The organism is Streptomyces sp. NPDC002784 (assembly GCF_053592135.1).
Window position 1 is genome coordinate 277,189 of sequence record NZ_JBSFVD010000003.1, and the last position, 115,343, is coordinate 392,531.

Annotated in this window: 79 protein-coding genes and 5 pseudogenes (2 of these 84 only partly in view); 45 read left to right on the plus strand and 39 right to left on the minus strand. The window is 73.5% G+C overall.

The annotated features are described in order from the left end of the window. The 5 genes in view from paaE to paaA are tightly spaced (at most 9 nt apart) and all read right to left on the minus strand, a layout consistent with a single transcriptional unit that may run on beyond the window. On the minus strand, positions 1-139 hold the 5' portion of the coding sequence (gene paaE / locus ACWD1Z_RS08600) for a 1,2-phenylacetyl-CoA epoxidase subunit PaaE (protein WP_451116742.1). 968 nt of this gene lie to the left of the window's left edge; 139 of the gene's 1,107 nt are visible here — the first part of the coding sequence; it begins with the start codon at positions 137-139; its stop codon lies beyond the left edge, outside the window. Further along, positions 139-645 carry a 1,2-phenylacetyl-CoA epoxidase subunit PaaD gene (gene paaD, locus ACWD1Z_RS08605; protein WP_451116744.1) on the minus strand — a complete coding sequence of 169 codons (507 nt, stop codon included), beginning with the start codon at positions 643-645 and terminating at the stop codon, positions 139-141. Before paaD ends, paaE begins: the two co-directional genes overlap by 1 nt. Next, positions 639-1,466, minus strand: a complete 828-nt coding sequence (paaC, locus tag ACWD1Z_RS08610; protein ID WP_451116746.1) for a 1,2-phenylacetyl-CoA epoxidase subunit PaaC — start codon at positions 1,464-1,466, stop codon at positions 639-641. The genes paaD and paaC overlap by 7 nt, the downstream gene beginning before the upstream one ends. Before the next feature lie 9 nt (positions 1,467-1,475). Continuing rightward, positions 1,476-1,766 carry a 1,2-phenylacetyl-CoA epoxidase subunit PaaB gene (gene paaB / locus ACWD1Z_RS08615; protein WP_451116748.1) on the minus strand — a complete coding sequence of 97 codons (291 nt, stop codon included), beginning with the start codon at positions 1,764-1,766 and terminating at the stop codon, positions 1,476-1,478. Then, positions 1,763-2,731 (minus strand): 1,2-phenylacetyl-CoA epoxidase subunit PaaA, encoded by a 969-nt coding sequence (gene paaA / locus ACWD1Z_RS08620; RefSeq protein ID WP_451116750.1) that lies wholly within the window; start codon positions 2,729-2,731, stop codon positions 1,763-1,765. The genes paaB and paaA overlap by 4 nt, the downstream gene beginning before the upstream one ends. Positions 2,732-2,934: 203 nt before the next feature. Between paaA and paaK the strand changes: the two genes are divergently transcribed. From paaK to ACWD1Z_RS08640, 4 genes and pseudogenes are all read left to right on the plus strand, one after another. Next, positions 2,935-4,248 (plus strand): phenylacetate--CoA ligase PaaK, encoded by a 1,314-nt coding sequence (gene paaK, locus ACWD1Z_RS08625; RefSeq protein WP_451116752.1) that lies wholly within the window; start codon positions 2,935-2,937, stop codon positions 4,246-4,248. Positions 4,249-4,498: 250 nt separating this feature from the next. Further along, positions 4,499-4,969 (plus strand): annotated as a pseudogene (locus ACWD1Z_RS08630) (isochorismatase family protein); the annotation flags it as partial. Positions 4,970-4,995: 26 nt separating this feature from the next. Beyond that, positions 4,996-5,520, plus strand: coding sequence for a DoxX family protein (locus tag ACWD1Z_RS08635; protein WP_451116754.1), 525 nt, complete (start codon positions 4,996-4,998; stop codon positions 5,518-5,520). After that, positions 5,501-6,240, plus strand: a pseudogene (locus ACWD1Z_RS08640) (YoaK family protein). The gene ACWD1Z_RS08635 and the pseudogene ACWD1Z_RS08640 overlap by 20 nt, the downstream one beginning before the upstream one ends. Position 6,241: 1 nt before the next feature. Here the strand turns inward: ACWD1Z_RS08640 and ACWD1Z_RS08645 are convergent. Genes ACWD1Z_RS08645 through ACWD1Z_RS08660 form a run of 4 tightly spaced genes read right to left on the minus strand, consistent with a single transcriptional unit; the run spans position 6,242 to position 9,555 of the window. Continuing rightward, the gene (locus tag ACWD1Z_RS08645; protein WP_451116756.1) at positions 6,242-6,682 is read right to left on the minus strand and encodes an RpiB/LacA/LacB family sugar-phosphate isomerase; all 441 of its coding nucleotides are present in this window, start codon (positions 6,680-6,682) and stop codon (positions 6,242-6,244) included. A 27-nt stretch (positions 6,683-6,709) separates the two neighbouring features. Further along, positions 6,710-7,135 (minus strand): CBS domain-containing protein, encoded by a 426-nt coding sequence (locus ACWD1Z_RS08650; protein ID WP_451116758.1) that lies wholly within the window; start codon positions 7,133-7,135, stop codon positions 6,710-6,712. Between the two features lie 10 nt (positions 7,136-7,145). After that, positions 7,146-8,864 carry a DNA polymerase/3'-5' exonuclease PolX gene (polX, locus tag ACWD1Z_RS08655; RefSeq protein WP_451116760.1) on the minus strand — a complete coding sequence of 573 codons (1,719 nt, stop codon included), beginning with the start codon at positions 8,862-8,864 and terminating at the stop codon, positions 7,146-7,148. Positions 8,865-8,892: 28 nt separating this feature from the next. Then, the gene (locus tag ACWD1Z_RS08660; RefSeq protein WP_451117138.1) at positions 8,893-9,555 is read right to left on the minus strand and encodes a dienelactone hydrolase family protein; all 663 of its coding nucleotides are present in this window, start codon (positions 9,553-9,555) and stop codon (positions 8,893-8,895) included. Between the two features lie 154 nt (positions 9,556-9,709). On the opposite strand from ACWD1Z_RS08660, the gene ACWD1Z_RS08665 reads away from it, so the two are divergent. Genes ACWD1Z_RS08665 through ACWD1Z_RS08690 form a run of 6 tightly spaced genes read left to right on the plus strand, consistent with a single transcriptional unit; the run spans position 9,710 to position 22,974 of the window. Beyond that, positions 9,710-10,564 carry a DUF4132 domain-containing protein gene (locus ACWD1Z_RS08665; RefSeq protein WP_451116762.1) on the plus strand — a complete coding sequence of 285 codons (855 nt, stop codon included), beginning with the start codon at positions 9,710-9,712 and terminating at the stop codon, positions 10,562-10,564. Then, positions 10,561-15,522, plus strand: coding sequence for a hypothetical protein (locus tag ACWD1Z_RS08670; protein WP_451116763.1), 4,962 nt, complete (start codon positions 10,561-10,563; stop codon positions 15,520-15,522). Before ACWD1Z_RS08665 ends, ACWD1Z_RS08670 begins: the two co-directional genes overlap by 4 nt. Next, positions 15,519-15,809 (plus strand): hypothetical protein, encoded by a 291-nt coding sequence (locus ACWD1Z_RS08675; RefSeq protein ID WP_451116765.1) that lies wholly within the window; start codon positions 15,519-15,521, stop codon positions 15,807-15,809. Before ACWD1Z_RS08670 ends, ACWD1Z_RS08675 begins: the two co-directional genes overlap by 4 nt. After that, entirely contained in the window at positions 15,806-16,975 is a 1,170-nt protein-coding gene (locus ACWD1Z_RS08680) for an ATP-binding protein (RefSeq protein WP_451116767.1), read from the plus strand. Before ACWD1Z_RS08675 ends, ACWD1Z_RS08680 begins: the two co-directional genes overlap by 4 nt. Before the next feature lie 6 nt (positions 16,976-16,981). Continuing rightward, positions 16,982-20,980 carry a vWA domain-containing protein gene (locus ACWD1Z_RS08685; protein ID WP_451116768.1) on the plus strand — a complete coding sequence of 1,333 codons (3,999 nt, stop codon included), beginning with the start codon at positions 16,982-16,984 and terminating at the stop codon, positions 20,978-20,980. Continuing rightward, positions 20,977-22,974, plus strand: a complete 1,998-nt coding sequence (locus tag ACWD1Z_RS08690) for a hypothetical protein (protein WP_451116770.1) — start codon at positions 20,977-20,979, stop codon at positions 22,972-22,974. The genes ACWD1Z_RS08685 and ACWD1Z_RS08690 overlap by 4 nt, the downstream gene beginning before the upstream one ends. A 31-nt stretch (positions 22,975-23,005) precedes the next feature. Here ACWD1Z_RS08690 and ACWD1Z_RS08695 read toward each other — a convergent pair whose 3' ends face one another. Further along, the gene (locus ACWD1Z_RS08695; RefSeq protein WP_451116772.1) at positions 23,006-24,559 is read right to left on the minus strand and encodes an MFS transporter; all 1,554 of its coding nucleotides are present in this window, start codon (positions 24,557-24,559) and stop codon (positions 23,006-23,008) included. 284 nt (positions 24,560-24,843) lie between these two features. Here ACWD1Z_RS08695 and ACWD1Z_RS08700 point away from each other — a divergent pair, with 284 nt between their 5' ends. Next, positions 24,844-26,022 (plus strand): hypothetical protein, encoded by a 1,179-nt coding sequence (locus ACWD1Z_RS08700; RefSeq protein WP_451116773.1) that lies wholly within the window; start codon positions 24,844-24,846, stop codon positions 26,020-26,022. Between the two features lie 57 nt (positions 26,023-26,079). On the opposite strand, the gene ACWD1Z_RS08705 is transcribed toward ACWD1Z_RS08700, so the two are convergent. Then, complete coding sequence (locus tag ACWD1Z_RS08705) at positions 26,080-26,370, minus strand: DUF6355 family natural product biosynthesis protein (protein WP_451116774.1); 291 nt, start codon at positions 26,368-26,370, stop codon at positions 26,080-26,082. A 519-nt stretch (positions 26,371-26,889) separates the two neighbouring features. Here ACWD1Z_RS08705 and ACWD1Z_RS08710 point away from each other — a divergent pair. From ACWD1Z_RS08710 to ACWD1Z_RS08720, 3 genes are all read left to right on the plus strand, one after another. Continuing rightward, on the plus strand, positions 26,890-27,798 hold the full coding sequence (locus tag ACWD1Z_RS08710) for an RNA polymerase sigma-70 factor (RefSeq protein ID WP_451116776.1): 909 nt from the start codon (positions 26,890-26,892) through the stop codon (positions 27,796-27,798). A 247-nt stretch (positions 27,799-28,045) separates the two neighbouring features. After that, entirely contained in the window at positions 28,046-28,474 is a 429-nt protein-coding gene (locus tag ACWD1Z_RS08715; protein WP_451116778.1) for a VOC family protein, read from the plus strand. Positions 28,475-29,243: 769 nt separating this feature from the next. Further along, entirely contained in the window at positions 29,244-30,860 is a 1,617-nt protein-coding gene (locus tag ACWD1Z_RS08720; protein ID WP_451116780.1) for an MFS transporter, read from the plus strand. Here the strand turns inward: ACWD1Z_RS08720 and ACWD1Z_RS08725 are convergent. The 6 genes from ACWD1Z_RS08725 to ACWD1Z_RS08750 form a co-directional block, all read right to left on the minus strand. After that, on the minus strand, positions 30,841-31,137 hold the full coding sequence (locus tag ACWD1Z_RS08725) for a hypothetical protein (RefSeq protein WP_451116782.1): 297 nt from the start codon (positions 31,135-31,137) through the stop codon (positions 30,841-30,843). The two genes, ACWD1Z_RS08720 and ACWD1Z_RS08725, sit on opposite strands and share 20 nt — an antisense overlap. Before the next feature lie 120 nt (positions 31,138-31,257). Further along, on the minus strand, positions 31,258-31,905 hold the full coding sequence (locus ACWD1Z_RS08730) for a TetR/AcrR family transcriptional regulator (RefSeq protein WP_451116784.1): 648 nt from the start codon (positions 31,903-31,905) through the stop codon (positions 31,258-31,260). A 120-nt stretch (positions 31,906-32,025) separates the two neighbouring features. Further along, on the minus strand, positions 32,026-33,270 hold the full coding sequence (locus tag ACWD1Z_RS08735; protein WP_451116786.1) for an FAD-dependent oxidoreductase: 1,245 nt from the start codon (positions 33,268-33,270) through the stop codon (positions 32,026-32,028). A gap of 31 nt (positions 33,271-33,301) precedes the next feature. Further along, positions 33,302-33,976 (minus strand): maleylpyruvate isomerase family mycothiol-dependent enzyme, encoded by a 675-nt coding sequence (locus ACWD1Z_RS08740; protein ID WP_451116788.1) that lies wholly within the window; start codon positions 33,974-33,976, stop codon positions 33,302-33,304. After that, positions 33,976-34,815: a fumarylacetoacetate hydrolase family protein gene (locus ACWD1Z_RS08745; RefSeq protein WP_451116789.1), complete on the minus strand. Its 840-nt coding sequence runs from the start codon at positions 34,813-34,815 to the stop codon at positions 33,976-33,978. The genes ACWD1Z_RS08740 and ACWD1Z_RS08745 overlap by 1 nt, the downstream gene beginning before the upstream one ends. Further along, positions 34,812-35,981, minus strand: a complete 1,170-nt coding sequence (locus tag ACWD1Z_RS08750) for a cupin domain-containing protein (RefSeq protein WP_451116790.1) — start codon at positions 35,979-35,981, stop codon at positions 34,812-34,814. The genes ACWD1Z_RS08745 and ACWD1Z_RS08750 overlap by 4 nt, the downstream gene beginning before the upstream one ends. 78 nt (positions 35,982-36,059) lie before the next feature. Between ACWD1Z_RS08750 and ACWD1Z_RS08755 the strand changes: the two genes are divergently transcribed. From ACWD1Z_RS08755 to ACWD1Z_RS08770, 4 genes are all read left to right on the plus strand, one after another. After that, positions 36,060-36,836, plus strand: coding sequence for an IclR family transcriptional regulator (locus ACWD1Z_RS08755; protein ID WP_451116792.1), 777 nt, complete (start codon positions 36,060-36,062; stop codon positions 36,834-36,836). A gap of 136 nt (positions 36,837-36,972) precedes the next feature. Further along, positions 36,973-38,670, plus strand: coding sequence for an ABC transporter ATP-binding protein (locus tag ACWD1Z_RS08760; protein WP_451116794.1), 1,698 nt, complete (start codon positions 36,973-36,975; stop codon positions 38,668-38,670). Further along, positions 38,667-40,493, plus strand: coding sequence for an ABC transporter ATP-binding protein (locus ACWD1Z_RS08765; RefSeq protein WP_451116796.1), 1,827 nt, complete (start codon positions 38,667-38,669; stop codon positions 40,491-40,493). The genes ACWD1Z_RS08760 and ACWD1Z_RS08765 overlap by 4 nt, the downstream gene beginning before the upstream one ends. 54 nt (positions 40,494-40,547) lie before the next feature. After that, positions 40,548-41,618, plus strand: coding sequence for an iron-siderophore ABC transporter substrate-binding protein (locus ACWD1Z_RS08770; RefSeq protein WP_451116798.1), 1,071 nt, complete (start codon positions 40,548-40,550; stop codon positions 41,616-41,618). Between the two features lie 54 nt (positions 41,619-41,672). On the opposite strand, the gene ACWD1Z_RS08775 is transcribed toward ACWD1Z_RS08770, so the two are convergent. After that, complete coding sequence (locus tag ACWD1Z_RS08775) at positions 41,673-41,882, minus strand: MbtH family protein (protein ID WP_451116800.1); 210 nt, start codon at positions 41,880-41,882, stop codon at positions 41,673-41,675. Positions 41,883-41,903: 21 nt separating this feature from the next. Further along, a complete protein-coding gene (locus ACWD1Z_RS08780; protein ID WP_451116801.1) occupies positions 41,904-60,572 on the minus strand; it encodes an amino acid adenylation domain-containing protein in 18,669 nt (6,222 codons plus the stop codon). A 179-nt stretch (positions 60,573-60,751) separates the two neighbouring features. Here ACWD1Z_RS08780 and ACWD1Z_RS08785 point away from each other — a divergent pair, with 179 nt between their 5' ends. The 3 genes from ACWD1Z_RS08785 to ACWD1Z_RS08795 are packed head-to-tail and all read left to right on the plus strand — an operon-like array spanning position 60,752 to position 63,767. Continuing rightward, entirely contained in the window at positions 60,752-61,792 is a 1,041-nt protein-coding gene (locus ACWD1Z_RS08785) for a FecCD family ABC transporter permease (protein ID WP_451116803.1), read from the plus strand. A 3-nt stretch (positions 61,793-61,795) separates the two neighbouring features. Further along, positions 61,796-62,899 carry a FecCD family ABC transporter permease gene (locus tag ACWD1Z_RS08790; RefSeq protein WP_451116805.1) on the plus strand — a complete coding sequence of 368 codons (1,104 nt, stop codon included), beginning with the start codon at positions 61,796-61,798 and terminating at the stop codon, positions 62,897-62,899. 4 nt (positions 62,900-62,903) lie between these two features. Further along, the gene (locus tag ACWD1Z_RS08795) at positions 62,904-63,767 is read left to right on the plus strand and encodes an ABC transporter ATP-binding protein (RefSeq protein WP_451116807.1); all 864 of its coding nucleotides are present in this window, start codon (positions 62,904-62,906) and stop codon (positions 63,765-63,767) included. A gap of 9 nt (positions 63,768-63,776) precedes the next feature. Here the strand turns inward: ACWD1Z_RS08795 and ACWD1Z_RS08800 are convergent, their stop codons facing one another. After that, a complete protein-coding gene (locus tag ACWD1Z_RS08800) occupies positions 63,777-64,724 on the minus strand; it encodes a methionyl-tRNA formyltransferase (RefSeq protein ID WP_451116808.1) in 948 nt (315 codons plus the stop codon). Positions 64,725-64,846: 122 nt separating this feature from the next. Between ACWD1Z_RS08800 and ACWD1Z_RS08805 the strand changes: the two genes are divergently transcribed. Beyond that, on the plus strand, positions 64,847-66,172 hold the full coding sequence (locus tag ACWD1Z_RS08805) for a lysine N(6)-hydroxylase/L-ornithine N(5)-oxygenase family protein (RefSeq protein ID WP_451116810.1): 1,326 nt from the start codon (positions 64,847-64,849) through the stop codon (positions 66,170-66,172). Between the two features lie 9 nt (positions 66,173-66,181). Next, positions 66,182-66,934: an ABC transporter permease gene (locus tag ACWD1Z_RS08810; RefSeq protein ID WP_451116811.1), complete on the plus strand. Its 753-nt coding sequence runs from the start codon at positions 66,182-66,184 to the stop codon at positions 66,932-66,934. Here ACWD1Z_RS08810 and ACWD1Z_RS08815 read toward each other — a convergent pair. The 3 genes from ACWD1Z_RS08815 to ACWD1Z_RS08825 are packed head-to-tail and all read right to left on the minus strand — an operon-like array spanning position 66,931 to position 70,842. Further along, entirely contained in the window at positions 66,931-68,997 is a 2,067-nt protein-coding gene (locus ACWD1Z_RS08815; RefSeq protein WP_451116813.1) for an iron ABC transporter permease, read from the minus strand. The genes ACWD1Z_RS08810 and ACWD1Z_RS08815 overlap by 4 nt on opposite strands. Before the next feature lie 4 nt (positions 68,998-69,001). After that, complete coding sequence (locus tag ACWD1Z_RS08820) at positions 69,002-69,988, minus strand: iron-siderophore ABC transporter substrate-binding protein (protein ID WP_451116815.1); 987 nt, start codon at positions 69,986-69,988, stop codon at positions 69,002-69,004. Beyond that, positions 69,985-70,842 (minus strand): ABC transporter ATP-binding protein, encoded by an 858-nt coding sequence (locus tag ACWD1Z_RS08825; RefSeq protein WP_451116816.1) that lies wholly within the window; start codon positions 70,840-70,842, stop codon positions 69,985-69,987. Before ACWD1Z_RS08825 ends, ACWD1Z_RS08820 begins: the two co-directional genes overlap by 4 nt. Positions 70,843-71,095: 253 nt before the next feature. Between ACWD1Z_RS08825 and ACWD1Z_RS08830 the strand changes: the two genes are divergently transcribed. Next, positions 71,096-72,604: a SulP family inorganic anion transporter gene (locus tag ACWD1Z_RS08830; protein WP_451116818.1), complete on the plus strand. Its 1,509-nt coding sequence runs from the start codon at positions 71,096-71,098 to the stop codon at positions 72,602-72,604. A gap of 204 nt (positions 72,605-72,808) precedes the next feature. Here the strand turns inward: ACWD1Z_RS08830 and ACWD1Z_RS08835 are convergent, their stop codons facing one another. Beyond that, positions 72,809-73,231, minus strand: coding sequence for a secondary thiamine-phosphate synthase enzyme YjbQ (locus tag ACWD1Z_RS08835; RefSeq protein ID WP_451116820.1), 423 nt, complete (start codon positions 73,229-73,231; stop codon positions 72,809-72,811). 111 nt (positions 73,232-73,342) lie between these two features. On the opposite strand from ACWD1Z_RS08835, the gene ACWD1Z_RS08840 reads away from it, so the two are divergent. Continuing rightward, positions 73,343-74,413 carry an NAD(P)-binding domain-containing protein gene (locus ACWD1Z_RS08840; RefSeq protein ID WP_451116822.1) on the plus strand — a complete coding sequence of 357 codons (1,071 nt, stop codon included), beginning with the start codon at positions 73,343-73,345 and terminating at the stop codon, positions 74,411-74,413. A 12-nt stretch (positions 74,414-74,425) separates the two neighbouring features. Here ACWD1Z_RS08840 and mltG read toward each other — a convergent pair whose 3' ends face one another. Further along, positions 74,426-75,274, minus strand: coding sequence for an endolytic transglycosylase MltG (gene mltG / locus ACWD1Z_RS08845; RefSeq protein ID WP_451116823.1), 849 nt, complete (start codon positions 75,272-75,274; stop codon positions 74,426-74,428). A 43-nt stretch (positions 75,275-75,317) separates the two neighbouring features. Beyond that, positions 75,318-77,120 carry an ABC transporter ATP-binding protein gene (locus tag ACWD1Z_RS08850; RefSeq protein WP_451116825.1) on the minus strand — a complete coding sequence of 601 codons (1,803 nt, stop codon included), beginning with the start codon at positions 77,118-77,120 and terminating at the stop codon, positions 75,318-75,320. A gap of 92 nt (positions 77,121-77,212) precedes the next feature. Here ACWD1Z_RS08850 and ACWD1Z_RS08855 point away from each other — a divergent pair, with 92 nt between their 5' ends. After that, on the plus strand, positions 77,213-77,656 hold the full coding sequence (locus ACWD1Z_RS08855) for a MarR family winged helix-turn-helix transcriptional regulator (protein WP_451116826.1): 444 nt from the start codon (positions 77,213-77,215) through the stop codon (positions 77,654-77,656). A gap of 133 nt (positions 77,657-77,789) precedes the next feature. Here the strand turns inward: ACWD1Z_RS08855 and ACWD1Z_RS08860 are convergent, their stop codons facing one another. Then, positions 77,790-79,394 carry a peptide-N4-asparagine amidase gene (locus tag ACWD1Z_RS08860; protein WP_451117140.1) on the minus strand — a complete coding sequence of 535 codons (1,605 nt, stop codon included), beginning with the start codon at positions 79,392-79,394 and terminating at the stop codon, positions 77,790-77,792. 370 nt (positions 79,395-79,764) lie between these two features. On the opposite strand from ACWD1Z_RS08860, the pseudogene ACWD1Z_RS08865 reads away from it, so the two are divergent. The 4 genes and pseudogenes from ACWD1Z_RS08865 to ACWD1Z_RS08880 form a co-directional block, all read left to right on the plus strand. Next, positions 79,765-81,531: pseudogene (locus tag ACWD1Z_RS08865) on the plus strand (ABC transporter transmembrane domain-containing protein); the annotation flags it as partial. Between the two features lie 413 nt (positions 81,532-81,944). Beyond that, a complete protein-coding gene (locus tag ACWD1Z_RS08870; protein ID WP_451116827.1) occupies positions 81,945-83,762 on the plus strand; it encodes an ABC transporter ATP-binding protein in 1,818 nt (605 codons plus the stop codon). A 279-nt stretch (positions 83,763-84,041) separates the two neighbouring features. Further along, the gene (locus ACWD1Z_RS08875; RefSeq protein ID WP_451116829.1) at positions 84,042-84,512 is read left to right on the plus strand and encodes a DUF5709 domain-containing protein; all 471 of its coding nucleotides are present in this window, start codon (positions 84,042-84,044) and stop codon (positions 84,510-84,512) included. 33 nt (positions 84,513-84,545) lie between these two features. Beyond that, positions 84,546-84,806: a type B 50S ribosomal protein L31 gene (locus ACWD1Z_RS08880; RefSeq protein WP_451116831.1), complete on the plus strand. Its 261-nt coding sequence runs from the start codon at positions 84,546-84,548 to the stop codon at positions 84,804-84,806. A 20-nt stretch (positions 84,807-84,826) separates the two neighbouring features. Here the strand turns inward: ACWD1Z_RS08880 and ACWD1Z_RS08885 are convergent, their stop codons facing one another. Beyond that, a complete protein-coding gene (locus ACWD1Z_RS08885; protein ID WP_451116833.1) occupies positions 84,827-85,621 on the minus strand; it encodes a metal-dependent hydrolase in 795 nt (264 codons plus the stop codon). Between the two features lie 145 nt (positions 85,622-85,766). Between ACWD1Z_RS08885 and ACWD1Z_RS08890 the strand changes: the two genes are divergently transcribed. Continuing rightward, positions 85,767-88,280 (plus strand): DEAD/DEAH box helicase, encoded by a 2,514-nt coding sequence (locus tag ACWD1Z_RS08890; protein WP_451116834.1) that lies wholly within the window; start codon positions 85,767-85,769, stop codon positions 88,278-88,280. A gap of 19 nt (positions 88,281-88,299) precedes the next feature. Next, on the plus strand, positions 88,300-89,169 hold the full coding sequence (locus ACWD1Z_RS08895; protein ID WP_451116836.1) for an acyl-CoA thioesterase: 870 nt from the start codon (positions 88,300-88,302) through the stop codon (positions 89,167-89,169). A gap of 1 nt (position 89,170) precedes the next feature. Here ACWD1Z_RS08895 and ACWD1Z_RS08900 read toward each other — a convergent pair whose 3' ends face one another. From ACWD1Z_RS08900 to ACWD1Z_RS08930, 7 genes and pseudogenes are all read right to left on the minus strand, one after another. Further along, entirely contained in the window at positions 89,171-90,067 is an 897-nt protein-coding gene (locus tag ACWD1Z_RS08900) for a DUF6397 family protein (RefSeq protein WP_451116838.1), read from the minus strand. A gap of 126 nt (positions 90,068-90,193) precedes the next feature. After that, positions 90,194-90,607 carry a roadblock/LC7 domain-containing protein gene (locus ACWD1Z_RS08905; RefSeq protein ID WP_451116840.1) on the minus strand — a complete coding sequence of 138 codons (414 nt, stop codon included), beginning with the start codon at positions 90,605-90,607 and terminating at the stop codon, positions 90,194-90,196. Between the two features lie 160 nt (positions 90,608-90,767). Further along, on the minus strand, positions 90,768-91,373 hold the full coding sequence (locus ACWD1Z_RS08910; protein ID WP_451116842.1) for a GTP-binding protein: 606 nt from the start codon (positions 91,371-91,373) through the stop codon (positions 90,768-90,770). A gap of 197 nt (positions 91,374-91,570) precedes the next feature. Further along, positions 91,571-91,983 (minus strand): annotated as a pseudogene (locus ACWD1Z_RS08915) (DUF742 domain-containing protein). Between the two features lie 19 nt (positions 91,984-92,002). After that, positions 92,003-92,476 (minus strand): roadblock/LC7 domain-containing protein, encoded by a 474-nt coding sequence (locus ACWD1Z_RS08920; RefSeq protein WP_451116843.1) that lies wholly within the window; start codon positions 92,474-92,476, stop codon positions 92,003-92,005. Continuing rightward, positions 92,473-94,992 carry a sensor histidine kinase gene (locus ACWD1Z_RS08925; protein WP_451116845.1) on the minus strand — a complete coding sequence of 840 codons (2,520 nt, stop codon included), beginning with the start codon at positions 94,990-94,992 and terminating at the stop codon, positions 92,473-92,475. The genes ACWD1Z_RS08920 and ACWD1Z_RS08925 overlap by 4 nt, the downstream gene beginning before the upstream one ends. A gap of 34 nt (positions 94,993-95,026) precedes the next feature. Continuing rightward, positions 95,027-95,800: an MHYT domain-containing protein gene (locus tag ACWD1Z_RS08930; protein WP_451116846.1), complete on the minus strand. Its 774-nt coding sequence runs from the start codon at positions 95,798-95,800 to the stop codon at positions 95,027-95,029. Positions 95,801-95,973: 173 nt separating this feature from the next. On the opposite strand from ACWD1Z_RS08930, the gene ACWD1Z_RS08935 reads away from it, so the two are divergent. Further along, positions 95,974-96,573, plus strand: coding sequence for a class I SAM-dependent methyltransferase (locus ACWD1Z_RS08935; protein WP_451116848.1), 600 nt, complete (start codon positions 95,974-95,976; stop codon positions 96,571-96,573). A 4-nt stretch (positions 96,574-96,577) separates the two neighbouring features. On the opposite strand, the pseudogene ACWD1Z_RS08940 reads toward ACWD1Z_RS08935, so the two are convergent. After that, positions 96,578-96,688, minus strand: a pseudogene (locus ACWD1Z_RS08940) (alpha/beta fold hydrolase); the annotation flags it as partial. A 143-nt stretch (positions 96,689-96,831) separates the two neighbouring features. On the opposite strand from ACWD1Z_RS08940, the gene ACWD1Z_RS08945 reads away from it, so the two are divergent. From ACWD1Z_RS08945 to ACWD1Z_RS08955, 3 genes are all read left to right on the plus strand, one after another. Next, positions 96,832-97,128 carry a hypothetical protein gene (locus tag ACWD1Z_RS08945; protein WP_451117142.1) on the plus strand — a complete coding sequence of 99 codons (297 nt, stop codon included), beginning with the start codon at positions 96,832-96,834 and terminating at the stop codon, positions 97,126-97,128. Between the two features lie 137 nt (positions 97,129-97,265). Next, complete coding sequence (locus ACWD1Z_RS08950) at positions 97,266-98,171, plus strand: hypothetical protein (protein ID WP_451116850.1); 906 nt, start codon at positions 97,266-97,268, stop codon at positions 98,169-98,171. Positions 98,172-98,470: 299 nt separating this feature from the next. After that, on the plus strand, positions 98,471-99,856 hold the full coding sequence (locus tag ACWD1Z_RS08955) for a tannase/feruloyl esterase family alpha/beta hydrolase (protein WP_451117144.1): 1,386 nt from the start codon (positions 98,471-98,473) through the stop codon (positions 99,854-99,856). Positions 99,857-99,901: 45 nt separating this feature from the next. Here the strand turns inward: ACWD1Z_RS08955 and ACWD1Z_RS08960 are convergent, their stop codons facing one another. Next, positions 99,902-100,084 carry a hypothetical protein gene (locus ACWD1Z_RS08960; protein ID WP_389417658.1) on the minus strand — a complete coding sequence of 61 codons (183 nt, stop codon included), beginning with the start codon at positions 100,082-100,084 and terminating at the stop codon, positions 99,902-99,904. A 235-nt stretch (positions 100,085-100,319) separates the two neighbouring features. Between ACWD1Z_RS08960 and ACWD1Z_RS08965 the strand changes: the two genes are divergently transcribed. The 3 genes from ACWD1Z_RS08965 (at position 100,320) to ACWD1Z_RS08975 (ending at position 105,916) form a co-directional block, all read left to right on the plus strand. After that, entirely contained in the window at positions 100,320-103,178 is a 2,859-nt protein-coding gene (locus ACWD1Z_RS08965) for an SNF2-related protein (RefSeq protein WP_451117146.1), read from the plus strand. Further along, positions 103,175-104,440 (plus strand): SWIM zinc finger family protein, encoded by a 1,266-nt coding sequence (locus ACWD1Z_RS08970; protein ID WP_451116852.1) that lies wholly within the window; start codon positions 103,175-103,177, stop codon positions 104,438-104,440. The genes ACWD1Z_RS08965 and ACWD1Z_RS08970 overlap by 4 nt, the downstream gene beginning before the upstream one ends. Positions 104,441-104,575: 135 nt before the next feature. Continuing rightward, the gene (locus tag ACWD1Z_RS08975) at positions 104,576-105,916 is read left to right on the plus strand and encodes an esterase-like activity of phytase family protein (RefSeq protein ID WP_451116854.1); all 1,341 of its coding nucleotides are present in this window, start codon (positions 104,576-104,578) and stop codon (positions 105,914-105,916) included. Positions 105,917-105,973: 57 nt separating this feature from the next. Here the strand turns inward: ACWD1Z_RS08975 and ACWD1Z_RS08980 are convergent, their stop codons facing one another. Continuing rightward, positions 105,974-106,453 carry a hypothetical protein gene (locus tag ACWD1Z_RS08980; RefSeq protein ID WP_451116856.1) on the minus strand — a complete coding sequence of 160 codons (480 nt, stop codon included), beginning with the start codon at positions 106,451-106,453 and terminating at the stop codon, positions 105,974-105,976. A 237-nt stretch (positions 106,454-106,690) separates the two neighbouring features. Continuing rightward, positions 106,691-107,857 (minus strand): xylose isomerase, encoded by a 1,167-nt coding sequence (gene xylA / locus ACWD1Z_RS08985; protein WP_451116857.1) that lies wholly within the window; start codon positions 107,855-107,857, stop codon positions 106,691-106,693. 183 nt (positions 107,858-108,040) lie between these two features. Between xylA and xylB the strand changes: the two genes are divergently transcribed. The 6 genes from xylB to adh all read left to right on the plus strand — a co-directional run. Continuing rightward, positions 108,041-109,486 carry a xylulokinase gene (gene xylB, locus ACWD1Z_RS08990; protein ID WP_451116858.1) on the plus strand — a complete coding sequence of 482 codons (1,446 nt, stop codon included), beginning with the start codon at positions 108,041-108,043 and terminating at the stop codon, positions 109,484-109,486. Positions 109,487-109,519: 33 nt separating this feature from the next. Continuing rightward, the gene (locus ACWD1Z_RS08995) at positions 109,520-110,707 is read left to right on the plus strand and encodes an ROK family protein (RefSeq protein ID WP_451116859.1); all 1,188 of its coding nucleotides are present in this window, start codon (positions 109,520-109,522) and stop codon (positions 110,705-110,707) included. A gap of 172 nt (positions 110,708-110,879) precedes the next feature. Then, complete coding sequence (locus ACWD1Z_RS09000; RefSeq protein ID WP_451116861.1) at positions 110,880-111,893, plus strand: acetamidase/formamidase family protein; 1,014 nt, start codon at positions 110,880-110,882, stop codon at positions 111,891-111,893. A 121-nt stretch (positions 111,894-112,014) separates the two neighbouring features. Continuing rightward, positions 112,015-112,614: an N-acetylmuramoyl-L-alanine amidase gene (locus tag ACWD1Z_RS09005; protein ID WP_451116863.1), complete on the plus strand. Its 600-nt coding sequence runs from the start codon at positions 112,015-112,017 to the stop codon at positions 112,612-112,614. A gap of 97 nt (positions 112,615-112,711) precedes the next feature. Continuing rightward, positions 112,712-114,016, plus strand: a complete 1,305-nt coding sequence (locus ACWD1Z_RS09010; RefSeq protein ID WP_451116865.1) for a GAF domain-containing protein — start codon at positions 112,712-112,714, stop codon at positions 114,014-114,016. A gap of 243 nt (positions 114,017-114,259) precedes the next feature. Further along, positions 114,260-115,343: the 5' portion of an aldehyde dehydrogenase gene (gene adh, locus ACWD1Z_RS09015; RefSeq protein ID WP_451116867.1), read on the plus strand. Its footprint extends 440 nt past the window's final position; only the first 1,084 of its 1,524 coding nucleotides appear in the window; its start codon is at positions 114,260-114,262; its stop codon lies off the right edge, out of view.

Below are 115,343 nucleotides of genomic sequence, written 5' to 3' on the forward strand. Positions count from 1 at the left end.
CCAGCTCGGGCGGGATCTCGAAGCCGACGGCGGCGGCGTCCTCGCACAGCGGCTGCACGGCGGCGATCCGCAGCGGGTGGAAGACCGGGCGGCGGCGCGGGCGCGGCTTCACGGCCTCGGCGGGGGCGGTCGGGGCCATCAGATCTCCTTGACGTACTCGAACGGCTCGCGGCAGGCGCGGCAGCGCCAGAGCGCCTTGCAGGAGGTGGCGGCGAACCGGGAGGTCTCCTCGGTGTCCGCGGAGGCGCAGCGCGGGCAGGGCACCGTGCGCCGGATGGGCGACAGGGTGAGCGGCACCGGGCCGCGCGGGGCGGGGCCGGGCGGGGCGATGCCGTGCTCGGCGAGCTTGCGGCGGCCCTCGGCGGTGATCCAGTCGCTGGTCCACGGCGGGTTCAGGACGGTGCGGATCTCCACGCGCGCGTACCCGGCGTCCCGGAGGCGGGCGGCGACGTCGGCGCGCATCTCGGCCATGGCGGGGCAGCCCGAGTAGGTGGGGGTCAGCTCGGCGACGACGGTGCCGTCCTCGGTGAGCGTCACCTCGCGCAGGACGCCCAGGTCGGCGAGGGTCAGCATGGGCAGCTCGGGGTCCGGCACCTGCTCGGCGATGTGCCGGGCGTGCCGCGCGTCGAGCTGGAGGGTCACCATGTCGCCTCCGGGTGGGCGCGGGCCACGCTCTGCAACTCCGCCAGCAGCGGGGCCAGATGCTCGGTGTGCTCGCCGGCGCGGCCGCTGCCGGGGGACGGCCGGTAGACCGGCATGGGCAGCCCGGCCTCCTCCGTCACCTGGCGCAGCACGGCGACGACTTCGTCGCGGACGTCGCAGGCGGTGAACAGTTCGCCGAGGTACGGCGCGACCTGCTCGACGGCCTTGCGCATCCGGCGGTGGGACTCCTCGGTGCCGTCGCCCAGGCGGACCGCCCACTCGGCGGCGTACTGCCGGTGGTAGGTCAGTTCCTTGACGCCCTTGGCGGCGACGGCGGAGAGCACCGGGTCGGGGTGGGTGACCAGTTGCTGGAAGTGGGCGAGCCGCCAGCTGGACAGGACCAGCAGCCGCACCACGGTGAACGCGAAGTCGCCGTTGGGGAGTTCGGCGAGCCGGACGTTGCGGAAGTCGGCCGGGTCGCGGAAGTACGCGTAGGCGTCCTCGTCGCGGCCGGTGCCGTCGGCCTGTCCGGCGCGGGAGTAGAGCAGCCGGGCCTGGCCGAGCAGGTCGAGGCCGATGTTGGCGAGCGCGACCTCCTCCTCCAGCTCGGGGGCGCGGGTGATCCACTCGGCGAGGCGCTGGGCGGCGACGAGCGCGTCGTCGGCCAGGGCGACGCAGGACGCGGCGAGTTCACCGGCGTCGACGCCCTCGGGCACGGTCGTGTCGACGCCGTGCAGGGGGTCCTCGAAGCCGGTGCCGTACGCCCAGCGGGTGTCGTCCTCGTGTCCCTCGGCGAGGGTCAGGTAGACGTGGTCCTCACTCATCCACGGCTCCTAGATGTGCGGGACATCGTCGGGGATGTCGTAGAACGTCGGGTGGCGGTAGACCTTGTCCGCGCTGGGGGCGAAGAAGGGGTCCTTCTCGTCGCGGGTGGAGGCCGCGATGTGCTCCGAGCGCACCACCCAGATCGACACGCCTTCGTTGCGTCGCGTGTACAGGTCGCGGGCGTGGGTGAGGGCCATGGCGTCGTCGGCGGCGTGCAGCGAGCCCACGTGGACGTGGTTCAGGCCGCGCTTGCCGCGCACGAACACCTCGTACAGCGGCCAGTTCTGCGCGTTGCTCATGCCGCCGGCTCCTTCCGGGCCCGCTTGGCCGCGTGGGCGGTGGCCGCCTCGCGCACCCAGGCACCTTCCTCGTGGGCGCTTCTGCGCCGCTGTGTCCGCTGGTCGTTGCAGGGTCCGCCGCCCTTGATGACCCGCATCAGCTCGTCCCAGTCCGGGGTGCCGAAGTCGTGCCGGCCGCGCTCGGCGTTCCACTTCAGCTCCGGGTCGGGCAGCGTCACGCCGAGCTTGTCGGCCTGCGGGACGGTCATGTCGACGAAGCGTTGGCGCAGTTCGTCGTTGCTGTGCCGCTTGATCTTCCAGGCCATGGACTGCGCGGAGTTGGGGGAGGCGTCGTCGGGCGGGCCGAACATCATCAGCGAGGGCCACCACCAGCGGTTCACCGCGTCCTGGACCATCTCGCGCTGGGCGTCGGTGCCGCGCATCATCGTCATCAGCAGTTCGTAGCCCTGCCGCTGGTGGAAGGACTCCTCCTTGCAGATGCGGACCATTGCGCGGGCGTAGGGGCCGTAGGAGCTGCGGCACAGCGGGACCTGGTTGCAGATCGCGGCGCCGTCGACGAACCAGCCGATCACGCCGACGTCGGCGAAGGTCGGCGTCGGGTAGTTGAAGATCGACGAGTACTTCTGGCGGCCTTCGATCAGCCGCTCGGTGAGGTCCGCGCGGTCGGCGCCGAGGGTCTCCGCCGCCGAGTACAGATACAGCCCGTGTCCGGCCTCGTCCTGCACCTTGGCGAAGAGGATCGCCTTGCGGCGCAGCGAGGGAGCGCGCGTGATCCACTCGCCCTCGGGCTGCATCCCGATGATCTCCGAGTGGGCGTGCTGCGCGATCTGCCGGACCAGCGTCTTGCGGTAGCCCTCCGGCATCCAGTCGCGCGGCTCGATCCGCTGGTCGCGCGCGATCGTGGCGTCGAAGTGCTCCTGGAGTGCCTCCGGGGGCGAGGCCTCGGCATGGTGTGTCGTGGTCATCTCCACCAGCTTCCCAACCGACCATTCGTTCGGTATCAGTGTGACGCCTTTCCGGCCCTCCGGCAAGACCCTTCGCCACCCTTGCGGCAAGACCCTTCACCACCCTTGACAGCCACCGGCCCGGCTGGTTGTTTGACCGGTGCATGCGAACCGAATGATCGGTCGGGGCGCGTGGTGGTGGAGATGCCGACGAAGGAGTCCCGATGAGCAACCTGGGCGAACCCCTCCCCCACGACCTGCTGGACGACGGCGAAAGACTCACCCGCGAACAGCTCAGGGAGCTCCAACTCGACCGGCTGCGGGCGACCTTGCGGCACGCGTACGACCAAGTCGAGCTGTATCGCAAGAAGTTCGACGAGGCCGGGGTCACCCCCGGGGACTGCCGCACGCTGGAGGACCTCGCCCGGTTCCCCTTCACCACCAAGGCCGACCTGCGGGACACCTACCCCTTCGGCATGTTCGCCGTGCCGATGGCGCAGGTGCGGCGCGTGCACGCCTCCAGCGGGACGACCGGGCGCCCCACGGTCGTCGGTTACACCGAGAACGACCTGTCGATGTGGTCGGACGTGGTCGCCCGCTCGATCCGGGCCGCCGGCGGCCGCCCCGGCCACAAGGTGCACATCTCCTACGGCTACGGCCTGTTCACCGGCGGACTCGGCGCGCACTACGGCGCCGAACGGGCCGGCTGCACGGTGATCCCCGCCTCCGGCGGCATGACGGCACGCCAGGTGCAGATCATCCAGGACTTCCGGCCCGAGATCATCATGGTCACCCCGTCCTACATGCTGACCCTGCTCGACGAGTTCGAGAAGCAGGGCGTCGATCCGCGCGACACCTCTCTGCAGGTCGGCATCTTCGGCGCCGAGCCGTGGACGGAGGAGATGCGCCGCGAGATCGAGGAGCGCGCGCGCCTCCACGCCGTCGACATATACGGGCTGTCCGAGGTGATCGGTCCGGGCGTGGCGCAGGAGTGCGTGGAGACCAAGGACGGGCTGCACATCTGGGAGGACCACTTCTATCCGGAGGTCGTCGACCCGGTCACGGACGAGATCATGGCCGAGGGCGAGGAGGGCGAGATCGTGTTCACCTCGCTCACCAAGGAGGCGCTGCCGATCATCCGCTACCGCACCCGGGATCTGACCCGGCTGCTGCCGGGCACCGCCCGTCCTGCCTTCCGCCGGATGCGGAAGGTCACCGGACGCTGCGACGACATGATCATCCTGCGGGGGGTGAACGTCTTCCCCACCCAGATCGAGGAGATCGTGCTGCGCACCCCCGCGGTGGCCCCGCACTTCCAGATCCGGCTCACCCGGCGCGGCCGGATGGACCACCTGACCGTCCGCGTCGAGGCCCGCCCCGACGCGGGCCCCGACCAGCGGCGGGCCGCCGCCGGCGCCATCGCGCGGGGCGTGAAGGACGGCGTGGGGGTCAGCGTCGAGGTGGAGATCGTCGAGCCGGAGACCCTGGAGCGCTCGCTCGGCAAACTGAAGCGCGTGCAGGATCTCCGCCAGGAATAGGGCAGTCGGGAGCCGTAAGCCCCGACTCGGCCACGCATGCACTGCCAGACCACCGTCGGTGCACTCGTGGCGGCCGACGGCTCCGGAAGCACTCCTAGCGTGAACGGCGAAGCACTCGACACGTATCGGTGCCGTGCACACGGCACCGCGTGCACCGCGTGCGCCGTTTCGCCAAGGGGGTTGTTCCGGAGATGTCAACGATGCCGGTGGGCGGGCTCGTTCCGCGTGACAGCGACGGCGCGGCGGACCGCTCAGCACGGTCGCCGCCGAGTCCTTCTCGGGCCCGATCATGCCGCAGCTGCAGGACGTCTTCCCCGAGCGGATGGTCAACGACCGCACGACGATGAACGCGTGGGAGGACATCGACTTCGTCGAGGCCGTCAAGGCGACCGGCCGCGAGAAGCTGGTCATCGCCGGCTGTGGACCGAGGTCTGCGTGGTGCTGCCCACGCTCTCCGCCCTCTCCCAGGGCTACGAGGTCTACGTGGTCACCGACGCCTCCGGCGGTCAGCCCGCAGGCCCACGACCACGCCGTCCAGCGCATGGTCCAGGCCGGCGCCGTCCCCGTCACCTGGGTCCAGGTCCTGCTGGAACTCCAGCGCGACTGGGCCCGCGGCGAGACGTACGTCCCGGTCACCGAGGTGGTCAAGGAGAACGGCGGCGCCTACGGCCTCGGCATCGTCTACGCGCAGTCCGTCATCTGCGCCCACGCCGCCGGCTGAGCACCTCGGGAACGGGCGGGAACACGATGGACACGGGACTGCTGGTCCTCCGGCTCGCCGTGGGGCTCCTCATCGCCGGTCACGGAGTACAGAAGGTCAGCTTCCGGCTCGGGGGCGACGGAGTGGCGGGCGGCACCGAGGAGTTCCGCCACGACGGCTTCCGCGGCGGGCGGCTCACCGCCCTCGCCGCCGGGGCCAGTCAGATCGGTTCCGGCCTGTGCCTGGCCGCCGGACTGCTCACCCCCCTGGCCGCCATGGCGGCGATGGGCGTCATGACGGTCGCGGGCACGGTGAAGTGGCCGAAGGGCCTGTGGGTGCAGCACGACGGCCACGAGTATCCGCTGGTCCTCGTCGTCGTGGCGGTGGCGCTGGCGCTCACCGGGCCGGGACGCTGGTCGGTGGACCACGCGCTGGGGGCCGCCCCCTGGCCGGGGTGGCTCGCGGTCGCCGTGATCGTGCTGGGTCCGGCGAGCGGACTGCTCACCCGGGCGGTGCTGCACCGGCCGGCCGGCCCGACCGAGCGGACCCGGTATGCGCAGGCTGCTGACTGACGCGGTCCGCACGCTGGTGCCCCGCGCCGGGGACCCGCACGGGCCGCTGCCGCCCCTGCTGCTCGTCCTGACGGTGGGCACCGGGCTGGTCGACGCGGTGAGCTATCTGGCACTGGGCCATGTCTTCGTGGCGAACATGACCGGCAACGTGGTCTTCCTCGGCTTCGCCCTGGCCGGCGCCGAGAGCCTGTCCGCGCTCGCGTCCGTGGTCGCGGTGCTCGCGTTCCTGGCCGGCGCGCTGGCCGGGGGCCGGTTCGGCGCCCGGTACCGGGCGCACCGGGGGCGTCTGCTGACGTCGGCGACGGCGGTGCAGACGCTTCTGGTGGCGGTGACGGTGGTGGTGGCCGCGGTGGCGGTCGGGCGGGTCACCAGCGGCGTCCAGTACACGCTGATCGTGTTCCTGGGGCTCGCCATGGGTCTGCAGAACGCGGTCGCCCTGCGCCTGGGGGTGCCGGATCTGACGACGACCGTCCTGACGCTGACCCTGACCGGCCTGGCCGCGGACTCCGCCCCGGCGGGCGGCGAGGCACCGCGTCCGGGCCGCGCCGTCTGCTGTCCGTCCTCGCGATGTTCCTCGGCGCCCTGGACGGAGCGGCGCTCCTGCTCCACGGCCACCTCGTGCTGCTGCTGGCCCTGACGCTGGTCCTGCTGGCGGCCGCCGCGGTGACGGCGCACCGTCTGTCGGGAACCGACGCCGCCTGGATCCGCCCCGGGCCCTGAGCTACCGGTCGAGCCGCTCGATGTAGGCCACGTTCCGCAGATCCTCGGCGTCCTGGCTGGCCTCGGCCGTGAACCAGGCGTCGAGGATCTCCTTCAGCAGGGGCTCTGAGGTCAGCCGCAGGCTGAGGGCGAGCACATTGGCGTCGTTCCAGCGGCGGGCGCCGTCCGCCGTGGGGGCGTCCGTGCACAGGGCCGCCCGTACGCCGGGCACCTTGTTCGCGGCGATGGAGGCGCCGGTGCCGGTCCAGCAGCAGACCACGGCCTGATCGGCCGTACCGGCGGCGACCTCGCGGGCCGCCGCCTCGGAGCAGACCGCCCACTGGGGGTCCTCCCCGGGCCGCAGCGCGCCGTGCGGCACGACCTGGTGGCCGCGCCGCTCCAGCTCCGCGAGGAGGAGGCGGGCCACGGGTTCGTCCATGTCGGAGGAGACGGAGATCCGCATGCCCGCGAGCCTACTCGGCCCGCCCCGTCAGTGATTCGGGGTCGCGCGGCTGATGTCCGCCAGGGCCGTGTGCGGGTCCTCGGTGACGGCGAGGTCGCCGAGGCTGACCATGCCGACCGGGCAGCCCCCGTGCTCCACGACCGGCAGCCGCCGTACCGCGTGCCGGCGCATCAGCTCGATCGCGTGGTCGGTGCTGTCCTCGGGGCCCACGGTGACCACGGGCGGCCGGCTGCACACGGCCCCGACCGCGGTGGTGTGCGGGTCACGGCCGTCGGCGATCGCCCGCACCACGATGTCGCGGTCCGTGAGCACTCCGAAGAGATCACTGTCGTAGACGACCAGGACGTCGCCGAGGTTCTGCTCGCTCATCACGCGGGCCGCCTTCTCCACCGTGGTCATCGGTTCGACGGCCACGGCTCCGGGCGACATCACGTCACGTATCCGGTGGGTCATGGGGCACCTCCTAGGGCCGTTCCTTGCGCAGGAAGCGGCGCAGCCGGGTCAGGGTCCAGGTGTTGATCACGTCGTCCGCGGTGAGCCAGCCGCGCTGGGCGGTGGCCACGCCGTGGCGCAGGTTGGCCAGGTGGGGCACGGCGTGCGCGTCGCTGTCGATCGCGAACCGCACGCCGTACCGCCTGGCCCGCAGGATGTGCTCGTCGCCGAGGTCGAGCCGGTCCGGGTGGGCGTTGATCTCCAGGGCGGTGCCGGTGCGGGCGCAGGCGGCGAAGACCTCGTCGAGATCGGCGTCGATGCCCGCCCGTCTGCCGATGAGCCGGGTGGTGGGGTGGCCGATGATGTGCACGTACGGGTTCTCGCAGGCCCGCACGAGCCTGCGGGTCAGGGCCGCCCGCCCCTGGTCGAAGTGCGAGTGCACCGAGGCCACGCACAGGTCGAAGCCGGCCAGGAACTCCTCCGGCCAGTCGACGCCCCCATCGGGGCCGATGTTCAGCTCGGCCCCGTGCAGCAGCCGCATCCGCCCGGCATCCAGCCCGCGCACCCGCTCGCGCTGGGCGAGCATCCGCTCGTCGGTCATGCGCTGCATGGACAGGTCGGGGCCGTGGTCGGTGATCGCGTAGTAGGCGTAGCCGCGCCGGGCGGCCGCGGCGACCATGTCCTCCAGGGAGGCGAGCCCGTCGGTGAGGTCGGTGTGGGTGTGCAGATCGCCCCGTACGTCCGCCTCGGTGACCAGCTCGGGCAGCTCGTCGCGCAGCCCCGCCTCGATCTCCCCGCGATCCTCGCGCAGCGTGGGCGCGATCCACGGCAGCCCGAGCCGGGCGTAGACGTCCTCCTCGGTCCGGGACACGATCTTCTCGCCGCTCTCGGTGTCGAACAGGCCGTACTCGGACAGCTTCAGCTTCTGGTGGACGGCGATCTCCCGGACCCGGATGTTGTGCGCCTTGGAGCCGGTGAAGTACAGCAGGGCCGCGCCCCAGGAGTCCGGCGGTACGACGCGCAGGTCGACGGCGAGCCCCCGGTCGGTGCGCACGGAGGTCTTCTTCTCCCCCCGGGCGATCACCTCCGAGACGTACGGCAGCTCGGTGAGGGCCCGCATCACGGGCCCCGGCGTGCGGGCGGTGACCAGCACGTCGAGGTCGCCGATGGTCTCGCGGCCCCGCCGCAGCGATCCCGCGTACGCGCACCGCCGCACGCCGCCGACCCCGGACAGCGCGGCGACGACCTCCTCGGCGAGCCCGGTGGCGACGTCGATCAGCACCCGGCCGCCGGAGGCGCGCAGCAGGTCGATGCCGTGCAGCAGCTTCTCCTCGGTGCGCGGCCCGAAGCCCTTCAGGTCGCGCAGCCGCTCCTGGTGGATGGCGTCGGCCAGCTCGTCGACCGAGGAGATGCCCAGCTCTTCGTAGAGCATCAGGGCCTTCCTGGGGCCGAGGGAGGGGATCGCCGTCAGCCGGCGCACTCCGGCCGGGATCCTGGCGCGCAGTTCCTCGACCGCACCGACGCTGCCGCTGGTCAGGTACTCGGTGACCTTCTCGGCGATCGAGGTGCCGACGCCGGGGATCTCCTTGAGGCCCTTGGCGTCGAGCCGGGCGACGTCGGCGTGGTGGCCGCCGATCGCCCGGGCCGCCTTTTCGTAGACGCGTGCCCTGAACGCGTCTCCTCCGGTGATCGAGATCAGGTCCGCGTACTCCTGGAACAGCGCGGCGACCTCGTCGTTGGCCCGAGCCACACGTTCAGGGTAGGCACGCGGCGCGGGTTCAGTCCCCCGCGCAGGCCCGGACGTGGTCGGCGCACCACTGGCGGGCCGCGTCGGCGACCTCGTCCAGGGCGCCGGGCTCCTCGAAGAGGTGCGTCGCGCCGGGCACGACATGCAGCGTGCAGGGCACCCGCAGCCGCCGCGCCGCCTCCTCGTTGAGCCGCAGCACCTCCCGGTCCCGCCCGCCCACGATCAGCAGCACGGGCGCGCGTACGGCGTCCAGGGCGTCCTCGGCCAGGTCGGGCCGGCCGCCCCGGGAGACCACGGTCAGCACGCGCGCGGGACGCTCGGCGGCGGCCCTCAGGGCGGCGCCCGCCCCGGTGCTGGCACCGAAGAGGGCGACGAGCAGCCCGCGGGTGTCGTCCCGCTCCGCCAGCCAGTCGATCGCGGCCACCAGCCGTCCGGCCAGCAGCGGAAGGTCGAAGCGGTGCTCGCCGGTGAGCGCGTCCCGCCGTTCCTCCTCCTCGCTGAGCAGGTCCATCAGCAGGGTGCCGAGCGCGGCCGTCCGCACAGCGGCGGCCACCTGCCGGTTGCGGGGACTGTGCCGGGAGCTGCCGCTGCCGTGCGCGAACAGCACCACCGCGCGCGCGGAGTCCGGCAGGACCAGGTCGCCCGCCAGTTCGATGCCCGGTCCCGCGGGCACCACGACCGAATGGGAGATCATCACCATCGCCTCCGCTCCCCGGGTTCCTCCGATCCGGCGGGGCAACCGGCCTGCCGGTGACCGGTTCCCGAACAGGCCAAGGCCCCGGCGGGGCGTTGTCAGTGCTCTCGCCTAGAGTTCCCGTCACTTGATCACTGAGTGCGGGGAGGCACCTGTGGGGTGGGTGACGGCCGGCGACTACGAGGTCGCTCTGGACGCGGGGAAGGTCGTGTGCCGCAACGCGGCCGGGCGACGGCTGAAGTCGGTGCCGGCCAAACTCGCGGACGATCCCGCGGTGGTGGGGCTGCGTCAGCTCGCCGAGTGGCTGGAGCGGCACGAACGGCAGTGCCTGACCGACGTGGAGCGGTGGATGGTGCGCTCGCTTCCGGTGCCGCTGGCGGTCGTCGCCCGGGTGTGGCCCGACCCGGCCTGGCAGCACGCCCTGCGCGACCTGGTGGTCACCGGCCCGGACGGCGCGGTCGCCGGCTTCCTGCGGGACGCCGACCCGGACCGCGGACTCGGGCTCGTCGACCTCGACGGCGACACCGTGCGCATCAGCCCCGAACTCGTGCGCATCCCGCACCCGGTGCTGCTGGAGGACCTGGAGGACTTGCGGGAGTTCGCCGTCGAACTCGGCGTCGAGCAGCGGGCCCAGCAGCTCTTCCGCGAGGTGTGGCACCGCCCCGCGGATCTCGACACCGATGCCGCGGCCGTGGAGGACTACGCGGGCGGGGCCTTCAAGGAGCTGCGGTTCCTGCACGGCAGGACCACCCAGCTCGGCTACCGCGTCCGCGGCGGTGACGCCGTCTGCTCGCTGCGCGAGGACGGCCGCGCGCTCGAGGCCCGCGTCTGGATCGGCGACTACGACACCTACCTGGAGACCGAGACCGGCCCGCTGACCTGGACGGACGGCGGCGGCAAGGTGCTGAGGCTCGGTCAGGTCGGGCCGGTGGCCTGGTCGGAGGGGATGCGCATGGCGGCCGCGCTGTACGCCGGGCGCGACATCGAGGACGAGGAGAAGGCCGCATGAGCACGTACGACGAGACCACCGCGGCCGCGCTGCTGGAGGCGGGCGCCGTCCTGCCGCCGGGCACCACCACCCGCGAGGACGCGGACACCCTCACCGTCCGCACCTACACCCACCCCGCCCTGGACGACCGGCGGGTGGTCCGGCTGGTCCCGGGCACCCTCGGCGAGGCCGAGGACCTGGCCCTGGAGTTCCTCGGGCTGGCCCGCGAGCCCCAGGCGCCCGAGATCGGCCAGGTGCGCCGCGAGACACTCGGGTTCCCGGCCTGGGCACTGGTCCACGACCCGGCCAACGGCCACCATGCCCTGGCCCTCGTCAAGGACGTCGAACGGCTCGCCCGCCAGGCCAAGTCCCGCCCCGGCACCGCCAAGGAGGGCTTCGAGGAACTCGGCGAACGGCTCGGCCGGGCCGTCCCGCACTTCCTGCCGACCTTCTACGAGCAGGCGGCCCGGATCTTCCTCCAGCACGAGAACACCACCTACGCGGCGGCCTTCTTCGGCAAGGCGCGCGAGGCCGAGCGGGTGCACGCGCTGGCCGTGGACGAGGACCGGCAGCGGGCGGTGTTCCTGGAGTTCGCCTTCGCCGGGGCGCTGACCGTCAAGGCCCTCAAGGAGCATGTGAAGGACCTCGCCCGGCGGCTGGACCCGCGGGCGGCGTGGGCGCAGTACCGGCAGCTGACGGTGGAGCGCTGCGCGGCCGGCATGCCGCCGTACGCCTCGCTGCCGCAGGACGCCCGGAGCCTGATCAAGGCGGCCGGGCTGTCCCGGGTCACCGAGGAGTGCGAGCTGGTCGCCGACCTGATCGCCTCGCCGGCCGCCGTGCGGGCTCCGGCCTCCTTCTGGAACACCTACCGGGCCACCCTGACCGTCCTCGCCGAACAGCGCCCGGCCGTACGGGTGCGGCTGCTGGAGATCATGCCGAGCGGTCTCGGCCGCGGCGTCGAGGACGACGAGTTCTGGCTGGGGCTGCTCGCGGAGACCGGCGCCGACCGGCTGCTGACCGGCGAGGACGCCGAAGCTGCGGGCGGTGTCGACGCGGCGGACTGGCTCGGCCGCTGGGCGAGCCACCGCAAGCACGGCGCCGCGGTCTCCTGGCGCTCCCCCGCCACCCTCGCGCTGGTCGCGCGCATGGCGCTGCGGCTGCGCGCCGACGGCCGGCCGGTCGACCTGTTCACCGGCCGCTGGCACGCCGGAGCCGACCCGGACCTCCTCGACCTGTGCGCGGCGCAGGACGTGCCGCTGGCGATGCCGGACGAGGACACCCGAGTCCATCTGGGGCTCGACCGGTGGCTGCGCGACGAGCGCGCCGGCCGCCGTGACCTGACGGCCACCGCCGCCGACCCCCGGCTGCGGCGGCTGCTGTACGAGGCGATCGGCACCCTGAGCGGCGACCGTTCCCTGTCCGCCCTGCTGGAACCGGTCGCCGGGCATCCCGTACTGGGCGAGGTGCTGCGCGACTGGCTCGCCGACTCGGCCGCCGAGTACACCGAGGCGACCGGCCTGCCCGCGGCACGCACGGCGCTGGAGCGGATGCGGCCCTTCCGTCCGGTGGCCGCCCGTGTGCACGCCGATGCGGTCGCCCGCGTCGCCGCCCACGACATCGCGCCGGTGCTGGCGCGCACCCTGCGCGCGGGCATCCTGGACGAACTGGGCTGGCCCGCCCTGGAGGAGGGCCTGCGGCTGCTCGACACGGAGACCCGCGGCAAGGGCCACCACGACGAGCTGGCGGTCGGCGAGGCCTGGCCCGCGCTGATCCTGTCCCGGGGGCACAAGGCGGTCGTCGTCGGGCCGGAGAAGGTGCTGCTCGAGCACGATCTGCGGCTGCCCGTCGAGCTGGACCGCTGGAGCCGCCCGCAGTTCCGCTGGACCGACGGCGAGCTGCTGGTGATGTGGCGGCAGGAGGGCAAGCAGGTCGGCTACTGGTCGGCCCGGCCGTCCGAGGTGTTCACCCTGGGCGGCGAGCAGATCGGCTACGGCTACGGCCGTCACCTCGGTCACCCCTCGATCCCGCTGCCCGGAGGCGGCCGGGCCACCGGCGGCCGCACGCTGCACGCCGGGGACACCGTCCTGCCCGCCGGCCGTGCCGTCATCGGCGACGGCACCACCTGCTGGCGCGAGGGCCGGCAGGGGCGGCAGGAGGTGTGGCTGGAGTACGACCCGGCGACGGGCACGCACGGGCGTGCCTCACTGCCCGCCTTCCTGCGGTCCGCCGTCCGGGAGGACGCCCGGCTGGAGCAGCGCCTGTGCGAGGTCCTGCCCCTGCAACCCGGGCTGGAGCAGAGCCCGTTCGGCACCGACGGCACCGTCCTGGGCCGCTGGGTGCGCACCGCGGGGACGGGCGGCGAGGCGGTGACGACCGCCGGTACACCGGACGGCCGGACCGCGGTCCTGCGCCGCACCCGCGGCGTTCCGCTGGGCTGCCTGCGGCTGCCCGGGGGCGCCGCGCCGGTGGTCGCGATGGCCGGCGGGCAGATCGGCCTGTTCGCGGCCGACGGCGGCCCCGACTCAGGGTTGCTCGGCCGGGTGACCGTGGGCGAGCGCGGCAGCGAGTTCGCCGCGGGCAGCCGGTACGTACCTCCGGTGGCGTTCTGGCACGCGCTGCGCCCCCGCGACGAGCGGGCGTCGGCGGTGCTGCGCGCTCTGAGCGACGAGCGGGCGGCCGGGCTGCTGCGGGCCGGCACGGCCGCCCTGGCGGAGCACCGGGCGCAGCTCGCGGCGGCCGGTGACGCCGAGGCCCGCGGCAAGCTCCCCTCCGCCGACGAGGTCCTGGGGCGGGCCGTCGGGTCGGCGCTGCCCGAGGTCACCGACGAGCGGCTGCTGATGGGCGTCTCCGCCCTGGTCCGTGCGGCGCTCCGGCTCACCGAGTCGGCCACCGCCCTCGCCGCACCGCCCGTCGAGCGGGACCGCCCGGACCGCCGCCGCACCGAGGGCATGTTCGCGGACTACCGCCCGGAGCACGGCGACGACCGGACGCTGAACAGCGCCGCCGGTGGCATCGCCGGGCTGTGGGGAGGCTGGAGCAGCCAGCGCCAGTGGACCGCGCTGCGCCAGATCCGCGCGGTGAACCACGTCCTGTCCGGACGGCCCGCCGACGGCAAGCCGCTGTCCGCCGAATCCGGCCGGCCGGCCCCGCTCGGCGACGGCTGGACCAGTGACGAGCACACCGTCCCCGGCATCGGCATGATCTGGCCGTCGCTGCTGGGCGTGCTGCGCCCGCTCGCCTACCGGGCCGCCCTGCCGACGGTGTCCGAGGCCCAGCGCGAGGCGCTGCTCCTGCTGTTCGAGGCCCTCGCCGAAGGGCCGCTCGCCGCACCCGGGGACAGCCTGCGCGAGGTCCTGCTCGGCGAGCCGCGCGACAACCAGCAGCGCGTCGGCCAGGTGCTGCGCCGGGACGGCCGTACCGTCGTCGTCCTCGGCTGCCAGAACGTCGACACCGCGCGCGGCAGGGTGAACTGGCTGGCCCTGGACCACGATCCGTCCGGCCGGTTCGGCGCGATCGCCCACTTCACCCTGGAGCGCGAGACCCGGGACCCCCAGGCGTTCCCCGCCGACGGACTGGCCGCCGTCGCCCGGCTGATCCGGGAGAAGGGCGTGGCCCCCTGGCGGGCCGAGGCGCCCGAGGCGTTCGCCGCCGTGACACGGGGCGGGCTCGGCCCGCTCCAGGCGACCGTGCTGCTGGCCGCCCAGCCACGCGACCACGACGCGCAGACGCTCGCCGTCATGGGCCTGAAGCCGCGCCGGATGGACCAGGCGAACAGCATGCTCGACTCGCTCACCGCGGAGGACCGCACCGCGCTGCTCGGCGCCCTGCTGCCCGCCGACCCCGCCGACCTGTGGTCGACCGGACCGGACCTGGAGGCCGCGGGCCGGGTGTGGGCCGAGCGGCTGGGCTCCGTCGTCCGGGTGCCCGAGGAACTCTCCGCGGACCTGGCCGGACTGCCCGCCGCCTCCGCCGGGGTAGTCCTCAACCCCGGGCGCACCCGCTGGATCAGCCGGACCACGGCCCTGCGCCCCGACAAGGACGGCACCTGGGTCCCGGACGACCCGTCCGCCCTGCCCAGCCACTACGACCTGGGCAGCGCCGTGGCCGCCCTGGCCTCGCTCGCCTACGCCCTCCCCTACGGGCACCCCCTGCGCCCCGTTCTCCCGGAGAGCCTCGCCGCGCTGCGCCGCCGGTTCGCCGACCCGGAGCTGGTGCTCCCGCTCGGCGTCGAGTGGACGGAGAAGGGCGGCCCCACGGCCGTGGAGGTGCGCAAGGCGTACGGGCTCGCGGACACCGGAGGCGCCGACGCGCAGGGCCAGACCCGCGTCGGCGAGGCGCTGGTGCTGCGCCCCTGGCACGGCGACAGCGAGATCACCCTGGTCCGCCCCGCGGGCCTGACCGGGCCGGACGACTCCGTGTTCGGCCTCCTGGAAGGGCTCGTCGGCCCCCAACGCGGCGCGGGACTGGGGTGGTTGCGGGCACTCCTCGGCGACGACCTCGCCCGGGCCGTCGCCGCCGACGGCCCCGCCGGGTACGCCCAGGACCCCATGGTCAGCGTGCCGGACCTGGTCACGGAGGTCGCCGCGGCCCACGGCTTGGGCGAGGACGCGGCGGCGCTCTACCTCCAGTTGCTCGCCCTGCCCGACCCGACGGATCGCAACTGCGCCCGCTGGACCGGCTGGAAGCCCGCCCGGCTGAAGAAGGCCCGCGCGGAACTGGCGGCGACCGGCCTGGTCGTCGAGGCCAAGCGGCCGCGCGCCGGGCGTGCCCTCTTCCTGCCCGGTGGCTGGCGCGACCTCAAGGGCGCCGCGCTGCCGGTGGAGAGCTGGAAGGAGGGCCTGTACGCGATATCCGACCGGATGCGTACCGTGCCGCACCTCCCGCTGCCCGAACTGTTCGCCCGCGCCTGGGAACGGGTCCGCGCCGACGACGCACCGGCGTACGAGGAGCTGATCACGCGGAGGGGACGCCGCCGATGACGACCCCCCAACTGGCCGGCCACGCGCCGGCCGACCGGGAGAACCAGGTAGGCCACGCGCCGGCCGACCCGAAGAACGAGGCCACCCGCACGCCCGCCGACCCGAAGCACCAGGCCACCCGCACGCCCGCCGACCCGAAGAACCAGGCCACCCGCACGCCCGCCGACCCGAAGCACCAGGCCAGCCACACGCCCACCGACCCGAAGAGCCAGGCCACCCGCACGCCCGCCGACCCGAAGAGCCAGGCCACCCGCACGCCCACCAGCCGGAAGAGCCGCCGCCGATGACCTCCACCCTGCCCTCCGCCCCGACCCGCCAGATCGTCCCGCCCGAGGATCTGCACGCCACCGAGCTGGCGTTCCTCGCCGCGTACGACGGCGGGCCACGTCCGCCCGCCTGGCACCTCACGCCCCGGGCCGTCGTCACGTTCGTCATGGGCAGCGGCGGCCAGGCGCTGAAGCTGCCCGACACCGCCGAGGTACCGGACGGCGTGCCGCGGCGCCTGACGGTGTCGGCCAAGTTCGTCGGCGAGCGGGCGCTGGTCGAGCGGTGTGTCGTCACGCTCGCGGGAGAGCGCGGGCTGCTGCTGGTCGGCGAGCCCGGCACCGCCAAGTCCATGCTGTCCGAGCTGTTGTCGGCCGCCGTGTGCGGCACCAGCGGCCTGGTCGTGCAGGGCACCGCGGGCACCACCGAGGACCAGCTCAAGTACGGCTGGAACTACGCCCTGTTGCTGGCCCAGGGCCCCAGCCGGCAGGCGCTGGTGCCCTCGCCGGTGCTCACCGCCATGTCCCGGGGCGCCATCGCCCGGGTCGAGGAGGTCACCCGCTGTCTGCCGGAGGTGCAGGACGCGCTGGTCTCCCTGCTCTCCGAGCGGCGTATCGCCGTCCCCGAACTGGCGGGCGGCGAGGACTCGTTGGCGCATGCCGCGCCCGGCTTCAACCTCATCGCCACCGCCAACCTGCGCGACCGGGGCGTCTCCGAGATGTCCGCCGCGCTCAAGCGCCGCTTCAACTTCGAGACGGTCGGCCCCATCGCGGACCTCGACGCCGAGACCGCGCTGGTGCGCAGTCAGGCGCGGGCGTCCGTGGAGCGGGCCGGTGCCGCCTTCCAGGTCGACGACGCGGTGCTGGAGGCCCTGGTGACCGCCTTCCGGGACCTGCGGGAGGGCCGGTCGGCGGAGGGCTGGGAGGTGGAGCGGCCGTCCACCGTGATGAGCACCGCGGAGGCGGTGTCGGTGGCGGGCGCGCTGGGTCTCGCGGCGGCGTACTTCCCGGGCGACCGCGATGTGCTCGGGCTCCTGCCGGGCCATCTGCTCGGAGTGGTCCGCAAGGACGACCCCGCCGACGCGGCCCGGCTGCGCGGCTACTGGGACGGCCCGGTCCGGCGGCGCGCCGAGCAGGGCTCCGCCACCTGGCGCACCCTGTGGGACCTGCGCACGGTGCTGGAGGGCTGACGGGCCATGTCCCTCTCCCCCGACGAGGCCGTGGCGGCCCTGACCGATCCGGCGGGGCCGTACCTCATCGGCGTACGGCACCACGCGCCGTCCCTGGCAGCGGCGGTGCCCGCCCTGCTGGACGCGGCGAAGCCGGACGTGGTGCTCGTCGAACTCCCCGCCGAGATGCAGGAGTGGCTGCCGTGGCTGGGACACGAGGAGACCCGCGCCCCGGTCGCCCTCGCGGCCGCGCCGCCGGGCGGGGTCGGCGGACCGGCGTTCTACCCGTTCGCCGACTTCTCCCCCGAGCTGGCCGCGATCCGCTGGGCGGCTCGACGGGGGATCCCGGCCCTGGCCTGCGACCTGCCCCTGGCCGACCGGGCGTGGGGAGGGGGACACGGTGCGCTGCGCCCGGCGTCCGCCGGTCCGGGCGGGCGGGGTTCGGGGGGACCGGCGCCCGCCGACCCAGACAGGCGTGGTGCGGTCGGGTCGGCGTCCGTCGGTGCGGGGGGACGCCATGCGGCGGGGTCGGCGGGCGTTGGCCCCGGGGGGTCCGATACGGCGGGACCCGTGTCCGTTCGGCCCGGGGGGCCCGGTGCGGTGGGGCCGGTGTCTGACGACCCCGCGGGGCCCGGTGCGGCCGGACCCGCGTCCGTTCACACCGAGGAGAGGGGACTGGTGGGACCTGCGTCCGGCGGCCCCCAGGGGCCCGATACGGCGGGATCCGCGTCCGTTCGCACCGAGGGGCGCGATACAGCGGGACCGGCGTCCGTCGGTCCGGGGTCGGTGGGCGTCGGGCCTGGGATTGCCGATGCGTTGCGGGCACGGCTGACCGGGCGTTCGGGGGACGATCTGTGGGACCGGCTCGTGGAGGCCACGGCGCCGGGATCGCCGCCGGAGGCGTTGCGGCGGGCGGCGCTGCTGACGGGATGGGCGTTGCGCGAGGACGCGGCGGCCTCGGGGGGCGTGCCCGAGCTGGATCTGCGGCGTGAGCGGTGGATGCGGGCCCGGCTGGCGGCGGCGACCGCCGACGGGGCGCGGGCCGCGCTGGTCGTCGGCGCGTTCCATGCCCCGGCACTGACGGCGGGCGAGCCCGCCCCGGAGCTGGACGCGCCCGCGGCGGGCGGGGGTTGGATCACTTCTCTCATCCCGTACACCTACGCCCTGCTGGACGAGCGGTCCGGCTACCCGGCCGGTATCCGCGACCCGGAGTGGCAGCACCTGGTGCTGCGGGCGGCCGGGGATCCCGCCGCGCTGGAGGAGGCGCTGACCCGGGCGGCGGTGGAGGTGTGTGCCGCGTTGCGGTCGCTGGGGCATCCGTCGGGGCCCGCCGACGCGCGGGAGATCAGTCGGCTGGCCGGTGATCTGGCTCGGCTGCGGGGGCTGCCCGCGGCGGGGCGCGGCGAGTTGGCGGAGGCGGTGCAGACGGTGCTCGCGCAGGGCGAGCCGTACGGCCGGGGCAGGGCCGTCGCCCTGGCGATGGAGCGGGTCCTCGTCGGGACCCGTACCGGCCGGCCCGCGCCCGGCGCACCGCGCAGCGGCCTCGCTCCGGCCGTGGAGTCGGAGGTGGCCGCGCTCGGACTGCCCGGCCCGGGCGACGGCAGCGCCCCGCGTGATCTGCGGCTGGATCCGCTGCGGTCGGATCTGGACCGCCGACGCGAGGTGCTGCTGCGGCGGCTGACGGTGTGCGGGGTGCCGTACGGGCAAGCCCAGGAGGTGGCCGGGGCGGGCGGGGCCGAGGCGCTCACCTCGCGGTGGGAGGTGCGCTGGACTCCCGCCACGGCGGCGATGCTGACCGCGGCGGGCGTACGCGGGGTCACGGCGGCGCAGGCCGCCGAGGGTGTGCTGCGCGAACGTCGGCGCGCGGAGCGGGACGAGGGCGGCAGTACGGCCGAGCAGACGCTACGGGGGCTGCGGGAGGCGGCGGAGTGCGGACTGCCCGCGCTCGCGGACGAACGGCTCGCCGACGTCGCCGACGTGCTGCCCCACTCCGGCACCCTCCCCGAACTCCTCGCCGCCCTCGCCCTGTCGGACCGGCTGCGCGCCGGTCACATCCCGGGGCTCGGCGCCGACGACGACCGTACGGCGAGGGCCGCCGCGGTGGCCGAGCTGCTGACGTCCGCCGCGGTGCGCCAGGTGGACGGACTCACCGGCTCCGAGGACCCGGCGGACGCCCACGCCCTGCTCGAACTGGCCCACCGAGCCGACGAGTTGGGCGGCATCCGGCTCGCCGACGCGCTGGCCCGGCTGGCCGCCGACGGCTCGCCGCTGATGCGGGGCGCCGCAGGGGCCGTACGCGTGCTGCTCGGACACGAGGCGCCCGGCGCGCTGGGCGGCCGTATCGCCTCCTGGGTCGACTCGGCGACCGGGCCGGAGTCCCGGTCGGATCTCACCGCGCGCCTCACGGGCGTACTGACCGCGGCCGGACCGCTCCTGGAGTCTGCCTCCGCCGCGCTGGAGCCGCTGCTGAGCCGGGTGGTGGAGGTGTCCGACCGGGCGTTCCTCGACCGCCTGCCCGCGCTGCGGGGCGGGTTCGACACGCTCAGCCCGGCAGCGCGTGAACGCCTGCTGTCCGCCGTCGAGGAGCGGCTGGGCGGCACGGCAGGCGTGACCGACACCGGTGCGGTGGACCCCGCCGCGCTCGCCGCCTGGACCCGCGCGGATCTCGTGGCCCGGGCGGGGATGGAAGGGCTGGGGCTGCTGCCGGCACCGCGAGCCCTCCCGTTGGCGTCGGCTGCCCTTCCGGCGGTGGCGGCTGCCCTTCCGGCGGTGGCACGATCGCTCCCGGTGGCGCCACGGTCAATCCCGGCGGCGCCGGAATCACTCCCGGCGGCTCCACCAGCCCTTCCGGCGGCGCCACCAGCCCTTCCGGCGGCGACCGAAGTGCCCGGGACCGCTACGGTCCTGGGGGACCACCGCCTCTCCCCCGCCGACCGCTGGCGGCTCGTGCTGGGCCGGCGCACCGATCAACTGCCGCGTTCCGCTGCCGGGTTGGCGACCGCGCTGGACGAGTTGTACGGCACCGGGCGCGGTGAGGGCAGTCGAGGCGGACTGCCCGGGGCGGGCGGCCGGGGCGGCGGGCGGGAGGCGCCCTACCCCGGGGTGCGGGAGTGGTCCGAGGAACTGGCGGCGCTGTTCGGGCCGGGGATCCGGGAGGAGGTGCTGGCGGCAGCGGCGGCGTCGGGGCGGACCGATGTGCTGGCCGAGCTCGATCCGGAGCGTGCGCGGCCCTCGGTGGATCTGCTGCGGACGGTGCTGCGGCATGCGGGCGGACTGCCCGAGGCCCGGCTGGCCGCGCTGCGCCCGCTCGTGCGGCGTCTGGTGGACGCGCTGACCCGGGAGCTGGCCACGCGGCTGCGACCGGCCCTGCACGGTACGGCTCTGCCGCGGCCGGGGCGGCGGCCGGGCGGGGGCCTGGACCTGCCGCGCACCCTGCGCGCCAACCTGGCGGCAGCGCGGCGCGGCCCGGACGGGCGGATCGTGGTCGTCCCCGAGCGGCCGGTGTTCCGTACGCGGGCGAAGCGGGCCGCGGACTGGCGGCTGATCCTGGTCACGGACGTGTCGGGGTCGATGGAGGCGTCCACGGTGTGGGCCGCCCTCACCGCCTCGGTGCTGGCGGGAGTGCCGACTCTGTCCACGCACTTCCTCGCCTTCTCCACGGAGGTCATCGACCTCACCGGCCATGTCGACGACCCGCTGTCCCTGCTGCTGGAGGTCAGCGTGGGCGGCGGCACGCACATCGCCGCGGGGCTGCGGCACGCGCGGGAGCTGGTGACCGTGCCGTCGCGGACGCTCGTCGTGGTCGTCAGCGACTTCGAGGAGGGCTATCCGCTCGGCGGGCTGCTCGCCGAGGTGCGCGCCCTGGTCGGGGCCGGCTGCCAGGTGCTGGGCTGCGCGAGCCTCGACGACGCGGGCCGCCCCCGCTACTCCACCGGCGTGGCGGGACAGCTGGTCGCCGCGGGCATGCCGGTGGCCGCCCTCAGTCCGCTCGAACTCGCCCGCTGGGTAGGGGAGAAGATCGCATGAGCCCGGGCCTTCCGCCGGTCGCGCCGGAGGTGACCGCAGAACTGGTCGAAGCGTTGTCGCCCCGGCTGCGCAAGCGGCTGGACGCGGGTGTCGCCAAGCTGGCCGGTCGTCCGGCCGTCGTGGACGGGGACACGGTACGCGTGGCGGTGGACGACGACACCGACCTCGAACTGCACGCGCCGGGCGGGGTGGTGAGCAGCGCGGACGCGATCCGGTGCGGGTGCCTGCTGGCGCCGGCCTGTCTGCACCGGGCGGCGATCGCATCGGCGGCACCTGTCGCGGACGCCCCGGCCCCGGACGACGCCGCGGAGGCGACAGCGGGCTCGGCGGGCTCGGCGGGTTCGGCGGGTTCGGCGGGTTCGGCGGGGCCACCGGATCCCGTCCCGGCGGCGACCACGCCAACACCACGGGATCCCGACCCGGCGGCGGGCACGGCAGCACCGCCGAGTTCCGGCCCCACCACGGCTACACCAGCCCCGTCCAATACCGACCCCACGACGAACACGGCATCCCCACCGAACCCCGCCCCCACCACCGACACAGCAGCCCCGCCGGATCCCGACCCGACGTCGAACACCCCGACGCCACCGGATCCCGACCCCACCGCAACCCCCGGCCAGCTCACCGCCGTTCACGCCCTGCGCGCCGCGGCGGCCGCCGTGCTCGACGCCGGTACGGACGGCGCCGGGGCCGTCGTGCAGGCGGAGTTGCTGCGCGCGGCGCACACCGCGCGGCTCGCCGGGCTGCCCCGGGCCGCCGCGGCGGCGGTCGCCGCGGTCACCGGGCTGCGCGCGGCGCGCGGAGCGGATCCGTCGTACCGCCTCGCCGACCTCGTCAGCGCGCTGCACGCCGTCCTGAGCGCGGCGCACCGCCTGCCGCGCGCCACCGGCCCCGAACTGGCGGCGCTGCGCGGCAGCGTGCGGCAGCCGTACACCCCGGACGGCTCCCTGCGGCTGTACGGCCTCTTCTCGGAGCCGGTCCTCACGGCGACCGGTTACGCGGGCGCCGTGACCTGGACCGCCGACGCGCAGGGCCGCCTGTACACGGTGTCCGACGTCGCGCCGGGCGGGGCGGGCCGCGCGGTCGGCGCCGCCGAGCGTGCCGTACGCGTCGGAGACACCGCGCTGACGCACCGGGAGCTGGCCCGCGCGGGGCTCGCGGTGTCCGGGGCGACGGTGTCGCCGACCGGGCGGCTGGGCGCGGGCAAGGGGGTACGGGCGGTGCGCGCGGCCGGGGTGGCGTGGGACGGCGATCCGCTGGACCGGCTGTGGGCCGTGCCGGTTGCCGCGCAGGCGCTGCGGGCGCTGTCCGAGGACGGGCCCGACCTGCTCTTCCTGGACGTCACGCTTCTCGGCACGGTCCGTGAGGCGGCGGGTGACTGTCTGCTCGCCGACTGCGGCGGTCTGACGGTCCGTCTTGCCGCCGCCCATGACCATCCGGCGCTTCCCGACCGCGACAACCTGCGGCTGCTGGCCGCCGCGCCGGGCACCCGGCTGCGCGTCGTGGCCCGTCTCTCCCCCGCCCCGCACGCCCGCGCCCTCCTCCTGGCCACGGCCCACCCCGCCGACCCCGACGCCCGCGTGGACCTGGGCTTCGACCGCCTCCAGCAAGCGGACCTGCCCGCGGCCACGTCACCCGCACCCACGGCTCCCGGACGGGCGGTTGCCGCATCCCCTCCCGACGAACCCCCGCTGCACCTGCTGCGCCGCCGAGTGCAACAGGCCGCCTCGGGAGGCCGCCGGGTACTGGCGTTACCCGGCGACAGCGCCTCCGACGCCCGGCGGCTGGGCCGCCTCGGTCTCGCCACCGCGGGCGATCTGCTGGAGGAGTTGCACGCGGCGGCCGCGGACCGGGATCGCGACGCCTTCGGCCGCCTGGTCCCTGCCGACGCCGATCGTTTCGCCCGAGCCTGGCTGGGCGCGGCCCACTACACGGCCGAGGTGGAGCGGGCGCTGTGCGCGGCGGCCTGGGGAGCGGAGCCGGACCTGGCGTGAGGCGCATCCCTCACACCGGCCCCGGCATCCCTCACACCGATCCCGGCATCCCTGCCCCACCCTTGAGCCGTTCCAGGTCGGACGGCCGGACCTGGATGGCCAGCACCGCGATCAGCGCCGCGACCACGGTGAAGATCGCCGCTGTGATGAAGGCCGAGGAGACTCCCGCGGTGAGCACCTCGTCCGACCAGGGCGGTGGCAGCTCGCCGGTGCGCTCGAAGCGCAGGCGTTCGGCGGGGGTGGCCTGGGAGAGGTAGTCCGCTACCTGCTCGTCCGCCTCGTTCCTGCTCGCCGTGCCGTACATCGTGACGAGGATGGACAGGCCGAGCGAGCCGCCGACCTGCTGCGTGGCGTTGAGGAGCCCGGAGGCCGCGCCGGTCTCCCGGACCGAGACGTTGGACAGCGCCATCAGCGTGAGCGAGACGAACTCCATGCCCATGCCGAGGCTGAAGACGAGCATCGGTCCGAGGACGCTGCCGGCGTAGGTGGAGTTGACGTCGGTGAGGGTCAGCCAGCTCAGACCGGCCGCGGCCAGGATGGCGCCGACCACCATGAAGGGTTTGGGCCCGTACGTGGGCAGGAACTTGGACGCGAGTCCGGCGCCGATCGCGATGACCGCGCTGACCGGCAGGAAGGCGAGCCCGGCCTGCAGCGGGCTGAAGTCCAGCACGTTCTGCACGAAGAGGGTCAGGAAGAAGAACATGCCGAAGATCGCGGCGGCCAGGCACAGCATGATGCCGTAGGTGCCCGCGCGGTTGCGGTCGAGGAACATGTGCAGCGGCGTGATGGGCTGGGTGGACCGGCGTTCCACCAGGATGAACGCGGCCAGGAGGAGTACGGCCGCGGCGAACGAGGCCAGCGTGAGCGGGTCGCGCCAACCGTCCTGCGCGGCCCGGATGAAGCCGTACACCAGCAGCACCATGCCCGCCGTGGAGGTCAGGGCGCCTGAGATGTCGAAGTGGCCGGGGTGGCGTTCGGACTCCTTGATCCAGCGGGGTGTGGCGAGCGCGATGAGCAGGCCGATGGGGACGTTGACGAAGAGCACCCATCGCCAGTTCAGCCACTCCACGAGCATGCCGCCGGCCAGCAGTCCGATCGCGCCGCCGCCCGCCGAGACGGCGGCGAACACGCCGAACGCCCGGTTGCGTTCCGGGCCTTCGCGGAAAGTGGTGCTGATCAGGGCGAGGGAGGTCGGGGAGGCGATGGCGCCGCCGACGCCCTGGAGGGCGCGTGCGGCCAGGAGTTGGGGCTCGTTCTGGGCGAACCCGCCGAGCAGGGAGGCGAACACGAACAGCAGCACGCCGAAGATGAACACCCGCCGTCGGCCGAGGATGTCGCCGGCCCGGCCGCCGAGGAGCAGCAGTCCGCCGAAGGTCAGGGTGTAGGCGTTGACCACCCAGGACAGGCTGGTGGTGGAGAAGTCCAGGGAGCGCTGGATGTCCGGCAGCGCGATGTTCACGATGGTGATGTCCAGGACCACCATCAGCTGGCACGAGGCGATGACGAACAGGGCCATCGCGTTTCCGCCACCGCCGTTTTCCTTGGCGGTGGTCTGCGGGGATGTGGGCTGCGGGCCAGAGCTCATGTCGTGTCGCACTCTCGGGGCTTGCACCCTCGTGAGGGGCCGGTGAACGGCTCCGTCCACCGTCGGTCCACCGTTCGACCGTACGCCGGTGCCTGGGCGGTCACCACTCGATCAACCGCACCCCCTTGACGCTCTCGAGGGCCGTTGGCACACTCCCGGGCCATCGCAGAAAACGCTTGCTATGTCACGCGCCCTGTGTGAATCGATTCAATCACCGCGTATTCCACACCGCACGTGACCAAGGCGCGTTCCGCGCCCCCCAACCCCCCATAGGAGAAGCCGAGATGGCACATCGAGCCGCAACAGCCCGCCGCAGGCGCGCCGTTGTCACCGCAGCCTGCGCCACCGCCCTGCTCACCGGCGCCGCCGTACTGTCCCGCCCCGCGACCGCGGCCGCACCGCAGCCGGCCGCGGCCTGCGGTGAGGGCGCCTACCAGGCGGAGGCGGTGCTCAGCGGCAGCACCTGGACCGCCCGCCGCGGCAGTTCCGTGGTCTACACCGGCACGGACATGCGCGCGGCGATGCAGGCCGCCGTCAGCAGCCTGACGGCGGGCCGCACGTCGAAGGAACGGGTCGTCGTACGCGGCTCGGGGTCGATCAGCGCAGGGTCCCGGGTCTCCCTGCCCAGCTACACGGTCCTCGACGTCTGCGGCACGATCAACGTCACCGGATCGGGCTCCGGCGACCAGGCCCCGGTCTACGCCCGGGGCGTCCGCGACATCGAGGTCCAGCATCTCAACGTCACCGGCACACCGCTCTACGGCATCTTCCTGCGCAACGTCCAGAACGTCGTGCTCGGCCAGATCGACATGCGCCTGTCGGCCGGGCTCGGGGTCCGCATCGACAACCGCGGCGACACCAGCCAGTGGACCCGCAACGTCCGGATCGACAGCGTGTACGTGTCCGGCGCGAGCAGCCACGCGGTGGAGACGTACGGCGTGGACGGCCTCACCGTCGGCACGGTCACCGCCCGCAATGTGGGCCACTCGGGCCTGCTCCTGAACCAGACGATCAACGCCACCGTCACCAGGGTCGACGCCGACGGCGCGGGCACCGGCACCGGTTACGCGGCCTTCCGCATGGCCAACCGCAACGGCCGGGTGGGCAGTTCGTACCCCACCAACATCCGGGTGGGCGAGGTGATCGCGCGCGGCGGCGGACGCGGGGTGTTCTGCGTGTCGGAGAGCGGCGGGGCGGTCATCGACCGGGTCAACCTGACGAACACGGGCAACAACGCGATCCTGATCGAGAACTGCACCAACGTGAACATCGCCGCCCAGAGCGGCAGCGTCACCGGCGGCGGCGAGATCCGGCTCGCGGCCCGTTCGGAGTTCCCCAACAACTCCGGCATCACCATCCAGAACCTCACGGTCACCAACTCGGCGATCAACGAGAACCCTTGCGGGACCAACACCACGTTCCGCAACAACACGCTCGTCAACAGCCGGCAGACCATCTGCTGAACCGCGAGGGGCGGACCGGCCGCTCAGCCCGTCCGCCCCTGTGCGCGTGTCCCCCGATCAGCAGGTGCGGCCCACGTAGTACGCGCCATCGATCTTGGAGGAGGAGCCCAGCCAGGTCTTGCCGGGCGCGACACACCGCTCGTAGTCGGGGGCCCAGGCGGCCTCGACCTTGATGACGACCCGGGAGCCGTCCGAGGTGCAGTGGTGGTAGTAGGCGTCGGAGCCGGTCTCGAAGAAGCCGCACGGGTCGGCGACGGCGGAACCGGCGGCCGTGGTGACCACGCCGAAAGAGGAGAGGACGAGGGCCGCGCTGCCGAGGGCGCCGGTCACGAAACGACGAACACGCAAGGGAACTCCATGCGGTGAAGGGGTCGGGGCCGGGCTTCCGGCCGCCGATCCGATGATCAATGCCGAGCCAGGATCACCGCTTCCCGCCGCCGAGTTGATCAACTGGCGGCCCTCTTCACCCGACGTATCGATTTGTCGTTACGCCGATCGGTTGACGAGGACTCAAGGCGGCCCAGAGGTTGTCGCTCGTGCGACGTCCTCGTCGACAAGGGCCACCGGCAACCCGGACGCGGCTGCGCCCTGCGTCGCTGTTCACCAGCTCGGGACGGGCCACCACCAGCCGCTGCGCCAGGGCCTGTATGAGCCGTACGTCCGCGGCGGTCATGCGCTCGGAAGGCCGGCCTGGACGCTCTACGAGATGTGTTCAGCGACTGGTTGCTGGCCCATCTCAAGGGCCGGGACGTGACGCTGTGCTCGCGCAACTTCGCGCCTGACGGCACCTGACCAGCCTCCCGATGTCACAGAACTACGGTGCCCGGTGTCCTGTGGGGGACGCAGTCGACAGCGGAGGGACCACGCATGGCAGGCACGGCACAGGCGGGCGACTCCGCCACCAGGGCGTTCGTCGCGCACCGCAATCTGCTCTTCACCGTGGCCTACGAGCTGCTCGGCTCGGCCGCCGACGCCGAGGACGTTCTCCAGGAGACCTGGCTGCGCTGGGCGGGCGTCGACCTGGCCACCGTACAGAATCAGCGCGCGTACCTCGTACGGATCGCCACCCGCCAGGCGCTGATCCGGCTGCGCACCCTGGAGCGCCGCAAGGAGACCTACGTCGGCCCCTGGCTGCCCGAGCCGCTGCTGACGGCGCCGGACGTGGCGGAGGACGTGGAGCTGGCCGACAGCGTCTCGATGGCGATGCTGCTGGTGCTGGAGACGCTCACGCCGACCGAGCGGGCGGTGTTCGTGCTGCGCGAGGTGTTCGCCCTCGACTACGACGAGATCGCCGAGGCCGTGGAGAAGAAGCCGGCGGCGGTACGGCAGATCGCCCACCGGGCCCGGTCGCACGTCGCCGCGCGCCGCCCGCGCGGGGAGGTCTCGGCGGCGGAGTCCAAGGCCGCGCTCGGAGCGTTCCGACGCGCTGTCGAGACAGGCGACTTGCAGGGCCTGCTCGACATCCTCGCGCCGGATGTCGTGTTCCTGGGCGACGGCGGCGGGGTCGCCCAGGCCGCGCTGTCCCCGATCGTGGGCGCCGGGAGCGTGGCGGCACTCCTGGCCGCGTCCCGGCTTGCCTCGGTGGCCCCGCTGGAGGCGGCCCAGGTCAACGGCTCCCCGGCACTGGTCCTTCGCCTTCGCGGGAAGGTCGACACAGTGCTGGCGGTGCGCATCGACGAGGGCCTCATCACGGGCCTGTACGCGGTCCGCAACCCGGAGAAGCTGGCGCGGATGGGGCGGGAGACGGAGCTGCGGCGCCGGGTGAGCACGTACTGAGGGCGTTGCGCCGGATCGTGGCCCGGAGCCGTGGCAGCGGAAACCGCGTTGCTCCGGACCGTGACGATCACTAAGGTCCTTCGGGTGACTGCCGGGTCGGCCTTGGGCCATGCACGAGTGAGTTTCCCGGCCTCGGCGTGAGCCCGAGGCGGGCCAGAGCCCCGCCCTCCCCTCCGCGTCCTCCCGTAGGCGCCCGCACGCGGCACCCGTCCCAGCGGATACCGAGACCCGGAGAAACCCACCACACATGCCGAACGAACAGCAGCGCCCGCACGCTCCCGAACTGCCGACGACATCCGTCCAGTTGAACCACACCGCCGTCTACGCCACCGACCGGCAGCTGTCCGCCGAGTTCCTGGCCGCCATCCTGGGCCTTGAGGTCGGCGCCCCGTTCGGGCCGTTCCTCCCCGTCGACCTCGGCAACGGCGTCACGCTCGACTACTACGAGATGCGCACCGAGCCGATCCAGCCGCAGCACTACGCGTTCCTCGTGCCGGACGGGCAGTTCGACGGCATGATCGCCCGCCTGGAGACCGTCGGGGTCACCTACTACGCCGACCCCGGTCACACCGAACCCGGCCGGATCAACCGCCTGTTCGGCGGTCGCGGTGCCTACTTCGACGACCCGGACGGCCACAACATGGAGATCATGACCCGGCCCTACGCCCGCCCCTAGCCGGGCTCCTCGCCGCGCCCTGCTCCTCCGGCTCCCACGCCTGGAGCAGGTCGAAGACCTGACGGTCACCGTCGAGTTCGAGGGCACCCACCGGGACACGGCCGTACGGCGTGAGGACCAGCTCACCGGCCGTGCCCCGGGCGGAGGCGACGGGCGGGCCGGCAGCGGGGCCGGGCGGAGACGGGTGCTCCGTACGCCGTCGGCGGCAAGCTCCAGGCGCCAGGAGCGGCCCTCGGTGGCGTGGGGGTCGACGGCGGCGGGCTTGTGCGGCCCGGCACTTGTCGTGGCGCAGCAGGTGGACAGGAACTCGTCGACGCCGTCGGGCGCCACCTCCTCCGGCAGCGACTGCGGGACGCCCAGGGCGAGTTGGGCGTCGTAGGTGTGTGCACCGTGACCTCCTGGAGCTGGTGCCGGACGACGGCACCGCAGCTCCCCGGCGATCGCGACGCGCCCCACGGGGGCAGGTCGGCACCGGCGCGTCGAGGCTGGGCGCGGAGGCTGTCGCGGTCCGGGAGGCGGTCGACCGGTCGTCGATCGGCCGCAGCAGAGCGGGGAACTCCAGTGGTCTGTCCACGCCGGGTGTCCATCACCGCGCGGCGCCGGACGGCACGCGGTTTCACCCGGCACCGCGCGCCGGGCCTGCGACGGCACCCCCTTACTTGCACACCTGTGGGCAATAACCTAATCTGCACATGAGTGAGCAATTAACTGCCACCGTGTCGTAGGCGCACCCCCGCCTTCCGCCCCTCCCTGCATCTCAGGACGTTCCATGCCGCTCTTCGCGAACACCCCCGTCGAGAAAATGCCCGGCCCCTACCCCCGCCGCTGGTGGGCCCTGCTGGTGCTCTGCCTCAGCCTGCTGGTCGTCGTCATGGCGAACACCTCGCTGATCGTGGCCGCGCCCGACATGACGAGGGACCTCGGGCTGTCCAGCAGTGACCTGCAGTGGGTCATCGACGGCTACACCGTCCCGTACGCCGCGCTGATGCTGGTCCTGGGCGCCCTGGGCGACAAGTACAGCCGGCGCGGCGCGCTCGTCAGCGGGCTGGTGATCTTCGCGGGCGGGTCGGTGCTGGGCAGCGTGGTCGACGAGACCGAGCTGGTCATCGCGGCCCGCGCCATCATGGGCGTCGGCGCCGCCGTGGTCATGCCGGCCACGCTCTCCTTGCTGGTCGCCATCTTCCCCAGGGGCGAGCGGGTGCGGGCCATCACCGCCTGGACCGCCACCTCCGGCCTCGCCATCGCCGCGGGCCCGCTGCTGGCCGGCCGGCTGCTGCAGAACCACGCCTGGGGCTCGACGTTCCTGATCAACGTGCCCATCGTCCTCGCCGGCGTGGTCGGCGCGCTGGTCCTCGTCCCGCCGTCCAAGGCACAGAACATGGGGCGGATCGACTACGTCGGCGGCCTGCTCTCCATCGTCTCCGTCGCCGCGCTCGTCTACGCGATCATCGAGGGCCCGCACTTCGGCTGGGGCGCCGGACCGGTCACCGCGGCCGTGGTCGCCGGCGCCGGTCTGCTCGCGTTCGTCGGGTGGGAGCTGCGCCATCCGCACCCGATGCTGGACGTGCGCAAGTTCCTCCAGCGGCCCTTCAGCGGCTCGATGATCGCGGTGCTGTTCTTCTTCTTCGGCACCTTCGGCTCGATCTACTACTCCACCCAGTTCCTGCAGTTCGTCCTCGGCTACGACGCCCTGGAGACCGGTGTCCGGCTGACGCCGCTGGCCGGGGCCGTGTTCGTCGGCGCCGCCGTCACCGGCAGGCTGTCGCCCAGGCTCGGGGTGAAGGCGATGGTCGGGACCGGGATGGTGCTCGGCGCGGCGGCCGTCTTCCTGCTCACCCTGGTCGACGCCGGCTCGGGGTACTCCGCCTTCCTGCCGACCATGCTGCTGCTCGGTTTCGCGATCGGCCTCAGCGTCTCCCCCGCCACCGACACGATCATGGGTTCCTTCCCCGAGTCGGAGCTGGGCGTCGGCGGCGGCGCCAACGACACCTCGCTGGAGCTCGGCGGTTCCCTCGGCATCGCGCTGCTGGGCTCCCTGCTCAGCACGTCCTACCAGGACAGGCTGACCGATCTGGTCGGCGGACGGTTGCCGGCCGAGGCCCTGCGCACCGCCCAGGAGTCGGCGGGCGGTGGCCTCGCCGTCGCCGAGGAGATCGCCAAGAACCCGGCCGGCGGCGCCGAGCAGGCCCGGGCCCTGGTCGACGCGGTGCACGAGGCGTTCGCCCACGGCGTCGCGTACACCAGCCTCGTCGGTGGCGTCATCATGGCCGCCGGTGCCGTGCTCGTCCTTCTCGTCCTGCCCGGCAACCGCGCCATGAAGCAGCACCAGGAGCAGTCGCCCGAGCCGCGGAAGGAGCGGGTGAGCGCTAGCGGGTCACCACGGTGAGCACCGGGTAGATCCTCGGCTTCGTTTCGGGGACGCCGAGCTCCTGGAGGATGGGCACGATGGTCTCCCCGAACTCCCGGAACGCCTCCTCGGACTCCCATACGTCGACCACGAGCCAGCCGTCGGAGGTAGGGGCGGCGGTGTGCGAGACGAGGCCGGCCACCGGCCAGTCCGAGGGGCTCGTCAACGGGCCGGGGCGGCCGGTCAGCCGCTCCACGCTCTGCTCGTACTGGGCCTGGGTCATCCCCGGCAGTTCGAAGACCACGACGACGGACATGGGGCGCTCCCTCACAGGGCGGTACAGGGTCCGGCCCAGTCGACCACCCCGCCGCGCCACGGGCGCGTCGGCCTGAGCCGTACGGAGCACACGGGGCAGGCCGCAGGCGGGACCGCCGGATCAGTCGTCGGCGCCGGCCCCGCGGACCGCCGTCGGCGCGATCTCGGCGACCACCCCGCTCGCCCGCTCCTGCGGCACCCCGGCGGCGATCAGCGTGGCGAGGGCGGTTCTGGCGCCGTCGTCCTCCAGCGCCCCGGTGTTGACCTCCTCCAGCAGCGCGACATACATGGCCTCAAGACCGGCGCTCAGCACGGCGGGCGGCAGATGGGTGTGGAAGACACCGTCCCGCTGCCCCCTTTCCAGGATGGCGGTGACCTCGGAGCGGGCCGGGGACAGGATCTCCGTCACGCGCTCGATGCCGAGGTCGCGCCGGGCGAGCGCCAGGAGCATCCGGTAGCGGTCGCCGACGGGCCACATGGTGAGGACGAAGTGCGCGAGCGCCCGTTCGGCCGGCTCGGCGGGCCTGACCGCCTCGGCCAGCGCGGCGCGCAGCGTCTCGGACGCCTCCTCGGCGAGCGCCTCCAGCAGCGCCGGGCGCCCGGGGAAGTGACCGAAGAGGGTCCGCCGTACGACGCCGGAGGCCCGCGCCAGTTCCTCCAGCGTGATGTCGGGGTTGCGGCCGAGCTCCTGGCGGGCGGTGGCCAGGATGCGCGCCCGGTTGGACCGCGCGTTGCGTCGCTGCGGCACGCGGGCCACGGGCTTGGTCACGGGGAACCTCGGTGAAGCGGTACGGGGGGACGAGGGGTCCGGAGGCGGTCGTGTTCATTCTGGCACGACGGGTGCTCCTCGCCCGGCCGTTGGCCGGCGAGGGTGCGCGGGCCGTCGTGCTCATCCTCCGTCCGCCTCCGGGGGCGCGGAGGACAGCGGGATCGGGGTGAACATGGGGGGCTCCTCCTCGGGCGTGAGCGCGGTGGGGCCGTACACCCAGTCGGTGAAGGAGTAGTCGTAGGTGTCCCGCGCCCGCATGATCGCGTTGCGCCGGCGCCGGCGCTCGCCGTCGAGGTGCCACAGCTCGCCCCAGGCACGGGCCGTGGTCTGCACCCGCCGGCAGTGCGGCACGCGAACCGCCTCGTAGGCCGCGAGGGCCGCGTCCCAGTCCCGGTGCCGGGCGTGGTGCTCGGCCAGTACCCAGCCGTCCTCGATCGCCATGATCGCGCCCTGCGCCAGGTACTGGAGGGGCGGATGGGCGGCGTCGCCGAGCAGGGCGATCCGGCCGTGCACCCAGGTGTCCACGGGGTCCCGGTCGAGCATCTGCCACCGGCGGTCCCGCCACATCAGCGGAATGCCCTTGCGTACGGTGTCGCAGGCGGCCTCGAAGGCCGCGTCCAGCTCGTCGGGGGTGCCCCAGTCGGCCTGTCCGGCCAGGGCCTTGGGCGACTCGAAGACGGCGACCTGGTTGAACATGTCGCCGCCGCGCAGGGCGTACTGGACGAAGTGGCAGCGGGGGCCGACATGGACGGTGACGTCCTTCTCCGCGATGCCGTTCTCCCGGACCTGCTCGATCGGGACGGCGGCACGGTAGGCGACGTAGTGGGAGCTGACGACGTCGTCGCCCACGAGCAGGCGGCGGGCCGTGGAGTGCAGCCCGTCGGCCGCGACGACCAGCGGGGCGGACTCGGTCCGGCCGTCCTCCAGCACGGCCCGGGCGCCGCCGGGGGTGTGGTCGTAGCCGATGACGGTCCGGTCGGTGAGCAGCTCGACACCGGCGCTCCGGCAGGCGCGCAGGAAGATGCCGTGCAGATCGCTGCGGTGGATGACCATGTACGGGAAGCCGTACCGGCGTTCGAGGTCGCGCAGGTCCAGCCGGGTCAGCTCCCGGCCGTCGAGCGCGTCGCGCATCACCATGTGCGCGGGGAGGACGCCGAGCGTCTTGGCCTCCTCCAGCAGGCCGTACGCGGCGAGGATGCGGGTGCAGTTGGGTGCGATCTGGAGGCCCGCGCCCACCTCGCCGAACTCGCTGGCGCGTTCGAGGACGCGCACCCGCAGTCCCTGGCGGGCCAGGGCGAAGGCGGAACCGAGGCCGCCGATCCCGCCGCCGACGATGAGGACGTCGGGGCCGCAGGGAGGGTTCATGATCTGCTCCTTCGGTCGCGGGCGGCGGCGCTCAGAGCCAGGGGCCCAGAGCGGGGGCGGACGGGCCGGTGTCCCGGCCGGTCAGATATGCGGCCAGGTCGGGCAACTCACCGGTGCGGAGCGCGGGTTCGCCCCCGCCCGGCAGGTCCCAGGCGGCGGTCGGGGCCCGCAGGGCGACGGCCGGGCCCGGAGCCGCCGACCGTCTGGCCACGACGTCGTCGCACAGCGCCCTCAGGAAGTCGTCCGGGAGATCGGCGAAGGTGACGGTGGTCGACAGATCGACGGCGTGCACGCAGACCTCGCGGGCCCGCAGCCACGGCACCTCGGTGGCCGGTACGGTCCGGCCCTGCGCGGTGACCACCCGCGCCCGCCACTGTGCCTCGTCGAGCGCGGCCATCCCCTTCTCCAGGGCGTCCGCGGAGTCCCGCAGCCACGCGGTGAGTTCGGCGGCGGGCAGGGCGCGGCCCCGCTCGATGCCCCGGGCGCGCTCCTCGGGCGAGGCGTACATCGGGGTGGGTTCGCCGGTGGCGGCCCAGTGCACGAGGTTGCCGAGCGCGTCGGCGTTGGCCGCCACATGGGCGACCAGGTGCGCGCGGGTCCAGCCGGGCAGGGCGCTCGGCTCGTCGAACCGGTTGTCCACCGCCCCCAGGAACAGCTCGGTGCCGAGCCGGGCCCAGCGGCGGGCGTCGTCGAGGGTGCGCGGCATCAGGCGGACTTCTCCTCGACGATCCGGTTCTCCAGGCGGCCGATTCCCTGGATCTCGGTGACGACGGTTTCACCGCCGAGGAGGTAGCGCTCGGGCCGGCGGGCGTGGCCGACGCCACCGGGGGTGCCGGTGGCGATGATGTCGCCGGGGTTGAGGCGGACGACGGTGGAGACGTACCCGACCAGGTCGACGGGGTCGAACAGCAGGTCGCCGGTGGAGTCGGACTGCATGACCTCGCCGTCCACCCGCAGCGTCACGTCCAGGACGGGGCGGACCCCGCCGGGCAGCTCGTCCGGGGTGACCAGGAAGGGGCCGACAGGGGTGGCGGAGTCCCACATCTTGCCCTGGAGCCATTCGCGGGTGCGGAACTGCCAGTCCCGGCAGGTGATGTCGTTGAGCACGGTGAACCCGGCGACGGCCGCCTCCGCCTCGGCGCCCCGGGCGCGGCGCACGCGGGCGCCGACGACGACGGCGAGTTCGGCCTCCCAGTCGAACTTCCCGGTCTCCTGCGGGCGCGCGATGTCGTCGTGGGCGCCGATCAGGCAGTCCGCGAACTTCGCGAAGAGCGTGGGGTGTTCGGGCAGGTCGCGGCCCATCTCCTGGATGTGGTTGCGGTAGTTGAGGCCGACGCAGACCACCTTGGAGGGGGCGGGGACCACGGGCGCGAAGTCGGCGCCGTCGAGGGAGTACGCCGTCCCGGTCACCGTCGCGGCCAGATCCTGCCAGTCGTCCTGGCCGAGCAGAGCGCCCACGTCGGGGAACCCGAGGTCGACCAGCCCTCCCCCGTCGAGGCGTACGGCCCTCGTCGTACCGCCGGTGCGGAGGGTCGCGAGCTTCATCGGGGGGTTCCTTCCACGTGGGTGCGGTCGAGCCGCAGGGCTTCGAGGACGGGCGCGTCGCTGAACCGGAACAGGTCCAGGGCGCCCGAGTCGGAGTCGGTGGCGCCGGCCTCGGAGCGGACCGAGAAGGGCTGCCAGGAGGGGACCACGAAGAGGTCGCCGCGGGTGACCGACCAGGTGGCGTCCCCGACGGTGACGGTGCCGGAGCCGTCGAAGACCTGGTGGACCGACGAGCCCGTCTCGCGCACCGGAGCGGTCTCGGTGCCGCGGGCGATCCGGTGCATCTCGGCCCGCATCGTGGGCAGCACGTCGGCGCCGGTCGCCGGATCGGTGAACCGGACGGCGGCGTGACCGGGCTCGACGGTGCCTCCGTAGCCCTCCGCCTCCAGGGCGAGCTGGTCGGTGAGGGCGCGGTCGGTGTGCTCCCAGCGGTAGGCGAGCAGCGGTGATCCGGGGCCGGTGGGCGCGGCGCCCACCGGGCGCAGGCCGGGGTGGCCCCACAGGCGTTCGGCGCGCGAGCGGTCGGGGGTGGTCCGCTCGGCGTCGCCGAGCCGGTCCCGGCCGAACTCGAAGAACTGGTTCTCGGTGGCGTACTGGAAGGGGATGTCCAGGCCGTCGATCCAGGCCATCGGCTCGGCGGTGGCGTTGTGGTGGGCGTGCCAGTTCCAGCCGGCCTGCGGCAGGAAGTCGCCGCGCCGCATGGCGACCGGGTCGCGTCCGACGACCGTCCACACGCCCTCGCCCTCGACGACGAAGCGGAAGGCGTGCTGGGTGTGCCGGTGCTCGGGGGCGTCCTCGCCGGGCATGAGGTACTGGATCGCGGCCCACAGCGTCGGTGTGGCGAAGGGCCGGCCGCCCAGGGAGGGGTTGGCCAGCGCGATGGCCCGCCGCTCGCCGCCCCGGCCGACCGGGACCAGGTCGCCGGCCCGGGCCGCGAGGTGCCGCAGCCGCTCCCAGCGCCACAGGTGCGGCTGGGCCCGGGAGCGCGGATGGGCGGGCATCAGATCGCCTATCTCGGTCCACAGCGGGACGAGCAGTTCCTGTTCGAAGCCCCGGTACAGCTCTTCGAGCGCCGGGGTGACCTCGGGCTGCCCGTCCGCGGCGACGGCCTGGAGGCGGACCGGCGAACCCGTGGCGGTGTCGTGCGCGATGGAGGACTGAGTCACGGACGACAGCGTGCGCGGCGTCCGTGGGGAGAACGGTGAGATTCTGGAGAGCAGAATCCGAAGGGCAGGTCACCGGTCGTGGACAAGCCGCTCAAGAATCCGCCGCCCTACCCCATCGCCAGCGTGGACCACGCGCTGCGGGCGGCGATCGTCCTGCAGATGGAGGGCGGCGCGACCGTGTCGCAGATCGCCGAGCGGCTGGGCGTCGCGAGGTCGACCGCGCATCGGATCCTCGCCATGCTCGTGTACCGGGACTTCGCCGTGCAGGACGAGGACCGCGTCTACCGGGCGGGCCCGGTGCTGGAGCTCGCCGCGCACTCCCAGTCGCTCGTGTCCCGGCTGCGCGCGGCGGCGCTGCCCCATCTGCACCGGGTGGTGGATCTGCTGGAGGAGACCGTGAACCTGATCGTGCGCACCGGGGACACGGCCCGGTTCATCGCCGGCGTGGAGTGCCGGCAGGCGCTGCGGGTCGGCTCCCGGGAGGGCATGGTGTTCCCGGCGCACCGCACGACGGCGGGGCTGCTGCTGCTCGCCGACCTGCCCGAGGCGGAGCTGGAGGAGGTCTACGCCCCCGAGCGGTACCGCGACCGCCCGGCCGACCGGCCCGATCTCGCCCGGCTGCGCACCGAGTTGAGGCGGCTGCGGCGCACCGGCTTCGCCGTCAACCGGGAGCGCTCCGAGCGCGGCCTCGTCGCCGTCGGGGTGCCGGTGCGCGACCGGGACGGCACCGCGCTGGCGGGCCTGTCGGTGTCGATGCCCAGCGTGCGGTACGACCCGCACCGGCTCCAGCCCCTGGTCGCCACCCTCAACGCCACGGCCCACGCCCTGGAGAGGGACCTCGCCGAGCAGGACTGAGCGCCACGGCCACCCGACGTCCGCCCCTCGCACGACGGTGCGTCAAAGGGGTGACACGGCAAGCCAGTTGTAGTTAGCCTTACCTAAGTAAGCGTGCACGGTTTCTGGGCGCTGCGGATCCGGTCCGGAGGAATGCGTGAGGAAAGCGGACCTGCCGGGACGGGACGTCCTGCGGCGTGCGGTGGGCGGTCAGCGCCGGGACGTCGCGCTCGGCGCGGTGCTGGGCATGGGCCACCAGACGGGCGAGGCCCTGGTGCCGCTCGTCATCGGACTCGCCATCGAGCGCGGTGTCGTGGACGGCGACGCCGCCGGACTGCTGCTGTGGCTCTGCGTGTTGGCCGCCGTCTACGTCGGCCTCTCCTTCAGTTTCCGCTTCTCCGCACGGGCCGGTGAACGCGCCTCCGTGACCGCCGCGCACCACTTGAGAGCCGAGCTGGTCGAGCGGGTCCTCGCCCCCGAAGGCGGCGCGGCCGAGGGGCGGTTGCCCGGCGAGCTGGCCAACACCGCCACCGAGGACGCCAAACGGGTCGGCGCCGTCGCCATGGTCCTCATCGTCGGCATCGCCGCCTCCACCGGACTCGTGGTCGGCGCGGTCGTCCTGCTGCGCATGTCCGTACCCCTCGGACTGCTCGTCCTGCTCGGCACCCCGCTGCTGCTGTGGCTCGGCCATCTGCTGAGCAAGCCCCTGGAGCGGCGCAGCGAGACCGAGCAGGAGCGCGCGGCCCGCGCCTCGGGCGTGGCGGCCGACCTGGTGGCCGGACTACGGGTCCTCAAGGGCATCGGCGCCGAACCGGCGGCGGTCGCCCGCTACCGCCGGATCAGCCAGGACTCCCTCACCGCCACCCTGCGCGCGGCCCGGGCCGAGGCCTGGCAGAACGGCGTGGTGACCATGCTCACCGGCGCGTTCCTCGCCCTGGTCGCCCTGGTCGGCGGACGGCTCGCCGCACGCGGTGACATCAGCCTCGGCGAGCTGGTCTCCGCCGTCGCGCTCGCCCTCTTCCTCATCGGCCCGCTCTCCGAGTTCTCCTGGGTCAACGCCGAGCTGGCGCAGGGCCGGGCCTCCGCGGCGCGGATCGCGGAGATCCTCGGCGCGGGTCGTGCCGTCACGGCGAAGGCGTCCGGCGGTGCGCTCGGCCGCGTCGAGGGCCGGCTGCGGCTGCGCGGCCTGTCGTACGGCCCCCTGCTCCAGGTCGACCTGGACATCGCCCCCGGCGAGACGGTCGGCGTCGTCACCACCGACCCCGCCGACGCCGTCGCCCTGCTCCAGCTGCTCGCCCGCCACGCCGATCCCGACGAGGGCGCCGTGGAGCTGGACGGCACGGACCTCACCGCGCTGGGCCTCGCCGAGCTGCGGGCCGCGCTCCTCGTCGCCGAGCACGACGCGGACCTGTTCGAGGGCAGCGTCCTGGACAACGTCACCGCGGCCGCGGGGCCGGACGCCCCCGTCGCCGCCGCGATCACCGCGTCCGGCACCGACGAGGTGGTGGGCACCCTGCCCGACGGCGCCGGCACCGCGGTCACCGCCCGCGGGCGCTCGCTCTCCGGCGGACAGCGGCAGCGGGTGGCACTGGCGCGGGCGCTGGCCGCCGACGCCCCGGTGCTCGTCCTGCACGAGCCCGCGACCGCGGTCGACGCCGTCACCGAGGTCCGGATGGCGGCCGGCCTGAAGGGCTTGCGCGGCGGCCGGACGACCGTGCTGGTGACCAACAGCCCCGCCCTGCTCGCCGTGACCGACCGGGTCGTCCTGCTCGACCGGGGCTCGGTCGTCGCGGCCGACGCCCACGACCGGCTGGTCCACCAGCACGGCGCCTACCGTACGGCGGTCCTCGCATGACCGATTCCCCGACGGCACCCGACTCCGCCACCGCACCCGACTCCCCGACCGCGCCCGGCCCCACGGCCGCCCCCGAGTCCCCGCTGCTGCCCGTCGCGACCCCCGCCCGCACCCGCGCCGCCGTGGCCCGGCTGCTGCGCCCGCAGCGGGCGTTGGCGCTGACCGCGTTCGCCGTCATGGTCGGCTCCACCGCCGTGGGACTGCTCACCCAGCCCCTGCTGGGCCGGATCGTGGACCTCGCCGCCGACCGCGGCTCCGTCGACGCCATCACCACCACGGCCGCCCTGCTGGTCGCCGTCGCCGTGGCCCAGGGCGTCACCGCCGGCTTCGGCCTGTCGCTGATCTCCCGGCTCGGCGAGACCACGCTGGCCCGGCTGCGCGAGATGTTCGTCGAACGGGCCCTCGGCCTGCCGCTGGAGTGCGTGGAGCGGGCCGGCGCCGGTGATCTGACCGCCCGGGTCACCGCGGACGTCTCCCTCGTCGCCGACGCCGTGCGCAACGCCCTGCCGGAACTGGCCCGTTCCCTGCTGACGATCGTCCTGACGCTGGGCGCGATGGCGCTGCTCGACTGGCGGTTCCTGCTGGCCGCGCTGCTGGCGGTGCCCGTCCAGGTGGCCACCGCCCGCTGGTACGTAGCCCGTGCCGTCCCGCTCTACGCCGAGCAGCGGGTGGCCGCCGGCGCCCAGCAGCAGCAGCTCCTCGACACCGTCGCCGGGCACTCCACCGTGCGGGCGTTCCGGCTGGAGCGGGAGCACACCGAGCGGGTCACCGAGCGGTCCCGGTCCGTGGTGGCGCTGACCATGCGCGGGGTCCGCCTGGTCCTCGGCTTCTACAGCCGGCTGCACATCGCCGAGTACATCGGGCTCGCCGCCGTGCTGTTCACCGGGTACTGGCTGGTCCGCCAGGACGCGGCGTCCATCGGCACGGCGACCGCCGCCGCCCTGTACTTCCACAGCCTGTTCACCCCCGTCAACGCCGCCCTCGTCCTCCTCGACGACGCCCAGTCGGCCATGGCCGGCCTGGCCCGCCTCGTCGGCGTCACCGACCAGCCGGGGCCCGCGGAAGGCGCCCGGGCGGGCGGGACGGGCCGGGTCGAGGTCACCGTGCGCGGCCTCACGCACGCCTACCGGCCCGGCCATCCGGTGCTGCACGACGTCGACCTGACGATCCGTCACGGCGAGCGGGTGGCCCTCGTCGGCGCCAGCGGGGCCGGCAAGACGACCCTGGCCAGACTCGTCGCGGGCATCCAGCCGCCCACCTCCGGCACCGTCCTGGTCGACGGCGTGCCGCCCTCCGAGCTGGGCCGGGCCGCCGCCCGCCGCACGGTCGCCCTGATCACCCAGGAGACCCATGTCTTCGCCGGCCCCCTCGCCGATGACCTCCGGCTCGCCAAACCCGATGCCACCGACGGCGAACTGCGCGCCGCACTCGACCGCGTCGACGCCCTGGCCTGGGCCGAGGCGCTGCCCGACGGTCTCGCCACGGTCGTCGGCGACGGCGGCCACCGGCTCACCGGCGACCGGACCCAGGCCCTGGCGCTCGCCCGGCTGATCCTCGCCGACCCGCCGCTGGTGATCCTCGACGAGGCCACCGCGGAAGCGGGCAGCGCCGGGGCGCGGGCGCTGGAGAAGGCCGTCGCCCGCGCCGTGGACGGCCGTACCGCGCTGATCGTGGCCCACCGCCTCAGCCAGGCGGCGACCGCCGACCGGATCGTCGTCATGGACGCCGGACGCGTCGTCGAGACCGGCACCCACGACGAACTGCGCGCCGCCGGCGGACGCTACGCCGCCCTCTGGGCGGCCTGGTCCGACACCCGCTCCTAGACGCACCGCCACCGCACGTCCGGCCCACAGGAAAACCGAACAGAAGGACCACCGATGTTCCGCTCCCGCCAGGCTCCCCGGCTCGCCGCCGCGCTCGCCTCGTCCCTGCTGCTCCTGACCGCCGCCACGGCCTGCGGCGACGACGACCCGGACGCCGACACCCAGGGCTCCGACCCGAAGGCGAGCGCGTCCGGCGACGCCGCCTTCCCGGTCACCGTCGCGCACAAGTACGGCAGTACGACCGTCGAGTCCGAGCCGAAGCGGATCGTCACCGTCGGCCTCACCGACCAGGACTCGGTGCTCGCCCTCGGCACGGTCCCGGTCGGCACCACCGAGTGGCTCGGCGGCTACCAGGGAGCCGTGGGCCCCTGGGCCGAGGACCGGCTCGCCGGGGCCGAGGCGCCGGCGGTCCTCAAGGACACCGGCACCGGACCGCAGGTGGAGAAGATCGCCGCGCTCAAGCCGGACCTGATCCTGGCCGTGTACGGCGGACTCACCAAGGAGCAGTACGAGTCGCTGTCCAAGTTCGCCCCCGTGGTCGCCCAGCCCAAGGAGTACAACGACTACGGCGTGCCGTGGCAGGAGCAGACCGCGACGATCGGCAAGGCGCTCGGCAGGAGCGAGCAGGCCACGGCGGCCGTCGAGAAGACCGAGGACGCGATCGCGGCGGCCGTGCGGGAGCACCCCGAGTTCGCGGGGAAGACGGCCGTGATGGCGACGCCGTACGAGGGCATGTTCGTCTTCGGCAGCCAGGACCCGCGCTCGCATCTGCTGACCGACCTCGGCTTCGAACTGCCCAAGGACCTGGACCAGGCGATCGGTGACCAGTTCGGCGCGAACATCAGCAAGGAGCGCACCGATCTGCTGGACCAGGACGCGATCGTGTGGCAGGTCGGTGACGTCGTCAAGGACGCCGGCAAGCTCCACAAGGACGCCTCGTACAAGGATCTGGACGTGGTGGCCGAGGGACGCGAGGTCTACGTCAACGAGACCAGCGACTATGGCAACGCGCTCTCCATGGGCACGGTCCTGAGCCTGCCGTACGTGGTGGAGCGGCTGGTCCCGCAGCTCGCGGCGGCCGTCGACGGCAAGGCGGACACGAAGGTGGAGCAGCCCGCGTCCTGACACAGATCGAGGGGGCGGCCGCGCGGGGCCGCCCCCTCCTGTGTTCCAGGGTGTTCAGTTGTCCATGGCCTCGGCCAGGCTCCGGGGCCGCATGTCGGTCCAGTGGGTCTCGACGTACTCCAGACATGCCTCTCGCGCCGCGGGGCCGTGCACCACCCGCCAGCCCGCCGGTACGTCGGCGAAGTCCGGCCACAGGCTGTGCTGGTTCTCGTCGTTGACGAGCACCAGGTAGACGCCCTCGGGGTCCTCGAAGGGATTGCTCATGCCGTTCCTCTCTTCAGGGTCCTACGGTCGGCTCTTGCGCTCTGCCCGCACGACGAGCCCTTCCAGCGCGCGGAACCACGTCTCGGCGAGATCCTGGACGGTCTCGCGCGGCAGCAGCCCTTCCAGATAGGACCAGTGGGCGGCCAGCACCGGCCCGTCCGCCCGGTCCTCGGTCACCACGTTGACGGTCAGGGCGTGGCCCTGGCGCATCGCGGACTCGGGCCCGATGTCGGCCGCGTCCTCCTCGGGCGCGTACGACCAGTCCGTCTCCTCCGGGATGCCGAACCGGCCCAGGTAGTTGAACTCCACGCGGGCCGGTTCCCGGGCCGCCAGCACCTCGCGGGTGCGGGGGTTGAGGTGGCGCAGCAGGCCGTAGCCGACGCCGTGCGCGGGCAGCGACGCCAGATGCTCGCGCACCCGGCGCACCGCTTCCTCGGCCGCCGGGCCGCCGGTGAACGCGTCGGCGGGGTCGGCCGGGCCCGGATCGAGCCGTACGGGGAAGACGCTGGTGAACCAGCCGACGGTACGGGAGAGATCGGCGCTGTCCCCGGCCAGTTCCTCCTCGCGGCCGTGGCCCTCCAGGTCGACCAGGACCGAGGTGTCGGTGCCGCCCGTGCGGCGCTGCCGGTCGGCGAAGGCCAGCGCGAGTCCCGCGAGCAGCACGTCGTTGACGCCGGCGCCGAACGCCGCGGGCACGGCGGACAGCAGGGGCCCGGTGCGCTCGGCGGGCAGCCGCAGGACGACCTCCCGCTGGGTGGCGGTGGTGTCGCGGTCCGGGTCGAGGGGGCGGGCGAGCGGGAAGGGCTCGGTGCCGCCGTCCAGGACGGCCGTCCAGAGCGGGAGTTCCGCCTCCCGCGCCGGTTCGAGGGCCCGTTCGGTGAGCAGCCGCGCCCAGCGGGCGAAGGAGGTCTCGACCGGGTCGAGCCGCACCGGCCGCCCGGCAAGGACGTCCTGCCACGCCGCTGCCAGGTCCGGCAGCAGCACCCGCCAGGACACGCCGTCCACCACCAGGTGGTGGGCCATCAGCAGCAGCCGTCCGGGGGCGTCGCCCGCGTCGAACCACACGGCCCGCACCAGCGTGCCCGCGTCCGGATCCAGCGTCGCCCGCGCCGCGTGCGCGCGCTCGCGCACGGCCTCGCCCAGCGCCCGGGCGTCGAGGCCCGCCACGTCCACCCGGTCGATCCAGCCGGCGGCGTCGACCGCGCCGGCCGGCGGGACGTGCAGCGTCCAGTCCTCGGTGGCCGTCCGCGAGGGCCGTACCAGCCGCGCCCGCAGCAGGTCGTGCCGGTCGGCCAGGGCCTGGAGCACGGCGGTCAGGCCGGGCAGGTCCAGGGCCGCGGGGGTGCGGACGAGCGCGGACTGGTGGTACGTCGAGAAGGGGCCGCCCAGTTCGCGCAGCCAGTGCATCACCGGGGTGAGCGGGACGGTGCCGGTGCCGTCGTCCTCCCGGCGCGGCGCGGCCGTTTCGGCGACGGTGCTCAGCGCGGCGACCGTGCGGTGCCGGAAGACCAGCCGCGGAGTGATCCGTACGCCCGCCGACCGGGACCGGCCCACGAGTTGCATGGCCACGATGCTGTCGCCGCCCAGGGCGAAGAAGTCGTCGTCGACGCCGACCTGTTCGAGCCCCAGCACCTCGGCGAAGACCGTGCACAGCGCCTCCTCCACGGGGGTGGTGGGCCCGCGTCCCGAGGAGAGGGCGGAGAAGTCGGGCGCGGGCAGGGCGGCCCGGTCCAGCTTGCCGTTCGCCAGCTGCGGGAACCGGTCCAGGGGGAGAACGGCCGCCGGGACCATGTGGTCGGGCAGCCGGGCGGCGACGTGGCCGCGCAGCCGCGCCGGGTCCGGGACGGCACCCGGGGCCGCCACCACGTAGGCCACCAGCAGCTTGCGTGCGCCCTCCTGACGTACCGTCACCAGTGCCTGTCCGACGGTGGGATGGGCGGTGAGCGCGGATTCGATCTCGGCCGGTTCGACGCGGAAGCCGCGGATCTTGACCTGGTCGTCGGCCCGGCCGAGGTAGTCCAGGCGCCCGTCGGCCGTCCAGCGGGCCAGGTCGCCGGTGCGGTAGAGGCGCGAGCCGGGCGGGCCGAAGGGGTCGGCCACGAACCGTTCGGCCGTCTGCCCGGGTGCGCCCAGATAGCCGCGGGCCAGCCCGCCGCCCGCGAGATACAGCTCGCCCGGGACGCCGGGCGGCACCGGCTGGAGCAGCCCGTCCAGGACATGAGCCCGGGTGCCGGCCACCGGCCGCCCCACCAGGGGGCGTTCGCTGTCGCGGACCCGCGCCACCAGGGCGTCCACCGTGGACTCCGTCGGCCCGTACAGGTTGAACGCCTCGGTGCCGCGCAGTCCGGCCAGCCGCCGCCACTGCGCGGCCGGTACCGCCTCGCCGCCGACGCCGACGACCGCGAGGGGGCTCTCGTCGCCGTCCAGCAGGCCGCTGTCGGCCAGCTGCGCGAAGAGGGACGGGGTGACCTCCAGGAAGTCGAAGCGGTGCGCGCGCACGGCCGCCGCGAGCAGGCCGGGGTCGCGGCGGACCTCGTCGGACACGATGTGGACGCAGTGCCCGTCCAGCAGCCACAGCTGGGGCTGCCAGGAGGCGTCGAAGAAGAACGACCAGGCGTGTCCGGCCCGCAGGTGCCGCCGTCCCGTGGCCTCGACGGCCGGCGCGTACAGCGTCTCTCGGTGGCTGTGGAAGAGGTTGCCGAGAGTCTCGTGGGTGACCACGACTCCCTTGGGGCGGCCGGTGGAGCCGGAGGTGTGGATGACGTAGGCGGGATGACGGGGGCTCAGCGGGACCGTCAGGTCCGCCGGGTCCTGGGCGGCGATCCGGGCGGCCGTGTCGGGGTCGTCCCGGTTCAGGCGCTCGGTGCCCGGGGGCAGGGTGAAGTCGCCGGTGGTGACGGTCACCACCGGACGGGCGTCGTCGAGGACGTCGGCCGTCCGGCCGGCCGGGGCGTCGGGGTCCAGCGGCACGTAGGCCGCGCCCGCCTTGTGCACGGCGAGCACGGCCACCAGGAACCACGCCGTGCGCGGCAGCGCCAGGGCCACGAACCGCTCCGGACCCGCGCCGAGTTCGACGAGGACCCTCGCGAGCCGGTTGGCCTCCGCGTTGAGCTCGGCGAAGGTGAGCTCGATGCCGTCGGAGGCCGCCGCGGGCCGCTCGGGGCACTGCCGCACCCGCTCCTCGAACAGCGCGGGCACCGTCGTCGGCGCGGCGAGAGCGGGCCTGCTGTGCCAACCGCCGTGCAGGCGCCGTCGTTCGTCGTCGTCGAGGAGGTCCACCCGGCCCACGGTGACGTCCGGGTCGGCGGCGACCGCGCGCAGCACGCGGCGCAGCCGGTCCGCGAAGGACTGCGCGGTGGCGTGGTCGAACAGGTCGGCGCTGTACTCCAGCACCCCGTCGACACCGCTGCCGTCGCCGCGCTCCACGAAGTCGAAGGACAGGTCGAACTTGGCCGTCGGCTGCGCCACGTCGTCCCGGCGGGCGCGCAGACCGGGCAGCCCCGCGTCCTCCTCCCCGGCCGCCAGGTAGACCACCATCACCTGGAACAGCGGGTGCCGGGCGAGCGAGCGGGCCGGGTTGAGCACCTCCACCAGCCGCTCGAACGGCACGTCCTGGTGGTCGAAGGCGGCGAGATCGGTCTCCCGCACCCGGGCCAGCAGCTCCCGGAAGGCCGGGTCGCCGGAGGTGTCGGTGCGCAGCACCAGGGTGTTGAGGAAGAACCCGACCAGGTCCTCCAGGGCCGCGTCGGTGCGCCCGGAGATCGGGCTGCCGATCGGGATGTTGTGGCCCGCGCCGAGCCGGGTGAGCAGGGTGGCCACCGCGGCCTGGAGCACCATGAAGACGCTGACGCCCTGGTCGCGGGCCAACCGCCGCAGGTCCGCCGTCAGTTCGGCGTCGAGGGAGAGATCGGCCGCGCCTCCCCGGTAGCTGGCCTCCAGTGGCCGGGGCCGGTCGACGGGCAGCGCCAGCTCCTCGGGCAGCCCGGCCAACGCCCGCCGCCAGTAGGCGGTCTGCCCCTCGCCGACCTGCGCCAGCAGCCGCTCCTGCCACAGCGTGTAGTCGGCGTACTGGACCGGCAGCGGCGCCCACTGCGGCGTCCGCCCTTCGGTCCGGGCCGCGTAGGCGAGGGCGAGGTCCCGGTTCAGGGGTGCCTGCGACCACTCGTCCCCGGCGATGTGGTGCAGCAGGAGCAGCAGGGTCCACCGGTCCTCACCGGTCCGGAACACGTGGACGCGCAAGGGCGGTTCGCGGTCCAGTGCGAAGCCGTACGCCCCGGCCCGCGCCAGCCGCTCGGCGAGGTGCTCCTCGTCGGTGTCCGCCACCTCGAAGGGAATACGGACCTCGTCCGGCGCCAGCACCCGCTGGAACGCCCGGCCCTCCTCGTCGGGGAAGACCGTGCGCAGCGTCTCGTGGCGTACCGCCAGGTCGTGCACCGCGGCCCGCAGCGCCTCGACGTCCAGCGGCCCGGTCAGCCGCCAGGCGCCGGGGATGTTGTACGTCGCGCTCGGGCCCTCCACCTGGTAGAGCACCCACAGCCGGCGCTGGGCCGAGGACAGCGGAAGCCGTTCAGGACGCGGACGCGGTCCGAGCGCCGGGCGGGCGACGGCCGGGGCCGTGCCGTCCGCCGCGAGCCGCCCGGCGAGCCGGGTCACCGTGCGGGCGTCGAACACCGTGCGCAGGGACACCTCGACGCCGAGCACCGCCCGGATCCGCGCCGCCAGCCGCATGGCCAGCAGCGAGTGGCCGCCCAGGGCGAAGAAGTCGTCGTCGACGCCGACCCCGGGCAGCCCGAGGGCGTCGGCGAACAGGCCGCACAGGATCTCCTCGCGGGGGGTGCGCGGCCGGGCGCCGGCGGTGCTCTGCGCGGCGAAGTCGGGCGCGGGCAGGGCTCGGCGGTCCAGCTTGCCGTTGGGGGTGAGGGGCAGCGCGTCCAGGGGGAGGAAGGCGGCCGGGACCATGTGCTCGGGCAGGACGGCGGCGCTGTGGCGGCGCAGCTCGGCCGGGTCGGCGGTGTGTCCCGCGGCCGGTACGAGGTAGGCTACGAGCCGCTGGTCGTGCGCGATCACGACGGCGTGCCCGACCGACGGGTGCCGGGTGAGGGCCGCCGCCACCTCCCCGGGCTCGATGCGCATGCCGCGGATCTTGACCTGGTCGTCGGTCCGGCCGAGGAAGTCGAGCGTGCCGTCGGGCAGCCACCGGGCCAGGTCGCCCGTGCGGTACATGCGGGCGCCGGGCCCGCCGTACGGGTCCGCGACGAACCGCTCGGCGGTGAGGCCGGGGCGGTGCAGATAGCCGCGGGCGAGCTGGACGCCCGCCAGGTACAGCTCCCCGGCGACACCGGGCGGCACCGGGCGCAGGCCGGTATCCAGGACGTAGGCGCGGGTGTTCCACACCGGGCGGCCGATCACCACCTGCCGGGTGTCGGCGGGCAATTCGGTCGCCGTGACGTCGACGGACGCCTCCGTGGGCCCGTACAGGTTGTGCAGCCGGGCCGGGAGGACCCGGTGGAAGCGCTCCGTGACCGCGAGGGGCAGGGCCTCGCCGCTGCACATCACCTGGCGCAGCGTCGTGCAGCGGGCCGCGGCGGGCTCCTCCAGGAACAGCTGGAGCATGGAGGGCACGAAGTGCGCGGTCGTGACGGCCTGTTCCTGGATCAGCGCGGCCAGGCGGGCCGGGTCCCGGTGGGCCTCCGGCGGGGCGACCACCAGGGTGGCTCCGGTGATCAGCGGCCAGAAGAACTCCCACACCGACACGTCGAACCCGGCGGGGGTCTTCTGCAGCACCCGGTCCCCGGCGGTGAGCCGGTAGGTGTCCTGCATCCACAGCAGGCGGTTGGCGATGCCCGCGTGCGGGACGACCACGCCCTTCGGGCGGCCCGTCGAACCGGAGGTGTACAGGACGTAGGCCGGGCTCAACGGGTTGTGGTCGAGCGGGAGTTCACCCTCGGGGCCGTCCGGCAGCGCGTCCCGGATCACGCAGGCGGGCCGGGCGTCGTCCAGCAGGAACGCCAGCCGCTCCGCCGGGTGATCGGCGTCCAGCGGGAGGTACGCCCCGCCGGCCCGGTGCACCGCGAGCAGGGCCACCACCAGGTCGGCCGACCGGGGCAGCGCCACGCCCACCGTGGACTCCGGGCCCACGCCCATCCCGGCCAGGACCCGTGCCGTGTGCTCGACCCGGGCGTCCAACTCGGCGTAGGTCAGCCGCTGTTCCCCGAAGACGAGGGCCAGGGCGTCCGGGGTGCGGGCCGCCTGGGCGCGGAACAGGTCCGGCAGGGTCGTCGCGCCGACCTCGTGCGCGGTGTCGTTCCACCCCTCGATCAGCAGCCGGCGTTCGCCGGCGTCCAGCAGCTCCAGGTCGCGCACCGGCCGGTCGGGGTCGCCGGCCACCTGCTCCAGCAGCCGGACCAGCTGTCGGGTGATCCGCCGTGCGGTCGTCTCGTCGCACAGGTCGAGCGCGTGCTCCAGGAGCAGCGTCAGACGGCCGGGCCCGGTCTCGTCCACGAAGGTGAAGTGGAGGTCGAACTTGGCCGTGCCGGTGTCCATGTCGAACCACTCGGTCAGCAGGCCGAGCACGTCGGGGTCGCCGTCGGGCCGGTAGTGGTAGCCGAGCATGACCTGGAAGAGCGGGTTGCGGCCGGTCGCCCGGGGCGGGTTGACGGCCTCCACGACCTGGTCGAAGGGCAGGTCCTGGTGCTCGAACGCCGCCAGGGCGGACTCCCTGACCCGGGCGAGCAGGGCACGGAAGGTGAGGTCCGGGCCGGACAGGTCGGTGCGCAGGACGAGGGTGTTGACGAAGAAGCCGACCAGGTCGTTCAGGGCCTCGTCGGCGCGGCCCGCGACGGGGGCGCCCAGCGGGATGTCCTCGCCGGCGCCGAGCCGGTGCAGCAGGGCGGCGGTGGCGGCCTGGAACAGCATGAACATGCTGGTGCCGGTGGACCGGGACAGCTCACGCAGGGCTCGGCCGGTGCCGGGGTCCAGTTCCAGGCGGACCCGGCCGCCCCGTCCGGTGGGCTCGGCCGGGCGGGGCCGGTCCAGGGGCAGGGTCAGTTCCTCGGGGAGGTCGCGCAAGGTCTCGGTCCAGTGCGCGAGTTGTCCGGCGCCGACCTGTTGGAGCAGCGTGTCCTGCCACAGGGTGTAGTCGGCGTACTGGACCGGCAGGGGGGCCAGGTCGGGGGCGCGTCCTGCGCGGCGGGCCAGGTAGGCGGTGGTGAGGTCGCCGAGGAAGGGCCGGTCGGACCACTCGTCGGTGGTGATGTGGTGCAGCATCAGTGCCACCACGTGGTCGTCCTGGCCCAGTCGCATCACCTCGGCCCGCAGCGGGAGTTCGGTTCCCAGGTCGAAGGGGCGGCGCTGGGCGGCCTCGACGCGGGCGGCCAGTTCGTCCTCGGCGCAGTCGGTGACGCGGAACTCGGGCTCGGCCGTACCGGGCGCCGCTATCCACTGGTACGGCTCGCCGGCCTCCTCCAGGAAGCGGGTGCGCAGGGCCTCATGACGGTCCGTGACATCACGCAGCGCGACGCGGAGTGCGCCGAGGTCGAGTCGGCCGCGGAGCCGGAAGACGAGCGGGAAGTTGTAGGCGACCGAGCCTCCGGCGATCCGCTCGACCAGCCACAGCCGCCGCTGGGCCGCCGACAGCGGGATCCGCGCGGGCCGTTCGGCGGCGGGCGCCGGCACGGGCCGGGAGGGGCGTCCGGCCTCCGCGCGCAGCGCCAGGGCCTCCGGTGTCGGCGCCTCGAACAGGTCGCGGATCGCCAGCTCCGCCCCCAGTTCGGTCCGTGCCCGGCTGATCAGCCGGGTCGCGAGCAGCGAATGACCGCCCAGGTCGAAGAAGTCGTCCTCCGCGCCGGTGCGGGGCAGCCCCAGCACCTCGGCGAAGAGCCGGCACAGCACCTCCTCCACCGGGGTGCGCGGGCCGCGCCCCTGGGACAGGGCCACCGCGGGCTCCGCGTCCGGCAGGGCGCGGACGTCGAGCTTGCCGTTGTCGTTCATCGGCAGCCGGGGCAGCACCACGAAGGCGGCCGGGACCATGTAGCCGGGCAGCCGCCGCCCCAGGTCGTCCCGCAGCCGCCGGATCAGCGCGCCCTGCCCCCGGGTGGCGGTGGGCGTGTTGGCGTACACCTCGGCTCCGCGCGGACGGTACAGGCCCAGGGTGCGGCCGGTGAGGGCGGCGGGCAGGAACACCGCGTCGAAGAAGCCCGGCTCGTCGGACCAGGTGGTCAGCACGCGACGGCCGCGGGACTCCCCCAGCCGCCGCAGGTCCTCCGGCTCCACGCCGGGGTCCGGCGGCGGGGCCGAGTCCATCGCGCGCATCGCGGCCAGATCGGCCGCCGTACGCGCGTCGGGGATCCCGCGGACCCGGAACGGGCCGGGTGCGTCCAGGTGCCCGGGCAGGTCGCCCCGGTCCACCTCCGGGATCTCGTCCAGGCGGACGGCGTGCGTCGTGTCGGCGTACAGCACCACGTCGTAGCGGTAGCGCGTCAGCTCGTTGTGGTGCCGCCCGGCCTTCGTGCGCAGTTCGACGCCGACGCCGAGGGTGGTGAACCAGTCGGGGTCGACGAGGAGTTCCTTCTCCAGGGCCAGGCCCCGGTCCACGGCCCGGCGCAGGTCGTCGGCGCCCCGGGCGACCTGGATGCCGGTCTGGAGGACCCGCGCCTGGCGCAGGTCCCGTACGTCGCCGAGGAACAGCGCGCCGCCCGGGGCGAGCAGGTCCAGCGCGCCGCGGATCACCTTGCGCAGGTGGTCCAGGCTCGGGAAGTACTGGACGACGGAGTTGATGACGACCGTGTCGAAGAAGCCGGTGGGCAGACCGTCCGTCACCTCGGCGGCCTGACAGCGCAGTTCGACCTTGCGGGCCAGCTCCGGGTCCGCCTTCAGGTCCTCGCCGAGCTTGCGGATCACGGGGGCCGCGAAGTCGGTCGCCCAGTACGCCTCCGCGTCCGGAGCGAGCCGGGACAGCAGCAGCCCGGAGCCGACGCCGATCTCCAGAACGCGCCGGGGCCGCAGCTCCCGGATCCGCCCGACCGTCGCCTCGCGCCACTCCCGCATCTGCTCCACGGGGATGGGGCTGCCGTCGTAGGAGCTGTCCCAGCCCGCGAAGTCCTCGGTGAACAGGGCCGTGCCGATCTCGGTGTACTCGGCGGAGTAGATCTCCCGCCACTCCCCGATCTGCTCCCGCTCGGCCGCCCGCCGGGCCCCGGCGTCGGGTTCGGCGGGGACGACGTAGCCGACGAGCCGCTGGGTGCCGGGCGCGGAGGTGTCGTCGCGGGCGAGCACGGCGGCCTGGGAGACCTCGGGGTGCTGGGCGAGCGCGGTCTCGATCTCGCCCAGCTCCACCCGGTGGCCGCGGATCTTGACCTGGTCGTCGGTGCGGCCGAGGAAGTCGAGGTTGCCGTCCGGGCGGCGCCGTACCAGGTCGCCGGTGCGGTACATGCGCTCGCCGGGCCGCCCGTAGGGGTCGGCGAGGAAGCGCTCCGCGGTCGGTCCCGGCCGGTCGAGGTAGCCGCGGGCCAGGCCCACGCCCGCGATGTACAGCTCGCCCGCCACACCGTCCGGCACCGGCCGCAGCCAGGTGTCGAGGACGCGGGCGCGGGTGGCGCGGATCGGGCGGCCCACGGTCGGGGTCGCGCTGTCGCCGGTGCCGCCGCCGAGGGTGTTGATCGTGTACTCGGTGGGCCCGTACAGGTTGTAGCCGTAGGTGCCCTCGGTGTCCCGCAGCGTGTTCCACACGGTCTCGGTGACCGCCTCGCCGCCCAGCAGCACCAGCGGCGGGCGGTGTCCCTCCAACAGGCCCTCCTCGATGAGGAGATGGGCGTACGTGGGGGTCACGTTGACCACGTCGACGCGGTGCTCCTCGCAGTACGCCACCAGCGCGGTGGCGTCCCGGCGCAGCTCCTCGTCGCAGATGTGCACCTCATGCCCCTCGACGAGCCACAGCAGCTCCTCCCAGGACATGTCGAAGGCGAAGGAGACGGTGTGCGCGATGCGCAGCCGCCGGCCGCCGGCCGCGGCGATCGCCGGGGCGAAGATCTCCTTCTGGTGGTTGAGCTGCATGTTCGTCAGGCCGACGTACGGCGTGACGACCCCCTTCGGGCGGCCGGTCGAGCCGGAGGTGTAGATGACGTAGGCGGGATGGTCCAGGCTGAACCTCCGCAGCACGGGGTCGGTGGAGTGGCCGCCGAGCGCCGCGGGGTCGTCGAGCAGGACGCGCGGGGTGTCGTCCGTCAGCGTCCGGGAGACCGCCTCGGTCGTCAGCAGCAGCAGCGGCCGGGCGTCGGCCAGCATCAGCGAGAGCCGCTCGGCCGGGTGGTCCAGCTCCAGCGGCAGATAGGCGGCGCCGGTGCGCAGGACGGCGAACAGCGCCACCACGGTGTCGATCGAGCGCGGCAGCCCGAGCGCGACGACCTGCTCGGGTCCGGCGCCCCGGGCGATGAGCATCCGGGCCATGCGGTTGCAGCGGGCGTCGAGTTCCGCGTAGGTGACGGCTTGCTCGCCGAAGACGAGTGCGGTGGCGTCCGGGGTGCGGGCGGCCTGGGCGGCGAGCAGGTCCGCCACGGTCTCGTGCGGCACGGGCTGCCGCTGCTCGGCCTCCTCGCGGGCCAGCGCGGCGGCCTCGGCGGGCAGCAGCGCGGACAGCGAACCGACGGCGGCGGACGGGTCGGCCACCAGTCGTCCGGCCAGCAGTACGAACCGGTCCAGCAGAGCGCGCGCGTACGCGTCGTCCAGCAGGTCCGGGCGGTAGGCGAGGGTGACGCGGATCCGCTCGCCGGGGGTGACGACGAGGTTGGCCGGGTAGTGGGTGGCGTCCACGTTGGCGACCGCCGTCGCCCCGTGCCGCTCGCGCAGCTCGGCGAGCCGCTCGTCGGTGTCGGCGTTGCGCAGCACGAACAGCGTGTCGAACAGGCGGCGGTGTCCGGTCTCCGCCTGGAGGACGCCGAGGCCCAGGTGTTCGTACGGCATGACCGCCAGCCGCTCGCCCTGGACGCGGCGCAGCAGGTCGAGCACGGACTCCCGGGGGTCGAAGGCGATGCGGGCGGGGACGGTGTTGAGGAACATGCCGATGACGTTCTCGACGTCCGGCACCTCGCTGGGCCGCCCGGCGACCGTCGTACCGAACACGATGTCGCCGCGGCCGGACACGCTCGCGAGGACCAGCCCCCAGGCCGCGTTGAGCACCGTGTTGAGGGTGAGGCCGTGGCGGCGGGCGGTGTCGCGCAGCCGCTCGGCGGTCTCCGCGTCGAGGACGGCGTCCAGGTGCTGCGGGATCACCGGTTCCGGGCCCCGGTCACCGACGGCCGGGACCAGCAGGGTGGGTTCCTCGAAACCGGCCAGGGCGGCCCGCCAGGCACGGGTCGCCTCGGCGGCGTCCTGCCGCTCCAGCCAGGTCAGGTAGTCGCGGTAGGAACCGGGGCGGGCGAGCCCGGCCGGGTCGCCGCCGCTCTCGTACAGGGCGAACAGCTGGTCCAGGAAGAGCCAGGCCGACCAGCCGTCCCACAGGATCAGATGGCGTCCGACGACGAGCCGGTCACCGCGCCCGTCGCCGAGCCGCACCAGCAGCAGCCGGAAGAGCAGCGGACGGGTCAGGTCGAAGCGGCGGGACCGCTCCTCGTCCATCAACTCCCGCAGGCGCCGGTCCTGTTCGGCCGGTGGCAGACCCGCGAGGTCCACTTCGGTCAGCGGGATCCGCGCGTCCCGCACGATGAACTGCACCGGCCGGCGCAGCCCTTCACTGGTGAACCCGGCGCGCAGCGAGGGGTTGCGGGCCAGCAGGGTGCGGGTCGCGGCGCGCAGCCGCTCGGCGTCGACGCGTGCGGCGAAGTCGAAGGACTCGTGGACGGTGTAGACGTCCAACGGGCTGTCGTCGTAGGTGGAGTGGAAGAACAGGCCCTCCTGGAGCGGGGCGAGCGGCCAGACGTCCTCGATCGGGCCGGGGGCCAGCCGTTCGACGCGGGCGCGTTCCTCCTCGGTGAGGCGGAACGCCGTCGCCGCCGTTGCCGTGGAGGGTGCGGCCACCGTCGCGGCGGCGGCGAGCGCGGCCGGGGTGCGGTGCTCGAAGACCTCGCGCGGGCCGAGGACCAGTCCGGCCCGGCGGGCCCGGCTGGCGACGGCGATCGAGCTGATGCTGTCGCCGCCGAGCAGGAAGAAGTCGTCGTCGGCACCGACGTCCGGCAGCTTCAGCACGGCGCCGAAGATCTCCGTGAGCAGCTGCTCCCGAGGGCTGCGCGGGGCGCGCGGCGCGGCGCGTTCGGCCTGCGGGGCGGGCAGCGCGGTGCGGTCGAGCTTGCCGCTGGGGGTCAGCGGCAGGTCGGCGAGGACGACACAGGAGGCGGGCACCAGGGCGGCGGGCAGCGAAGCCGCCAGGGCCTCGCGCACTCGGGCCGGGTCGGGGGAGGCGTCCGCGGACGGTACGACGTACGCCACGAGCGCGTTGTCGCGTACCGTGACCGCGGCCCGGGCCACGGCGGGCAGCCGGGTCAGAACGGCCTCGATCTCGCCGGGCTCGATGCGGTTGCCGCGGAGTTTGACCTGCCGGTCGGTGCGGCCCAGGTACTCGATCACCCCGTCGGGGCGGCGCCTGACCAGGTCGCCGGTGCGGTACATGCGGCTGCCGGGCGGCCCGTACGGATCGGCGGTGAACCGTTCGGCGGTCAGGCCCGGGCGGGCGTGGTAGCCGCGGGCCAGTTGCACACCGGTGAGGTACAGCTCGCCCGGGGCGCCCTCGGGGACCGGCCGCAGACAGGTGTCCAGCACCCGCAGGCCGGTGTTCCACACCGGGCGGCCGATGGGCACGGAGGGGCCCTCGTCGGTGCCGTCGCAGGGGTGGTGGGTGACGTCGACGGCGGCCTCGGTGGGACCGTACAGGTTGTGCAGCGGTACGCCGGTCAGCTCCCGCCAGCGCCGGGCGGCGCCGGTGGGCAGCGCCTCGCCGCTGCTCAGGACGCGGCGCAGGGAGGCCGCCCAGCCGGGGTCGGCGGTGACCTCGTCGGACTGGAGGAAGGCTGCCAGCATGGACGGCACGAAGTGCAGGGTGGTGACGGCCTGTTCGCGGACCAGCGCGGCCAGGTAGGCGGGGTCGCGGTGGCCGTCGGGGCGGGCGAGGACCACGGCCGCGCCTTCGAGGAGCGGCCAGAAGAACTCCCACACCGAGACGTCGAAGCTGGAGGGCGTCTTCTGCAGGACCCGGTCGCCGGCGGTCAGGCCGTACTCGCCCTGCATCCAGGCGAGCCGGTTGACGATCGCGCGGTGGCTGACGAGCACGCCCTTGGGCAGGCCGGTGGAGCCGGAGGTGTAGATCAGATAGGCGGGGTCGTCGGGGTGCGCGGCCACCGGTTCGGCGGACGACTCGGCGCACGCTTCCGCCTCGTCGTCGAGCAGCAGCACCGTCGTGCCCGGCGTGTGCGGCAGCCGGTCGGCGGTCGCGCCGAGCGTGATCACCGTCGTGGCGCCCGAGTCGGTGAGCATGTGGGCGACGCGGTCCGCCGGGTAGTCGAGGTCGACCGGGAGATAGGCGGCGCCCGACTTCAGCACGCCGAGCAGGGCCACCATCAGCTCGGCCGACCGGGGCACGGCCACCGCGACGAAGGCGCCCGGTCCCGCACCGCGGACCCGCAAGCGGGCGGCCAACGCCTCGGCTCGGGTGTCGAGTTCGGCGTACGTCAGCCGCTCCTCCGCGAAGACGACCGCCGTGGCGTCCGGGGTACGGGCCACCTGCGCCGCGAACGCCTCGGCCAGGGTGGTCTCCGGGACGGCGCGCTCCTCGCCGGCCGGATGGGCGCGCAGGGCCTCGTCCGGGGAGAGCAGGTCCACGGAGGCCGCCGGGCGGGCCGGATCGGCGGCCAGGGCGTCCAGCACGCGTGCCAGGCGGTCGCCGAGCAGCCGTACGGCATCGCCGTCCAGGCGCTCGGCGTGGTGCTTGAGCCGCAGGTCGAGCCGCTCCCCCGGCTTGACGACGAGGGCGAGCGGATAGTGCACGGCGTCGTGGAAGGCGTCCCCGGTGACGCGGACGCTGCCGGTGGCGTCCCGCAGGTCGGTTTCCGCGGGGTAGTTCTCGAACACCACGAGGGTGTCGAAGAGTTCGCCCTCTCCGGCGTGCCCGGCGAGCCGCTGGATCTCCGCGAGGCCGAGGTGCTGGTGGTCCAGCAGCCGCGCCTGCTCCTCCTGGAGGCGGGTCAGCAGGTCCCCGAGCGTTTCCCCGGGGGTCCAGCGCAGCCGGGTGGGCAGGGTGTTGATGAACAGGCCCACCATGGAGGCGATGCCGTCGACCTCGCTGTCGCGGCCGGAGACCGTGGTGCCGAACACCACGTCGTGGCGGCCGGTGAGGCGGCCGAGCAGCAGTCCCCAGGCGACCTGGACGACGGTGCCGAGGGTGACGCCGTGCTCGCGGGCGCGCTCCACGAGCCGCGCGGTGGTCCGCTCGGGCAGCTCCACCCGGACGTGCCCGGGGCGCACCGGGGCCGCGGTGGCCGGGGAGTCGACGAGGCGGGTGGGTTCGTCGACCCCGGCGAGCGCCGTGCGCCATGCCTCGCGGGCCGCGTCCCGGTCCTGACCGGCGAGACGGCGCAGGAAGGTGCGGTAGGGGGTGACGTCGGGGAGCGGCGGGGTGTCGGTGCCGTAGCAGGCCATCAGTTCGCGGTGCAGGACGGGCAGGGACCAGCCGTCGGCGACGATGTGATGGAAGGTCAGGACGAGTCGGCTGCGCTGTCCGCCGAAGCGGATGAGGGCGCAGCGCAGCAGGGGCGGTCGGGCCAGGTCGAAGCCCGCGGCCCGTTCGTCCGCCGCCACCGCCTCGGCCAGGGCGGCCCGGTCCTCACCATGGTGCGCCGACAGGTCGGCCTCCCGCCAGGGCAGTTCGGCGTGCCGGGTGATGATCTGCACGGGGGTGCCGTCGGGGCCCTGGCGGAAGGCGGCCCGCAGGGGTGCGTGCCGGTCCAGCAGGCGCTGGGCGGCGCGGCGCAGAGTGGGGCCGTCGACCGGCCCGGCCAGGTCGACCACCTGCTGGACGACGTAGATGTCGTCGTGGATGTCGTCCTGGGCGGCGCTGGTCAGGGAGTGGAAGAAGAAGCCCTGCTGGAGGGGCGTGAGGGGAAGCGTCTCCTGGATGTCCAGCGGGTCCGTGCCCTGGAGTTCGGCCAGGTCGCCGGGGCCGAACTCCAGCAGCGGCGCCTGCTCGGCGTGCTCCTCGACGCGCTCGACGGCCGCCTGGGCGAGGGCCTCTGCCGTGCGGTGCCGGAAGACGTCACGGGTGGTCAACCGCAGCCCCGACTCCCGTGCCCTGATGAGGAGTTGGATGGCGGTGATGCTGTCCCCGCCGAGGGTGAGGAAGTCGTCCTCGGCCGTGACCGAGTCCAGCCCGAGCACCTCGGCGAACAGGGCGCACAGCAGCTTCTCGCGCGGGGTGCTCGGTGCGCGGCCCGCGCTCAGCGCCCCGTAGTCGGGGGCGGGCAGCGCCCGGGCGTCGATCTTGCCGCTCGGGGTGACGGGCAGCGTGTGCAGCGGCACCAGGGCGGAGGGGACCATGTAGTCGGGCAGCCATTCGGCGGCGTGCGCGCGCAGCGTTCTCATCAGCGCGGTCACATCGCGGAAGGGGGCGGGGCGGTTGGCGTGCGGGTAGGCGCCGGCCGTCCGGTACAGGCCGGGGCGCGGGTCGGTGAGGGCGAGGACCGCGTCGAAGGCGCCGTCGTCGGCGGTGCCGTTCCAGGTGAGCGCCGCTTCGTAGCCGTGCCGGGCGGCCAGGGCGTGGATGTCCTCCGGGTCGGCGCCGGCGTCCGTCCGGCCGCTGCTTCCCTCCAGCTGCCACAGGTCCGTGAGGTCGTCGGCGAGGCGGGCGTTGGGGATGCCGGTGAGCCGGAGCCGTGCGGGGCGCTGCTCGGTGAGGAGTGCGTCCAGCCGGCCGGCCTCCGCCCACGGGATCTCGTGTTCGTCGGGGGCGGCGGTCCGCGGTCCGGGGCGCAGGACGACGTCGTACCGGTACCGGTTCAGCTCATTGTGGTGGGTGCCCCGTTTGAGCCGGATCTCGGCGTCGAAGCCGTCGAGGGCGGCGAAGTAGTCCGGGTCCAGCAGCAGTTCGCCCTCCCAGCGCACCGACTGCTCCACGGCGGCGCGCAGGGCGCTCTTGTCGTCGGTCGCGGCGCGCCGGGTCTCCACGGCCGCGCGCAGGGTGCGCAGCAGCCGCAGATTGCGTACGTCGCCGACGAAGATCCGTCCGCCGGGGGCGAGGAGCCCGGCCGCCGCGCGCAGGACGTCGCTGAGGTAGTCGGCGCTCGGGAAGTACTGGGCGACGGAGTTGAGGACGACGGTGTCGAAGTGGTGCGCGGGCAGCCCGGTCGTGTCGTGGGCGGGCTGGGCGCGCAGTTCGACGCCGGGGAGGTCCACCTGGGCGCGCAGGGCGCCGATCGCCTCGTCGGAGAGGTCGGTGCCCCAGTACTCCTCGCAGTGAGGGGCGAGCCGGGAGAGGATCAGTCCGCTGCCGACGCCGATCTCCAGGACCCGGCGGCCCGGGCCGAGTTCGCGCAGGCGCTCGACGGTCGCCTCCCGCCACTCCCGCATCTCCTCGACGGGCAGCGGGAGTCCGTCGTACATGCTGTTCCAGCCCGCGAAGTTCTCCTGGGAGCCCTCCGGTCCGGCCGCGCTGTAGAGGAGTTCGTGGACCTGCTTCCACTCCTCGACGTGCGTGCCCGGGCCGTCGAGGCCGGGCACGACGTACGCGACGAGGCGGCGGTCGCCGGGGCGGTCCTCGCGGGCGACGACGGTGACCTGGTCGACGGCCGGGTGGCCGCGCAGCACGGACTCGATCTCGCCCGGTTCGATGCGGAAGCCGCGGATCTTGAGCTGTGCGTCGGCGCGGCCGAGGAACTCCAGCCGTCCGTCGGCCTTCCAGCGCACGAGGTCGCCGGTGCGGTAGAGCCGCTCGCCGGGTGCGCCGTAGGGGTCGGCGACGAACCGTTCGGCGGTCAGGTCGGGCCGGCCGAGATAGCCGCGCGCGAGGCCGGCGCCGCCCAGGTACAGCTCGCCGGTGAAACCGGCCGGGACGGGGCGGAGGCAGGCGTCCAGGACGTAGGCCCGGGTGCCGGGGTCGGGCACGCCGATGGGGACGATCGAACCGGCGGGGATGTCCGGATCGCACAAGCCGAGCGTGGAGTTGGTGGTGGCCTCGGTCGGGCCGTAGGCGTTGAACATCATCCGCCCGCGCGCGTAGCGGCCCACGAGTTCCGGGGAGACGCGCTCGGTGCCCGCCAGCAGGGTCGCGGTGGGCGGCAGGCGGACGTCGTCCGGCATGGCCGCGAGCAGCGCGGGCGGCAGGATCATGAAGGTGATGCCGTGCGCGTGGGCGTAGTCGGCGAGGGGGGCGCCCGGCACCCGGCGCTCGGCCGGGACGACGACCAGCCGGCCGCCGGAGAGCAGGCCGAGGCACAGGTCCCAGAAGGCGACGTCGAAGCTCGGCGAGGCGAACTGGAGCACCCTGCTGTGCGGCCCGATGCCGAACCGTTCCGTCTGGGTGGCGACCAGGCCCGCCACGCCGCTGTGGGCGAGGACGACGCCCTTGGGGCGCCCGGTCGAGCCGGAGGTGTAGATGACGTAGGCGGCGCTGTCGACGGTGATCGGCGCGCCGGGGTCGTGGGCCGGGTGCCGGGCGAGTTCGGCGGCCGTGCCGGGCGCGTCGAGCAGCAGCAGGGCCATGCCGTCCCGCTCGGGCAGGTCTCCCGCGGTCTCCTCGGTGGTGACCATGCACACGGGCCCGGCGTCGCCGAGCATGTAGGCGATGCGGTCCGCCGGGTAGTCGTGGTCGATCGGCAGATAGGCGGCGCCGGACTTCAGGACGGCGACCTCGGCGACGATCAGGTCCAGGGAGCGCGGCAGGGCCAGGGCGACGATGCGCTCGGGACCGGCTCCGCGCGCGAGCAGGGCGTGCGCGAGCCGGTTGGCCCGCTGGTCCAGTTCGGCGTAGGTCAGTTCCTGGTCCTCGAAGACCAGGGCGACGGCGTCGGGGCGGGCGCGGACCTGCTCGGCGAACATCGCGGGCCAGGTGGCGGCGGGCACGGTGTGCTCGGTGGCGTTCCAGTCGAGGACGACCTGCCGGTACTCCTGCGGCCCCATCAGCGTGAGCCGGTCGACGGGGGCGTCCGGGCGGGCGAGCGCGTCGGTCAGCAGGGTCCGGTAGTGGCCGAGCAGCCGGTCGACGGTCGCGGCCTCGAAGAGACGGGGGTCGTACGTCGCCCGCGCCTCGCCCTCGCGCACCTCCAGCAACAGGTCGAGGGGGGCGGGCAGTTCGCCGGCGGGGCGGGTGGTCGTGGCGAACGCGGTGTTGAAGAACAGGCCGCCGCCGCGGGTGCGCCGGGGGCGCAGTTCGTCGCTGAGCATGTCGAAGGGCAGCCGGTGGGTCTCGGCCTCCTGCCATGCCTGCGCCACGCGGTGCCGCAGCCCCTGGAAGGTCGGCTCGTGGTCGGCGGACACGCGTAACGGGAGGCCGTCGTGGCCGACGGTGACGTCCATCGCGCCGCTGTAGCGGTGCAGCAGGGCGACGAAGGCGGTGAGCAGGTCGGTGTCCGCGGCGTCCGGGACGCCGGACAGGGTGCGGGTCGCCCGGCCGGGGTCCGGCTCGGGCGGGTGGGGCCGGTCGGCGGGCAGTGAGATCTCCAGCGGCAGCGGGGTCAGCAACCGCTGCCAGTAGGCCAGGACTTCCTCGGAACCGCACACGGCAGCGCGCCCTCCCAGGCAGGTCGTTCCCGGCCTGGGCCGGGGATCCGCGCCATAGTAAGGTAAGGGTTACCTAATTTCATAGGTCGCGCACGGATTTGCCCAAGGGGATGGGACGGCGGCCGAACTCGCCCTACAGTCCTGACAGTTAAGGCAAGGCTGACCAAAGGAAGTATGACGTGGGGACCTCTGCGGCCGGGGCGGCGAAAGGCCCCCGCGCGGTACTCCTGCTCGCGCTGTCCGGCACGGCGCTGCTCGCGCTGTGCGGTCTGTCGATGGCGTTCGGCGCACTCGGCGTCCCGCTGGACCAGGTCTGGCACACCCTGCTCGGCGACGCGCCCAACTCCCGTATCGACAACGTGATCTGGTCGGTACGACTGCCCCGCACCGCCCTCGGCCTCGCCACCGGCGCCGCGCTGGGCCTGTCCGGCGCGCTCATGCAGGCGCTGACCCGCAACCCGCTGGCCGATCCCGGCATCCTCGGCGTCAGCGCGGGCGCCGCCTTCGCCGTCGTACTGTCCGTCGGGGTGCTCGGCATCGGTTCGGTGTACGGCTACATCTGGTTCGCGTTCGCCGGGGCGATGGCCGCCAGCGTCGTGGTCTACCTGCTGGGCGGGCTCGGCCGGTCGGGTACGACGCCGGTGAAACTGGCCCTGGCCGGCGTCGCGGTGACCTCCCTTTTGTTCTCGCTGACCAGCGCGATCGCCCTGACCGACCCGGACGCCCTGAACCGCTACCGCTTCTGGTCGGCGGGGTCCCTGGCCAACCAGGACGAGGAAGTCCTGCTGCGGGTCCTGCCGTTCCTCGCCGTGGGCGCCGTGCTGGCCCTGGCGTCGGCCCCCGCCCTGAACCGCCTCGCGCTCGGCGACGACGTGGCCAGGTCCCTGGGGCTGCGGCTCGGCCTCGTCCGCGTCCAGGGCGTGGTGGCGGTCACCCTGCTCACCGGCGGGGCCGTCGCCGTCATCGGGCCCGTCGTCTTCGTCGGCCTGGTCGTCCCGCACATCGCGCGCGTCCTCGCCCAACTCGCCGGCCTCGGCCCGGACCACCGCTGGCTGCTGCCCCTGTCGGCCCTGCTCGCCCCCTGCCTGCTGCTCGCCGCGGACATCGCGGGCCGGCTGATCGCCAGGCCCGTGGAGATCCAGGCCGGCATCCTGGTCGCCTTCCTCGGCGGCCCGTTCTTCATCGCCCTGGTCCGCCGCCGCCGACTCGCGGAGCTGTGAGCCATGAGTACCGAACTCGCACCCGGGCCGGACGAGAAGGACTCCGTCACGCGGCCGGCTCGGCGCACCGCCGATCGGGTCGGTTTCCGGCTCGCCGTTCCGCCCGTCTCCGGGTTGCTGCGGCCCCGGCTGCTGGTCGTGTGCCTGGGGCTCGCGGTCGCCGCCTTCCTGCTGTTCGCCGTGGAGACCTCGATCGGGGACATCTCCCTCCCGCTCACCGACGTGCTGCGGGCCCTGGTCGGCGCGAGTGACCCCGCGACCGAGCTGATCGTGCACGAGCTGCGCCTGCCCCGGGCACTGGCCGGTCTGCTCGTCGGCATCGCGTTCGGCGTGTCCGGCGCCCTGCTCCAGACCCTGACCCGCAATCCGCTCGCCAGCCCCGACATGATGGGCATCACCCAGGGCGCCGGCACGGCGGTGGTCGCCGGCATCGTCCTCGGCTGGGACGGGGGCCTGAGCACCCAGGCCCTGGGCCTGGCCGGCGCGCTGCTGGCGGCGCTCCTGGTGTACGCGCTGGCCTGGAAGCGGGGCACCAGCGGGTACCGGATCGTCCTCGTCGGCGTCGGCGTCGCCTGGATCTGCACCAGCGCCACCGACTACCTGATGGCCCGCGGCCAGCGCTTCCAGGCGCAGGCCGCCCTGGGCTGGCTGGTCGGCAACCTCAACGGCCGTACCTGGCAGCAGATCACCCCGCTCGCGGTGGCGATGGCCGTACTCCTGCCGCTGGCGCTGCTGCTCGGGCGGCTGCTGCGGACCCTGGAGCTCGGGGACGACGTGGCCCGGGGCCTGGGGACCCGCGTGCAGACCGTCCGCGTCACCGTGCTCCTCGCCGCCGTCGGCCTGGTGGCCTTCGGCACCGCCACCGCGGGGCCCGTGGCCTTCGTGGCGCTCGCCGCGCCCCAGGTCGCCCAGCGCCTCGCCGGTACCGCCTTCCCACCGCCCGTGGGCGCCGGGCTGACCGGCGCCGTCATGGTGCTCGGTGCCGATCTCGTCGCCCGCGAGCTCATCGACACCGAGCTTCCGGTCGGGATCGTGACGGGCGTGCTCGGCGCGCCCGTACTGCTGTGGCTGCTCGTCCGCGCCAACCGCGCAGGTTCAGGAGGCTGACAACGTGTCGAAGAAGGACCCCGCACCGGCCGGTAGCCCCGGCCTGCGCGCCGAGGGCCTGCGGCTGGCGTACGACGACCGGGTCGTGGTCGAGGATCTCGACCTGATGGTCCCCACCGGCCGGATCACCGTGATCGTCGGCGCCAACGCGTGCGGCAAGTCCACCCTGCTGCGCGCCCTGGCCCGGCTGCTGACGCCGAAGTCCGGGGCCGTCCGGCTCGACGGGCGCTCGATCCACTCGATCCCCACCCGCACCCTCGCCCAGCAGCTCGGCATCCTGCCGCAGTCCCCGGTCGCCCCCGAGGGCCTGACCGTCATCGACCTGGTGGGACGCGGCCGTTCACCGCACCAGACGTGGTGGCGGCAGTGGTCCTCCGCCGACGAGGACGCCGTGCACGAGGCGCTGCGGGCCACCGACATGACCGGCCTCGCGCACCGGGCGGTGGACGAGCTGTCCGGCGGTCAGCGCCAGCGGGCCTGGATCGCCATGGCCGTGGCCCAGGGCACGCCGGTGATGCTGCTGGACGAGCCGACGACGTATCTCGACCTCGCCCACCAGATCGACGTCCTCGACCTGATCACCGACCTGAACCGGCACCAGGGCCGCACGGTGGTGATGGTGCTGCACGACCTCAACCAGGCCTGCCGGTACGCCGATCACATCGTCGCCATGAAGGCGGGCCGGATCGCCGGCGAGGGCTCCCCCGCCGAGATCGTCACCGCGGCGATGGTGGAGGAGGTGTTCGGGTTGCGGTGCGTCGTCGGTACGGATCCGGTGAGCGGGACGCCGATGGTGATTCCCATGGGCCGCCACCACGAAGGGGTCAAGGAGGCGGCGCCGGTCGGCGTCCCGCATGTCACCGGGTGAGACGGGGCGCTACGGACGGGTCGTCAGGTAGCCCCCCATCGTGCGGAAGTACTCGGTAGCCGGGTACTCGGTGCCGTCCTCGGTCCGCACCCGCTGGACCAGCAGCCCGGGCAGCCGTCCCGAACGGGTCCCGGCCCCGGCGACGATGACGACGCCGTCCCCCTCGCGGATGAAGATCCGGCCCGGGGTGCCGCCGTAACGCCCCTGCGAGACAGCCGCCTTGACGATCCGGAGGCGTTCGCCGCGATGGTGGGTGAAGGCGTTCGGGTACGGATCGGACTGGGCCCGCACCAGCCGCTCCAGGTCCTCGGCGGGCCAGGTCCAGTCGATGCGGCTGTCCTCAAGCGACCGCTTGTGGAAGAAGCTCGACCGGGAGCGGTCCTGGGCGATCCACTCGGCCTTGCCCGAGGCGATGAGATCGAGGGACTCCCGGACCACCGGGCCGATCAGGTCGACCGTGCGGTGGAACAGGTCGGTGGCGGTGTCGGTGGGTCCGACAGGTACCGCGCGCTGCACCAGGATGTCGCCCATGTCGAGTTCGGCGTCCATCCGGTGGGCGGTGACGCCGACCCGCTGCTCGCCGTTGATGAGCGCCCAGATCAGCGGCGAGAACCCGGCGTAGGACGGCAGCAGCGAGTCGTGGATGTTGAGCGTGCCGTGCGGCGGGAGATCGAAGATCTCCGCGGGCAGCCAGGTGCGCCAGTTGTTGGCGACGATGATGTCCGGCTCGGCCTCCGCGAGCGCCCGCAGCAGCTCGTCGTCCCCCGGACGGTTGCGCAACAGCACGGGTACGCCGTGCTTTTCGGCCAGGTCGGCGACCGAGTCGCTCCAGATCCTCTCGTAGACGTGGTCGCTCTTGGGGTGGGTCACGACCAGGACCACTTCGTGCTCGGAGTCCAGCAGAGCCTCTAGCGTCCGGTGTCCCCAGGTCTGGTAACCGAACATGACGACCCGCATATAAGCCCTCCTCAGCCATTGCTAGGTAAGGCTAACCTTATCTAGCATGTGCCTGCTCGGGGGAGCCTGTGGCATCCATCGGAGAACACTGTGAACTCCCCCCTACAGGAGGCGATGACGCGGTGACGACGCTTCACACTGGGCCGGACTCCCCTTACGACGTGCTGGGCATCGGCTTCGGCCCGTCCAACCTCGCGCTCGCGATAGCGCTCCACGAACACGGCGTGACCTCACGCGAAGGGGACGGATTCCGCGCCGGATTCCTGGAGCGGCAACCGCGGTTCGGCTGGCACCGCGGCATGCTCATCGACGACGCCACCATGCAAGTGTCCTTCCTCAAGGACCTGGTGACGATGCGTGACCCCACCAGCGACTTCAGCTTCCTGTGCTATCTGCGCGACCGCGGGAGGCTGGTCGACTTCCTCAACCAGAAGACGCTCTTCCCGCTGCGCATCGAGTTCCACGACTACTTCGAGTGGGCCGCCGACCGCGTCGCCCACCTCGTCGAGTACGGCGCCGAGGTGGTCTCCGTACGGCCCGTCACCGAGGCGGGCGAGGTCCGCTGGTTCGACGTCACCAGCCGCGATCCCGCGGCGCCCGAGCGCACGACCGTCCGCCGCACCCGCACCCTGTGCGTGGCCACCGGCCTCGAACCGCACCTGCCACCCGACGCGGTGCTGTCCGAACGCGTCTGGCACACCAGCGAGTTACTGCCCCGGGTGGACCAACTCCGGTGCGAACGCACGCCCGTTCGCCGTGCCTTCGTGCTCGGCGCCGGCCAGAGTGCCGCCGAGGCGGTCGACTATCTGCACCGCAGCTTCCCCGAGGCCGAGATCTGCTCGGTGTTCGCCAAGTACGGCTACACCCCGGCCGACGACAGCCCGTTCGCCAACCGGATCTTCGACCCCGAGGCCGTCGACGTGTTCTACGGCGCGCCGCCCCAGGTGAAGCGGTCGCTGCACGACTACCACCGCGGCACCAACTACTCCGTGGTCGACATGGAGTTGATCGAGTCGCTGTCGCGGACCATGTACCAGGAGAAGGTCCAGGGCAGACAGCGCCTGCGGATGCTGAACGTCTCCCGCATCCGGGAGGTCGCGAGCGACGCGGACGGCCTGCGGGTGACGGTGGAGTTCCTGCCGACGGGCGAACGCCAGGTGCTCGGCTCCGATCTCATCGTCTACGCGACCGGCTACCAGCCCCGGGGCATCGGCGACCACCTCGGCGAGATCGCCAAGCTCTGCCTGCGCGACGACGAGGACCAGCTCCGCGTCGGACGCGACCACCGGGTGGAGACCGCCGCGCACGTCACCGCGGGCATCTACCTCCAGGGCGGCACCGAGCACACCCACGGCCTCACCTCGACCCTGCTGTCCACCACCGCCGTACGCGCCGGGGAGATCTGCTCCTCCCTCCTCGCGCAGAACGCGGGCAGCCTCCGGGAGTAGACCCGACCCGTGCGTCACCTCGCCGCCGGCACGCTGCTGCCGGTCGACCCGACGCTCGCCGTCGCCCTCGTCGTCCTGCTGCTCGTGGCCACCGCCGTGGCCGCCGTCTTCCGGATCTCGCCGGACGAGCCGTACGGACGGGCCCGCGAGGTCGTGACGGCGGGCGTGCGGGCGGCCCTGCAACTGGCGGCGGTGTCCCTGGTGATCGGCTGGGCCGTCCACCACTCCGCGGCCCTGCTCGGGTTCCTGTTCCTCATGTGCGCCGTCGCCACCCGCACCGCGGGGCGGCGCATCACGCCGAACGGCACCTGGTGGTGGGCGGCGCTGCCGATCGCGGTCCCGGTGGTACCGGTCGTCGCCGCCCTGGTGCCGGCCGGTCTGCTCACCGTGCCCGGCATCGCCGTCGTGCCGGTGACCGGCATCCTCATCGGCGGCGCGCTCACCGCGACCGTCCTCGCCGGGCGGCGGGCGCTGGACGAGGCCGCGCTGTCGCTGGGCTTCCCGGACCGCGACGCCCACCTCGAAGTGGTCCGCGGCGCCGCCTCCGACGCGCTGCTGCCCGCCCTGGACCAGACCCGCACGGCCGGTCTGGTCACGCTGCCGGGCGCGTTCGTCGGCATGCTCCTGAGCGGCGCCTCCCCCGTGCTGGCCGGCACCGTCCAGGTCTTCGTGCTCATCGCCCTGCTGGCGGTGGAGGCGCTGTCGGTGGCCCTGACCGTCGAACTCGTCGCCCGCCGCAGGCTCCACCGGCAAGGCCCCTAACGGCGGCTGCGCACCAGCAGATACAGGAAGTACGGCGTGCCGATCACCGCGGTCACCATGCCGGCGCCGAGCTGTGCGGGCGCGATCACGGTACGGCCCAGCAGATCCGCCGTGCCCACCAGGGCGGCGCCGAGCAGGACGGCCACCGGGACCACCCGGGCGTGCGGCCGGCCCACCAGGGCCCGGGCCGCGTGCGGGGCGACCAGTCCCACGAAGCCGATCGTGCCCGCGGCGGCGACGGCGGTGGCGCTCAGCAGCACCCCCAGCACGAGGAAGCCGAGGCGCCCGCGGGCCAGGTCCATGCCCAGCAGCCGCGGGGTGTCCTCGTCGAGCGAGACCAGGTCCAGTTCCGCGCGCCGCAGCACCGCGACGACCACCCCGAGCACGACGACGACCGCGAGCGGCACGACGTCCGGCAGGGTGCGGCCGTACGTCGAACCGGACAGCCAGGTCAGGGCCTTGACCGCGTTGAACGGGTCGGTGAGGACGATCAGCAGGCTGATCAGCGCGGTGGCGGCGGTGGCCACCCCGATGCCGACGAGCACCAGCCGGTTCTGCTGGAACCCGCCTCGCGCGGCGAGGCCGAAGACGACGACGGAGCTGACCGCTGCGCCCGCGAAGGCCGCGCCCGCGAGGCTCCACGACCCGGCCAGGGGCACGGTCGTCACCAGGAGTACGGCGCCCAGCGCGGCCCCGCCGGAGACGCCGAGCACGGCGGGCTCGGCCAGCGGGTTGCGGGTCACGGCCTGGATGAGCGTCCCGGCCAGGGCGAGGGCGGCGCCGGCGAGCAGCGCGGCCAGGACCCGGGGCACCCGGGTGTCCAGCACGAAGGAGACGGTCTGCCCCGCCCTGCCCTGCGCCCAGTTGACGACGTCGCCGAGCAGCAGCTTGGCGTCGCCCAGCAGCAGGGCGGCGATCGTCACACCGACGAGCACGACCGCCAGGACGGCCGTGACGGTGAGGAAGACGGCCCGGCTCCTGATCCGCAGCCGGTCGGGCGCGGCCGAGGCGGCGGTGTCCTTCAGCCGTACGGCCATGACGACCAGGAAGACGGCGCCGACGAGGCTGGTGACCACGCCGGTCGGCACGGCGACCGCGAGGTCCGCCGGGACCAGGGACCTGAGCAGCACGTCCGAGCCGAGGACCAGGGCCGCGCCGGTCAGGCCGGCGACCGGCAGGCTCGCGCGGGTCCGGGTGAAGGCCCGGTACCGGCGGGCGAGGGGCCGGACGAGGGCGGGGGCGCACAGGCCGACGAAGCCGATCGGTCCGGCCAGGGTGACGGCCGCGGCGGACAGCAGTGCCGCGAGCACGACCGCGGTGACCCGGGTGGCGCGGACCGGCACGCCGACGCCGCGGGCGGCCTCGTCGCCGAGCGCCAGCGCGTCGACCCGGCGGGCCACCAGCAGCAGCCCGAGCAGGCCCGCCAGACCGAGGGGCGCCATCCGGACCACGCCGTCGAAGCCGTTCTGGCCGATGCTGCCCTGGTTCCACTGGTAGAGCCCGTGGGTCTCCTCCGGGAACAGCAGGAGCAGTCCTTCGGTGACGGCGTTGAGGCCGAGCATCAGGGCGGTGCCCGCGAGGACGAGGCGTACCGTGCCGGCGCCGAGCCCCGACAGGCCGAGCACGACGGCCGCCGCGGCGAGGCTGCCGAGGAGCGCGACTCCGGAGGAGGCGAGCAGCGGCAGGGAGACGCCGGTGACGGCCACCAGCCCGAGGGCCAGGTAGGAACCGGCGTTGACGGCGAGGGTGTCGGGGGAGGCGAGGACGTTGCGGCTGACCGCCTGAAGGGCGGCGCCCGCCATGCCGAGCATGGCCCCGACGAGGAGCCCCGCGGTCGTCCTGGGCAGCCGGGAGGCGATGACGACGGAGGAGTCGGCGGGGTCGGCCTGTCCGGTGAGCGCCTTCCACACCTCGGAGGCGCCGACGGCGGCGGTGCCCTGCGTGATGTCGACGACCGCGAGGGCCGTGACCAGCAGGACCAGAGCGGCCGTCACCGCGGCCGCGCCCGTCCGGGACGTGGCCGCCGACGGACGGGTGGCGGGGGTTGTCGCGGTGACGGCCATGGCGTTACTTCGTCAGCGCGGCGACGACGGAGTCGACGTACTGGTTCATCGACTCGGGACCGCCGAACATCCAGATGCCGTCGTCCAGCCGGTGGACGTTGCCCTTCTTCACGAACGGCAGCGAGGTCCACACCTTGTCCTCGGCCAGCGCGCCGGTGAAGGGGGTGCTGCTCTTGTCGCCGTCGTTGCCGATGTAGGCGAAGTGCACGTCGTCGCTGAGCTTGGTGAGGCCCTCGACGTCGGTGGCGCCCAGGCCGTAGCTCTCGTCGCCCTTGACGCTCCAGTCGTTCTTCAGGCCGAGCCGCTCGTTGACCGCGCCGATGAGCGAGCCGCTGGTGAAGGGGCGGATGGAGACCTGGTTGGAGATGTCGTAGCCGTCGGCGAAGGCGTACGCGGCGCCGGCGAGACCGGCGTCGGCGAGGGCCTTCCTGCCCTCGGCGAGCTTGGCGTCGAAGGCTCCCTTGATCTTGCCGGCCTGCTCGGTGGTGCCGGTGGCCTTGGCGAGCAGGTCGAGGTTGTCCGTCATGTGCCCGATCGGATCGGCGGCGTCGGCGGACTTCACCTCGACCACCGGGGCGACCTCGCGCAGCTGCTTCACGGCGGCGGGCGGCAGGTCGGTGCTGGCGACGATGAGGTCCGGCTTCAGCGCGGCGATCGTGTCCATGCTGGGCTCGCCGCGGGTGCCGATGTCCTTGGGCTCGTTCTTCAGCGGAACCGCCTGGTCCCAGGTCCGGTACCCCTTGACGTCGGCGACGCCGACCGGGTCCACGCCCAGCGATATCAGCAGCTCGACCTCGTGCCACTCGGTGCCGACGACCTTGGTGGCGGGTCCGTCGAGTTCGACCTTCGTCCCGGAGGCGTCGGTGAGGGTGATGCGCTCGGCGGTCTTCGTGGCCTCGGCGCTGTCGGCGGCGGGCTCGGTGGTTCCGCAGGCGGTCAGGGTGAGGGCCGCGGCGGTGGCGGCCGCCGCGGTGAGGAGGAGGCGTCTCATGAGGGTGTGCTGAGCCTTTCGCTTCGCTGGTGGTGCCGGCCGATCGCGCGGGTGCGCAGCCGGCCGGTGAGGGGGTCGGTGTCGACGTCGATGCGGATGCCGTAGGTGTCGGTGAGCCGCTCGGCCGTCAGGACGTCTTCGGGGAGTCCGTCCGCGACGATCCGGCCCTGGTGGAGCAGGACGATCCGGTCGGCGAGGGCGGCGGCCTGGTCCAGGTCGTGCAGGACCGCGCCCACCGCGATCCCGTGGTCGTCCGCGAGGTCGCGGACCAGGTCGAGCAGTTCGATCTGGTACCGCAGGTCGAGGTAGGTCGTGGGCTCGTCCAGGAGCAGGACGCCGGTCTCCTGGGCGAGGCAGCTCGCGAGCCAGACCCGCTGGAGCTGTCCGCCGGAGAGGTGCTCGGCGCCGCGCTCGGCGAGTCCGGCGACCCCCGTCATGGCCAGCGCGCGGTCCACCGCGGCCGGCCCGTCCGGGTCCGCCCTGCCCCAGCGGCCCCGGTAGGGGTAGCGGCCGAACTCGACGACGTCCCGTACGGTCAGCCCGCTCGGCGTGGGGCGGCCCTGGGTCAGCAGGGCCACCCGGCGGGAGAACTCGCGCGGGGTCAGCGCCAGACCGTCGGTGCCGTCGACGACGAGGGTGGCGGTCCTGGGCCGCTGCAACCGCGCGATCGTCCGCAGCAGCGTCGACTTCCCGCTGCCGTTCGGCCCCACCAGCACGGTCACCTGGCCGGGCCGCAGGGTCACCGCCGCGCCGTGCACGACGTCCACGCCGTCGTAGGCCACGGTGACGCCGGTGGCCGACAGTTCATGACCGCGGGCCGACACGGCCGCGGGGATCTCTTCGCTTGATCGCACGGAACAGAGGTTAGCCTAACCTAAATTCGATCTTCGCGGGGGCGGGTGCGGCGGGCCGGTTCCGCCGCGGCAGGTAGGCTTGCCCAGGTCATCGGACCGGTTGTCCGCCGCGTCGGGGCCGACGAAGCCCCCGTGCGCCGCCCGGTCGTCGCACGCCGCCCCCTGACCGGGCGTGCGGCTGCGCCGTATCCCTCTTCCGCCGCGTGCCCGCCCTGCTGCCGGGTGTGCCCGAGCACGACAGGTTCCCCTCGCCTTGACCTCCTCCGTACTGTCGCCTGCCGCGTGGCTGCGCGGCTCCCGACGTCCGTCGTGGCTGTCCGACCCGAAGGTGCTGCGCACCGAGGTGCTGGCCGGTCTGGTGGTCGCCCTCGCGCTGATCCCGGAGGCGATCTCCTTCTCGATCATCGCCGGGGTCGACCCGGCCATCGGGCTGTTCGCCTCGTTCACCATGGCCGTCACCATCGCCGTCGTCGGCGGCCGGCCGGCCATGATCTCCGCCGCCACCGGCGCCGTCGCCCTGGTCATCGCCCCGCTCAACCGCGAGCACGGCTTCGGCTATCTCGTCGCCGCCGTCATCCTCGCCGGCGTCATCCAGATCGTCCTCGGCGCGCTGGGCGTGGCCAGGCTGATGCGGTTCGTGCCGCGCAGCGTGATGGTCGGCTTCGTCAACTCCCTGGCGATCCTGATCTTCATGGCGCAGGTCCCGGAGCTGACGGACGTGCCCTGGCCGGTCTATCCGCTGCTCGCGGCGGGGCTGGCGATGATGGTGTTCTTCCCGCGGGTCACCACGGTGATCCCGGCGCCGCTGGTCTCCATCACCGTCCTGACCGTCCTCACCGTCGCGGCCGGGATCGCGGTGCCCACCGTGGGCGACAAGGGGGAGCTGCCGTCCGCGCTGCCGGTGCCCGGCCTGCCGGACGTGCCGTTCACCCTGGACACGCTGACGACCATCGCCCCGTACGCGCTGGCGATGGCGCTGGTCGGCCTGATGGAGTCGCTGATGACCGCCAAGCTGGTCGACGACATCACCGACACCGCCTCCTCCAAGACGCGCGAGTCCGTCGGCCAGGGCGTCGCCAACATCGTCACCGGGTTCTTCGGCGGCATGGGCGGCTGCGCCATGATCGGCCAGACGATGATCAACGTACGGGTCTCCGGCGCCCGCACCCGTCTGTCGACGTTCCTGGCGGGCGCGTTCCTGATGGTGCTGTGCATCGTCTTCGGGCCGGTCGTCTCCGACATTCCCATGGCGGCCCTGGTCGCGGTGATGGTCATGGTGTCGGTCGCCACCTTCGACTGGCACTCCGTCGCCCCGAAGACGCTGCGGCGGATGCCCGCCGGGGAGATCACCGTCATGGTGGTCACGGTCGCGTGCGTGGTCGCCACCCACAACCTCGCCATCGGCGTCGTCGCCGGCTCGGTCACCGCGATGGCCGTCTTCGCCCGGCGCGTCGCCCGGCTCGCCGAGGTCACCGCCGTCACCGACCCCGACGGCGGCAGCGTGGTCTACCGGGTGACGGGCGAGTTGTTCTTCGCCTCGTCCAACGACCTCGTCGGCCGCTTCTCCTACGCCACCGACCCGGAGCGCGTGGTCATCGACCTGTCCGCCGCGCACATCTGGGACGCGTCCTCCGTCGCCGCCCTGGACGCGGTGGAGGCGAAGTACGCCCAGCGCGGCAAGCGGGTGGAGATCACCGGCCTGAACGGGCCCAGCGCCCACCTGCACCAGCGGCTCAGCGGGGAACTCACCGGCAGCCACTGACCGACGTGGTTCCGGTGCCGGACACCCTTGCCGGTGCCCGGCACCGGAACCATCCGCGGTGCTCCCCGCGAGCCATCGTGCCCGACCGGCCACCGCCCGCGCACTGCCGGTTCCCGGCAATGTTCGTACGGGTTCGGATGCCGGGGCCGAGAGCGCGGCGCGAACCGACCGCGCGGCCAGTGCCGTTCAGCCTGTCCTGCTCGTTCAGCCCAGGAAGCTCAGCCGCACCTGCCGGTTGGGGTTGTCCTTGTTCGTGTCCACCAGGCACACCGACTGCCAGGTGCCCAGTTCCAGGCGCCCGTTCAGCACCGGAAGCGTCGCGTGCGGGGGCACGAGGGCCGGGAGGACGTGGTCGCGGCCGTGGCCGGGGCTGCCGTGGCGGTGCTGCCAGCGGTCGTCGGCCGGGAGCAGGGTGTGCAGGGCGGCCAGGAGATCGTCGTCGCTGCCGGCGCCGGTCTCGATGACGGCGATCCCGGCCGTGGCGTGCGGGACGAAGATGTTCAGCAGGCCGTCCCGGCCGCCGGCCGACTCCCGGAGGAAGGACTCGCAGTCGCGGGTGAGATCGATGACCGTCTCCGCGGTGCCGGAGGCGACCTGGAGAACTCGAGTGGTGAAGGCGTCTGACATGCCTTCCATCCTCCGTCATCCGACCGCCGCCGCGGCGCCGACGCGTCCCCGTCCCCGGCGAAGCGGCAGCGGCTCGGGAAGATCTCCGGCCCCGGTGGAGTTGGTGGAAGCGTGAACAACACCGAGGCGGTCGTCATAGGCGCCGGGCAGGCAGGACTCGCCGGCGCCTATCACCTGCGGCGCGCCGGGTTCGTGCCGGAGCGCGACTTCGTCGTGCTGGACCACTCCCCCGGCCCGGGCGGCGCCTGGCAGTTCCGGTGGCCCTCGCTGACGTACGGCAAGGTGCACGGGATGCACGCGCTGCCCGGCATGGAACTGACCGGGGCCGATCCGGCGCGGCCGTCGGCCGAGGTGATCGCCGAGTACTTCGCCGCCTACGAGCGCGCCTTCGACCTGCGGGTACGGCGGCCGGTGGACGTGCGGGCGGTGCGCGAGGGCCAGGGCGGGCGGCTGCTCGTCGAGACCTCGGCCGGGGTCTGGTCGACCCGGGCGCTGATCAGCGCCACCGGCACCTGGGACCGCCCGTTCTGGCCGCGCTACCCCGGTCAGGAGAGCTTCCGCGGGCGGCAGTTGCACACCGCGCGGTACGCGGGGCCCCAGGAGTTCGCGGGGCTGCGGGTGGTCGTCGTGGGCGGAGGCGCGTCCGGGACGCAGCACCTGCTGGAGATCGCCCCGTACGCGGCCGCGACCACCTGGGTCACCCGGCGGCCCCCGGTCTTCCGCGAGGGGCCCTTCGACGAGGACGCGGGCCGGGCCGCGGTGGCGCTGGTGGAGGAGCGGGTGCGGCAGGGGCTGCCGCCGAAGAGCGTGGTGTCGGTGACCGGGCTGCCGCTCAACGACGCGATCCGGCAAGGGCTCGCGGACGGGGTGCTCGACCGGCAGCCCATGTTCGACCGGATCACTCCGGAGGGCGTCGAGTGGGCCGACGGCCGGCGCGTGCGGGCCGACGTCATCCTGTGGGCGACCGGCTTCCGGGCCGCCGTCGACCATCTGGCACCGCTGAGGCTGCGCGAGCCGGGCGGCGGCATCCGGCTCGAGGGGACCAGGGTGGTCGCCGACCCGCGGATCCACCTCGTCGGCTACGGCCCCTCGGCGAGCACCATCGGCGCCAACCGGGCCGGCCGCGCGGCCGTACGGGACATCAGGCGGCTGCTGGCCGGGGAGCAGCCGCTGGCCGCGTGATGCCCCGCCCGGTCACTTCGCCTTCGGCGAGCTCTGCTGGTTGCGGTTGAACTCGGCGACGTTGCGCTGGTGCTCGGCGTAGTCGGCGGTGAAGCGGGTGTCGCCGGGCTTGACCGTGACGAAGTACAGCCAGTCGCCCGGGGTGGGGCTGATCGCGGCGCGCACCGCGTCCTCGCCCGGGTTGTCGATCGGGGTCGGGGGCAGCCCCATGCGCTGGTACGAGTTGTAGGGGCTGTCGATCCGGGTGTCGGCCTCGGTGGTCTTCAGCGTCGCCCGGTTGAGGGCGTAGTTGATGGTGGAGTCCATCTGCAGCGGCATGCCGCGCTCCAGCCGGTTGAAGACGACCCGGGCCACCTTGCCCATGTCCGCCTTGGTCGCCGCCTCGGCCTGGATGATGCTCGCGATGGTGACCGCCTGGTAGACGTTCATGGCGTTGCGCTGCGCGCCCGCGGCGATCGGGGCCCCGTTGAACTTCTTGTTGGCGGTGTCGACCATGTACGACAGCAGTTGCTCGGGCGTCGCCTTCTTGCCGTTGTGCTCCAGCGGGTAGGTCGCCGGGAAGAGATAGCCCTCCGGGTTGCCCTCGGCGTCGTTCGGCAGCTTCAGATTCGCCTTGGCCAAGGACTTCTTGGTGCTGCCCGCGGGCAGGGCGAGCGCCTTGTCGACGGCCTCGTAGATCTGGCCGGACCGCCAGCCCTCCGGGATCACCAGGGTGGTGGGCTTCTTCTCCTCCTCGCCGCCCAGGCTGAGCAGCGGCACCGCCACGGCGGTGCCGGCCACGACGGCCCCGGTCGCGATGAGGACGAGTCGGCCCCGGCGCGTCAGTCGAATCGTGTTCCGTGACGGAGTGTTCATGTGCATGCGGGCACGGTAACCCGCCAAAGCTCACAAACCCGGCATATCTTCATCTTGTCGGCTCCAGTTGGGCGTCCCGGCGGACCAGCGCCGCGTACCGCCCGTCCCGCCCCAGCAGCTCCTCGTGCGTGCCGCGTTCGACGGCCCGTCCGGAGTCCAGGACGACGATCTGGTCGGCGCCCCGGATCGTGGACAGCCGGTGCGCGATGGTGAGCGTGGTGCGGTCGGCCGAGAGCGCGTCGATGGCCTCCTGCACGGCCCGTTCGGTACGGGTGTCCAGGGCGCTGGTCGCCTCGTCGAGGATCAGCACCGGGGGGTCGCGCAGGATGGTCCGGGCGATGGCCAGGCGCTGCTTCTCGCCGCCGGAGAAGCGGTGGCCGCGCTCGCCGACCACGGTGTCGTAGCCGTCGGGCAGCGACGCGATGTGGTCGTGGATCTGCGCCGCCCGCGCCGCCTCGTGCAGTTCCTCGTCGGTGGCGTCCGGCTTGGCGAAGCGCAGGTTGTCGGCGACGGAGGCGTGGAAGAGGTACGTCTCCTGCGAGACGACGCCGACCGCCCGGGCCAGGGTGTCGAAGTCCAGGTCGCGGACGTCGACGCCGTCGAGGGTGACCCGGCCGCCGGTGACGTCGTAGAGCCGCGGCACCAGGTGGCCGAGCGTGGACTTGCCCGCGCCGGTGGGGCCGACGACCGCGAGACTTCCGCCGGCGGGGACGGTGAGGTCGACGCCGTCGAGGATGGGGGTGCCCTCGTCGTCGTAGCGGAACTCGACGTTCTCGAAGCGGACCTCGCCCCTGATCTTGTCGAGGCGGACCGGGCGTTCGGGCTCGGTGATGTCGATGGGCAGGTCGAGGTATTCGAAGATGCGCTGGAACAGGGCGAGCGAGGCCTGGATCTGGACGCCGGTGCCGAGCAGGCTGACGGCCGGGCGGAACAGGCCCTGCTGGAGCGAGACGAAGGCGACGATCGTGCCGATCGAGACCTCCGGGCCGCTGAACTTCAGGGCCAGGCCCGCGGTCCAGTAGATGACGGCGGGCATCGCGGCCATGACGATCGTGATCACGGCCATGCGCCAGCGGCCGGCCATGTTGGAGCGCACTTCCAGGTCGACGAGGCCCTCGGACTCCACCGCGAAGGACCGCGTGAGCGAGTCGGAACGGCCCATCGTGCGCCCCAGCAGGATGCCGCTGACGGAGAGCGACTCGGTGACCGTGGCGGCCATCGCGGCCATCTGCTTCTGGCGCTGGGTGGTGATCTTCTTGCGTTCGTTGCCGACCCGGCGGCTGATCCACACGAACACCGGGAGCAGCAGCAACGAGACCGTGGTCAGCCGCCAGTCGAGGACGAGCATCGCGGCGATCGTGGCGACGACGCTGGTGAAGTTGGCGACCAGCGAGGTGGCGGTGGAGGTGACGGTGGCCTGCATGCCGCCGATGTCGTTCGCGATCCGGGACTGCACCTCGCCGGTGCGGGTCCGGGTGAAGAAGGCCAGCGACATCCGCTGCAGGCGGCCGTAGACGGCGGTGCGCAGATCGTGCATGACGCGCTGGCCGACGGTGGTGGAGATCAGGGTCTGCAGGACGCCGAAGACGCTGGTGAGGACGGCGCTGAGGATCATGCCCAGGGCGAGCAGGCTGAGCAGCCCGGTGCGGCCCTCGGGAATGGCGACATCGAGGATCGCCTTCAGCAGGAACGGCGTGGCCACGGACACCAGCGAGGCGGCGCCGACCAGCAGGCCGACAACGGCGAGGCGACCGCGGTAGGGGCGGAACAGACGCAGGATGCGGCGCACCTGCCGGGGCTGCTGTTCGGCCTCGGCCGGCGGTGTCCAGACGGGTTCGTGATCGGGATGCATGGGCTCCTACGGAGGGGTGAGGGCGGGACTGACGGAGCTTAGCTCATTGTTACCTATGCTCACAATGAACTACGTCCTGATATTGTTCCCGTATGACCACCCCAGATCCCGACGGCACGCTCGCCGAGCAACTGCTGCGGTTCACCCGGCGTGTGCACCGGATCCAGAAGCGGCACATCGAGCAGTCCGGACTGGGCGTCACCCCGGCCCAGTCACGGCTGCTGCGCACGCTCGCGCACTACCCCTCGCCGCCCCGGATGGCCGACCTCGCCGAGCGTCTCGAAGTGGTTCCGCGGGCCGTCACCTCGCTGGTCGACGGCCTGGAGGCGAGCGGCAAGGTGCGCCGGGTGCCGGATCCGACGAACCGGCGGGTGATCCGGATCGAGCTCACCGAGGACGGGGTCAAGGCGCTGCGGGCACTGCACGGGGCACGCCGCTCGGCGGCCCAGGAGATCCTCGCGCCGCTCACGGACGGCCAGCGCGAGGTGCTCGGCGGGCTGCTGGACACCCTGGTGGACGGGGTCAACCACTGCTGAGCGCCGGGTGGTGCCGACGGTGATCCGACGCGTCGCATCCACCGGGCGGCACCCGTTGGGCTCCTGCCCTCGCTGAGCAGCCTGCCGCTCAGCGGCCTGCCGCTCAGCGGCCTGTCGCTCACCGGCCTGTCGCTCAGCAGCCTTCCCGATCCTCCGTCAGCACGCCCTGCTCAGTGGCCAGATAGCGGTCGTAACAGCCGCCGGGCACGTGCGAGCCCTGCAGCCGGTAGCGCTCGCTCGACGTGCCCACCGCGCGGCGTTGGTCGCGCGGCACGTTCACGGTCCAGGTCGCGTCACCGGCGTAGGTGTCGTCCAGTGCCGACCATGCGGTGCGCCGCCCGTCGCGCGTGGTGACGGCCGACCCCCGGTCGCCGAGGGCCAGCACGGTGCGCAGCCGGTCGTCCGCGCCGAGCGTGGTCGTGCCGTCCATCGTGTACGTCCGGTCCGTGCGCGTCGTCCTGGCCGGTCCGGGTCCGTCGACCGTCACCGACTCGTCGTCGCGCCAGGTGGCGTCGAGTGCGTCCATGGTCTCGCCGTCGGTCCAGCGATGGACGGAGGTGTGCGCCAGTGACCTGCGGACGGTAGTGGTCACCCGGCCGTGCGAGGTGTCGACGTATCCGGCGACGGCCAGCCGGTGCCCGCTCTCGGTGTCCACCCGGTGCTCCGGACCGGGCGTGTACGTCGAGGAGTTGGCGAGGCCCTGGTCCCGGTGCGCGGTGAGCGCGCCGGTGACGTGGGCGCGGCCCTCGTCCTGCCAGACGAGGATGTTGACGGGGGCACTCCAGCCGGGCCTGCCTTCGGGCAGTCCTGCGACGGAGACCTCGATGTCGTGCGGGCGGCCGTCGTTGAGGATCCCGGCGAACGGCGTCAGGTCGTAGGTGATCGGCCGGACGTCGAAGGCGCGCGGTCCGGGAACGACGTACCAGAGGAAGGGATTGGACCAGCCGCCGGTCCACACGTGCGGGAACGGCGCGGCGATACCGGCCAGTCGGCCGTCCACCCTGATCCGTACCTCACGGTAGGGGCCGTCGGCGGCCCGGCAGGAGTACGGCGCCGGGTCGGGCACCGTCAGATACCAGTACTCCTCGCACCCCCCGCCGGATCCGGTGGCGTACACCTCGGCGACGATGCGCTCGCTGTTGCGCGGCGTGGTGAGGGTGCCGTCGGTCAGGGGCAGGACGCGGTCGGGAATGTGGGCGGGCCTGCCGGTGTAGAAGGTCAGGGTGACTTTCACGTCGATGACGCCGGTGTGGGTGTCGTCGACGACGTTGCCGATGAGCATCTCGACGTCCTGGCGCTCGCGCAGGGTGTCGCCGTAGCGCGTGACGTCCTTCTCGACGGACCATGCGATGCCGTCCGGCGAGGGTTGCGGGGTGGAGGTGCGGAAGATCTCGACGCCGCCCACGCTCACGTGGCCGAGGCGGTCGTACTGACGGCCCTCGACCTTGCCGTCCAGGCGCAGCACGACCTTGTTCCAGCGGTCGCCGCAGCCGGCGGGCGGGGTGTACGTGCCGCGGTACGGCGTGAAGTCGCGGAACCGCGCCTCGGCCAGGGTGACTCGGCAGGACCTGGTGGCCGGGGCGGTGACGGGCGGGGCGGCGGTGACCGGGTCGTGCCAGTCCGAGCCGAACTCAGCGGGGACGTCGACGTGTCGGGCGGACGCGGGGTGCGCTCCGAGGAGCGTGCTCGCGAGGAGGGTCGCTCCGGCGAGCATGGACATGACGATCCGGCTCTTCATGGGCATGTTCTACGGGGTGGTGGCGGGCCGCGCAATGGGGCCTCGGGGCGGAGGCGGGAAGGGTCCGGGAGGGGAGCGGGAAGGGAGCGGGAGGGGAGCGGGAAGGGAGCGGGAAGGGTGCGGGAGAGGGTCCGGGCGGGGTGCGGGAGAGGGTCCGGGCGGGGGTGTGGGCGGGTCGGGGTGGCCGTGGGTCCGCGGCTGCCGGAACCTCTGGGTCCGGTGGGGCCCCAGGGGTCAGCCGGATCGTTCCAGCTGTGCGGAAAAACCGGTTGCCCCCGACCACGCTACGACGCGAGCCTGTCACGGTTTGCTGCCGCAGCGCGCGGTGGCACCTCGCCCCTCCGCCTCCGACCCGAGCCACTGGGACGTCATGCAGATTCAAGACCTTCCGTATCCCGACCCAGGCGTCCCGGACGCCCGCTCGGGACCCCGCTTCCTGTGGTGGCTCTTCCGGAACCAGCTGGGCGGGCAGCTGAAGGCGCTGGCCTGGGGCCTGGTGCACTTCGTGTCCGTCGCCTCGCTGCCGTTCTGCGTCGGACTCGCCATCCAGGCCGTCGTGGACCGCTCCGGCGGCCGGCTCGCCCTCGCCGGCGGACTGCTGGCGGTCGCCTGCGCCGGCAACGCCCTCGGCGACACCTTCCTGCACCGGGCCGCCGTCACCAACTGGATCGTCGCCGCGGCCCGCGTCCAGCAACTGCTCGCCCGCAAGGCCGCCCTGCTCGGCTCCGCGCTGACCCGGCGCGTCGCGGCCGGCGAGGTCGTCGCCGTCTCCACCGGTGACGTCGAGAGGATCGGCTGGTTCGTGGAGGCCGTCTCCCGGTTCACCGCGGCCGCGGTCACCATCGTGCTGGTCTGCGTCGGCCTGGTGCTCTACCAGCCCGCGCTCGGCGTGATCGTCGCCGTCGGCCTCCCGGTCCTGGCGCTGGCGGTGCTGCCGCTGCTCCCCCGGGCCACCCGGCGTGCCGACGTCCAGCGCGAGAAGGCGGGCCGCGCCACCGAGCTGGCCTCCGACACCGTCGCCGGGCTGCGCGTGCTGCGCGGCATCGGCGGCGAGGAACTCTTCCTCGACCGCTACCGCAGTGCCTCCCAGGAGGTCCGGCACGCCGCCGTGCGCAGCGCCCGGATGTGGGCCCTGATCGCCGCGATCCAGGTCCTGCTGCCCGGCCTGCTGCTGATCGCGGTGGTCTGGTACGGCGTCCATCTCGCCCGCGACGGCCGCATCGCCGTCGGTGAACTGGTCACCGCCTACAGCTCGATCATGCTGCTTACCTACCCTCTGCGGCACTTCGAAGAGATCGCCATGGCCTACTCCTTCTCGCGCCCCGCGGCTCGGCGGGCCGCTGGGGTGCTGTCGCTGGAGCGAGCCGTCGACGACCGGGGCACCGCCGGATCGCGTACGGCGGACCTGCCGTCGGGCGACCTGTACGACCCGGCCACCGGACTGCTCGTGCCCGCGGGCCGGTTCACCGCCGTGGTGTGCGGCGACCCGGACGCGGCGGGACGCCTGGCCGAACGGCTCGGCGGCCACCCCTCCGAGGCCGGCACGTCGGTCCTGCTGGGCGGAGTACCGCTGGACGACTTGCCGCTCGACACCGCCCGCACGGCCGTCCTCGTCCAGGACAAGGACCCGGTGCTGCTGTCCGGCACCCTGCGCGAACTGCTGGACGTGCCCAACTCGCGCGCGGTCGGCTCGGCGCAGGCGCTGGCGGCGGCCCAGTGCGCGGATGTGCTGGCCTCGCTGGCCCAGGGCTCGCTCGACGCCGCGGATCCGATGGACGCGCTCATCACCGAGCGCGGCCGGTCCCTGTCCGGCGGCCAGCGCCAGCGCCTGGCTCTGGCCCGGTCGCTGGTGACGGACCCAGAGGTGCTCGTCCTCGACGAACCCACCTCCGCTGTGGACTCCCACACGGAGGCGCGGATCGCGGACGGCCTCCGGGAGCTGCGCGCGGGGCGCACCACCGTGGTGTTCACCTCCTCGCCGCTGCTCCTGGACCGGGCCGAACGGGTCGTCCTCGTCCACGAGGGCGAGGTCACGGCGGTCGGCGAGCACCGGGAGCTGCTGCACAAGGAACCGCTGTACCGGGCCGTGGTGACGCGGGAGACGGACGAGGAGACGGCACTGCGGGAGGCCGCGGGGGCGGAGGGAGCGGAGGGGGGCGGCGGGCAGGACACGGGGGTGGATTCCCGGCCTGACACGGCGCCGGATCTGCGGCCGGACACCGGGCTGGCCCCCCGGCTGGACTCCCGGCTGGACTCCCGGCTGGACACCGGGGCGGATCCCCGGCCGGAGACCAGGCCGAACACCGGGGCGGATCCCCGACCGGAGACCAGGCCGGACACCGGGGTGGCCCCTCGGCTGGACTCCCAGCCGGACACCGGGCCGCGCCCCCGGCCGGACGAGGATGCGCGGCAGGACGCAGATGCGCGGCAGGACGCGGATGCGCGGCAGGACGCGGATGCGCGGCGGGGCCGGGGTTCCCGGGTCGGGGGCGACTCCCCGCTGGCGGGCGCCGCACGGCTGGACGCACGGGAAGAAATCGAGGAGAGCGCATGATCGGCGTCGCACCACCGGCCTACGACCCCGCCGCCCCGACGACGGCGAACACCCTGCCCGTCGGCGCCCCGGCCACCGTACGGGCCTACGTGACCGAACTGTTCCGCCGGCACCGCAGGTCCTTCCTGCTGCTGATCGCCGTCAACACCGCCGCCGTCGTGGCCTCCATGGCCGGGCCGTGGCTGCTCGGCGGCCTGGTCGAGCGGGTGTCGGACGGGGCCCGAGAGCTCCATCTGGAGCTCACCGTCTCGCTGTTCCTGGTCGCGCTGGTCATCCAGGCGGTGTTCGTCCAGCAGGTGCGGCTGCGCGGCGCGATACTCGGCGAGCGGATGCTGGCCGACCTGCGCGAGGACTTCCTGGTCCGGTCCGTCGGGCTGCCGCCCGGCGTGCTGGAACGCGCCGGGACCGGCGATCTGCTGTCCCGGATCACCACCGACATCGACCGGCTCGCCAACGCCATGCGCGAAGCCGTGCCCCAGCTGGCCATCGGCGTCGTGTGGGCGGCCCTGCTGCTGGGCGGACTGGTGATCACCGCGCCGCCCCTGGGCGCCGCGGTGCTGGTCGCCGTACCGCTGCTGGTCGTCGGCTGCCGCTGGTACTTCAAGCGGGCGCCCGCCGCCTACCGCTCGGAGGCCGCCGGCTACGCGGCCGTCGCCGCCGCCCTGGCCGAGACGGTGGACGCCGGCCGCACGGTCGAGGCCCACCGGCTCGCCGACCGCCGGATCGAGCTGTCCAAGCAGCGGGTGCGGGAGTGGACGGCCTGGGAGCGCTACACCCTCTGGCTGCGGTCGGTGCTCTTCCCGGTCATCAACGTCACCCATGTCACCGTCCTCGGCTCGGTCCTCATGCTCGGCGGCGTGTTCGTGCTCCAGGGCTGGATCGGGGTCGGTGAGCTGACCACGGGGGCGCTCATCGCGCAGATGCTCGTCGACCCGGTCGGCCTGATCCTGCGCTGGTACGACGAGCTCCAGGTCGCCCAGGTGTCGCTGGCCCGCCTCGTCGGGGTCCGGGACATCGAGCCGGACGCCGGGGACACCTCGCTCGCTCCCGACGGACGTGACGTCCACGCCGACCGGGTGCACTTCGGCTACCTCGAAGGCGTGGACGTCCTGCGCAAGGTGTCCCTGGAGGTGGCCCCCGGCACCCGGCTGGCGCTGGTCGGCCCCTCCGGCGCGGGCAAGTCCACGCTGGGCCGGCTGCTCGCCGGGATCTACGCGCCCCGCGAGGGCCGCATCGCCCTCGGCGGCGCGGAGCTGTCCCGGATGCCGGCCGAGCGGGTCCGCGAGCATGTGGCCCTCGTCAACCAGGAGCACCACGTCTTCGTGGGCTCCCTGCGGGACAACCTGCTGCTCGCCCTGCCTCACTCGCGTCTGCCGTCGAAGGCGGGGGTGGCGGACGACGCCGTCGACGCCGAGCTGTGGGCGGCGCTCGGGGCGGTCGACGCGGACGGCTGGGCCCGTGCGCTCGACGGCGGCCTGGACACCGAGGTCGGCTCGGGCGGCTTCGCGCTGACCCCGGCGCAGGCGCAGCAGATCGCCCTGGCCCGGCTGGTGCTGGCCGACCCGCACACGCTGGTCCTGGACGAGGCGACGTCCCTGCTCGACCCACGGGCCGCCCGCCATCTGGAACGCTCCCTGGCCCGCGTCCTGGAGGGCCGCACGGTGGTGGCCATCGCCCACCGCCTGCACACCGCCCACGACGCCGACGTCATCGCCGTCGTCGAGAACGGCCGCATCAGCGAGCTGGGCAGCCACGACGAACTGGTCGCGGCGAAGGGCGCGTACGCGGCGCTCTGGCAGTCCTGGCACGGCTGAGAACACCGGCCGGACCCGGGCCGACGGTGCCGGGTGCACCCACCCCGGGCCGGAGGGAACGCCCCTCCGGCCCGGGACGGCGCCCGACGACCGATCTCGCCCGCCCCGGAGCCGTGCCGTTGCGCGGGGGTGAAAAGGGGTGGAAGGGTGGATAGCGGCACCGGTTCGGGGAGCGTCCGGGAAGCATGCGGCACGCGCCGGGCGCAGCCAGTGCCCCGCGCGCCGGCCTGTCGCCGATCGCGGTGACGACCGGCCCGTCCCCACCACCTGGAGGTACCCGTGAACAGCGCCGACGGATGGGGGGACGACGTCTACCAGCCCGACGCGTCCGAGATCCAGGACGACGCGGGGCTGCTCGACGCCGAGGACACCCTGGACAACGACGGCGTCGACGATCCTCTCGACCGCGGCTGGTCCCCGCCGGAGCGGCCATGGGCGGTGGAGCACAACGGTGTGACGGCCGCGGAGCGCCACCAGGGCGAGACCCTGGACCAGCGGCTCGCCGAGGAGCTGCCCGATCTCTCCACCCCCGACGGCGACGGCCTCGGCGACTGCGAGGGCACCGACGGCGAACTGCTGGACAACGAGGTCGGCGCCGTCCGCTCCGGCCGCCTCGTCGCCCCCGACGAGGGCGCCCACGAGGACGAGGAACCCGCGCTGGTCGCCACGGACGTCGGCATCGACGGCGCCGCGGCCTCGGCCGAGGAGGCCGCCATGCACATCGTCGACGAGGAGTCCCTGCCCGGCTGACCCAGCCGCCAGGACAGCCCACGAGGAGCCTCCATGCAGCAGGACAAGCACCCCGACTACCAGCCGGTCGTCTTCCGGGACCGCGCCGCCGGCTACGCCTTCCTCACCCGGTCCACCGCGACCAGCGGCGAGACCATCGAGTGGGACGACGGCGAGACCTACCCGGTCGTGGACGTGGAGATCTCCTCGGAGAGCCACCCCTTCTACACCGGCAAGGCGCGCACGGTGGACTCGGAGGGCCGGGTCGCCCGCTTCGAGCGCCGCTACGGCGGGGCAGGCGGCGAAGGAACCTGACCGGCGAGGGCCCCGCTCGCTCAGATCACGTTGAGGGCCGCGGCACCGCCCACGCCGCCGAGCAGCATGAACGCCGGCATCAGCACCTTCAGCTCCACCCAGCTGCCCGCCCGGAACCGCAGGACCCTCGGCGGCCCGATCGGGTACCAGCGCTTGCGGCCCACCGGGATCGGCCACAGGATCGGGCAGCCCGACACCGTCAGCGCGTCCCCGATGTCGTGCACCAGCGCCCCCAGCACGATCGGCAGCCCCAGCCACAGGTACTCCTGGCCCGGCTCCGTGAACAGCCAGTCCGCGCCGTTGCCCGGCTTGGCCAGCACCCCCGCCAGGATCCAGGCGCTGGTCGCCCCCAGCAGCCAGACCAGGACATCGCTGCCGGATCCCCGCGTCGCCCGCCACAGCAGACCCTCGATGGCCAGCACCACGTGCGCGAAGAGGATCCCCAGCACCGCCCAGCGCCCACCGTTGACCGCCAGCGCCGAGGCACCCGCACCGATCAGGACCGCCCACAGCCAGGTGTGCGTGAGCGTGCGGTGACCGCCGGAGCGGCGCGGGTCGCCCTGCTTCTTGGTCGCCTTGTAGACGGCGTAGGAGAGCTTGTCGACGATCTCGCACAGCCCCCGGGAGAGCGGACCGAAGGCCCGGGAGATGGTGGCCGCCTTGTGGTCCAGGTCGGGGGCCAGCGCAGCGCCGGCACAGATCAGTGCGCCGACCAGCACGACGGGCCAGGGCATCGGGCGCCCGGTCGCGGCGGCAGCCGCCCCGACGCCGAGCCAGGCGGCAGCGCCCGACAGTGAGTGTGCTGGTCCCATCATGGCCGTTGCCCGCCCCATTCCTCGTGTGCCGCTGTCCAGTTGACGGAGTGCGCCGACATGTCGTCGGCGACACAGCGTAGCGTTCGTGATCTTCGTGCGGGCAGCCGATTCCCCCGTCGGCCAGGAGGCCAGGCAAGATGGGTGGGTGACCCTCATCGATCAGCTGCCGCCGACCCCCGACCCCGACGCCCTCTACGAAGCCTTCGAGTCGTGGGCCCAGGAGCGCGGTCTGACTCTCTACCCCCACCAGGAGGAGGCGCTGATCGAGGTGGTGTCCGGCGCGAACGTGATCGTGTCCACGCCCACCGGCTCCGGCAAGAGCATGATCGCGGCGGGTGCCCACTTCGCAGCGCTCGCCCGGGACGAGGTCACCTTCTACACGGCCCCGATCAAGGCGCTGGTGTCGGAGAAGTTCTTCGAGCTGTGCAAGCTCTTCGGCACCGAGAACGTCGGCATGCTCACCGGCGACGCGTCGGTCAACGCCGACGCCCCGGTCATCTGCTGCACCGCCGAGGTCCTCGCCTCGATCGCGCTGCGCGACGGCAAGCACGCCGACGTCGGCCAGGTCGTCATGGACGAGTTCCATTTCTACGCGGAGGCGGACCGCGGCTGGGCCTGGCAGATCCCGATCCTCGAACTGCCGCAGGCGCAGTTCGTGCTGATGTCGGCCACGCTCGGCGACGTCTCGATGTTCGAGCAGGACCTCACCCGGCGCACCGGCCGCCCCACGGCCGTGGTCCGCTCGGCGACCCGTCCCGTACCGCTGTCCTACGAGTACAAGTTCACGCCGCTCACGGAGACCCTGACCGAGCTGCTGGAGACCAAGCAGGCGCCGGTCTACATCGTGCACTTCACCCAGGCCCAGGCGGTGGAGCGCGCGCAGGCGCTGATGAGCATCAACATGTGCTCGCGCGAGGAGAAGGACCGGATCGCCGAGCTGATCGGCAACTTCCGCTTCACCACCAAGTTCGGCCGCAACCTCTCCCGCTACGTCCGGCACGGCATCGGCGTCCATCACGCGGGCATGCTGCCCAAGTACCGCCGCCTGGTGGAGAAGCTCGCCCAGGCCGGTCTGCTGAAGGTCATCTGCGGCACGGACACCCTGGGCGTGGGCGTCAACGTGCCCATCCGCACGGTGCTGTTCACGGCGCTGACGAAGTACGACGGCAGCCGGGTCCGCACGCTGCGCGCCCGTGAGTTCCACCAGATCGCGGGCCGCGCCGGCCGTGCGGGCTTCGACACGGCGGGCTTTGTCGTCGCCCAGGCGCCCGAACACGTCATCGAGAACGAGAAGGCACTCGCCAAGGCCGGCGACGACCCGAAGAAGCGGCGCAAGGTCGTCCGCAAGAAGGCGCCCGAGGGCTTCGTCGGCTGGACGGAGAACACCTTCGAAAAGCTCATCTCCTCCGAGCCCGAGCCGCTGACGTCGCGTTTCCGCGTGACGCACACCATGCTGCTGTCGGTGATCGCCCGGCCCGGCAACGCCTTCGAGGCGATGCGGCATCTGCTGGAGGACAACCACGAGCCGCGCAAGCAGCAGCTGCGGCACATCCGGCGCGCGATCGCCATCTACCGCTCGCTCCTGGACGGCGGCATCGTCGAGAAGCTCGACCAGCCGGACGCCGAGGGCCGGATCGTGCGGCTCACCGTCGATCTGCAGCAGGACTTCGCGCTCAACCAGCCGCTGTCCACCTTCGCGCTCGCCGCGTTCGAACTGCTGGACCCCGACTCGCCGTCCTACGCCCTGGACATGGTGTCCGTCGTGGAGTCCACCCTGGACGACCCGCGGCAGATCCTCGTCGCCCAGCTGAACAAGGCCAAGGGCGAGGCCGTCGCCGCGATGAAGGCCGACGGCGTCGAGTACGAGGAGCGCATGGAGCGCCTCCAGGACATCAGCTACCCCAAGCCCCTGGAAGAACTGCTCTTCCACGCGTACGACACGTACCGCAAGAGCCACCCCTGGGTCGGCGACCATCCGCTGTCGCCGAAGTCGGTCATCCGCGACATGTACGAGCGGGCCATGACCTTCACGGAGTTGGTCTCCCACTACGAACTGGCCCGCACCGAGGGCATCGTGCTGCGCTACCTGGCGAGCGCCTACAAGACCCTCGACCACAACATCCCCGACGATCTGAAGTCCGAGGACCTTCAGGACCTGATCGAGTGGCTGGGCGAGATGGTCCGCCAGGTCGACTCCAGCCTGCTGGACGAGTGGGAGCAGCTCGCCAACCCCGAGGTGATGACCGCGGAGGAGGCCCAGGAGAAGGCCGACGAGGTCAAGCCGGTCACCACCAACGCGCGTGCCTTCCGCGTCCTGGTCCGCAACGCCCTCTTCCGCCGTGTCGAGCTCGCCGCGCTCGACCAGGTCGAGGAGCTGGGCGAACTGGACGCCGACGCCGGGTGGGACGCGGACGCCTGGGGCGAGGCCATGGACAAGTACTGGGACGAGTACGACGACCTCGGCACCGGTCCCAACGCCCGCGGCCCGAAGCTGCTGGTGATCGAGGAGGAGCCGGCGAACCGGCTGTGGCGCGTCCGCCAGATCTTCGACGACCCGAACGGGGACCACGACTGGGGCATCAGCGCGGAGGTCGACCTCACCGCCTCCGACGCGGAGGGCCGCGCGGTGGTCCGCGTCACCGACGTAGGCCAGTTGTGAGCACAGGAGAATCCCACCCATGACGACGAATCCGGCCGAGAAGCTCGTCGACCTGCTCGACCTGGAGCAGATCGAGCTGAACATCTTCCGCGGCCGCAGCCCCCACGAGTCCCTCCAGCGGGTCTTCGGCGGCCAGGTGGCGGGCCAGGCACTGGTCGCTGCCGCGCGGACCACGGACGGCGACCGTCCGGTGCACTCGCTGCACGCGTACTTCCTGCGCCCGGGCCGGCCGGGTGTGCCGATCGTGTACCAGGTCGAACGGGTGCGGGACGGGCGGTCGTTCACGACCCGCCGGGTCACCGCCGTGCAGCAGGGCCGCACGATCTTCAATCTCACCGCCTCCTTTCACAAGCCTGAGCAGGGAAGCTTTGAACACCAGCTGCCACCGGCCCGGGAGATCCCGGACCCGGAGTCGCTGCCGACGGTCACCGACGAGATCCGGGAGCATCTGGGGGCGTTGCCGGAGCAGTTGGAGCGGATGGCGCGCCGCCAGCCCTTCGACATCCGCTATGTGGACCGACTGCGCTGGACGCCCGAGGAGATCAAGGACGCCGAGCCGCGCAGCGCGGTGTGGATGCGGGCGGTCGGCCCGCTCGGCGACGATCCGGTCGTACACACCTGCGCGCTGACCTACGCCAGTGACATGACCCTGCTGGACGCGGTGCGCATCCCGGTCGAACCCTTGTGGGGCCCGCGGAGCTTCGACATCGCGTCGCTGGACCACGCCATGTGGTTCCACCGGCCGTTCCGCGCGGACGAGTGGTTCCTGTACGACCAGGAGTCGCCGATCGCCACGGGCGGGCGCGGTCTGGCCCGCGGGCGGATCTACGACCTCCAGGGACGGCTGCTGGTCTCCGTCGTCCAGGAAGGGCTGTTCCGGCCGCTGTAGCTCAGACGCCTCTGCGGCGCAGCCAGCCCAGCAGGCGGTGGGGCGGGCGGGGTTCGTCGGGCACCTCGGTGGCCGGGCGGGGTTCGTCGGGCACCTCGGTGACCCGCTTCGCCGCGGGGCGTGGCGCGGGCCGGTGCTCGCGCGCCTCGTCCACGGCCCGCGCGAGGTCGGCCCGCAGCCAGCCGATCTCGTCGGCGTCGTCCGCCGTCATGATCTGCTCGCACAGGCGCGCGGCCGGTGATCCGGGTGCTCCGTGCACGGGCGGCCCGGGCCGGAAGCGGTGCACATGGGAGCGGTCGTAGGGATCGGTGACGACCTCCGCGATCTGAACGGGGTCGAGGAAGGCGGACACGGCTCCGGCCCGCTGCCACGGATCGTCGGTCTGCCGCAGCAGGAATCCCAGATGGCGTCCGCGCCAGTTGCGCGGACGCAGGTCCAGGCCGGCATCCAGCTGGTCCCGCAGCCCTTCGGGGGTACGGGCCTTCAGCAGCGGCGTGTTCTTCTCGTCGGCCGCGAACTGCCGTAGCTCCTCGGCCAGATACATCCAGACCACGGCCCGGTAGCGGTTCAGATAGAAGTGCACGGGCACCACCAGGCCCAGGCGGGCCAGGCGCGTGAACCGGCCGGGCGGCACCTGCATCAGGGCCGCCCCTTCCGTGGTGCCGACCGCCTTCACCCGCTCCAGGAGCGTCTCGGGAAAACCGTGCGAGGCTCGCACCCGCTCGATCTCCGCCCGGTCGACGCGGCGGGCGCCGCCTCCCGCCGCGTCGGGCACGGTCCGGATCTGGTTGAGGTGGACCGCGAGGTCGAACTCGCGCCGCTTCAAACCCAGTTCCCGTGCGGCCCGCCCGGGTGTGCAGGACGTGCCGTGCTGTGGGGTGATGGTGTCGCCTGTCATCGTCGCTCTCCCCCGTGGAGTCCGATGCTCACGCTGTGTGCGTTCGCCGTGACAGAACCGTAGCCGCTGCGGCGGATCTCGGCGCGAGCCTGTGGATAACTTCGCGGAGCAGAGCAAACGTGCAGCTCAAAGCTCTGTGGGGAAATCCCGCTCCGGCTTTCGGGCGTCGACCGCGAGGTGCTCGCCGACCCGGTTGACGAGCAGCGTCATCTCGTACGCGATCTGACCGATGTCGGCCTCCGCTCCGCTGAGGACGCAGAGGCAGCTGCCGGCCCCCGCGGCGGTCACGAACAGCACCGCGTCGTCGAACTCCACCATCGTCTGGCGCACTCTGCCCGCGCCGAAGTGATGACCGGAGCCCTTGGCGAGGCTGTGCAACCCGGAGGAGACCGCCGCCAGATGCTCGGCGTCCTCGCGGCGCAGTCCCGTGCTCGCCCCCGTCACCAGCCCGTCGTTGGACAGGACCAGCGCATGCCGCACATGCTCCACACGCTCGGTCAGATCGTCCAAGAGCCAGCCCAGTCCCTGATTCTGCGCCATGTCCTGTCTCCCCGTGCGATGTCTCCCCCTTGGTCGAGGGGGTATCTGCTCGCCAGCCTTGCCGACGAGCCGGGCTCCGGCAAGGAGGACGGGGGCACGGCACAGAAGATGACCGACACGGAAGGTCCTGGCGCACAACTCCGTCGCGGACTGAGCCGGTTCAGCTCACCGAGTCGAGCAGGCGGGCGGTGTGCATCCGCCCGGCGTACTCGACGAGCCGGATGAGCACCTCCTTGCCCGAGTCCCGGTCCCGGGCGTCACAGAGCACCACGGGCGTGCCGCTGTCGAGGTCGAGGGCGCGCGAGACGTCTCGGGCACCGTAGGCGCGGGCGCCCGCGAAGCAGTTGACGGCCACCACGAACGGGATGTGCCGGTGCTCGAAGTAGTCCACCGCCGGGAAGCAGTCCTCCAGGCGGCGGGTGTCGGCTAGGACGACGGCGCCGAGGGCGCCCTGGGAGAGCTCGTCCCACAGGAACCAGAAGCGGTCCTGGCCGGGCGTGCCGAAGAGATAGAGCGAGAGCCCGGACCGGATGGTGATGCGCCCGAAGTCCATGGCCACGGTCGTGGTGACCTTCTGGTCCACGCCGTCGGTGTCGTCCACCGACTGGCCGGCTTCGCTGAGCAGTTCCTCGGTGCGCAGCGGCCTGATCTCACTGACCGCGCCCACCAGAGTCGTCTTGCCCACGCCGAAACCGCCGGCGACCAGGATCTTCAGCGCCAGGGCGGTCGTCTCGCCGTCCGGGTCGGCGGAGTGCTCGGAGACCATCGATCACTTCTCTCGAAAGTGCCGGCAACGGGCGACGTCGTCGGGCGCGCACCGCGCCCTGACGGACCGTGCGTGTGCGGTTTCAGTGCGTGTGTGCGAGGTCAGCATCATGGCAACTCCAGCTTCTCCGCGAGGGATTCGACTGGTTTTTGCCCTACGCGACCGACTGGCGGTGCTTCCGTGTCCTGAACCGTCATCTACAGCGCCCGCAATCCTTCGATGACTTCGCGCAGAATCCGTTCGTCGGGAAGCTGCGCGGGCGGCACCGGGCGGCTGACGGTGACACGACCCATCTCCAGGAGGTCACCGAGGAGCACGCGGACGACGCCCACCGGAAGGTCGGCGCCCGCGGCGAGTTCCGCGACCGACTGCGTCTCGGGCCGGCACAGGTCGATCAGTGCCCGGTGCTCCGGTCCGAGGGCGGTGTCGCCGTCGACGCGCGGTGCGCTGGCGTCCAGGGTGACGAGCGCGATCAGGTCGAAGCGGACTCCGGGGGACCGGATCTGGTGCGTCCGCCCGTCATGGCGTACGGGCGGACGAGGGGTCCGGCCTCGTTGTCGTACCACTGGCTGCCCTGCTCGCGCGGGGCGCCTCTGAGGTCTTCGTTCATCGGTACCGACCGCCCTGTCTCAGCCTGCGGCGGGCGGCCGTGCGGCTACGCGCGGGGCGGTGCGGAGGTGTTCGCCGACACGTTTCACCAGCCGCGCCATCTCGTAGGCGACGAGGCCGATGTCGGCGGTCACGGCGGTGAGGACGGCGAGGCAGGAGCCGTCGCCCGCGGCGGCCACGAAGAGGAAGCCGTCGTCCATCTCCACCATGGTCTGGCGCACGCCACCGGCTCCGAAGTGCCGGCCCGCGCCCTTGGCGAGACTGTGGAAGCCGGACGCGACCGCCGCCAGGTGTTCGGCGTCCTCGCGGCTGAGGTCGGTCGACGCGCCCACGGCGAGGCCGTCGTTGGAGAGCACCACCGCGTGGCGCACCTCGCTGACGCGCAGCACCATGTCGTCCAGCAGCCAGTCGAGTTCGCCGGACCTCCCCCACTCTCGGCTTCGCTCGCGCGGGGGGACCCCCACGCCGTCCCTCATGCCGGGGTCCTGGATCATGCGGGATCTCCTTCGCTGCTGTCTCTGCGCGCTGTCGGATCGGGGGCGCCGCCGCGGCCGGGGCGCCGCCCGCCGCCGCGCGTCCAGCCGTCGCGGTACGCCGCCATGCGGTCCCGTACGAGTTCGGGTGTGCGCCGGTCCTCGTCCTGGGCGGAGGGCCGGTCCGGCTCCTCGGCGTGCGGCTCGCGCAGTTGCGGGGCGAGGCTCGCCTGCCGGACGCGGCGCGGGAGGTCGTCGGTGCCGTCGGAGTCGTCCGGTGGGCGGTGCAGTCGCAAGGCGGTGACTCCGGGGGGCGGGGTGTCGGTGGCGGTCTTCGCGGCCATGGGTGCGGGGGCCACCAGCGCGGGCCGGCCGGCCGGTGCCTCGACCGGCTCCTGGTGCGCGGCACCGCCGGGCACGCGCGCGTACTCGCGTTCGGCGGGCTGGGGGGCTTCGGCGGCCTTGCGGGGGGAACGTTCCGCCGCGCCGCCGTGCAGCAGCGAGGTGGGCAGCAGGACGACCGCGGTGGTGCCGCCGTAGGGCGAGGTGCGCAGGTGCACCTTGATGCCGTGCCGGGCGGCGAGCCTGCTCACCACGAAGAGACCGAGCCGGTCGCTGTCGAACAGGTCGAGCGCCTCGTACTGTTCGATGCGGCGGTTGGCCTCGGCGAGGGTCTCCTTGCCCATGCCGAGCCCGCGGTCCTCGACCTCGACCGCGTAGCCGTTGCCCACGGGTTCGCCGGTGATGCGCACGCGCGTGTGGGGCGGCGAGAACTGTGCGGCGTTCTCGACGAGTTCCGCCAGCAGGTGGGTGAGGTCGGCGACGGCCGCGCCGACGACGGCCGCCTCGGGCAGCTGTCGTACCTCCACGCGCGCGTAGTCCTCGACCTCGGAGACGGCCGCGCGCACCACGTTCGTCAGGGAGACCGGCATCCGCCAGGCACGGCCGGGTGCCGCGCCGGACAGGATGATCAGGCTCTCCGCGTGCCGGCGCATACGGGTGGTGAGGTGGTCGAGCCGGAACAGGTCGCTCAGTTCGTTCGGGTCGTCGGAGCGGCGCTCCATGCTGTCCAGGAGGCTGAGTTGCCGGTGGACCAGGACCTGGCTGCGGCGGGCGAGGTTGACGAAGACCCCGGAGATGCCGCTGGCGAGTTCGGCTCGCTCGACGGCGGCGCGCAGGGCGGCGCGGTGGACGGTGCCCAGCGCCTCGGCGACCTGTCCGCTCTCGTCCTCGGCGGGCGGCCCCGGCGGGGCCTCGGCCCGGACGTCGATCTCCTCTCCGGCGCGCAGTCTCCGCATGGCTTCGGGCAGCTTGCGGCGGGCGATGTCCAGCGCGCTGTTGCGCAGGCTCACCAGCTCCACGACCAGGCCGCGGCCGATGCGTACCGAGATCACCAGCGAGGCGGCGACGGCGGCGAGGCCGAACAGCACGGCGGCCCCGGCCGGGGTGAGCAGTCCTCGGGTGAACGGGTCGGCCCGCTCGGCGACTCCGCGTCCCGCGTCGGCCTCGATGGTCCGCATCTCGTCCTGCACGCGCGCGAGTGACCGGTCCCAGGCGGCCTGCGGGGCGGCGTGGATCGCGCGGGCGCCCGGCGCGGCGGCGAGGACCGCGTCCTCCGCGGCGCCCACGGCGGCGTAGTCACCGCCGGAAGCGAGCTTGTGCCAGGCGGTGCGCTCGGGGCCGCGCAGGTCGGCGACGGCGGCTTCGGTGAGGGTACGGCGGGTCTCGACCGCGCCGGCGAACAGCCGCAGCCGGTCTCCGTCGAGCTTCCCCGCCAGGCGCGCGCCGACCAGTACGGCGTCCTCCTGGGCCAGCGCCTCCCCCGCGCGGGAGAATTCGAGCAGCACGCGCGCGTCGGAGCCGAGCTCGGCGTCCTGGATGCCGGTGAGGGCGCCGCCCACGGAGAAGGCCGCCGCGATCGTCCCGGTGTACCGCTGATAGGTCTGCTCCCAGCCTGCCCTGCGGTCGAGCACCGCGGTCCGCAGCGAGCCGAGCCGTTCGGCGCCGGTGACGAACTCCTCCAGCCGCTGGGCCACTCCGGCGGGCAGTTCCTCGGCGTCGGCGACGGTGCCGCTGTCGCCGAGGCGCAGCTCGGCCACGGCCGCGTCGGTGCGTTCGGTGAGCTTGCGGTAGTCGCCGGCCTGCACCGCGGCGGGGTCGGTGGCGAGCCGTACCGCACTCGTGCGCTCGGTCTGGAGGGCGGCGACGGCGGCCGCGACGGGGGTGCGGATCTCGGCGTCGACGCGCTGGACCTGCCGCAGTCCGGAGACGTCCTGCGCGGTGGTGACGGTGGCGTGCGCCCACAGGGCCAGCAGCGAGACCACGGGCACCATCAGCAGGCAGACGATCTTGGCCCGGACGGTGCGCGGCCGGATCCGCCAGCCCCCTCCGCGCGCGGGCATGTCCTCGGGCAGCGCGCCCGCGTGCTCGTCGGGGCTCTCGTCGGCGGGCGGTCCCGCGTGGGCGCGGCGGCCGCGCACAGGCGGTGCCGACGGCGTCTCGGCGCCGGGTGCGGTGGTCCTACGGGGTGTACGCATGGCCTCCTCGCTCGGAAGTAGGTCGTGCCGGTGGCTAGCGGGCGACGCTCTCGACCGGTCGCTGGGCGGAGGCGGAGGCCGCGCGCTCCCCCGTCGTCGGGGACAGGGCGACGAAGGCCGAGGTCAGGAAGAGATAGGACCCGAGGCCGACGGCGAGGGGGAAGATGAACTGCATCGCCGTGGCCCCGGGCAGGACGTCCCCGGCGGGTGCGACCCGCACGCTCACCGCGGACATCCCGGTGTAGTGCATGCTGCTCACCGCCGCGCCCATGATCAGGGAGGCGACGGTGACGGCGACGGTCGACTTGATGTTGAGCGCCGCCCACAGCGCCGCCGTCGCGGCGACCACGGCGATCAGCACCGAGAGCCCGACGAGGACGGGGTCGTAGCTCACCTCGCCGTGCAGGCGCACGGCCGCCATGCCCAGGTAGTGCATGCTGGCCACGCCGAGCCCTGTGGTGAGACCGCCCAGAAAAAGCGCGCGCGTGCGGTCGCGGCCGTAGCCGACGGCGAAGACGCCGGCGCAGACGACGGCCATGGCGACGAGCAGGCTGGCGACGGTCAGCGGCACGTCGTAGCGGATGTCGGTGCCACTGACGCTGAAGCCCAGCATCGCCACGAAGTGCATGGTCCAGATGCCGGTGCCGATGGCCGAGGCGGCGGTGACGAGCCAGTTGCGGCGCGAGCGGCCGGTGGCGCCGAGGGCGCGGACGGTGCAGCGCAGCCCCAGCGCGGCGCCGATGCAGGCCATGGCGTACGAGAGCGCGGGGGTCAGCCACCCCAGGGCGGCGTGGTCCAGGTGTCCCATGGCCCAGGGACGCTAGTGGGGGCAGGGGCGCACAAAGAGGGCGCATTTCGAGAGGTGTTGGAATATGACCCGGATTCCGCCCACAACGATCGACTGCCGCTCGAACATGTGCACCGCTGCGTCACCTCTGGAGGGGAGGAGGTCACTCCCTCCGGTGAGGGATCATGCGGAACATGAGCGACGACCACACACATGTCCAGGAGTTCTTCACCGCCCGCGCCGCCGGCTGGGACGCCAGGTTCCCCGACGACGGCCCCGCGTACGACGCCGCGGTCGCCGACCTCCGTCTGCGCGAGGGCGACCGCGTACTCGACGCGGGCTGCGGCACCGGACGGGCCCTGCAGCCTCTGCGTGCGGCCGTGGGGCCCTCGGGAGTGGTCCTCGGCGCCGATCTGACTCCGGCCATGCTGGAGGCCGCCGTACGGGCAGGACGGCACCGGGACGGGCAGCTGCTGCTCGCTGACGTCTCCGCGCTCCCGCTTCGCTCGGAGTCGCTCGACGCCGTGTTCGGGGCCGGGCTCATCGCGCATCTGCCCCATCCGGCGCGGAACCTGCGGGAGTTGGCCCGTGTGGTGCGCCCGGGCGGCACCCTGGCCCTGTTCCACCCGATCGGCAGGGCGGCCCTCGCGGCCCGTCAGGGGCGGCAGATCACCCCGGACGACCTGCGGGCGCAGGCCAACCTCCGGCCGCTGCTCGCCGGTTCCGGGTGGCGCATGACGTCGTACGTCGATGTGGACGCCCGCTTCCTGGCACTCGCCGTACGGGAAGGCTGAACGCTCAGCCGCGCCCGGCGACGGCCGCGGCGAAGGCGGAAGGGTTGTAGAACATGACGTTGTGGCCGACGCCGGGCACCGTCACCACCCGCACCCCCGCCGCTTCCAGGGTCTGGACTGACGGCGTACCTCGGCCCGGCGGGGTACCCGGTGGCCTTGGCCGCGGCGTCCCCTTCTGTCGCCGAAAGCCCAACCCTACGGTGAACAGCAGGAGAGGGACGATCAGCCATGGCAACCCCGCAGGGGAAGGTGGTCAGCATGTTCGGCAAGGTCCGGCAGTCCTGGAGCAGAGTTCTGGACGCATGGCGCACGGAGTCCGACGGCGATCACGAAGGGCGTACGCACAACCTGTTCGAAGCCGCCGCGGCCTACGTCTCGGCCTGCGCGGAGGACGACCAGGAGCGCATCGAGGAGACCGAACGGTGGGTGTCGCCGGAGGCGCTGTCGTTCGGGGTGAACGAGCTGGCGTGCCGGGCCGTCATCGCCCTCGCGCGGGAACGCGACGAGTCCCCCGGCACCGTCGCGCGGGACCTCCTCGGCCTCCCCGCGGCCTGAAGCGCGCCGCCATCTCAGGTCGATTTCACCCCGTCCAGGCGGAAAACTGCAGCTCCGGGTGGGCCGGCAAGTCGTGACAAGGGCCTTCCGCTCGCATTAGGGTGCGCGCCGATGGACGAACCAATGAGGAGGCTGGTGTGGCCGGGACGGACGAGGACGCCGTCGCCGCCGAGGACGACGCGCTCTATGTGCTGACGGCGGTGCTGCTGACGCCTGCGAAGTTCCCGAGCGTGCTGGGCGACGACTATCCGGAGGCGTGCGCGGCGCTCGGCCTCGCGCCCCTCGCCGACGGGTACGGGCTGGTGCTCGGCCAGGACGGCGACGGCGCCCGTTGGACGGTCGTCATCGACGACGTCTCGCTGGTCGCGGTCGCCATCGCGTCCTGGGACTGCGGCATGGAGTACGACCTGTCGCCCGACGAGCGCACGGTCGTCGCCGCCCTGCCCGGCTGGCCCCTGGCGGTCGCCGTCGCGGCCCCCAACGTGCCCGCGCCGCACGACCCCGACCCCGACGAAGCCGACGGTCCGCCCCTGGCACCGCCGGACACCTCCACCTGGGGCCCGGCACAGCGCCGGCTGGGCGCCGATGAGATCGCCCTGCAGTGGGCGCTGTGGCGCGAGCAGCTCGACGACACCGACTTCCCGGCTCCCGGGAGCGGCTCCGCGGCCCCCGAGGGCCAGGAGACGGCCCAGGGGGCCGCTGAGGCGGCCTCGGAGGAGACCGCGGGCGAGTCCCCGGGTGAGTCTTCGGGCGGTGGCGAGCCGAAGCCCAAGGGGCACAGCGGCATCCGCCGGGTCCTCGCCGAGGCACGCGCCTACGTGGACACCCCGCCGCCCCTCGGACGGGTCCGGTCCGCCTTCGCCTCGGGCGACGCCCGCACCCTGCGCGCCGACGGTCCCGGCTGGTCGCTCGTGGCCAGGACCGACGACATCGCGTTCGTGCTGCTCGACGATGAGCCCGGCGAAGTCCTGCCGGTGGGCCGGGGCCCGGAACTGCCGGGTCTGCTGGAGGCCCTCGACAAGATGGCGGTACGCCCCAGCTGAGGCCGTCGGCCTCGGGCGCATGCCAGCGGCGGCAGCGCCGGACGCAGGCGGCCCCATAGCCGGGGAGACACGGGGACAGGCGGCCTCGTAGTGAGGGAGACACGGGGACACCGGATCGCGGCGAGCGCTGCGGCACGCGCGCGTGCGCTACGGCATGACGCCCGCCGGCACGTCGGCCGCACCCATGCGACGGCACCGTTCCATGTGGCCCCACCCCATGGATGAGGGGACCGAAGAACCACACCATGGGGCAGCTCCGACGCCGCCCCTGGCGTCAACTCCCGTCCCTGGAGGTCGCCATGCGCCTGTCCCGAGGTGTTCCCTTCGTCGCCGTCACCCTGATCGCCGCCGCGCTCGTCGGGCCGACGTCCGCCGGGGCCGCACCGGCCGGCGAGGACCATTGCGGCCGCCAGGAGCGGGTGCGGCTCCCCGGCGCGGCCTTCCAGCGGAGCGCCTGTCTTCCGGACCTGACCACCACGGGCCTCGCCGGGACCCCGTACACCGACCTGGCGGACCAGGCGGGGCTGACGGCCGCCCGCACCCGGGTGCCGGCCGGGGTGCCGGGGATCCAGATCGACGGCTACTTCCCGGACTCCTCGCGCTTCAACGCCACGCACGGCTGGAAACACGACGCGCAGTTCGTCCTCCGGCTGCCGGACCGCTGGAACGGCGGCCTGGTCGTCACGGGCGCGCCCGGCACGCGTCGGCAGTACGCCACGGACAAGGCGATCTCGGACCAGGTGCTCGCCCAGGGCTACGCGTACGCGGCGACCGACAAGGGCAACAACGGTTCCGACTTCTACCTCGACGGCACCCGGCCCGGTGACGCGGTGGCCGAGTGGAACACCCGGACCACCCAACTCACCCGCGCCGCCCGGAAAGCCGTGGCCCAGCGCTACGGGCATCTCCCGCGCCGCACGTTCATCACCGGCATCTCCAACGGCGGCTACCTGACCCGCTGGCAGTTGGAGAACCACCCGGAGCTGTACGACGGTGGCGTGGACTGGGAGGGGGCGCTGTGGACCGCGGACGGCCCCAACCTGCTCACCTCGCTCCCCACCGCCGTGGCCCGCATGTCCGGTGCCGCACGAGACGAGGATCTGTACGCGGTGGGCTTCGCGCGTGGCTCCGAATTCCTGTGGCCGTACCACGAGAGGGCCTACTGGGGTGTCACCCAGAAGATCTACCGCGCGGAGTTCGACCCGGCGTACGCCCCGGGCTGCCCCGGCCCCTCCGCCGGCACGACCGCGGACCAGATCCTCGCGCCCTGCGCCGAGGACGCGACCTACGACTACGCCTCCCGTCCGGCCTCCGTCCATCGCGCGGTGGCCCGGGTGGCGCTGACCGGGCGGATCGGCAGACCGCTGATCACGCTGCACGGCGATCTGGACGCGCTGCTGCCGAAGGCGGCCGACTCCGATGTGTACGCGCGCATGGTCGGCGCCGCCGGCCGGAGCTCGATGCACCGCTACTACACGATCGAGGGCGGCACGCACGTGGACGGGCTGTACGACACCTATCCGGACCGGCTGCGGCCGATCCTGCCCTGCTACCGCTCGGCGTTCGACGCACTGGTCTCCTGGGTGGACCGGAACGACCAGCCCCCCGCGGACCGAACCGTCGACAGGCCCGCGAGCGGCGACATGGTCAACTCCTGCGCCCTGTCGGATCCGGCCGAGCGCTAGCCGGCGGGCCTGGCCGGCGGATCATGCCGGCCAGGCCCTCATGCCTCAGCGGCCGAGCTCCTTGCGGGAGGAGCGGCGCAGTCTGCGCCGCTGTGAGGGGTCGAGTGCGAGGTACGCGGCGGCCGGGACGCCCAGAATGATCAGGAGCGCTGCCCACCAGGGCAGCCAGATGAGCAGAAAGATCCCGACCGCCGCACCTCCTGCGGCGATCTTGTGATTCCTCGTCATATGTGTCGCCTCCTCCGCGGCGCACTGCCGCTCTCTGCTCTGAAAACGGGCCCGCGCTTCCCGCGGTTCCGCATCACGACCCTGAGACGTCCCTGAGGTGCTCCCCCTACTGGTCCACCTCCTCGCCCACCCTCCCACGGCAGTGACGCGGAACACAGCCCCGGCATGCCGGTTCGCGCCGACCGGTGCTGTACCCTCGGCGGCCGACCTGGTAGTCAAGTTTGAGGAACTCACCATCGCTGTCCAGACAGTCCCCCCGGCTCCTCCCTCCGAGATCTTCGAACTGGCCCACTGTTCCGCCGTGTTCGTCCCCGGCGATCCGGCACGCACCGGCAGGGTCGCCTTCTGGTGCCCCGACGGCGAAGCCCTTCCCCGCCCCGCAGCGGCGTCGGCCGAGGATCTGACCGTCGTCGTGCCCGGCGACGACGGTGTCGAGCTCACCACCGTCCCCGCCGTGCTGCTGCCCCTGCGCGCCGCCCTGCCCGTCCTGATCCGCGCGCGTGCCACCGCGCAGGCCCACCGAGGGCCCGCGTTCTGGGGCGCGGCGGCCGTCCTGGCGCTGCACCTCACCGCGCGGGGACTGCTGTTGCCCGGTCTGTCGCCCGACGACCACGACGCCTGGCGCGTCGGCCCGCTGAGCACCGCGGACCTGGATCACGTCCGCCGGCTCGCCGCGGCGATGCCGCCCGAGGCACACGCCGTACCGCTGACGACCACAGCGGCCCTGCGGCTGCCCGACCCCGAACGGCTGCTGCGCTCCTTCCTGGACGCCGTCGCGGACACCCTGCCCCGCACGCCCGCGGCCCCTCTCGTCACCGGCGGCCCCGCCTACGCCGTACCGGAACCCCAGCACCTGCCCGGGTACCGCGCGTGGGCGGCCGATGTGGCCGCGGGCCACGACGCCGGCGTACGCCTGTCCCTGCGCGTCGAGGTTCCAGGACTGGCCGCCCTGGCCGAGGAGGCCGCGGCGCCCGCCTTCCGTGCGGTGCTCCAGGTGCACGGCGTGAGCGATCCGGCGCTTGTCGCGGACGCCGCGCAGGTGTGGGCCGGGACCTCCGCCTTCGGGTCCCGCGCGCGCATGGACGCCCTGCTGGCCCTGCGCGGCGCGGCACGCGCGTGGCCGCCCCTCGCGCCCCTGCTCTCGGCCACCGTGCCGGACGCCGTGGAACTGGCCGACGAGGAGGTCACCGACCTGCTCTCCACCGGTGCCCGGTCCCTGGCCGCGGCGGGCGTAGAGGTGCACTGGCCCAAGGGGCTGGCCCATGAGCTCACCGCCCGCGCGGTGGTGGGTCCGCCCGACGACGAGACGGGCTCCGCCAGGCTCGGCTCCGACACTCCGTCCTTCCTGTCCGCCGACGCCCTGCTCGCCTTCGACTGGCGGTTCGCGCTGGGCGACCAGCGGCTCAGCCGCGCGGATCTGGACCGCCTGGCCGAGGCCAACCGGCCGCTCGTGCGGTTGCGCGACCAGTGGGTCCTGGTCGATCCCGAGGAGGTGCGCCGGGCGCGCGAGCAGCGGGACCGCAAGGTGACGCCCGTCGACGCCCTGAGCGCCGCCCTGACCGGCTCGACCGAGGTCGACGGGCGCCGGGTCGAGGTGCAGCCCACGGGGTGGCTGGCGGCCCTGCGCGAGCGGCTCGCCGACCCCGAGGGGCAGGAGCCGGTCCCGCAGCCCGCCGCGCTCGCGGCCACCCTGCGCGACTACCAGCGGCGGGGCCTGAACTGGCTGGCCCGGACGACCTCCTCGGGCCTGGGCTGCTGCCTGGCCGACGACATGGGTCTTGGCAAGACCATCACGCTGATCGCGCTGCATCTGCACCGGCAGACGGACGACGCGTCGGCCGGTCCCACCCTGGTGGTGTGCCCGACCTCGCTGATGGGCAACTGGCAGCGCGAGATCGAGAAGTTCGCGCCCGGAACACCCGTGCGCCGCTTCCACGGGGCCCGGCGCGATCTCGACGCCCTCGCCGACGGCGAGTTCGTGCTCACCACGTACGGCACGATGCGCCTGGACACGCCCCGGCTCGCCGAGGTGCCCTGGGGCATGGTCGTGGCCGACGAGGCGCAGCATGTGAAGAACCCCTACTCGGCCACCGCGCGGGCGCTGCGCTCCATCGGCGCACGCGCGCGTGTGGCGCTCACCGGGACCCCGGTCGAGAACAACCTGTCGGAGCTGTGGGCGATCCTCGACTGGACGACCCCGGGACTGCTCGGCCGGCTCGGCACGTTCCGCACCCGGTACGCGCAGTCCGTCGAGAGCGGTCAGGACCCGGCCGCCGCCGAGCGGCTCGCCCGGCTGGTCCGGCCGTTCCTGCTGCGCCGCCGCAAGTCGGACCCCGGGATCGCGCCGGAACTGCCGCCGAAGACCGAGACCGACCGCGCGGTGTCGCTCACCAAGGAGCAGGCGGGGCTGTACGAGGCGGTGGTGCGCGAGACGCTCGCGGAGATCGCCGCGGCCGACAGCATGGCGCGGCGCGGGCTGATCGTGAAGCTGCTGACGGGCCTGAAGCAGATCTGCAACCACCCGGCGCAGTACCTCAAGGAGGAGCGGCCGGAGATCGCCGGGCGCTCCGGGAAGCTGGAGCTGCTGGACGAGTTGCTCGACACGATCCTCTCCGAGGGGGCGGGCGTTCTGGTCTTCACCCAGTACGTGCGCATGGGGCGTCTCATCGAACAGCATCTGGCGGCCCGCGGGGTGCCCTCCCAGTTCCTGCACGGCGGGACGCCGATCGCCGGGCGCGAGGAGCAGGTGCGCCGGTTCCAGGAGGGGGAAGTCCCGGTCTTCCTGCTGTCGTTGAAGGCAGCGGGCACGGGTCTGAATCTCACCCGGGCCGAGCACGTCGTGCACTACGACCGCTGGTGGAACCCGGCGGTGGAGGCGCAGGCCACCGACCGCGCGTACCGCATCGGTCAGACGCGGCCCGTGCAGGTGCACCGGCTGATCGCCGAGGGGACGATCGAGGACCGGATCGCGGACATGCTGATCCGCAAGAAGGAACTCGCCGACGCCGTACTGGGCGCCGGTGAAGCGGCGCTGACGGAGCTCTCGGACGCGGAGCTGGCCGATCTGGTGGAACTGCGAGGGGGTGCACGATGAATCGCTACGACGGTGACGAGCACAAGTACACCGAGCGCACGTTCGCGGCGCTGCCGCCCGCGCAGGGAACGGGCTTCGCGCAGACGTGGTGGGGACGGGCCTGGCTGAAGGCGCTGGAGGACGCGGCGCTGGACTCCCAGCAGCTCAAGGCGGGCCGCAGGCTCGCCCGCGCGGGAAGCGTGGGCGCGGTGTCGGTGCGCCCGGGGCGCATCACGGCCGTCGTCCAGGACCGCGACCGCACGCAGCACCGGGCGGACGTCCTGCTGGAGGAGCTGTCCGGCGAACAGTGGGACCGGTTCCTGGACATGACCGTCGAGCGGGCCGGGCATGTCGCGGCACTGCTGGACCGCGACATGCCGCCGCACCTGGTCGAGGACGCGGCGGCCACCGGCGTCGACCTGCTGCCCGGGATGGGCGACCTGGAGCCCGAGTGCGACTGCGAAGCCTGGGACCACTGCGCGCACACAGCGGCCCTGTGCTACCAGGTGGCCCGGCTGCTGGACCAGGATCCGTTCGTGCTGCTGCTGATGCGGGGACGGGGCGAACGCGCCTTGCTGGACGACATCCAGGCCCGCAGCACCGCGCCCATCGAGGAAGCGCCGGAAGCGGAGGGCGTGGACGCGGCGGAGGCGTTCGCGGCCGGGGACATCCTGCCGCCGCTGCCGGAACTTCCCCGGCTCCCCGAGCACCCGGGCGTACCGCCGTCCCTGGACACCGAGACACCTGCGCCGTCCGATCTCGACCCCGCCGCCCTGGAGTACCTCGCCGCCCGCGCCGCGGCGCAGGCGCACCTCCTGCTCGCCGACGCGCTGCGCGGAGCGGCGGAGCGGACAGCCCTGACACCGGCTCAGGACGCGGTCCGGCTCGCCGTCGGCACGTCCGTGGAGGCCGTACGGGAGCGCCTCGCCCGTGGTTCGGGGCGCTCCCGGGAGCAGTTGGAGCTGGCCGTACGGGCCTGGGAGTTCGGCGGGGCCGCCGCGCTGGACGTACTGGAGGACGAGTGGGCCGTGGAGGGCGAAACGCTCGTACGCGCGCGTGCGGCTCTGGAAGCGGCCTGGGACGAGGACGAACGGCCGTCGCTGCGAGCGAAGGGCAACCGGTGGACGGCCGCCGGTTCCGCCGGGCAGGTCCGGCTGGGACGGGACGGCCGCTGGTGGCCGTACCGGAAGCAGCGGGGCCGCTGGGTGCCCGCGGGCGGCCCGGCCCAGGACCCGGCAACGGCGCTGGCCTCGGCGGCGGCCGAGTCCGGGGCCGAGGAGTGACTCGCGCATCCTGAGCTCTGCGGGGCGTCGGCTCGACGAGCGGCCGACGTCCCGCGTTCACCCGGGGCTTGAGCGGCGTTCCGCGCGGGGGCCAAATCTGGCCACTGTCAGCGAACTTGCTCCACAGGAGGCCCGATGTCCCCGCTCGCCACCGGCCGGCGCCGCGTCCACCGTTCCGTCGCGGCGGGCGTACCCCTCGCCGTTCTGGCCGTCCTGGCGGCAACGGGTCCGGCCGTGGGCACCCCCTCCGGCGACGCGCGCGTCGTCGGCACCGCCACGCTCGGCGACATACCGCTCGGCGCCTTCAGCAACGCCCTGCTGCCCGGCACGGTCGCCGACGACCGGGGGGTCGACCTCGGCGGCATCGGCAGCGACATCTACCCGGCCGGCCGCAAGGGCGAGTTCTGGACCGTCACCGACCGCGGGCCCAACGGCCAGATCAAGGTGGACGGCACCAAGCGCCGCACCTTCCCGGTGCCCGGCTTCGACCCGGCGATCGTCAAGATCCGTGTCTCGGGCGGCTCGGTGCGGGTCGTCGACGCGATCCCGCTCACCACCTCCTCCGGCAAGCCCGTCACCGGACTGTCCAACCAGGAGGGCCGCGACGAGGCGCCGTACTCCTACGACGCGTCCACGCCGCTGTCGTACAACCCCAATGGCCTCGACACCGAGGGCATCGTGCGGGCCGAGGACGGGAGCTTCTGGCTCGTCGACGAGTACGGGCCCTCGCTCGTGCACGTCTCCGCGCCCGGGAAGGTGCTCACGCGCTATGTGCCCGAGGGGCTGAACCTCACCGGCGCTGACTACCCCGTGGTCGAGGCGCTGCCCGCCGTCCTGCTGCACCGGAAGGGCAACCGCGGTTTCGAGGGGCTCGCCCAGCTGCCCGGCGGCGACCTGGTGCTGGCCGTGCAGAGCCCGCTCTCGCTGCCCGACGGGGACGCCGGTGAGTCCTCGCGCACCACCCGTCTGCTGCGCTTCTCGCCGAAGCAGCGGGCGGTCACCGCCGAGTTCGCGTACCGCTTCGACCCGGTGGACGTGGTCGACCCCGGCGAGGACGACACCTCCGAGCTGAAGATCTCCTCGGTGGTCGCCGTCGGCGGCAACCGCCTGCTGGTCGAGGAGCGCACCGACAAGGCCGCCCGGCTGCACCTGGTCCGGCTGGACAAGGACGGGGACATCCTCGGCGGCCCCTGGGACGACGACACCACCTCCCCGTCGCTGGAGCAGCTCCAGGACCCGGCCGCCGCCGGCGTGCCCGTCCTCGCCAAGAAGCTGGTCGTCGACCTCGGCACGGTCGCCGGGGTACCCGGCAAGATCGAGGGCGTCGCGCGCGTGGACCGGGACACGTTCGCCCTGATCAACGACAACGACTTCGGCATGACCGACGGGAAGGGCGCGTTCGACGCGCAGGGCCGGCTCGTCGACAGCGGGATCGAGACGACGGTGACCTACGTCCGGCTGCCGCGCGGCATCTGACCGATGGCCCGCACGCGTGCGTGGCGGTTCACCTCCGCCCCGCACGCGACCGTCGCTCTACGGCAGCTCGGCCTCGTCGAGCTCCGGCAGCAGCGACTCGATCGCACTGGGCAGGTCGCTGGGAAGCTCGCTGGGCAACTCGCTGGGGAAGCCCGACGGCAGCTCGCTCGGCAGTCTGCTGGGCAGTTCCGTGGGAAGGCTGAACGACGGCCGCGGTGACGGACTCCGGGTGCTCTCCCCGGACGGCTTCTCCTCCGGCGAGTCGTCGCTCCCCGAGGCCAGCAGCACCACCAGGGCGACGGCCACGCCCGCCACGATCACCCCGAGCAGGGCGAGCAGCGGACCGCGTCGTCTCCCCGGTCCTCCGCCGGGCGGCGGTTCGTCGTACGGAGGCCCGTAGCCGCCGGTGGGCGGTCCGGAGCCGTCGGGGGGCGGGCCCGAGCCGTCGGAGGGCGGGCCCGAGCCGTCGGAGGGCGGGCCCGAGCCGTCGCCCGGCGGCGAACCGGGCGGCTGGGGCGGTACGGGCGGGATGGCCATACCGCCCAGCGTCACCTCTCGGCGGTGATCACGCGAGCCCGTCGCGGAAGTTGGTACCGGCCCATGCGGTGGACGGGACGATTCCGGTGCATTTCCCGCCGCGACCGGCGCATTCCTCGACCCAACCGGCGCATTCCTCGCCATGACCGGCGCGCGCCTCGCCGTAACGCGTCCCGTACCGGCGCCGCGCGCTCGCCCGCAGGCCAGCGCGCGACAACCGCACGCGCGCGTGCTAGTTCAGCCACGCGCTCCCAGCAGGTGGTCCATCGCCAGCTGGTCGAGCTGCTCGAAGGCCATTCCGCGCGTGGCGGCAGCCTCCACGTCGAAGTCCTCGAACGCGCCGCGGTCGGCGAGCAGGGACTCCAGGCCGTCGGCCGCGGTGGGCTGCGCCAGTTCGTCCAGACGCGCGGCCCGCAGCGCCTCCTGGACCTCGGGGTCCGCGCGGAAGGCCGCCGCGCGCTCCTTGAGGATCAGGTAGTTGCGCATGCAGCCCGCGGCCGACGCCCACACACCGTCCAGGTCCTCGGTCCGCGGCGGCTTGAAGTCGAAGTGGCGCGGCCCGGCGTAGCCGGCGCTCTCCAGCAGGTCGACGAGCCAGAAGGCGGCGCGCAGGTCACCGGCGCCGAACCGCAGGTCCTGGTCGTACTTGATGCCGGACTGGCCGTTGAGGTCGATGTGGAAGAGCTTGCCCGCCCACAGGGCCTGCGCGATGCCGTGCGGGAAGTTCAGCCCGGCCATCTGCTCGTGACCGACCTCGGGGTTGACGCCGTACAGCTCGGGGCGCTCCAGGCGCTCGATGAACGCCAGCGCGTGGCCGACGGTGGGCAGGAGGATGTCGCCGCGCGGCTCGTTCGGCTTGGGCTCGATCGCGAACTTCAGGTCGTAGCCCTGGGAGGTCACGTACTCGCCGAGGAGGTCGAAGGCCTCCTTCATGCGGTCCAGGGCCACGCGTACGTCCTTGGCCGCGCCGGACTCGGCGCCCTCCCGGCCGCCCCAGGCGACGTAGGTCTTCGCGCCCAGCTCGACCGCCAGGTCGACGTTGCGGATCGTCTTGCGCAGGGCGTAACGGCGCACGTCACGGTCGTTGGCGGTGAACGCGCCGTCCTTGAAGACGGGGTGCGTGAACAGGTTGGTGGTGGCCATCGGCACGGTCATGCCGGTGGTGTCCAGGGCCTGCCGGAAGCGCTTGATGTGCGCCTCGCGCTCGGTGTCCGAGGATCCGAAGGGGATCAGGTCGTCGTCGTGGAAGGTGACCCCGTGGGCACCGAGTTCGGCCAGGCGCTGCACCGTCTCGACCGGGTCGAGGGCGCGGCGCGTGGCGTCGCCGAAGGGGTCCCGTCCCTGCCAGCCGACGGTCCACAGGCCGAAGGTGAACCTGTCCTCGGGGGTGGGCTGGTAGTTCATGCCGCGGCTCCTTGCCTGCTGCGAGTTGCTTGCTGCCGACTATTTCGTCATGGCGATTTACAAATTAGTATGCCGAGGCATCCCTGGGAAGAGAACAGTTGTCCTCGGGCATGGTCACGCGCCGCACACAGGGCCCGGGCCGCAGCCGCACGCAGGACCCGAGCCGCACAGGAGGAGAGCCCGATGTCAGCAGCCGAAGGACCGCTCGTCGTCGGCGTGGACACGTCCACCCAGTCCACCAAGGCCCTCGTCGTCGACGCGGCCACCGGGCGCGTCGTCGCGAGCGGACAGGCCCCGCACACGGTGTCCGCCGGGGCGGGCCGCGAGTCCGACCCCCGCCAGTGGTGGGACGCCCTGTGCGAGGCCCTGCACCAGTGCGGCGACGCCGCGCACGAGGCCGCCGCGGTGTCCGTCGGCGGCCAGCAGCACGGCCTGGTCACCCTGGACGAGCGGGGCGAACCGGTGCGCCCGGCGATGCTCTGGAACGACGTCCGCTCGGCGCCGCAGGCCCGTCGGCTCATCGAGGAGCTGGGCGGCCCGAAAGCCTGGGCCGAGCGCACCGGCAGCGTGCCCGGCGCGTCCTTCACGGTGACGAAGTGGGCGTGGCTGGCCGAGCACGATCCGGAGGCCGTCCGCGCGACGAAGGCGGTACGGCTCCCCCACGACTACCTCACCGAGCGCCTCACCGGGGAGGGCACCACCGACCGCGGCGACGCCTCCGGTACGGGCTGGTGGGCGGCCGGCACGGAGGCGTACGACGAGGAAACCCTCGCGCATGTGGGCCTCGACCCCGCGCTGCTCCCCCGCGTGGTCCGGCCCGGCGAGGTGGCGGGCACCGTGCGCACCCACCACGACCTGCCGTTCTCCAAGGGCACCCTGGTCGCTCCCGGCACCGGCGACAACGCCGCCGCCGCGCTCGGCCTCGGCCTGCGCCCCGGCACCCCGGTGCTCAGTCTCGGCACGTCCGGCACGGTGTACGCCGTGTCCCGGCACCGCCCGGCCGACCCCACCGGCACGGTCGCGGGCTTCGCCGACGCCCACGGCGACTGGCTGCCGCTGGCCTGCACCCTGAACTGCACCCTCGCCGTCGACCGGGTGGCCGCGCTGCTCGGCCTGGACCGCGAGGCGGTGGAACCGGCCGGGGACGTGACGCTCCTGCCGTTCCTGGACGGGGAACGCACCCCGAACCTGCCGAACGCCTCGGGCCTGCTGCTCGGCCTGCGCCACGACACCACCGCGGGCCAGCTCCTCCAGGCCGCCTACGACGGCGCCGTCCACTCCTTGCTGGGCGCGCTGGACCTGGTCCTCGACGCCGACGCGGACCGCTCGGCCCCGCTGCTGCTGATCGGCGGCGGCGCGCGCGGCGGGGCCTGGCAGCAGACCGTGCGCCGGCTGTCGGGGCGTCCGGTGCGGGTGCCCGAGGCCAAGGAACTGGTGGCGCTCGGCGCCGCCGCCCAGGCGGCCGGCCTGCTGACCGGTGAGGATCCGGCCGCCGTCGCCCGGCGCTGGAACACGGCCGCGGGTCCCGTGCTGGAGGCGGTGGAGCGGGACGAGGCGGCCCTGGCGCGGATCGCCGGGGTACTCTCCGACGCGGCCCCGCTGCTGGAGCGGGGCACCCAGGCCCAGTGACCGCACGCACACCGATCGAGGACTGACGGAGGCATGACCGCACCGCTTCCCGGACGGGCGCTGCCCGACACGCAGCAGGGCATGCGCCGCCGCAACCTGGCCCGGGTCATGCACACCGTCAGCGCGGAGGGGCCCCTGTCCCGTGCCGCCGTCGCCTCGCGGATCGGTCTGACGCGGGCGGCGGTGTCCACCCTCGTGGACGAGCTGATCCGCGCCGGGCTGATCGAGGAGCTCGGCCCGGAGCGCCCCGGCCGGGTGGGCCGGCCCGGCTCGGCGCTCGCCGTCAGCGCACACGGCCCGGCCGGCATCGGCGCCGAGATCGGCGTCGACCACCTCGCGGTGTGCGCGGTCGACCTGCGCGGCGCGGTACGGGCCAGGGCCGTGCGGCACGGCGCGAACCGGGGGCGTTCCCCCGAACCGGTGATCCGGGAGCTGACCGAGCTGGTGCGGGCGGTCGTGGCGGAGACCGGGCGCGAAGGGCTGTGGCCGGCCGGGCTCGCGGTGGCGGTGCCCGGTCTGGTGGCCCGTGACGGCCGTACGGTCGTCCGGGCGCCGAACCTCGAATGGCACGACGTCGACCTCGGGGCGCTGCTGCCCGAGGAGTTCGCGCTCACCGTGGACAACGAGGCGAACTTCGGCGCGCTCGCCGAACTCTGGCTCGGCGAGGGCACACCGCGGGACTTCCTGCACGTGTCCGCGGAGATCGGCATCGGTGCGGCGGTGGTCGTGGACGGGCAACTGCTGCGCGGAACACGTGGTTTCGCGGGCGAGCTGGGGCATGTGCCGGTCCGCCCGGAAGGACCGCCGTGCCCGTGCGGGGGGCGTGGCTGTCTGGAGCAGTACGCCGGTGAGGAGGCGGTGCTGCGGGCGGCGGGGCTGGAACCGGGCCAGGACCGCGTCGGACTGCTCGCGGGACGGGCTGCCGAGGGGGACAAGGACGTACGGGGCGCGCTGCACGACGCGGGCGAGGCGCTCGGCGTCGCGCTGACCGGGGCGGTCAACCTGCTGGATCCCGAGAGTGTGGTGCTCGGCGGCGCGCTGGCCGGGCTCGCGCCCTGGCTGCTGCCCTCGCTGGAGGCCGAGCTGGACGGGCGCACCGCGGGCGCGGCCTGTCCGGTGTCCGTGTCGCGGCTCGGGCCGGAGGGGCCGCTGCTGGGCGCCGCGCACTGGGTGGTGCGCGGGGTGCTGGACGATCCGGCCGCGGTGGGCGAACGAGCCTGACCCCAGGCCGACTTCACTCGGTCGAGTGAGCGAGTTGTCCACAGGGCGACGGTTGTCCACGGAAACGCACCGGGCCCTCCGGCCCGGCCCCTTCGCGCCGTACCGTGAATCACGCGAGGGCGCTCCCGGCCCCTCTCCCCCGTGACCTGCGGCAGAACGGAGCTGTGCGGCGATGAGCGACCCCCGGATCCTGACCGTCCGACCCGAACCCCACGAGTACGCCTGGACGTTCGGCGGCGCCCCACCCGTCGCCCGCATCGCGCCGGGCACTGTACTGGACCTGTTCACGGAGGACTGCTTCGGCGGGCGGGTGCGGTCGGAGAAGGACCTGGTCTCCGAGGTCTGCGAGTTCCCCTTCCTCAACCCGCAGACCGGCCCCTTCCACGTCGAGGGCGCCGAGCCCGGCGACACGGTCGCCGTGCACTTCGTCTCCATCGAACCCGCCCGGGACTGGGCCGCCTCCACCACCGTCCCGTTGTTCGGCGCCCTCACCTCGACCCCGACCACGGCCACGCTCCAGCCGCCGCTCCCGGAGACCGTCTGGATCTGGCAGTTGGACAGAACCCGGCGTACCGCACTGTTCCGCGCGCACGACAGCGACTTCGAGGCCGAGCTGCCGATCGATCCGATGCACGGCACGGTGGGGGTGGCCCCGGCCAATCTGGAGGTCCGCTCGGCGCTGGTGCCGGACGCGCACGGCGGGAACATGGACACACCCGAGATGCGGGCCGGCGTCACCTGCTATCTCGGGGTGAACGTCGAGGGAGCGCTGCTCAGTCTGGGCGACGGACATGCCCGTCAGGGCGAGGGTGAGACCTGCGGGGTCGCCGTCGAGTGTGCGATGAACACCGTGGTGATCGTCGAGCTGCTCAAGGGGATCGCCACCCCCTGGCCGCGCATCGAGTCGGACACGCACATCATCTCGACCGGATCGGCGCGCCCCTTGGAGGACGCGTTCCGGATATCCCAGCTCGACCTGGTGCGGTGGCTGGTGCGCGACTACGGCTTCAGCGAGTTGGACGCGTACCAGTTCGCAACCCAGGTCGTGGAGTCGCCGTTGGCCAATGTGTGCGACACCAACTACACGTGCGTGGCCAAGCTCCGCAAGGAGTGGCTGCCCCCGCGCGAGACCCACCGCGGCCTCCACACGCGCCTGCGCGAGACCGCGTCCGCGCTCCGGCGCTGACCGGGCACCCGCCCCCGCCCCCGTTCCGGCCCCGCTTCTCCCGGCTTCCCCAAGCCCGACTCCCCGAGCCCGCCAGCCCGCCAACCCGCCCCGCCCACCCGACCGAGAGGCACGACCCCGTATGGACCGGGCACAACCACTGACCGACAGACGCACGCTGCTCAAGGGCGCCGCCCTCACCGCCGTGACCTACGGGCTGCTCCCCGGGCCGCGGGCCGGCGCCCAGATCCCCGCCCCCGACCAGCCGACCGCCGAGTGGCGGCCGACGAGCACCGCCAACTTCACCGCTGCCCGCAGACCCCTGGACCACCGAGTCGACCTGGTCGTCGTCCATGTCACCCAGACCGACTACCTCGGCACCCTCGCCGTCTTCGGGAACCGGAAGAAGAAGGTGTCCGCGCACTACGTCGTCCGTTCCGCCGACGGACATGTGGCGCAGTGCGTCCGGGAGTCGGACATCGCCTGGCACGCGGGGAACTGGGACTACAACACCCGCAGCATCGGCATCGAACACGAGGGCTGGGTGGACCGGCCCGCCTACTTCACCGACGCCCTGTACGAGCGGTCGGCCGCACTGACCGCGGCGATCTGCGCCCGGCACGGCATCCCGAGGGACAGGAGGCACATCATCGGCCATCACGAGGTGCCCGGCACCGACCACACCGATCCCGGACCGCACTGGGACTGGAGGCGTTACCTCAGACTCGTCCAGGCGGCCTGACCGACGCTCTCGTCGAGGCGGCCTGACCGACGCTTCCGGTCAGTCGTTGGGGTGACGCCGGTCGAAAAGGTTGTCCGCACGCGTACTCGGAGTGACGATGTCCCCAGCCGCATCGCCGTCCGTGGAGGCCGAGTTGACCGATCCGTGCGTGGCCCTGGAGCCGGGGACCGACCCTGCCGAGCGCGCCCGGATGCTGCGCCGCGCACATGAGACGTTCACCGCGGCGGGCACCGTGCCGAAGCCGGTGCGTGCCGTGGTGGCCGACTCGTGGCGGCGTTCCGCGAGAGCGGGCGTCGGGCCGGACGGCACGGCGCGCGTGGAACTCGCCGACGGTGACCTCGGCGCCTACCGGGCGGAGCATCCGCTGGCCCGGGTGATGCCGCTGATCCGCGAGTTGATGGGCACCTTCGCGGCGGACGGCGAGCATCTGCTCGCGGTGTGCGACGCGCACGGCAGGCTGCTCTGGGTCGAGGGGCATGCCACGACCCGGCGGCAGGCGGGCCGGATGAACTTCGTCCCCGGCGCCCGCTGGTCGGAGACGGCGGTCGGGACGAACGCTCCGGGTACCGCGGTCGCCGTCGACCGGCCGGTGCAGGTGTTCGCGGCGGAGCACTTCATCCGGCGGGTGCAACCCTGGACGTGCGCGGCGGCGCCGGTGCACGATCCGCGCACCGGGCGGGTGCTCGGGGCCGTGGACATCACCGGCGGGGACGGGCTGGCCCATCCGCACAGCCTGGGCTTCGTGCAGGCGGTCGCGCGGGCGGCCGAGTCGCATCTGGCGCTGCTGGCCCCGCCGGGCCCGGCCGTGGACGCGCACGAGCTGTCCGTGCTCGGCCGGGACGAGGCCCTGCTGCTCACCGACGGCCGCAAGGTCAGGCTGAGCCGCCGGCACAGCGAGATCCTGGTGCTGCTCGCCCGGCATCCGGAGGGGCTGACCGGCGACGAGTTGCTGTGTGCGCTGTACGAGGACGAGTCGGTGACGCCCGTGACGCTGCGGGCCGAACTCGCCCGGTTGCGGCGGCTGCTCGGCCCCGGGCTGCTGGCCTCCCGGCCGTACCGGCTCACCGTGCCGGTCGAGTCGGACCTCGGCGTCGTGGAGCGGCGGCTGGCGGCGGGGGCGGTCAGTGCGGCGGCGACGGCGTACACCGGTCCGCTGCTGCCCGCCTCGCAGGCGCCGGCGGTGGCCCGCATCAGGCGTCGGCTCGCCGACGGACTGCGGACGGCGTTGATCGCCCAACGGGACCCGGACCTGCTGGCGGACTGGGCGCACGCTCCCTGGGGCGAGGACGACCTCGACGTGTGGCGGGCCCTGGCCGCCGTACGCCCGACCGCGACGGTCCGTTCCCGGCTCGCCGCACTGGAGTCCGAGCTGGCGGCGCCACCGGGCAGGATGCCGCGCTGATGCGGGGACCACCCCACACGGCCCCGCCCCCGCGACTGACGCGAGGGCCACCCCACCGGCCCCGCCCCCGCGGCCGATGCGAGGACCACCCCACCGGCCCCGCCCCCGCGGCCGATGCGGAGACCACCCGCGCCGCCCCGCGCCGCCCCGGCCCGCGCAACGTCCTTGCAACCTCCCGCTGCCTAGCCTCGCGCCGAGAGCTGCCCAACGGCGGGCAGCGCTGTTGCAGGGAGGCAGGCCGGCATGACCCGTTACACGGCACCCGGGACCGAGGGCGCGATCGTCTCCTACCAGGCGCGCTACGACCACTTCATCGGCGGCGAGTACGTGCCGCCGGCTCGGGGGCAGTACTTCGAGAACCCCTCCCCGGTGAACGGGCAGCCGTTCACCGAGATCGCGCGCGGCACCGCGGACGACGTGGAGCGCGCCCTGGACGCGGCGCACGCGGCAGCCCCGGCCTGGGGCCGTACATCGGTGGCCGAACGCTCCGGCATCCTGCTGAAGATCGCCGACCGGATGGAGGCGAACCTGGAGCGGCTGGCGGTCGCCGAGAGCTGGGAGAACGGCAAGCCGGTGCGCGAGACGCTGGCGGCCGACATCCCCCTCGCCATCGACCACTTCCGCTACTTCGCCGGGGCGATCCGCGCCCAGGAGGGCTCGCTCGGCGAGATCGACGACGACACGGTGGCCTACCACTTCCACGAGCCGCTCGGAGTGGTCGCGCAGATCATCCCGTGGAACTTCCCGATCCTGATGGCGACCTGGAAGCTGGCCCCGGCGCTGGCGGCGGGCAACGCGGTCGTGCTCAAGCCGGCCGAGCAGACCCCGGCCTCCATCCACTACTGGCTGAGCCTGATCGCCGATCTGCTGCCGCCGGGCGTCGTCAATGTGGTCAACGGCTTCGGTGTGGAGGCGGGCAAGCCGCTGGCGTCCAGCCCGCGGGTGGCGAAGGTGGCGTTCACCGGTGAGACCACGACGGGCCGGCTGATCATGCAGTACGCCTCGGAGAACATCACCCCGGTCACCCTCGAACTCGGCGGCAAGTCCCCGAACATCTTCTTCGAGGACGTCTGGCGGGACGACGACGACTTCCGCGACAAGGCCCTCGAAGGCTTCACGATGTTCGCGCTCAACCAGGGCGAGGTGTGCACCTGTCCGTCGCGGCCGCTCGTCCAGCGCGGCCACTACGGCGAGTTCATGGAGGCGGCGGTCGCCCGCACGGAGCTGATCAGGACCGGCCATCCGCTCGACACCGACACGATGATCGGCGCCCAGGCCTCCAACGACCAGCTGGAGAAGATCCTCTCCTACCTCGACATCGGCCGGC

What these genes read in the sequence shown, in the direction of transcription:
- ACWD1Z_RS08660 (WP_451117138.1), bottom strand. Translation starts at nt 9,555, where the DNA reads ATGATCTCCCATTCGGTCGTGGTGCCCGCGGGACCGGGCATCGAACTG.
- ACWD1Z_RS08685 (WP_451116768.1), top strand. Translation starts at nt 16,982, where the DNA reads ATGTCCCTCTCCCCCGACGAGGCCGTGGCGGCCCTGACCGATCCGGCG.
- ACWD1Z_RS08925 (WP_451116845.1), bottom strand. Translation starts at nt 94,992, where the DNA reads ATGCGTACACCCCGTAGGACCACCGCACCCGGCGCCGAGACGCCGTCG.
- ACWD1Z_RS08920 (WP_451116843.1), bottom strand. Translation starts at nt 92,476, where the DNA reads ATGATCCAGGACCCCGGCATGAGGGACGGCGTGGGGGTCCCCCCGCGC.
- ACWD1Z_RS08740 (WP_451116788.1), bottom strand. Translation starts at nt 33,976, where the DNA reads ATGCCGCGCACCCTCGACGACGCCCGCCGCTGGGCCCGGCTCGGCACC.
- paaA (WP_451116750.1), bottom strand. Translation starts at nt 2,731, where the DNA reads ATGACCACGACACACCATGCCGAGGCCTCGCCCCCGGAGGCACTCCAG.
- xylB (WP_451116858.1), top strand. Translation starts at nt 108,041, where the DNA reads ATGTCAGCAGCCGAAGGACCGCTCGTCGTCGGCGTGGACACGTCCACC.
- mltG (WP_451116823.1), bottom strand. Translation starts at nt 75,274, where the DNA reads ATGCACATGAACACTCCGTCACGGAACACGATTCGACTGACGCGCCGG.
- ACWD1Z_RS08995 (WP_451116859.1), top strand. Translation starts at nt 109,520, where the DNA reads ATGACCGCACCGCTTCCCGGACGGGCGCTGCCCGACACGCAGCAGGGC.
- ACWD1Z_RS09010 (WP_451116865.1), top strand. Translation starts at nt 112,712, where the DNA reads ATGTCCCCAGCCGCATCGCCGTCCGTGGAGGCCGAGTTGACCGATCCG.
- ACWD1Z_RS08980 (WP_451116856.1), bottom strand. Translation starts at nt 106,453, where the DNA reads ATGGCCATCCCGCCCGTACCGCCCCAGCCGCCCGGTTCGCCGCCGGGC.
- paaK (WP_451116752.1), top strand. Translation starts at nt 2,935, where the DNA reads ATGAGCAACCTGGGCGAACCCCTCCCCCACGACCTGCTGGACGACGGC.
- ACWD1Z_RS08850 (WP_451116825.1), bottom strand. Translation starts at nt 77,120, where the DNA reads ATGCATCCCGATCACGAACCCGTCTGGACACCGCCGGCCGAGGCCGAA.
- ACWD1Z_RS08645 (WP_451116756.1), bottom strand. Translation starts at nt 6,682, where the DNA reads ATGCGGATCTCCGTCTCCTCCGACATGGACGAACCCGTGGCCCGCCTC.
- ACWD1Z_RS08975 (WP_451116854.1), top strand. Translation starts at nt 104,576, where the DNA reads ATGTCCCCGCTCGCCACCGGCCGGCGCCGCGTCCACCGTTCCGTCGCG.
- ACWD1Z_RS08970 (WP_451116852.1), top strand. Translation starts at nt 103,175, where the DNA reads ATGAATCGCTACGACGGTGACGAGCACAAGTACACCGAGCGCACGTTC.
- ACWD1Z_RS08690 (WP_451116770.1), top strand. Translation starts at nt 20,977, where the DNA reads ATGAGCCCGGGCCTTCCGCCGGTCGCGCCGGAGGTGACCGCAGAACTG.
- ACWD1Z_RS08855 (WP_451116826.1), top strand. Translation starts at nt 77,213, where the DNA reads ATGACCACCCCAGATCCCGACGGCACGCTCGCCGAGCAACTGCTGCGG.
- ACWD1Z_RS08770 (WP_451116798.1), top strand. Translation starts at nt 40,548, where the DNA reads ATGTTCCGCTCCCGCCAGGCTCCCCGGCTCGCCGCCGCGCTCGCCTCG.
- paaB (WP_451116748.1), bottom strand. Translation starts at nt 1,766, where the DNA reads ATGAGCAACGCGCAGAACTGGCCGCTGTACGAGGTGTTCGTGCGCGGC.
- ACWD1Z_RS08725 (WP_451116782.1), bottom strand. Translation starts at nt 31,137, where the DNA reads ATGTCCGTCGTCGTGGTCTTCGAACTGCCGGGGATGACCCAGGCCCAG.
- ACWD1Z_RS08930 (WP_451116846.1), bottom strand. Translation starts at nt 95,800, where the DNA reads ATGGGACACCTGGACCACGCCGCCCTGGGGTGGCTGACCCCCGCGCTC.
- ACWD1Z_RS08675 (WP_451116765.1), top strand. Translation starts at nt 15,519, where the DNA reads ATGACGACCCCCCAACTGGCCGGCCACGCGCCGGCCGACCGGGAGAAC.
- ACWD1Z_RS08670 (WP_451116763.1), top strand. Translation starts at nt 10,561, where the DNA reads ATGAGCACGTACGACGAGACCACCGCGGCCGCGCTGCTGGAGGCGGGC.
- ACWD1Z_RS08710 (WP_451116776.1), top strand. Translation starts at nt 26,890, where the DNA reads ATGGCAGGCACGGCACAGGCGGGCGACTCCGCCACCAGGGCGTTCGTC.
- ACWD1Z_RS08735 (WP_451116786.1), bottom strand. Translation starts at nt 33,270, where the DNA reads ATGAACCCTCCCTGCGGCCCCGACGTCCTCATCGTCGGCGGCGGGATC.
- paaC (WP_451116746.1), bottom strand. Translation starts at nt 1,466, where the DNA reads ATGAGTGAGGACCACGTCTACCTGACCCTCGCCGAGGGACACGAGGAC.
- ACWD1Z_RS08815 (WP_451116813.1), bottom strand. Translation starts at nt 68,997, where the DNA reads ATGGCCGTCACCGCGACAACCCCCGCCACCCGTCCGTCGGCGGCCACG.
- ACWD1Z_RS08720 (WP_451116780.1), top strand. Translation starts at nt 29,244, where the DNA reads ATGCCGCTCTTCGCGAACACCCCCGTCGAGAAAATGCCCGGCCCCTAC.
- ACWD1Z_RS09000 (WP_451116861.1), top strand. Translation starts at nt 110,880, where the DNA reads ATGAGCGACCCCCGGATCCTGACCGTCCGACCCGAACCCCACGAGTAC.
- ACWD1Z_RS08880 (WP_451116831.1), top strand. Translation starts at nt 84,546, where the DNA reads ATGCAGCAGGACAAGCACCCCGACTACCAGCCGGTCGTCTTCCGGGAC.
- ACWD1Z_RS08775 (WP_451116800.1), bottom strand. Translation starts at nt 41,882, where the DNA reads ATGAGCAATCCCTTCGAGGACCCCGAGGGCGTCTACCTGGTGCTCGTC.
- ACWD1Z_RS08715 (WP_451116778.1), top strand. Translation starts at nt 28,046, where the DNA reads ATGCCGAACGAACAGCAGCGCCCGCACGCTCCCGAACTGCCGACGACA.
- ACWD1Z_RS08820 (WP_451116815.1), bottom strand. Translation starts at nt 69,988, where the DNA reads ATGAGACGCCTCCTCCTCACCGCGGCGGCCGCCACCGCCGCGGCCCTC.
- ACWD1Z_RS08960 (WP_389417658.1), bottom strand. Translation starts at nt 100,084, where the DNA reads ATGACGAGGAATCACAAGATCGCCGCAGGAGGTGCGGCGGTCGGGATC.
- ACWD1Z_RS08885 (WP_451116833.1), bottom strand. Translation starts at nt 85,621, where the DNA reads ATGATGGGACCAGCACACTCACTGTCGGGCGCTGCCGCCTGGCTCGGC.
- ACWD1Z_RS08955 (WP_451117144.1), top strand. Translation starts at nt 98,471, where the DNA reads ATGCGCCTGTCCCGAGGTGTTCCCTTCGTCGCCGTCACCCTGATCGCC.
- ACWD1Z_RS08900 (WP_451116838.1), bottom strand. Translation starts at nt 90,067, where the DNA reads ATGACAGGCGACACCATCACCCCACAGCACGGCACGTCCTGCACACCC.
- ACWD1Z_RS08835 (WP_451116820.1), bottom strand. Translation starts at nt 73,231, where the DNA reads ATGTCAGACGCCTTCACCACTCGAGTTCTCCAGGTCGCCTCCGGCACC.
- ACWD1Z_RS08635 (WP_451116754.1), top strand. Translation starts at nt 4,996, where the DNA reads ATGGACACGGGACTGCTGGTCCTCCGGCTCGCCGTGGGGCTCCTCATC.
- ACWD1Z_RS09005 (WP_451116863.1), top strand. Translation starts at nt 112,015, where the DNA reads ATGGACCGGGCACAACCACTGACCGACAGACGCACGCTGCTCAAGGGC.
- paaD (WP_451116744.1), bottom strand. Translation starts at nt 645, where the DNA reads ATGGTGACCCTCCAGCTCGACGCGCGGCACGCCCGGCACATCGCCGAG.
- ACWD1Z_RS08935 (WP_451116848.1), top strand. Translation starts at nt 95,974, where the DNA reads ATGAGCGACGACCACACACATGTCCAGGAGTTCTTCACCGCCCGCGCC.
- ACWD1Z_RS08860 (WP_451117140.1), bottom strand. Translation starts at nt 79,394, where the DNA reads ATGAAGAGCCGGATCGTCATGTCCATGCTCGCCGGAGCGACCCTCCTC.
- ACWD1Z_RS08910 (WP_451116842.1), bottom strand. Translation starts at nt 91,373, where the DNA reads ATGGTCTCCGAGCACTCCGCCGACCCGGACGGCGAGACGACCGCCCTG.
- ACWD1Z_RS08895 (WP_451116836.1), top strand. Translation starts at nt 88,300, where the DNA reads ATGACGACGAATCCGGCCGAGAAGCTCGTCGACCTGCTCGACCTGGAG.
- ACWD1Z_RS08695 (WP_451116772.1), bottom strand. Translation starts at nt 24,559, where the DNA reads ATGAGCTCTGGCCCGCAGCCCACATCCCCGCAGACCACCGCCAAGGAA.
- ACWD1Z_RS08745 (WP_451116789.1), bottom strand. Translation starts at nt 34,815, where the DNA reads ATGAAGCTCGCGACCCTCCGCACCGGCGGTACGACGAGGGCCGTACGC.
- ACWD1Z_RS08680 (WP_451116767.1), top strand. Translation starts at nt 15,806, where the DNA reads ATGACCTCCACCCTGCCCTCCGCCCCGACCCGCCAGATCGTCCCGCCC.
- ACWD1Z_RS08905 (WP_451116840.1), bottom strand. Translation starts at nt 90,607, where the DNA reads ATGGCGCAGAATCAGGGACTGGGCTGGCTCTTGGACGATCTGACCGAG.
- ACWD1Z_RS08800 (WP_451116808.1), bottom strand. Translation starts at nt 64,724, where the DNA reads ATGCGGGTCGTCATGTTCGGTTACCAGACCTGGGGACACCGGACGCTA.
- ACWD1Z_RS08700 (WP_451116773.1), top strand. Translation starts at nt 24,844, where the DNA reads ATGGCACATCGAGCCGCAACAGCCCGCCGCAGGCGCGCCGTTGTCACC.
- ACWD1Z_RS08790 (WP_451116805.1), top strand. Translation starts at nt 61,796, where the DNA reads ATGAGTACCGAACTCGCACCCGGGCCGGACGAGAAGGACTCCGTCACG.
- ACWD1Z_RS08945 (WP_451117142.1), top strand. Translation starts at nt 96,832, where the DNA reads ATGTTCGGCAAGGTCCGGCAGTCCTGGAGCAGAGTTCTGGACGCATGG.
- ACWD1Z_RS08765 (WP_451116796.1), top strand. Translation starts at nt 38,667, where the DNA reads ATGACCGATTCCCCGACGGCACCCGACTCCGCCACCGCACCCGACTCC.
- xylA (WP_451116857.1), bottom strand. Translation starts at nt 107,857, where the DNA reads ATGAACTACCAGCCCACCCCCGAGGACAGGTTCACCTTCGGCCTGTGG.
- ACWD1Z_RS08870 (WP_451116827.1), top strand. Translation starts at nt 81,945, where the DNA reads ATGATCGGCGTCGCACCACCGGCCTACGACCCCGCCGCCCCGACGACG.
- ACWD1Z_RS08650 (WP_451116758.1), bottom strand. Translation starts at nt 7,135, where the DNA reads ATGACCCACCGGATACGTGACGTGATGTCGCCCGGAGCCGTGGCCGTC.